The 107,772-nt window shown below is 60.8% G+C and carries 108 protein-coding genes, 2 tRNA genes, 2 pseudogenes and 1 riboswitch; of the genes and pseudogenes, 62 read left to right on the top strand and 50 right to left on the bottom strand.

What is annotated here, in order from left to right:
* Positions 1-1,095, bottom strand: a 1,095-nt coding sequence (locus tag PMI11_RS32635; protein ID WP_007826095.1) for an L-serine ammonia-lyase, incomplete at its 3' end; no start/stop codon positions are given.
* Positions 1,096-1,308: 213 nt separating this feature from the next.
* Between PMI11_RS32635 and PMI11_RS32640 the strand changes: the two genes are divergently transcribed.
* Complete coding sequence (locus tag PMI11_RS32640) at positions 1,309-2,076, top strand: DUF599 domain-containing protein (protein ID WP_037072622.1); 768 nt, start codon at positions 1,309-1,311, stop codon at positions 2,074-2,076.
* Complete coding sequence (locus PMI11_RS32645; RefSeq protein WP_007826102.1) at positions 2,077-3,096, top strand: heparan-alpha-glucosaminide N-acetyltransferase; 1,020 nt, start codon at positions 2,077-2,079, stop codon at positions 3,094-3,096.
* A gap of 11 nt (positions 3,097-3,107) precedes the next feature.
* On the opposite strand, the gene PMI11_RS32650 is transcribed toward PMI11_RS32645, so the two are convergent.
* Both PMI11_RS32650 and mgtE read right to left on the bottom strand, forming a co-directional pair.
* The gene (locus tag PMI11_RS32650; protein WP_007826104.1) at positions 3,108-3,500 is read right to left on the bottom strand and encodes a MerR family transcriptional regulator; all 393 of its coding nucleotides are present in this window, start codon (positions 3,498-3,500) and stop codon (positions 3,108-3,110) included.
* 64 nt (positions 3,501-3,564) lie between these two features.
* Entirely contained in the window at positions 3,565-4,980 is a 1,416-nt protein-coding gene (gene mgtE / locus PMI11_RS32655) for a magnesium transporter (RefSeq protein ID WP_007826107.1), read from the bottom strand.
* 242 nt (positions 4,981-5,222) lie between these two features.
* Between mgtE and PMI11_RS32660 the strand changes: the two genes are divergently transcribed.
* From PMI11_RS32660 to sugE, 12 genes are all read left to right on the top strand, one after another.
* Entirely contained in the window at positions 5,223-5,717 is a 495-nt protein-coding gene (locus PMI11_RS32660; protein ID WP_007826108.1) for a peptide deformylase, read from the top strand.
* Positions 5,718-5,796: 79 nt separating this feature from the next.
* Positions 5,797-6,294, top strand: a complete 498-nt coding sequence (locus PMI11_RS32665) for a BON domain-containing protein (RefSeq protein WP_007826111.1) — start codon at positions 5,797-5,799, stop codon at positions 6,292-6,294.
* A 330-nt stretch (positions 6,295-6,624) separates the two neighbouring features.
* Positions 6,625-6,996 (top strand): hypothetical protein, encoded by a 372-nt coding sequence (locus tag PMI11_RS32670; RefSeq protein WP_007826113.1) that lies wholly within the window; start codon positions 6,625-6,627, stop codon positions 6,994-6,996.
* 173 nt (positions 6,997-7,169) lie between these two features.
* Positions 7,170-7,254: transfer RNA gene (locus PMI11_RS32675), tRNA-Leu, on the top strand.
* 266 nt (positions 7,255-7,520) lie between these two features.
* Positions 7,521-8,246 carry a lipoyl(octanoyl) transferase LipB gene (lipB, locus tag PMI11_RS32680; RefSeq protein WP_007826114.1) on the top strand — a complete coding sequence of 242 codons (726 nt, stop codon included), beginning with the start codon at positions 7,521-7,523 and terminating at the stop codon, positions 8,244-8,246.
* A gap of 63 nt (positions 8,247-8,309) precedes the next feature.
* Positions 8,310-9,236, top strand: coding sequence for a DMT family transporter (locus PMI11_RS32685; protein WP_007826115.1), 927 nt, complete (start codon positions 8,310-8,312; stop codon positions 9,234-9,236).
* A gap of 97 nt (positions 9,237-9,333) precedes the next feature.
* Positions 9,334-10,038 carry a hypothetical protein gene (locus PMI11_RS32690; protein WP_007826117.1) on the top strand — a complete coding sequence of 235 codons (705 nt, stop codon included), beginning with the start codon at positions 9,334-9,336 and terminating at the stop codon, positions 10,036-10,038.
* Between the two features lie 100 nt (positions 10,039-10,138).
* Complete coding sequence (locus PMI11_RS32695) at positions 10,139-12,148, top strand: acetyl-CoA carboxylase biotin carboxylase subunit (protein WP_007826119.1); 2,010 nt, start codon at positions 10,139-10,141, stop codon at positions 12,146-12,148.
* 135 nt (positions 12,149-12,283) lie between these two features.
* On the top strand, positions 12,284-13,411 hold the full coding sequence (locus tag PMI11_RS32700; RefSeq protein WP_007826120.1) for an S-(hydroxymethyl)glutathione dehydrogenase/class III alcohol dehydrogenase: 1,128 nt from the start codon (positions 12,284-12,286) through the stop codon (positions 13,409-13,411).
* Positions 13,411-13,884, top strand: a complete 474-nt coding sequence (locus PMI11_RS32705; RefSeq protein WP_007826121.1) for a GNAT family N-acetyltransferase — start codon at positions 13,411-13,413, stop codon at positions 13,882-13,884. The genes PMI11_RS32700 and PMI11_RS32705 overlap by 1 nt, the downstream gene beginning before the upstream one ends.
* A 10-nt stretch (positions 13,885-13,894) precedes the next feature.
* Positions 13,895-14,338 (top strand): YaiI/YqxD family protein, encoded by a 444-nt coding sequence (locus PMI11_RS32710; protein WP_007826122.1) that lies wholly within the window; start codon positions 13,895-13,897, stop codon positions 14,336-14,338.
* A 169-nt stretch (positions 14,339-14,507) separates the two neighbouring features.
* Entirely contained in the window at positions 14,508-14,822 is a 315-nt protein-coding gene (gene sugE, locus PMI11_RS32715) for a quaternary ammonium compound efflux SMR transporter SugE (protein WP_007826123.1), read from the top strand.
* 60 nt (positions 14,823-14,882) lie between these two features.
* On the opposite strand, the gene PMI11_RS32720 is transcribed toward sugE, so the two are convergent.
* The 7 genes from PMI11_RS32720 to crcB all read right to left on the bottom strand — a co-directional run bounded on the left by PMI11_RS32720 (position 14,883) and on the right by crcB (position 20,510).
* Positions 14,883-15,278: a DoxX family protein gene (locus tag PMI11_RS32720; protein ID WP_007826124.1), complete on the bottom strand. Its 396-nt coding sequence runs from the start codon at positions 15,276-15,278 to the stop codon at positions 14,883-14,885.
* Positions 15,279-15,406: 128 nt separating this feature from the next.
* The gene (locus PMI11_RS32725) at positions 15,407-16,939 is read right to left on the bottom strand and encodes an acyl-CoA carboxylase subunit beta (protein WP_007826129.1); all 1,533 of its coding nucleotides are present in this window, start codon (positions 16,937-16,939) and stop codon (positions 15,407-15,409) included.
* A 138-nt stretch (positions 16,940-17,077) separates the two neighbouring features.
* Positions 17,078-17,530, bottom strand: a complete 453-nt coding sequence (locus PMI11_RS32730; protein WP_007826131.1) for a hypothetical protein — start codon at positions 17,528-17,530, stop codon at positions 17,078-17,080.
* 68 nt (positions 17,531-17,598) lie between these two features.
* Positions 17,599-18,384: an ATP12 family chaperone protein gene (locus tag PMI11_RS32735; RefSeq protein ID WP_007826132.1), complete on the bottom strand. Its 786-nt coding sequence runs from the start codon at positions 18,382-18,384 to the stop codon at positions 17,599-17,601.
* A gap of 9 nt (positions 18,385-18,393) precedes the next feature.
* Complete coding sequence (locus PMI11_RS32740; protein WP_007826133.1) at positions 18,394-19,047, bottom strand: HAD-IA family hydrolase; 654 nt, start codon at positions 19,045-19,047, stop codon at positions 18,394-18,396.
* Positions 19,044-20,036 (bottom strand): RluA family pseudouridine synthase, encoded by a 993-nt coding sequence (locus PMI11_RS32745; protein WP_007826135.1) that lies wholly within the window; start codon positions 20,034-20,036, stop codon positions 19,044-19,046. Before PMI11_RS32745 ends, PMI11_RS32740 begins: the two co-directional genes overlap by 4 nt.
* A gap of 96 nt (positions 20,037-20,132) precedes the next feature.
* Positions 20,133-20,510 carry a fluoride efflux transporter CrcB gene (crcB, locus tag PMI11_RS32750; protein WP_007826137.1) on the bottom strand — a complete coding sequence of 126 codons (378 nt, stop codon included), beginning with the start codon at positions 20,508-20,510 and terminating at the stop codon, positions 20,133-20,135.
* Positions 20,511-20,631: 121 nt separating this feature from the next.
* Between crcB and PMI11_RS32755 the strand changes: the two genes are divergently transcribed.
* Positions 20,632-20,895, top strand: a complete 264-nt coding sequence (locus tag PMI11_RS32755) for a hypothetical protein (protein ID WP_007826139.1) — start codon at positions 20,632-20,634, stop codon at positions 20,893-20,895.
* Positions 20,896-20,960: 65 nt separating this feature from the next.
* Here the strand turns inward: PMI11_RS32755 and PMI11_RS32760 are convergent.
* Positions 20,961-21,422: pseudogene (locus PMI11_RS32760) on the bottom strand (copper chaperone PCu(A)C); the annotation flags it as partial.
* A gap of 274 nt (positions 21,423-21,696) precedes the next feature.
* A riboswitch (glycine riboswitch) is annotated at positions 21,697-21,788 on the top strand.
* Positions 21,789-21,943: 155 nt separating this feature from the next.
* Between PMI11_RS32760 and gcvT the strand changes: the two are divergent.
* The 5 genes from gcvT (at position 21,944) to PMI11_RS32785 (ending at position 27,079) form a co-directional block, all read left to right on the top strand.
* The gene (gcvT, locus tag PMI11_RS32765; protein WP_007826143.1) at positions 21,944-23,080 is read left to right on the top strand and encodes a glycine cleavage system aminomethyltransferase GcvT; all 1,137 of its coding nucleotides are present in this window, start codon (positions 21,944-21,946) and stop codon (positions 23,078-23,080) included.
* Positions 23,081-23,104: 24 nt separating this feature from the next.
* Positions 23,105-23,467, top strand: a complete 363-nt coding sequence (gene gcvH, locus PMI11_RS32770; protein WP_007826145.1) for a glycine cleavage system protein GcvH — start codon at positions 23,105-23,107, stop codon at positions 23,465-23,467.
* Entirely contained in the window at positions 23,467-26,331 is a 2,865-nt protein-coding gene (gene gcvP, locus PMI11_RS32775) for an aminomethyl-transferring glycine dehydrogenase (RefSeq protein ID WP_007826147.1), read from the top strand. Before gcvH ends, gcvP begins: the two co-directional genes overlap by 1 nt.
* Positions 26,332-26,460: 129 nt before the next feature.
* On the top strand, positions 26,461-26,706 hold the full coding sequence (locus PMI11_RS32780; protein ID WP_025668662.1) for a DUF982 domain-containing protein: 246 nt from the start codon (positions 26,461-26,463) through the stop codon (positions 26,704-26,706).
* 297 nt (positions 26,707-27,003) lie between these two features.
* Positions 27,004-27,079: transfer RNA gene (locus tag PMI11_RS32785), tRNA-Thr, on the top strand.
* 52 nt (positions 27,080-27,131) lie between these two features.
* On the opposite strand, the gene PMI11_RS32790 is transcribed toward PMI11_RS32785, so the two are convergent.
* The gene (locus PMI11_RS32790) at positions 27,132-28,100 is read right to left on the bottom strand and encodes an SDR family NAD(P)-dependent oxidoreductase (protein WP_037072625.1); all 969 of its coding nucleotides are present in this window, start codon (positions 28,098-28,100) and stop codon (positions 27,132-27,134) included.
* 134 nt (positions 28,101-28,234) lie between these two features.
* On the opposite strand from PMI11_RS32790, the gene PMI11_RS32795 reads away from it, so the two are divergent.
* Both PMI11_RS32795 and PMI11_RS32800 read left to right on the top strand, forming a co-directional pair.
* Positions 28,235-28,819, top strand: coding sequence for a TetR/AcrR family transcriptional regulator (locus tag PMI11_RS32795; RefSeq protein WP_007826154.1), 585 nt, complete (start codon positions 28,235-28,237; stop codon positions 28,817-28,819).
* 124 nt (positions 28,820-28,943) lie between these two features.
* On the top strand, positions 28,944-29,249 hold the full coding sequence (locus tag PMI11_RS32800) for a flagellar basal body protein (RefSeq protein ID WP_007826156.1): 306 nt from the start codon (positions 28,944-28,946) through the stop codon (positions 29,247-29,249).
* A 15-nt stretch (positions 29,250-29,264) separates the two neighbouring features.
* Here PMI11_RS32800 and PMI11_RS32805 read toward each other — a convergent pair whose 3' ends face one another.
* The 9 genes from PMI11_RS32805 to PMI11_RS32845 all read right to left on the bottom strand — a co-directional run bounded on the left by PMI11_RS32805 (position 29,265) and on the right by PMI11_RS32845 (position 37,352).
* Complete coding sequence (locus tag PMI11_RS32805; RefSeq protein WP_007826158.1) at positions 29,265-29,885, bottom strand: LysE family translocator; 621 nt, start codon at positions 29,883-29,885, stop codon at positions 29,265-29,267.
* A gap of 205 nt (positions 29,886-30,090) precedes the next feature.
* Positions 30,091-30,486, bottom strand: a complete 396-nt coding sequence (gene sufA, locus PMI11_RS32810; protein ID WP_007826159.1) for a Fe-S cluster assembly scaffold SufA — start codon at positions 30,484-30,486, stop codon at positions 30,091-30,093.
* A gap of 90 nt (positions 30,487-30,576) precedes the next feature.
* A complete protein-coding gene (locus PMI11_RS32815; RefSeq protein ID WP_007826160.1) occupies positions 30,577-30,951 on the bottom strand; it encodes an SUF system Fe-S cluster assembly protein in 375 nt (124 codons plus the stop codon).
* 10 nt (positions 30,952-30,961) lie between these two features.
* Complete coding sequence (locus PMI11_RS32820; protein WP_007826161.1) at positions 30,962-32,203, bottom strand: cysteine desulfurase; 1,242 nt, start codon at positions 32,201-32,203, stop codon at positions 30,962-30,964.
* Between the two features lie 12 nt (positions 32,204-32,215).
* Positions 32,216-33,490: a Fe-S cluster assembly protein SufD gene (gene sufD, locus PMI11_RS32825; protein WP_007826162.1), complete on the bottom strand. Its 1,275-nt coding sequence runs from the start codon at positions 33,488-33,490 to the stop codon at positions 32,216-32,218.
* 23 nt (positions 33,491-33,513) lie between these two features.
* Positions 33,514-34,269: a Fe-S cluster assembly ATPase SufC gene (gene sufC / locus PMI11_RS32830; protein WP_007826163.1), complete on the bottom strand. Its 756-nt coding sequence runs from the start codon at positions 34,267-34,269 to the stop codon at positions 33,514-33,516.
* An 81-nt stretch (positions 34,270-34,350) separates the two neighbouring features.
* On the bottom strand, positions 34,351-34,572 hold the full coding sequence (locus PMI11_RS32835; protein ID WP_007826164.1) for a hypothetical protein: 222 nt from the start codon (positions 34,570-34,572) through the stop codon (positions 34,351-34,353).
* Position 34,573: 1 nt separating this feature from the next.
* Positions 34,574-36,043: a Fe-S cluster assembly protein SufB gene (gene sufB / locus PMI11_RS32840; protein ID WP_007826165.1), complete on the bottom strand. Its 1,470-nt coding sequence runs from the start codon at positions 36,041-36,043 to the stop codon at positions 34,574-34,576.
* A 142-nt stretch (positions 36,044-36,185) separates the two neighbouring features.
* Complete coding sequence (locus PMI11_RS32845) at positions 36,186-37,352, bottom strand: cysteine desulfurase family protein (protein ID WP_007826166.1); 1,167 nt, start codon at positions 37,350-37,352, stop codon at positions 36,186-36,188.
* Positions 37,353-37,569: 217 nt separating this feature from the next.
* Here PMI11_RS32845 and PMI11_RS32850 point away from each other — a divergent pair, with 217 nt between their 5' ends.
* Positions 37,570-38,247, top strand: coding sequence for an alpha/beta hydrolase (locus tag PMI11_RS32850; protein WP_007826169.1), 678 nt, complete (start codon positions 37,570-37,572; stop codon positions 38,245-38,247).
* Here PMI11_RS32850 and PMI11_RS32855 read toward each other — a convergent pair.
* A complete protein-coding gene (locus tag PMI11_RS32855; RefSeq protein ID WP_007826175.1) occupies positions 38,240-38,767 on the bottom strand; it encodes a GNAT family N-acetyltransferase in 528 nt (175 codons plus the stop codon). The two genes, PMI11_RS32850 and PMI11_RS32855, sit on opposite strands and share 8 nt — an antisense overlap.
* Entirely contained in the window at positions 38,764-39,888 is a 1,125-nt protein-coding gene (locus tag PMI11_RS32860) for an anhydro-N-acetylmuramic acid kinase (protein ID WP_007826177.1), read from the bottom strand. The genes PMI11_RS32855 and PMI11_RS32860 overlap by 4 nt, the downstream gene beginning before the upstream one ends.
* Positions 39,889-40,009: 121 nt before the next feature.
* On the opposite strand from PMI11_RS32860, the gene tyrS reads away from it, so the two are divergent.
* On the top strand, positions 40,010-41,266 hold the full coding sequence (gene tyrS / locus PMI11_RS32865) for a tyrosine--tRNA ligase (RefSeq protein ID WP_007826178.1): 1,257 nt from the start codon (positions 40,010-40,012) through the stop codon (positions 41,264-41,266).
* Positions 41,267-41,338: 72 nt separating this feature from the next.
* Here the strand turns inward: tyrS and PMI11_RS32870 are convergent, their stop codons facing one another.
* Positions 41,339-41,821, bottom strand: a complete 483-nt coding sequence (locus PMI11_RS32870) for a GNAT family N-acetyltransferase (RefSeq protein ID WP_007826180.1) — start codon at positions 41,819-41,821, stop codon at positions 41,339-41,341.
* A gap of 34 nt (positions 41,822-41,855) precedes the next feature.
* Positions 41,856-45,248, bottom strand: coding sequence for a DUF3971 domain-containing protein (locus PMI11_RS32875; RefSeq protein ID WP_007826186.1), 3,393 nt, complete (start codon positions 45,246-45,248; stop codon positions 41,856-41,858).
* Positions 45,249-45,366: 118 nt separating this feature from the next.
* Here PMI11_RS32875 and PMI11_RS32880 point away from each other — a divergent pair, with 118 nt between their 5' ends.
* The 5 genes from PMI11_RS32880 to PMI11_RS32900 all read left to right on the top strand — a co-directional run bounded on the left by PMI11_RS32880 (position 45,367) and on the right by PMI11_RS32900 (position 50,179).
* Positions 45,367-45,840, top strand: a complete 474-nt coding sequence (locus PMI11_RS32880; RefSeq protein WP_007826187.1) for a peroxiredoxin — start codon at positions 45,367-45,369, stop codon at positions 45,838-45,840.
* Entirely contained in the window at positions 45,837-46,655 is an 819-nt protein-coding gene (locus PMI11_RS32885; protein WP_007826188.1) for a ferritin-like domain-containing protein, read from the top strand. The genes PMI11_RS32880 and PMI11_RS32885 overlap by 4 nt, the downstream gene beginning before the upstream one ends.
* A gap of 106 nt (positions 46,656-46,761) precedes the next feature.
* Entirely contained in the window at positions 46,762-48,084 is a 1,323-nt protein-coding gene (locus PMI11_RS32890; protein WP_007826189.1) for a M23 family metallopeptidase, read from the top strand.
* 99 nt (positions 48,085-48,183) lie between these two features.
* On the top strand, positions 48,184-49,749 hold the full coding sequence (locus tag PMI11_RS32895) for a DEAD/DEAH box helicase (protein ID WP_193385638.1): 1,566 nt from the start codon (positions 48,184-48,186) through the stop codon (positions 49,747-49,749).
* Positions 49,750-49,756: 7 nt separating this feature from the next.
* A complete protein-coding gene (locus tag PMI11_RS32900; protein ID WP_007826191.1) occupies positions 49,757-50,179 on the top strand; it encodes an NUDIX domain-containing protein in 423 nt (140 codons plus the stop codon).
* Here the strand turns inward: PMI11_RS32900 and PMI11_RS32905 are convergent, their stop codons facing one another.
* Both PMI11_RS32905 and PMI11_RS32910 read right to left on the bottom strand, forming a co-directional pair.
* The gene (locus tag PMI11_RS32905) at positions 50,180-50,497 is read right to left on the bottom strand and encodes a TfoX/Sxy family protein (RefSeq protein WP_007826199.1); all 318 of its coding nucleotides are present in this window, start codon (positions 50,495-50,497) and stop codon (positions 50,180-50,182) included.
* Between the two features lie 10 nt (positions 50,498-50,507).
* Complete coding sequence (locus PMI11_RS32910) at positions 50,508-51,002, bottom strand: flavin reductase (RefSeq protein ID WP_007826208.1); 495 nt, start codon at positions 51,000-51,002, stop codon at positions 50,508-50,510.
* A 172-nt stretch (positions 51,003-51,174) separates the two neighbouring features.
* Between PMI11_RS32910 and PMI11_RS32915 the strand changes: the two genes are divergently transcribed.
* The 5 genes from PMI11_RS32915 to purB all read left to right on the top strand — a co-directional run bounded on the left by PMI11_RS32915 (position 51,175) and on the right by purB (position 55,580).
* A complete protein-coding gene (locus tag PMI11_RS32915) occupies positions 51,175-52,257 on the top strand; it encodes a branched-chain amino acid ABC transporter substrate-binding protein (RefSeq protein ID WP_007826209.1) in 1,083 nt (360 codons plus the stop codon).
* A gap of 59 nt (positions 52,258-52,316) precedes the next feature.
* Positions 52,317-52,994, top strand: coding sequence for a ribulose-phosphate 3-epimerase (gene rpe / locus PMI11_RS32920; protein ID WP_007826210.1), 678 nt, complete (start codon positions 52,317-52,319; stop codon positions 52,992-52,994).
* Entirely contained in the window at positions 52,994-53,722 is a 729-nt protein-coding gene (locus PMI11_RS32925) for a DUF2259 domain-containing protein (protein ID WP_007826211.1), read from the top strand. Before rpe ends, PMI11_RS32925 begins: the two co-directional genes overlap by 1 nt.
* A 2-nt stretch (positions 53,723-53,724) precedes the next feature.
* On the top strand, positions 53,725-54,210 hold the full coding sequence (locus tag PMI11_RS32930) for a hypothetical protein (RefSeq protein ID WP_007826212.1): 486 nt from the start codon (positions 53,725-53,727) through the stop codon (positions 54,208-54,210).
* Positions 54,211-54,272: 62 nt separating this feature from the next.
* Positions 54,273-55,580 (top strand): adenylosuccinate lyase, encoded by a 1,308-nt coding sequence (purB, locus tag PMI11_RS32935; protein WP_007826213.1) that lies wholly within the window; start codon positions 54,273-54,275, stop codon positions 55,578-55,580.
* Between the two features lie 148 nt (positions 55,581-55,728).
* On the opposite strand, the gene PMI11_RS32940 is transcribed toward purB, so the two are convergent.
* On the bottom strand, positions 55,729-56,190 hold the full coding sequence (locus PMI11_RS32940) for a low affinity iron permease family protein (protein ID WP_037072626.1): 462 nt from the start codon (positions 56,188-56,190) through the stop codon (positions 55,729-55,731).
* A gap of 124 nt (positions 56,191-56,314) precedes the next feature.
* A complete protein-coding gene (locus tag PMI11_RS32945; RefSeq protein WP_007826221.1) occupies positions 56,315-57,118 on the bottom strand; it encodes a DUF2189 domain-containing protein in 804 nt (267 codons plus the stop codon).
* Between the two features lie 161 nt (positions 57,119-57,279).
* Here PMI11_RS32945 and PMI11_RS32950 point away from each other — a divergent pair, with 161 nt between their 5' ends.
* The 7 genes from PMI11_RS32950 (at position 57,280) to PMI11_RS32980 (ending at position 63,185) form a co-directional block, all read left to right on the top strand.
* The gene (locus tag PMI11_RS32950) at positions 57,280-57,834 is read left to right on the top strand and encodes an RBBP9/YdeN family alpha/beta hydrolase (protein WP_007826223.1); all 555 of its coding nucleotides are present in this window, start codon (positions 57,280-57,282) and stop codon (positions 57,832-57,834) included.
* Between the two features lie 107 nt (positions 57,835-57,941).
* Positions 57,942-60,239 carry a putative bifunctional diguanylate cyclase/phosphodiesterase gene (locus tag PMI11_RS32955; protein ID WP_007826225.1) on the top strand — a complete coding sequence of 766 codons (2,298 nt, stop codon included), beginning with the start codon at positions 57,942-57,944 and terminating at the stop codon, positions 60,237-60,239.
* A gap of 231 nt (positions 60,240-60,470) precedes the next feature.
* Entirely contained in the window at positions 60,471-61,235 is a 765-nt protein-coding gene (gene purC / locus PMI11_RS32960) for a phosphoribosylaminoimidazolesuccinocarboxamide synthase (RefSeq protein WP_007826228.1), read from the top strand.
* Between the two features lie 15 nt (positions 61,236-61,250).
* The gene (purS, locus tag PMI11_RS32965; protein ID WP_007826230.1) at positions 61,251-61,493 is read left to right on the top strand and encodes a phosphoribosylformylglycinamidine synthase subunit PurS; all 243 of its coding nucleotides are present in this window, start codon (positions 61,251-61,253) and stop codon (positions 61,491-61,493) included.
* Between the two features lie 44 nt (positions 61,494-61,537).
* Entirely contained in the window at positions 61,538-62,089 is a 552-nt protein-coding gene (locus PMI11_RS32970) for an RNA 2'-phosphotransferase (RefSeq protein WP_007826234.1), read from the top strand.
* Positions 62,086-62,757, top strand: a complete 672-nt coding sequence (gene purQ / locus PMI11_RS32975; RefSeq protein WP_007826236.1) for a phosphoribosylformylglycinamidine synthase subunit PurQ — start codon at positions 62,086-62,088, stop codon at positions 62,755-62,757. The genes PMI11_RS32970 and purQ overlap by 4 nt, the downstream gene beginning before the upstream one ends.
* A 23-nt stretch (positions 62,758-62,780) precedes the next feature.
* Positions 62,781-63,185 (top strand): hypothetical protein, encoded by a 405-nt coding sequence (locus tag PMI11_RS32980; protein ID WP_007826239.1) that lies wholly within the window; start codon positions 62,781-62,783, stop codon positions 63,183-63,185.
* Positions 63,186-63,193: 8 nt separating this feature from the next.
* Here PMI11_RS32980 and PMI11_RS32985 read toward each other — a convergent pair whose 3' ends face one another.
* Positions 63,194-63,448, bottom strand: coding sequence for a DUF1127 domain-containing protein (locus PMI11_RS32985; protein ID WP_007826241.1), 255 nt, complete (start codon positions 63,446-63,448; stop codon positions 63,194-63,196).
* Positions 63,449-63,528: 80 nt separating this feature from the next.
* On the opposite strand from PMI11_RS32985, the gene PMI11_RS32990 reads away from it, so the two are divergent.
* The 4 genes from PMI11_RS32990 (at position 63,529) to PMI11_RS33005 (ending at position 68,383) form a co-directional block, all read left to right on the top strand.
* On the top strand, positions 63,529-64,947 hold the full coding sequence (locus tag PMI11_RS32990; RefSeq protein WP_007826244.1) for an aminotransferase-like domain-containing protein: 1,419 nt from the start codon (positions 63,529-63,531) through the stop codon (positions 64,945-64,947).
* A gap of 125 nt (positions 64,948-65,072) precedes the next feature.
* Complete coding sequence (locus PMI11_RS32995; RefSeq protein ID WP_007826246.1) at positions 65,073-65,654, top strand: acyloxyacyl hydrolase; 582 nt, start codon at positions 65,073-65,075, stop codon at positions 65,652-65,654.
* A gap of 241 nt (positions 65,655-65,895) precedes the next feature.
* Positions 65,896-68,130, top strand: coding sequence for a phosphoribosylformylglycinamidine synthase subunit PurL (gene purL / locus PMI11_RS33000; protein WP_007826247.1), 2,235 nt, complete (start codon positions 65,896-65,898; stop codon positions 68,128-68,130).
* 19 nt (positions 68,131-68,149) lie between these two features.
* The gene (locus PMI11_RS33005) at positions 68,150-68,383 is read left to right on the top strand and encodes a BolA/IbaG family iron-sulfur metabolism protein (protein WP_007826248.1); all 234 of its coding nucleotides are present in this window, start codon (positions 68,150-68,152) and stop codon (positions 68,381-68,383) included.
* Positions 68,384-68,520: 137 nt separating this feature from the next.
* Here PMI11_RS33005 and PMI11_RS33010 read toward each other — a convergent pair whose 3' ends face one another.
* Positions 68,521-69,666 carry a hypothetical protein gene (locus PMI11_RS33010; RefSeq protein ID WP_007826250.1) on the bottom strand — a complete coding sequence of 382 codons (1,146 nt, stop codon included), beginning with the start codon at positions 69,664-69,666 and terminating at the stop codon, positions 68,521-68,523.
* Positions 69,667-69,831: 165 nt separating this feature from the next.
* On the opposite strand from PMI11_RS33010, the gene PMI11_RS33015 reads away from it, so the two are divergent.
* The 5 genes from PMI11_RS33015 (at position 69,832) to hisC (ending at position 74,507) form a co-directional block, all read left to right on the top strand.
* The gene (locus tag PMI11_RS33015; RefSeq protein WP_007826251.1) at positions 69,832-70,062 is read left to right on the top strand and encodes a hypothetical protein; all 231 of its coding nucleotides are present in this window, start codon (positions 69,832-69,834) and stop codon (positions 70,060-70,062) included.
* Between the two features lie 228 nt (positions 70,063-70,290).
* Positions 70,291-70,629, top strand: coding sequence for a Grx4 family monothiol glutaredoxin (gene grxD, locus PMI11_RS33020; RefSeq protein ID WP_007826252.1), 339 nt, complete (start codon positions 70,291-70,293; stop codon positions 70,627-70,629).
* Positions 70,630-70,766: 137 nt separating this feature from the next.
* A complete protein-coding gene (locus PMI11_RS33025; RefSeq protein ID WP_037072628.1) occupies positions 70,767-72,014 on the top strand; it encodes a multidrug effflux MFS transporter in 1,248 nt (415 codons plus the stop codon).
* Between the two features lie 121 nt (positions 72,015-72,135).
* Positions 72,136-73,416, top strand: coding sequence for a multidrug effflux MFS transporter (locus PMI11_RS33030; protein ID WP_007826257.1), 1,281 nt, complete (start codon positions 72,136-72,138; stop codon positions 73,414-73,416).
* A 32-nt stretch (positions 73,417-73,448) separates the two neighbouring features.
* The gene (hisC, locus tag PMI11_RS33035) at positions 73,449-74,507 is read left to right on the top strand and encodes a histidinol-phosphate transaminase (protein WP_037072619.1); all 1,059 of its coding nucleotides are present in this window, start codon (positions 73,449-73,451) and stop codon (positions 74,505-74,507) included.
* 8 nt (positions 74,508-74,515) lie between these two features.
* On the opposite strand, the gene PMI11_RS33040 is transcribed toward hisC, so the two are convergent.
* From PMI11_RS33040 to PMI11_RS33065, 6 genes are all read right to left on the bottom strand, one after another.
* Positions 74,516-75,340 carry an inositol monophosphatase family protein gene (locus PMI11_RS33040; protein WP_007826260.1) on the bottom strand — a complete coding sequence of 275 codons (825 nt, stop codon included), beginning with the start codon at positions 75,338-75,340 and terminating at the stop codon, positions 74,516-74,518.
* A 17-nt stretch (positions 75,341-75,357) separates the two neighbouring features.
* Entirely contained in the window at positions 75,358-76,188 is an 831-nt protein-coding gene (locus PMI11_RS33045; protein ID WP_007826261.1) for an inositol monophosphatase family protein, read from the bottom strand.
* Between the two features lie 44 nt (positions 76,189-76,232).
* Positions 76,233-77,099: a tRNA 2-thiocytidine(32) synthetase TtcA gene (gene ttcA, locus PMI11_RS33050; protein ID WP_007826262.1), complete on the bottom strand. Its 867-nt coding sequence runs from the start codon at positions 77,097-77,099 to the stop codon at positions 76,233-76,235.
* Positions 77,100-77,158: 59 nt separating this feature from the next.
* A complete protein-coding gene (locus PMI11_RS33055) occupies positions 77,159-78,088 on the bottom strand; it encodes a glutaminase (RefSeq protein ID WP_037072620.1) in 930 nt (309 codons plus the stop codon).
* A 69-nt stretch (positions 78,089-78,157) separates the two neighbouring features.
* Positions 78,158-78,775, bottom strand: a complete 618-nt coding sequence (gene rpsD, locus PMI11_RS33060) for a 30S ribosomal protein S4 (RefSeq protein ID WP_007826265.1) — start codon at positions 78,773-78,775, stop codon at positions 78,158-78,160.
* A 197-nt stretch (positions 78,776-78,972) separates the two neighbouring features.
* A complete protein-coding gene (locus PMI11_RS33065) occupies positions 78,973-79,503 on the bottom strand; it encodes a MarR family winged helix-turn-helix transcriptional regulator (protein WP_007826273.1) in 531 nt (176 codons plus the stop codon).
* 100 nt (positions 79,504-79,603) lie between these two features.
* Here PMI11_RS33065 and PMI11_RS33070 point away from each other — a divergent pair, with 100 nt between their 5' ends.
* Positions 79,604-79,939, top strand: coding sequence for a cupin domain-containing protein (locus PMI11_RS33070; protein WP_007826275.1), 336 nt, complete (start codon positions 79,604-79,606; stop codon positions 79,937-79,939).
* A gap of 6 nt (positions 79,940-79,945) precedes the next feature.
* On the opposite strand, the gene PMI11_RS33075 is transcribed toward PMI11_RS33070, so the two are convergent.
* The 6 genes from PMI11_RS33075 to PMI11_RS33100 form a co-directional block, all read right to left on the bottom strand.
* Entirely contained in the window at positions 79,946-81,460 is a 1,515-nt protein-coding gene (locus PMI11_RS33075) for an ATP-binding protein (protein ID WP_007826276.1), read from the bottom strand.
* Between the two features lie 109 nt (positions 81,461-81,569).
* Complete coding sequence (locus tag PMI11_RS33080) at positions 81,570-82,745, bottom strand: MFS transporter (protein ID WP_007826277.1); 1,176 nt, start codon at positions 82,743-82,745, stop codon at positions 81,570-81,572.
* Positions 82,746-82,841: 96 nt separating this feature from the next.
* Positions 82,842-83,642: a glutamate racemase gene (gene murI, locus PMI11_RS33085; protein WP_007826278.1), complete on the bottom strand. Its 801-nt coding sequence runs from the start codon at positions 83,640-83,642 to the stop codon at positions 82,842-82,844.
* Positions 83,623-84,453, bottom strand: a complete 831-nt coding sequence (locus PMI11_RS33090) for an RNA methyltransferase (RefSeq protein WP_007826279.1) — start codon at positions 84,451-84,453, stop codon at positions 83,623-83,625. The genes murI and PMI11_RS33090 overlap by 20 nt, the downstream gene beginning before the upstream one ends.
* A 7-nt stretch (positions 84,454-84,460) precedes the next feature.
* Positions 84,461-86,497 (bottom strand): FUSC family protein, encoded by a 2,037-nt coding sequence (locus PMI11_RS33095; protein WP_007826280.1) that lies wholly within the window; start codon positions 86,495-86,497, stop codon positions 84,461-84,463.
* A gap of 150 nt (positions 86,498-86,647) precedes the next feature.
* Positions 86,648-87,190 (bottom strand): hypothetical protein, encoded by a 543-nt coding sequence (locus PMI11_RS33100; RefSeq protein WP_007826281.1) that lies wholly within the window; start codon positions 87,188-87,190, stop codon positions 86,648-86,650.
* A gap of 192 nt (positions 87,191-87,382) precedes the next feature.
* On the opposite strand from PMI11_RS33100, the gene PMI11_RS33105 reads away from it, so the two are divergent.
* The gene (locus tag PMI11_RS33105) at positions 87,383-88,594 is read left to right on the top strand and encodes an NADP-dependent isocitrate dehydrogenase (RefSeq protein ID WP_007826283.1); all 1,212 of its coding nucleotides are present in this window, start codon (positions 87,383-87,385) and stop codon (positions 88,592-88,594) included.
* A gap of 446 nt (positions 88,595-89,040) precedes the next feature.
* Positions 89,041-89,670: a glutathione S-transferase family protein gene (locus PMI11_RS33110; RefSeq protein ID WP_007826285.1), complete on the top strand. Its 630-nt coding sequence runs from the start codon at positions 89,041-89,043 to the stop codon at positions 89,668-89,670.
* Positions 89,671-89,679: 9 nt separating this feature from the next.
* Here the strand turns inward: PMI11_RS33110 and PMI11_RS33115 are convergent, their stop codons facing one another.
* Complete coding sequence (locus PMI11_RS33115; protein ID WP_007826286.1) at positions 89,680-90,531, bottom strand: AraC family transcriptional regulator; 852 nt, start codon at positions 90,529-90,531, stop codon at positions 89,680-89,682.
* 126 nt (positions 90,532-90,657) lie between these two features.
* Here PMI11_RS33115 and PMI11_RS33120 point away from each other — a divergent pair, with 126 nt between their 5' ends.
* Positions 90,658-91,290 carry a LysE family translocator gene (locus PMI11_RS33120; RefSeq protein ID WP_007826287.1) on the top strand — a complete coding sequence of 211 codons (633 nt, stop codon included), beginning with the start codon at positions 90,658-90,660 and terminating at the stop codon, positions 91,288-91,290.
* Between the two features lie 91 nt (positions 91,291-91,381).
* Here the strand turns inward: PMI11_RS33120 and alaS are convergent, their stop codons facing one another.
* Together alaS and recA are read right to left on the bottom strand one after the other, a co-directional pair.
* Entirely contained in the window at positions 91,382-94,036 is a 2,655-nt protein-coding gene (gene alaS / locus PMI11_RS33125; RefSeq protein ID WP_007826288.1) for an alanine--tRNA ligase, read from the bottom strand.
* Between the two features lie 155 nt (positions 94,037-94,191).
* A complete protein-coding gene (gene recA, locus PMI11_RS33130; protein ID WP_007826290.1) occupies positions 94,192-95,283 on the bottom strand; it encodes a recombinase RecA in 1,092 nt (363 codons plus the stop codon).
* A 229-nt stretch (positions 95,284-95,512) separates the two neighbouring features.
* On the opposite strand from recA, the gene PMI11_RS33135 reads away from it, so the two are divergent.
* Complete coding sequence (locus PMI11_RS33135) at positions 95,513-96,457, top strand: carbohydrate kinase family protein (protein ID WP_007826293.1); 945 nt, start codon at positions 95,513-95,515, stop codon at positions 96,455-96,457.
* A 30-nt stretch (positions 96,458-96,487) separates the two neighbouring features.
* Positions 96,488-97,414 carry a pseudouridine-5'-phosphate glycosidase gene (locus PMI11_RS33140; RefSeq protein WP_007826295.1) on the top strand — a complete coding sequence of 309 codons (927 nt, stop codon included), beginning with the start codon at positions 96,488-96,490 and terminating at the stop codon, positions 97,412-97,414.
* A gap of 78 nt (positions 97,415-97,492) precedes the next feature.
* On the opposite strand, the gene PMI11_RS33145 is transcribed toward PMI11_RS33140, so the two are convergent.
* On the bottom strand, positions 97,493-100,096 hold the full coding sequence (locus PMI11_RS33145; RefSeq protein ID WP_007826297.1) for a cell cycle histidine kinase CckA: 2,604 nt from the start codon (positions 100,094-100,096) through the stop codon (positions 97,493-97,495).
* 297 nt (positions 100,097-100,393) lie between these two features.
* On the opposite strand from PMI11_RS33145, the gene PMI11_RS33150 reads away from it, so the two are divergent.
* The gene (locus PMI11_RS33150) at positions 100,394-101,518 is read left to right on the top strand and encodes a flagellar biosynthetic protein FliO (protein WP_037072621.1); all 1,125 of its coding nucleotides are present in this window, start codon (positions 100,394-100,396) and stop codon (positions 101,516-101,518) included.
* 95 nt (positions 101,519-101,613) lie between these two features.
* Here PMI11_RS33150 and dksA read toward each other — a convergent pair whose 3' ends face one another.
* Positions 101,614-102,033 carry an RNA polymerase-binding protein DksA gene (dksA, locus tag PMI11_RS33155; protein ID WP_007826301.1) on the bottom strand — a complete coding sequence of 140 codons (420 nt, stop codon included), beginning with the start codon at positions 102,031-102,033 and terminating at the stop codon, positions 101,614-101,616.
* A 277-nt stretch (positions 102,034-102,310) separates the two neighbouring features.
* Between dksA and PMI11_RS33160 the strand changes: the two genes are divergently transcribed.
* The 5 genes and pseudogenes from PMI11_RS33160 to PMI11_RS33180 all read left to right on the top strand — a co-directional run.
* On the top strand, positions 102,311-102,805 hold the full coding sequence (locus tag PMI11_RS33160) for a SixA phosphatase family protein (RefSeq protein WP_007826303.1): 495 nt from the start codon (positions 102,311-102,313) through the stop codon (positions 102,803-102,805).
* Between the two features lie 73 nt (positions 102,806-102,878).
* Positions 102,879-104,354, top strand: a complete 1,476-nt coding sequence (locus PMI11_RS33165; RefSeq protein WP_007826305.1) for a YcjX family protein — start codon at positions 102,879-102,881, stop codon at positions 104,352-104,354.
* On the top strand, positions 104,351-105,430 hold the full coding sequence (locus PMI11_RS33170; protein WP_007826311.1) for a YcjF family protein: 1,080 nt from the start codon (positions 104,351-104,353) through the stop codon (positions 105,428-105,430). The genes PMI11_RS33165 and PMI11_RS33170 overlap by 4 nt, the downstream gene beginning before the upstream one ends.
* A 212-nt stretch (positions 105,431-105,642) precedes the next feature.
* Entirely contained in the window at positions 105,643-106,194 is a 552-nt protein-coding gene (locus PMI11_RS33175) for a hypothetical protein (protein WP_007826317.1), read from the top strand.
* Between the two features lie 295 nt (positions 106,195-106,489).
* Positions 106,490-106,702: pseudogene (locus PMI11_RS33180) on the top strand (hypothetical protein); the annotation flags it as partial.
* A gap of 93 nt (positions 106,703-106,795) precedes the next feature.
* Here PMI11_RS33180 and folK read toward each other — a convergent pair.
* Together folK and folB are read right to left on the bottom strand one after the other, a co-directional pair.
* Positions 106,796-107,323, bottom strand: coding sequence for a 2-amino-4-hydroxy-6-hydroxymethyldihydropteridine diphosphokinase (gene folK / locus PMI11_RS33185; RefSeq protein ID WP_007826331.1), 528 nt, complete (start codon positions 107,321-107,323; stop codon positions 106,796-106,798).
* The gene (gene folB, locus PMI11_RS33190) at positions 107,304-107,672 is read right to left on the bottom strand and encodes a dihydroneopterin aldolase (RefSeq protein ID WP_007826332.1); all 369 of its coding nucleotides are present in this window, start codon (positions 107,670-107,672) and stop codon (positions 107,304-107,306) included. The genes folK and folB overlap by 20 nt, the downstream gene beginning before the upstream one ends.
* Between the last annotated feature and the right edge of the window lie 100 nt (positions 107,673-107,772).

Below are 107,772 nucleotides of genomic sequence, written 5' to 3' on the forward strand. Positions count from 1 at the left end.
GGCTGCCATGGCGGCGGCCGAGCCGACCTCGCCCTGACAGCCGACTTCCGCGCCCGAGATCGAGGCATTGTGCTTGATGATGCCGCCGATCGCAGCTGCGGTCAGCAGATAGTCGTGAATGCCCTTCCGGTCCCAGTCTTCGTGGAAATGCTCGTAGTAGCGGATCGTCGCGGGAATGACGCCCGCAGCGCCATTGGTCGGCGCCGTCACGACGCGCCCGCCGGCAGCATTCTCCTCGTTGACCGCCATCGCGTAGACACTGAGCCAGTCGTTGGCGAGCAGCGGGTTGACGCGGTTGCTGCGCCATTCTTCCTGCAGCTTGTCGTGAATATGCTTGGCCCGGCGCCTGACGTTGAGCCCGCCGGGCATGATGCCCTCGACCTTGAGCCCGCGCTCGATACAAGAGCGCATCGCTTCCCAGATGCGGTCGAGACCGGAATCCAGCTCCTCGCGGCTGCGTTGGCTTTCCTCATTGGCGCGCTTCATCTGCGCGATCGACAGGCCGGAACGTTCTGCCATTTCCAGCATCTGCTTGGCACTGGCGAAGGGGTAAGGCACCCTGTAAGTGCCTTGCGACGCCTTCTTGCGCGCCCGCATCTGCTCCAGCTCCGTATCGGTGACAACGAAGCCGCCGCCGACGGAATAATAGATGCGCTTGACGAGAAGCCGACCGTCCTTGTCATAGGCGGAGAAGCTCATGCCGTTGGCGTGACCCGGCAGCGGCTGCTTCTTGTCGAAGATCAGATCAGTTTTCGGCTGGAACTGGTAGGCTGAATGCCCCTCGGGCGTGATCCGGCCACTCTTTTCCACCCCATCGATGATCGCATCCATGCGATCGGGGTCGACCTTGTCGGGCGCCTCGCCCATCAGGCCGAGGATGACCGCCCTGCCCGTTCCATGGCCGATCCCTGTATGGGCAAGCGAACCGTGCAGGCTGACCTTGATGGCGGCCACCTGCGCGCCGGTGGTAGGACGCGGCCATTCGTTGGACAGGATGAGCTCAAGGAACCGGTTGGCAGCCGTCATCGGCCCCATCGTATGCGAGCTCGACGGCCCGACACCGATCTTGAACACATCGAATACCGAAAGAAACATGGCAGCGCCTTTTAAATTTCATGATGCAGACTATGCGAGTCCGGTTCCGCATCCGCGTGGCGGACCGACATCGCCTTGAACCGGTGCGACATCCGGCCGGACACTAATTCGAAGCGGCCCATCTTGCTAGTCATTCTCATCTTGCCGGTCATTGCAGCAATCGCATGCATATGTAGAGTGGCCACGTTTGATGCGGGAAATGAATCACTGATGATGACGACGGCGGATTATGTCGCGCTTGCCTTCTTTATCTCTATCTGGATGGGCTATTCGTGGCTGTTGCACGGCCAGACCTTCTTCGGGCGCACGAGCCTGACCCATGCCATGGCGGAGCGGCGGCGTGAATGGATATATAATTCCCTGCGCCGCGATTTGAAGATGATCGACACCCAGATCATGGCCGGGCTGCAGAATGGCACTGCTTTTTTCGCTTCCACATCCATTTTCGCGATCGGCAGCTGCTTCGCCTTGCTTGGCGCCACGGAAAAGGTGGATGCGGTCTTCGCCGACCTGCCTTTCGTCTTCCATAGCGGCCACGCCGTCTTCGAAATGAAGGTCGGCGGCCTTGCAGCCCTTTTCGGCTACGCTTTCTTCAAGTTCGGCTGGTCCTACCGCCTCTTCAATTATTGCACCATTCTCTTCGGCGGCATTCCGATGGTGCATGACACGGAGAAGGACATCATTGCCGCCGAGCGGGCTGCGGAGCGTGTCATCCGCATGAACGTCATCGCCGGCAGCCATTTCAACGAGGGTCTCAGAGCGATCTTCCTGTCGATCGGCTATCTCGGCTGGTTCATTAACCCCTATGTTTTCATGGGTACGACATCAATCGTGGTTTTCGTCCTCACCCGCCGGCAATTCTTTTCGGAAGCGCGCCTTGCCATCATGGACGCAAACCTGCCACCAAATCTCCACCTTTCTCCTGTTCAGCGCAACAAGCCGTCAGCGAGTGACGGTGACGAGCTGTCCGAGGGATTGTGAATGATAGTGTCGGCAACGGAAGCGGCGGCTGACGCAAAACCGCCGCGTATAGGCCTTGTGGATACGGTGCGTGGCGCGGCGCTCATTGCCATGGCCACTTACCATTTCAGCTGGGATCTGGAGTTCATGGGCTACCTTACGCCCGGAACGGCCGAGAGTGGCTGGCTGAAGATCTATGCCCGGGCGATCGCCACCACCTTCCTCTTCATCGTTGGTGTCAGTCTGGTCCTCTCCAGCCGGCCGGACATTCGCTGGCCTTCCTTCTGGAAGCGTTTCGCCATGATCGCCGGCGCGGCCGTGGTGATATCGGCAGCGACAGCCTATTTCGTGCCCGGCGGATGGATCTATTTCGGCATCCTGCATTCCATCGCGGTTCTGAGCCTGATCGGTGTGGTCTTCCTGCGCCTGCCCTTGCCCGTGACCCTGCTCGTCGCGCTGGCGCTGTTCGTGGCCTGGATCGCCGATGCCTTCGTGATGCCCGGTGTGCTGGATTCGCACCTGTTCGACCCGAAATATCTGGCCTGGATCGGCTTTGCGGCCACGCCAGACCGGTCGAACGATTTTGTGCCGCTCTTCCCCTGGGCAACGCCCTTCTTCCTCGGCATGGGCCTCGCGCGTCTTTCCTTCCGCACGAACCTGCCGCGGAAGCTGGCATCATTGGGCACGGGTGGAACATGGCTCGCGCGCCTTGGCCGCCACAGCCTCACCTTCTACCTCATCCACCAACCGGTGCTGATCGCCATCGCCTATGGCCTGACCTTCATCGTCGCGCCGCCAAAGCCCGATCCGGCCGCGACCTATCTGCGCCAATGCAACACGTCCTGCTCGGTCGAGCAGGGCGAAGCGCTCTGCCGCAGCTTCTGCCAGTGCACGCTCGATCAGTTGCAGGCGCAGCAACTCTTCACGCCGTTCCAGGCCGGCGAGGTCAAGGCGGATGATGAGCGGATCATGGCGCTTGCCAGCCAGTGCAGCGCCGAAATAGAGCCCGCGCCGCAGACGCAGCCCGAGCCCCAACAGTGATCAAGCAATAATCAGGTCGTGACGCCGATTTCGGCGAGGCGGCCGAGGCAGGCCTCTTCGATATTGTCGAGCTCTGTGATCGTCTCGTCGATATCCTTGCGCTTCTGGCGCAGGTCTTCGCGCTTCTCGTCCACGCGCTTCATCAGAAGCTTGAGCTGGCCGAGCTCGCCCGGCGGCTCCTTGTAGACCTGAATGATTTCGCGGATTTCGGCAATGGTGAAGCCGATGCGCCGGCCGCGCAGGATTTCCTGAATGAGGCGCCGGTCGGCGGGCCGGAACAACCGGGTGCGTCCGCGGCGCTCCGGATGGATCAAACCCTCGTCTTCGTAGAAGCGAAGCGTTCGCGTCGACACTCCGAATTCGCGCGTCAGCTCCGTTATGGTATAATACTTGTTCACTAGCATCTCATCCCCGTCATCGACCCGGCATAATATTGACTTTTACGTAATAGTCAATTTCGGCATCTGTTCAGATGCCGAACCACCATGTCGCGAGGCCGAGAAAGGCGAAGAAGCCGGTACAGTCGGTGACGGTCGTGACGAACACGGACGAGGCGATCGCCGGGTCCGCCCCCATCTTGTCGAGCAGCAGCGGCAGCAGGATGCCGGCAAGCGCCGCCGCAATCAGATTGATGATCATTGCCGCTCCGATGACGGCGCCGAGCTGGTAATTGTGGAACCAGGTGCCGGCGATCATGCCCAGCAGCAAGGCGAAGAGCATTCCGTTCAGGATGCCGACCCCCGCCTCTCTGCGGATGATGCGGCCGGCATTGTAGATATCGAGGTCGCGGGTCGCGAGCGCACGCACCGTCACGGTCATGGTCTGTGTGCCCGCATTGCCGCCCATGGAGGCGACGATCGGCATCAGCACCGCAAGCGCGATCATCTTCTCGATCGAGCCGTCGAACAGCCCGATGACGCTGGCAGACAGCATCGCCGTGCCGAGATTGATCAGCAGCCACAGGAAGCGCGAACGCACGGTCGAGATCACGTTATCTGACAGTTCTTCGTCGCCGACACCGCCGAGGCGCTTGATGTCCTCGTCCGCCTCTTCATGGATCACGTCGACCACGTCATCGATGGTGAGCACGCCGACGAGCCGTTCGTTTTCGTCGACGACGGCGGCGGAGAGAAGGTCATACTGTTCGAAGAGTTGGGCCGCCTCTTCCTGGTCCATCTCGGCGGGGATCGGATGGTTTGTTTCCCGCATGATGGTTTCGATCTTCATCTGCCGCTTGGTGCGCAGGATCTGGTCGAGATCGACCGCGCCGAGCAGCTTGAAGGTCGGGTCGATGACGAAGATCTGCGAGAAGGAATAGGGCAGATCCTCTTCGTCGCGCATATAGTCGATCGTCTGCCCGACCGTCCAGAATGGCGGCACGGCGACGAATTCCGTCTGCATGCGGCGGCCGGCCGAGCTTTCGGGATAGTCGAGCGCGCGGCGAAGGCGGACCCGCTCCGTGAACGGCAGCTGCGCGAGGATCTCTTCCCGGTCTTCCTGGTCGAGGTCTTCAAGAATGTAGACGGCGTCGTCCGAATCCAGTTCGCCGATGGCCGCCGCAATCTGCTCGTTCGGCAATTGGTCGACGATCTCGCGGCGGATCGTCTCGTCCACCTCGGTCAGCGCCGTCATGTCGAAATCGTCGCCGAGCAAGCGCACCAGCGCCAGGCGCTGATCCGGCTGCAGCGATTCCAAGAGGTCGCCTATTTCCGATTCGTGCAGGCGCGCGACATTCTGGCGCAAAAACAGCGTGTCGCGGTCGGCGATGGCCGCACCCAGACGCGCCAGGAAATCGCTGCGCACATTGCCGTCTTCGTTATAGATATCGACGTCTTCGTCGGTCGGACGTTTGCGATTGCGGTCTTCCGTGTCGGTCGTCGTCATATGCCGCCCTCGCATCTCAATTTGATTTCAAAGACTAACGAGCCGCATTCGAGAATGTCGGCTGAAAATGCATTGTCAACAAGCGGATAAGCGAATTCCGCCCTGCCCTTGTGCCGCCGGAATCCTCATTGACCAGCTAGCCGAAAGCATTTCTGCCGTAAAGCGCAAACCTATGCTTTCTGATGACAATGCCTGCGGTCGGTTATAGTTTCCGCTGCCATTTGCCGAAAGGAAGCTTAACTGTGCCGATCCGCTCGATTCTCCGCTATCCGCATCCCGGCCTGAAGACGGTCTGTGCGCCCGTGACGGTGTTCGATTCGGCCCTGTCGCAGCTGGCCGACGATCTGCTGCTGACGATGCATGCAGCCCCCGGCGTCGGCATAACCGCCGCCCATATCGGCGTCTTCCAGCGTCTGACGGTGCTGGAGCTCGACAAGGCGGACGGCGTGCGCATCTACGCCAATCCCGAGATCACGTGGTTTTCGGATGAGACGATGGTTCACATGGAAGGCAGCGTCTCCATGCCCGGCGCAACGGACGAGGTCTCGCGCCCGAAGGCAATTAGGTTCCGCTATCAGGATCTGGATGGCCATCAGCAAGAAGAAGAGGCATCGGATTTCCTCTCCATCTGTATCCAGCATGAAGTCGACCAGCTCGACGGCATTTTCTGGCTGCAGCGCCTGTCACGGCTGAAGCGTGATCGGTTGATCAGGAAATGGGAAAAGACGAAAAGCTGAGAGCCGCGCCACTATCGGGCGAACCAACGGCACCCTTCCGGCGTTTGTCTTGCAGAATGAAAACCGGAAGGAGACGGAAATGCCCGGTACCAATGACAAGTCCTCGCTTTCCCGCGAAGAGGATTACCGCGACTTCGAAGCGCGCAATCTGGACGACGGCTGGCCCTATGCCGACGGAAGCGGCGCCAAAGCTGCCGGTAGCGAAAACCGCGCCTATGGCGAAACCTCGGCCAATTTCGACCGTGACCGCAACAGCGGCTTCCGCATCGATGGCACGGACGAGGACGGCAATGAAAACCGCCTGAAGGATTCGCTTGAGCCTCATACAATCGACCGCGACGAGAGTGACGATCTCGAAGCCCGCGTGACCGAGACTCTGGAGAATATCCCCGACGTGGATATCGACAGTGTGGAAGTCCACGCCGACGGCCATACCGTGACGCTGGAGGGTTCCGTCGAAACAATCGGCATCGCCCGCAAGGTAGAGCTCGCCGCCCTGTCGGTGGATGGTGTTCGTCGCGTGCGCAACCGGCTGCAGATGACAGGTGTCGATGCCCACATCCCGAACGAGGATTAAGGCCGAAAAACACAAAGTTGCCGCATTTGAAAACCGGAAAGCGACCTGCTTTCCGGTTTTTGTGTCTCTAAAATTACAAATAGTTAATCAATTAAAGATTGCAGGATTGTCATGTTGGCGAAAGCCCTGACATCTCAGGTGATTAACTGTGCCGGCTAAGGTAACGAACCCCTCAAGAGCATTGACAAATATGTGATTTCATTTGGACAAAACGTCGCAAGATGGCTGTCATCATTCTCACAAAATTGCCCGAATTGGGGAGCGGACTCGATCTTGCCGAGGGTTGGTTTTGCGTTGTTGAATTCAACAACAGATTGAGGAGATAGACCCATGCGCATGAAATTCGCCGTCGCCGCCACCGTGTTTGCCGTCAGCATGGCAAGTGCCGCTTTCGCGCAGCCGAAATTTATGGACGATTATTCCAACAATGGTGATGGCCTCTACCAGACGCCGGTCGCGCCGGCAAAGCCCGTCCACTACCCGACGCATGTGGCCCCCCCGGCCTATTCCAGCGACTATACGAATGACAGCGACGGCTTCGCGCCGGCCGCGATGGCCAAGCCCGCGAAAGTCGACAATACCGCGACCGCCAGCATCAAGCCGCTTCCGGATTGCCACAGCATGATTGGCCCGAAGGGCTCGCACCAGAAAGGTGCCGATAGCGGTGCAAGCCGCACAGAGGCATGCCGCGCAATGCATTGACATGATCTAAGAAAGGGCCGGTTTCCGGCCCTTTTCCTTGTAAATTCAACGTCCCTCGCCACGTAATCCACACCTCCGACAAGCTTTTAAAAAAAACTGTCACATCGCGCTTGTGTCCGTCTGAGGCTTTTGCTACATGCTGCCTCGCCGACGCAAATCGGCTCTACCACGATGCGGTCGTGGCGGAATTGGTAGACGCGCAGCGTTGAGGTCGCTGTGGGGCAACCCGTGGAAGTTCGAGTCTTCTCGACCGCACCAAAGAAACCCGCTCCGGCGGGTTTTTTCTTTTTTGGCCATAGGCTTAGTTCTCCGGTCCTGATGTCCTTGCCGCAAGACGTAGCGCGCGACAGCCCCTCCCGCCGATACCGCCCCTCGTGGATATCACAGCAAAACCTGCTGGCACCGGCTGATTGCGCCTGTGATATGGCTGCCCGGCGCAAAGGGCGATTGAATCGCTCTGCGCCTGCGTCCATATAGAAGCCCGCGCCCGCCCTCTCCATTTGCGGATAGCGCCAAGGACTGCCATGCTACGCACCGATCTCGATTTCTCCATGCTCCCCAAACTTGGCTCGCGCCCCGTTCGCTGGCGCATCGCCGATGGGCTCGTTCCCTATCAGGAAGCGGTGGAGACGATGGAACGGGAAGTGGCTGATATTGCAGATGGCGGCGACGAACTCGTCTGGCTGCTGGAGCATCCGCCGCTTTATACGGCCGGCACCAGCGCCGATGCGAAGGATCTCGTCCAGCCGGATCGTTTTCCGGTCTTTGCCACCGGCCGCGGTGGCGAGTATACCTATCACGGCCCCGGCCAGCGGGTGGCCTATGTCATGCTCGATCTCAAACGTCGCCGGCAGGATGTGCGTGCCTTCGTCGCAGCACTGGAAGAGGTCATCATCCGCACGCTCGATTCGATGAATGTGCGCGGTGAACGCCGCGAAGATCGCGTCGGCGTCTGGGTCCGCCGGCCGGAGAGACCCTTGCTGCCTGACGGCACCATGGCGGAAGACAAGATTGCGGCACTCGGCATCCGCCTGCGCAAATGGGTGACCTTCCACGGCCTGTCGCTCAACGTCGATCCCGATCTCGATCATTTCAGTGGCATCATACCCTGCGGTATCTCGGCCTATGGCGTCACCAGCCTCGTCGATCTTGGCCTGCCGGTCATGATGACCGATGCTGATATCCGCTTGCGCGCCGCCTTCGAAGAAATCTTCGGCGAAACCGTCAACGATACCGCACACTGTCCCTGATTGCCGTCCTTGATTGCCCAGGCTTCCTGTGGTTGATGACATCATCCGCAAGAAGCAGCCATCATGTCCGAATCTCCCTCCGCACAGAATCCGCTCCAGGGCATGGCCATCATGGCCGGTGCCATGGCCATCCTGCCGACAATGGATGCGATCGCCAAATATATGGCGACCTTCGAGGGCATGTCGCCCGGACAGGTGACTTTCTACCGCTTCTTCTTCCAGCTCGTCTGCACGCTGCCGATCCTCTTTGCCATGTTCGGCACGCGGGCTCTGTCGGCCAAGCGCCCGTGGATGAACCTGCTGCGCGGCGCGCTGCATGGTGCGGCGAGCCTGCTCTTCTTCGTCGCGGTCAAATACATGCCGCTCGCAGATGTCTTCGCCATCTATTTCGTCGAGCCTTTTATGCTGACGGCGCTTTCTGCGCTTTTCTTGGGAGATAAGGTCGGCTGGCGGCGCTGGATGGCAATCGTCGTCGGTTTCGGCGGCGCCATGATCGTCATCCAGCCGAGCTATGAGATCTTCGGCCTGAAGGCACTGCTGCCAGTCTTCTGCGCCTTCCTCTTCTCGCTCTATCTCTTCCTCAATCGCGCCATCGGCGAGGCGGATTCGCCGCTAACCATGCAGACCATGTCCGGCATTGGCGGCACGATCTTCATGGCGGGCGCAATGTTTGTCGGAAGTAGCCTCGGCAATGCCGACTTCACGCCCTCCCTGCCCGCCTCCTGGCTCGGCCTCCTCCTGCTGCTGATCCTCGGCACGATCTCGGGCTATGCGCACATGCTGGTCGTTAAGGCTTTCCGTCTGGCGCCGCTCTCGCTGCTCGCGCCGTTCCAGTATTTCGAGATTATTTCGGCGACCGTGCTCGGCTACGCCCTCTTCGGCGATTTTCCGAATGTTTCCAAATGGATCGGCATCGCCATCATCGTTGCATCGGGGCTTTTTATCATCTGGCGCGAGCGGCTGCAGGCGCGATCACTAAAATCCGCATGAAATGCGGCATCGAAGGTTAACCCTGCTTCTTGAGGGATCTTCAATTCGGGATCGCTAAAACCATTTCCGACTTCATGATGAAGTCTGGAGATAAAACATGAGTGAGTTCCGTCTCGCTTTTCCGGCGTGTGTCATCGCCGGGAAGCATCGGCTGACGGCCGAAGACATAGTGCTGCTGCGCAGACACACCTTTCCGGAGGGAATCCGGACATCCGATCATGTCGTGGTGATGTTGGCGCTCAATAATTCCTGCCCCGAAAAATGCGCCGAATGGAACACGTTCTTCGTTGAACAGCTGGCAGGCTTCATCGTCGATTATACCTATCCGCAGGGCTCGCTGGACGAGATCAATGTCGCATGGATCATGCGCATGTTCACGACCGACGGCGTCGTCAATTCCGCACTCGAGCTCGAGCTCATCCTGCACGTCATGGAACTCAGCGCTCATGTGCCTGATGAGCTGCGGGCGCTAGCGCTCGACCAGCTCCGCCTGGCGCTCGGCGAGGATATCGGCGGTTACAAGCTGACCCGCGCCACCGACCGCCGGAACATTACGCGGCAGGATGTGGATTACGTCATGCGCGTTTTGAGGAGTGTCAGCGAAGGCGGCGTCATCGGCGTTTCGTCGATCGAATATGGCGTCCTGCAGCGCATCGAGACGACAACGCTATCAGGCGCCAATCATCAGCGCTGGGGCGAGATCATGGCTTCGGTCGAACTCAGGGATTATGCCCAGCCGAGACGCAGCCGCTGGCTGCGCATCATCGACGAAGAGCCTGTCGCCGCTGCCGCAGTTGCCTGATCTCCCAAATCTTCAGACTGCCTCTGATTCTTCAGCCCAATTGTGCGTTCCGGCTTTTTATGCGTAAAACTCCGGAACGCATTTCCTGGGTGGAGACTCGATGTTCAAGAAAATCCTGATCGCGAATCGCGGCGAGATTGCCTGCCGCGTGATCAAAACCGCGCGCCGCATGGGCATTGCCACCGTTGCGGTCTATTCGGATGCGGATCGGGATGCCCTGCATGTCGAAATGGCCGATGAGGCCGTCCATATCGGCCCAGCCCCTGCTGCCGAAAGCTATCTGGTTGCCGACAGGATTATCGCCGCCTGCAAGGAGACTGGTGCTGAAGCCGTGCATCCAGGCTACGGCTTCCTGTCCGAACGTGCCTCCTTCTGCGAGGCGCTGGAGAAGGAAGGCGTTGTTTTCATCGGCCCGAAGCCCAAAGCGATCATGGCGATGGGCGACAAGATCGAATCGAAGAAATTCGCCAATGCCGCCAAGGTCTCGACGGTGCCCGGCTATCTCGGCGTCATCGAGGATGCACCTCACGCCGAAAAGATCGCGGCCGAGATCGGTTATCCCGTGATGATCAAGGCGTCGGCCGGCGGCGGCGGCAAGGGCATGCGCATTGCCTGGAACGAAGCGGAAGTGCGCGACGGTTTCGACCGCGCCCGCTCGGAAGCCAAAAGCTCCTTTGGCGACGACCGCGTCTTCATCGAGAAATATGTCGTCGATCCGCGCCATATCGAAATCCAGGTTCTGGCGGATGCCCATGGCAATGTCGTCTATCTCGGCGAGCGCGAATGCTCCATCCAGCGCCGGAACCAGAAGGTTGCCGAAGAAGCGCCCTCGCCTTTCCTCGACGAAAAGACGCGGGCCGCCATGGGCGCGCAGTCGGTGGCGCTGGCAAAGGCCGTCGACTATCAGAGCGCCGGCACGGTGGAATTCATCGTTGATCGCGACCGCAATTTCTATTTCCTCGAAATGAACACCCGCCTGCAGGTCGAGCATCCGGTGACGGAACTGGTGACCGGCATCGATCTCGTCGAGCAGATGATCCGCATCGCCGCCGGCGAGAAGCTGCCCTTCGCCCAGAAGGACGTCAAGCTAAAGGGCTGGGCGGTCGAAAGCCGCCTCTATGCGGAAGATCCCTACCGCAACTTCCTGCCCTCGATCGGCCGCCTGACGCGCTATCGGCCGCCGGCAGAGGGCCGCAATGGCGATGTGATCATCCGCAACGATACCGGCGTCTTCGAAGGCGCTGAAATCTCCATGTATTACGACCCGATGATCGCCAAGCTTTGCACCTGGGCGCCGAGTCGCCTGCAGGCGGTGGAAGCGATGGGACAGGCGCTCGACGCCTTCGTGGTCGATGGCATCGAGCATAATGTCCCCTTCCTCTCGGCGCTGATGAAACATCCGCGCTGGCGTGAAGGGCGTCTTTCCACCGGCTTCATCGCTGAGGAATATCCTGAGGGCTTTGCGCCGATCGCGCCGGATGCTTCGGAGGAGGCAGCCCTTGCTGCCATCGCGCTGTCGGCGACCCTGGTCGATGCTATCAGGCGCGAAGGCTTCGCCGATCGCCTGCGTCACCCCAGCGGCCCGCTCCGCGAAGAATGGGTCGTCAAGCTCGGCGGCAATTATGTGCCGGTCAAACTGGTCGATGGCCTCGTCACCATTCCCTTCGAAATGGAAATGGAGGTCGGCGGCCGCACGGAAACCGTTGTCACCGATTGGAGACCGAGCGATCCGGTCTGGCACGGCAGGGTCGCCAGCCGGCAGGTGACGGCGCAGATCCGCCCGATCCTCAACGGCCTGCGCATCGACTGGCAGGGCCTGTCGGTCAAGGCGCGTGTCTTTACGCCCCGCCATGCCGAGCTTGACCGTCTGATGCCCGTCAAGCTGCCGCCCGATACGTCCAAGCTGCTGCTTTGCCCCATGCCCGGCCTCGTCGTTTCCATTGCCGTCTCCGAGGGCCAGGAGATCAAGGCGGGCGAAACGCTTGCCGTGGTAGAAGCCATGAAGATGGAAAACGTGCTGCGTGCCGAGCGCGACCTCGTTGTCGGCAAGATCAAGGCCGCTCCCGGCGAGAGCCTCGCGGTCGATGCCGTCATCATGGAATTCGCCTAAAGCCTGATGCATAAATTCAAAGAGGAAGAGCGGCCTGCATCCGGATGGATCCACGGCTCTCTCGATCTTTTTCCGCTTGAGCCGTCCTTGCCGGGCGTGCAAGAGTCCGACACGCAAATCACGAGGAGATCGAAGATGGATGTTCGCGCCGCCGTTGCCGTTCAGGCAGGAAAACCGCTCGAGGTCATGACCGTTCAGCTGGAGGGTCCGAAGGCCGGCGAAGTGCTGGTCGAGGTCAAGGCGACGGGCATCTGCCACACCGATGATTTCACCCTCTCCGGCGCTGATCCGGAAGGCCTCTTCCCGGCAATCCTCGGCCATGAGGGCGCAGGCATCGTCGTCGACGTCGGCCCGGGCGTCACGTCCGTGAAGAAGGGCGACCACGTCATTCCGCTCTACACGCCGGAATGCCGCGAGTGCTATTCCTGCACCTCGCGCAAGACCAATCTCTGCACCTCGATCCGCGCGACCCAGGGCCAGGGCGTGATGCCGGATGGCACCTCCCGCTTCTCGATCGGCAAGGACAAGATCCACCACTATATGGGCTGCTCGACTTTCTCCAACTTCACTGTCCTGCCGGAGATCGCCGTTGCCAAGGTCAATCCGGACGCGCCCTTCGACAAAATCTGCTACATCGGCTGCGGTGTGACGACCGGCATCGGTGCCGTCATCAACACGGCCAAGGTCGAGATGGGCGCGACGGCCATCGTCTTCGGTCTCGGCGGTATCGGCCTCAACGTTCTGCAGGGTCTGCGTCTTGCCGGTGCCGATATGATCATCGGTGTCGATATCAACCCGGATCGGAAGGCATGGGGCGAGAAGTTCGGCATGACGCATTTCGTCAACCCGAAGGAAGTCGGTGACGACATCGTGCCCTATCTCGTCAACATGACGAAGCGCCACGGCGACCTGATCGGCGGCGCCGATTACACGTTCGATTGCACCGGCAACACCAAGGTCATGCGCCAAGCGCTGGAAGCGAGCCACCGCGGCTGGGGCAAGTCCATCATCATCGGCGTCGCAGGCGCCGGCCAGGAGATCTCGACGCGTCCCTTCCAGCTCGTCACCGGCCGCAACTGGATGGGTACGGCCTTCGGTGGTGCCCGCGGTCGCACCGACGTGCCGAAGATCGTCGACTGGTACATGGAAGGCAAGATCCAGATCGACCCGATGATCACACACACAATGCCGCTCGAAGACATCAACAAGGGCTTCGATCTTATGCACAAGGGTGAAAGCATCCGTGGCGTCGTGGTCTATTGATGGCCACGCCTGCCTACATGGCCGACCTCAAGGGTCTCGATGAGCTCTCCGCGCGGGAGCTCTACGATCTCTTGAGGATGCGTGTCGACGTCTTCGTCGTCGAGCAGAACTGCCCCTATGCGGAACTCGACGGCAAGGATATCGACGCCCTGCATCTGCGGCTGCTGGATGACGGCGAACTGCTCGGCTCGACGCGGCTCCTGAAGCCATACAGCGCGCAGGATCCGGTAAAGATCGGCCGCGTCGTCGTCTCGCCCGCCCATCGCGGCAAGCGGCTCGGCGATGCGCTGATGACCGAATCGATCGCTGCCTGCGAGCGGCTTTATCCGGAAAATCCCATCGCGCTTTCGGCGCAGGCGCATCTGCGCCGCTTCTACGAGTCCTTCGGTTTCGTGAAAACCTCGGAGGAATATCTGGAAGACGGCATCCCTCATCTCGACATGGTTCGCCAGCCGGCCGCCCAGCCGGTGTGAGGATATTGCCATGATCTATGTCGATGCGGATGCCTGCCCCGTCAAACCCGAAATCCTGAAAGTGGCCGAACGCCTCGGCATGGAAGTGACCTTCGTCGCCAATTCGGGCCTCCGCCCATCGCGCGATCCGATGGTGCGCAACGTCATCGTCTCCAACGCCTTCGACGCTGCCGACAATTGGATTGCCGACAATACCGGTCCGACAGATGTCGTCGTCACCGCCGATGTGCCGCTTGCGGTCCGTTGCGTTGCCAAGGGCTCCTTCGTCACAGGCCCGACCGGTCGCGTCTTTGATGAAACCAATATCGGCATGGCAAGCGCCATGCGTGATCTCGGCGCGCATCTGCGTGAAACCGGCGAGAGCAAGGGCTACAACGCTTCCTTCAGCCCGAAGGACCGTTCGCGTTTCCTGGAAACCTTCGACCGTCTCTGCCGCAGGGCAAAGAATGCGTGATCATCGCCTCGCGCGCTGAAATCGGGTGGCATGGCAGCTATGCCAATTCCTAGCTTGAACTCAGCCGTTCCCTCGCACATATGAGATGTGACGCAGACGACTGCGGCGCTCGGACTTATCCGGGTCGCAAAGTCGCGGGGACGGCCTCGCTCTTGACAAGGAGAGTATGATGGCCTGGCTTCTGCTTTTTCTCGCTGGCCTTTTTGAATGCGGTTGGGCAATCGGTCTGAAATATACCGATGGCTTCACCCGTCCGATGCCGACGATCCTCACGGTCATTTCCATGGTGGTGAGTGTCATTCTGCTCGGTCTTGCCGTCAAAAGCCTGCCGATCGGCACCGCTTATGCGATCTGGACCGGTATCGGCACGGTCGGCACCGTGCTGCTCGGCGTCTGGCTACTGGGGGACGCAGCAAGCGCCTCTCGTCTGATTTGCATCGCGCTGATCGTCGCCGGCATTGCCGGGCTCAAAATGACGGCCTGAAAAGAAATATCTGAAATGAAGAAGAGGCTGCGGGCGATGAACCACCCGCAGCCTCTTCTGTTAGGCAGATGCGTTTCTGTTATCGACGGACCAGGCGCCTGCGCCGGCGAAGAACAGGTAGAGGAACACGAAGCAGAACAGGATGGCCGCATCACCCTGATTGACTGCGGGGAAGAAGCTGTGTGGCATATGGGCCATGAAATAGGCAATCGCCATTTCACCCGCCAGCAGGAAGGCCACCGGCCGTGTTGCGAAGCCGATGAGAATGAGGATACCGCCAAAGGTTTCCAGCAGTGCCGCGATCAGGAACAAAGTGGACAGCGGGCCGTCGCCCTGCGCTGCCGGGAAGCCGAAAAGCTTCATCGTTCCGTGCTCGATGAACAGAAGCGCGGTCATAATTCTGAGAGCGGCCAGACCATAGGGGCGGTAGGCGGATAGACGCTCGAAAGTTGACATAAAGACTCTCCTTAAGGGTGTACTGCCGAGCGTTACCGTGTCTCTAACAGGGATTGAAGACACAGTTTGCTGACAGGCGTTCACAACTTCGACAGTGGATAAACACCTGAAGAACCTCCTTTATTCGTTCACAACGGGATGTTGTCGTGCTTCTTCCAGGGATTGCTGAGATCCTTGTTCCGAAGCATCTTCAGGCCGCGAGCCAGCCGGCGCCGTGTCGAATGCGGCATGATCACTTCGTCGACATAGCCGCGCTCGGCCGCCACGAACGGTGACAGGAAGCGATCCTCGTACATCTTCGTATGCGCCGCGATCTTCCCGGGATCTGCGATATCCTTGCGGAAGATGATCTCGACCGCGCCCTTGGCGCCCATGACGGCGATCTGCGCCGTCGGCCAAGCATAGTTGAGATCGCCCCGCAGATGTTTCGACGCCATCACGTCATAGGCGCCGCCGAAGGCCTTGCGGGTAATGACCGTCAGCTTCGGTACCGTCGCTTCCGCATAGGCGAAAAGCAGCTTGGCGCCATGCTTGATGAGCCCGCCATATTCCTGCGCCGTGCCCGGCAGGAAGCCCGGCACATCGACGAAGGTGACGATCGGAATGTTGAAGCAGTCGCAGAAGCGCACGAAACGCGCCGCCTTGCGCGAGGCGTCGCTGTCGAGCACGCCGGCAAGCACCATCGGCTGATTGGCGACGAAACCGACAGTCGAGCCCTCGATGCGCCCGAAGCCGCAGACGATGTTCTTGGCGAAACTCGCCTGGATCTCGAAGAAATCCCCCTCGTCCGCCACCTTCTGGATCAATTCCTTGATGTCGTAGGGCTTGTTGGCATTGGCCGGGATCAACGTATCCAGCGAATTATCGGCATCGGTCACCGACTGGTAACATTCGATCTCCGGCACCGGCGACGTGTTCGACTGCGGCAGAAAATCGATAAGCCGGCGCACCTGCAGGAGCGTATCGACATCATTGTCATAGGCGCCGTCGGCAATCGAGGAGCGCGTCGTATGCACGCTCGCGCCGCCGAGTTCTTCGGCCGTAACAGTCTCGTTGGTGACTGTCTTCACCACATCCGGACCGGTCACGAACATGTAGGACGTATCGCGCACCATGAAGATGAAATCCGTCATGGCAGGCGAATAGACGTCGCCACCGGCGCACGGTCCCATGATGACGGAGATCTGCGGAATAACGCCCGAGGCCAGCACATTGCGCTGGAAGACCTCGGCATAACCGCCAAGGGCCGCGACACCTTCCTGAATGCGCGCGCCGCCCGCATCATAGATGCCAATGATCGGCGCGCGGTTCTTCAGCGCCATATCCTGCACCTTGATGATCTTCTCGGCATGGGCTTCCGAAAGCGAGCCGCCAAAGACGGTGAAATCCTTGGCGAAGACGAAAACGGTGCGGCCGTTGACCGTGCCCCAGCCGGTCACCACGCCGTCGCCGGCAATGCGGCTCTTGTCCATGCCGAAATCGGTGGAGCGGTGCTCCACGAACATGTCGAACTCTTCAAAGGAATCTTCGTCGAGAAAGAGATCGATGCGTTCGCGTGCCGTCAGCTTGCCGCGCTGGTGCTGCGCGTCGATGCGCGCCTGTCCGCCGCCGAGACGGGCGATACCACGGCGGCGTTCGAGCTCTTCCAGAATATCCTTCATGATCTCCCCCCGCCGCTGTTGACGGCCGATTTTACAGCTAGAGCAATTCCAGCAAAAGTGTGCAGCTGTTTTGCGTCCGGAATTGCGTTAATACAAAGAGATAGATCATTTCCGGGTTTCGAAGAAAAACGAAATGATCTAGCGTCCGCTGAGTGCGAAGGCGGAGCGCACGCGCGCGGCGATATCTTCCGCCAGAATGTCGTCAGCCAGAACAGGATCGGCGGTTAAGCTTGTGACTTCGAAGGAGGTCACGGCGATCACAGATCCGTCTTCCACGGAGGCGGCATCGATGCTCACCTTCGCAACATTGCGGTCCTTTTGGAAGCCGAGGCCCTTTGCGATGGAAACGATGCGGATCGTCAGCACCACACGCGGCAATTCGCTGGTACGGACCGTCGCGCGAATCGCGGCATTGACACGATCGCTGATGCCGGAAAGCAATTCCGCCGACATAGTCGTGCTCGAGAGCACGACGGCGCTGCGCACGTCATAGACAGGCTTTTCCTGCTTCTTTGGCATAAGGCTAGCGCAGGCCGTCAGCGCCACGCATGCAAGCGCTATCAGGCAAAATCTCGACCTCGGCCAATTCATTCCAAATTCCCGCATATCCCCGTCTGGAGTCGCAGATTTGGTCATAAAGCCCATCAAGGCAATATGATTCAGGCCCTTAGCGCGAAAAAAACATCCGTTGCGGCTTTGAAATCCTCAAAACGTTTAGCGCGGCGCTGTTCGGCTTCCTCGTCGCTTCCCCAATGTTCGATGGTCCAGTCTTCATCGAGATGGGCGAGCGACCAGGCTTCGTCAGGCGTGATCTCGCCTTCGGCAATGGCAAGCGCCAGCAGCGCCGAACCGGTGATTGTCGTCACCGTGTGGAGGGCTGCCAGTTCCAGTGCGCTGTCGTGCCGGCGCAGTGCCGAGCCGAAGGCGGCGATTGCCTCGCGCGGCTGCTCGTGATGCATGACGCCTTCGACGAGGATGAAGCGCGCCCCGAGATCGGCCGCTGCCCAGTCGAGTACCGGATCCCAGCGCTCGGTCTGCCGCTTCACCAGTTCTTGCGGACTCTCGGCGCGGTAACACAGCAGATCGCTCGAGGAGAAGCGCAGGATGTCTTCGAGCACGGCCTGCGTATCGGTCGCCACGCCATCGATCGCCGTATTGACGAGGCGGGTGACCGGCATCATCGAGGGGTCGATCACCTCGGCCTGTGCATCCCATTCGGCGGCTACAAGCCTTGCCAGCACCTCATTCGGCAGCGCCAGTACTTGCCTTGCCGGCGTGCGCACGGCCTTGCCATCGAGCGCAATGGCGAAGGCCTCCTCATGCGGCACTACGGAAACCGTCTGATAGAAACGTTTCGGCAGTGGTTTCTTCATCTGGATCTGCGCGCGGCGGATCGGATCGGAATGACTGAGACCTTCGGAAAGGTCGTTCAGCAGGTCGCGCATGGGCTCACCTCAGGAAAAATGGCGCAATATCTCGTTCGGATGGTACGCGATCGCATCGGCGCCGTTGGCGATCAGCTCATCCACGCTGGCATAGCCCCAGGCTACGCCGATCGCCTTGGCGCCGGCGGCTTTTGCCATTTGCATATCGTAAATCGCGTCACCAATGACAATGGTATCAGCAGCATTCATGCCGGTTTCGTCGCAGCATTCGCTCACCATGGCCGGATGCGGCTTGGAGGGGCAATCGTCGGCGGTCCGCGCGACGGTGAAATATTTGTCGAAGCCATGCGTCTCCATCACGAGCTTCAGCCCGCGCCGGGACTTGCCAGTCACCGCGCCGATCAGCAGATCCTCGCGCCCGCTGATTGCGTCGATCATCTCGCGGATGCCGGCAAACAGTGGTTCCCGGTAATCGAGATCCCGGCGCACGACGGAGAACAGCGATTTGTAATGCGCCGTCATGTCGATATCTTCCTGCTCGACATGCGGCCTGCCCTGCATGCGGGCGATCGCGATATCGAGCGACAGGCCGATAATGGCCTTGGTGTCTTCAAATCGCGGTTCCGGCTTGCCGAACTTATTGAAGGTGCGGCGCATCGTTTCATGGATCAGCCCGGCGCTGTCGACCAGCGTGCCGTCGCAATCAAAAAGTGCGAGCTTCATTCGCTGTCCCTTTCGGCGCCTGCGAGGTCGAGACCGAGGAGGTTCCACGTCTGCACCATATGCGGTGGCAGCGGCGCGCTGATGCGAAGGCGCCCGCCCGAGGGGTGCGGGATGTCGATATGACGCGCGTGCAGATGCAGCTTCTTCTGGATGCCGCCGGGGAAATCCCAGTTGGGATCATCGTCGTAATATTTCGGATCGCCGATGATCGGGTGGCCGATATGCAGTGCATGGACGCGCAGCTGGTGGGTGCGGCCGGTATAGGGCTCCATCTCCAGCCATGCGAGGTTCTGTGCCGCCGTCTCCAGCACGCGGTAGAAGGAAACCGCGTGATCGGCGCCATCCTCGCCGTGCTTGGCAATGCGCATGCGGTCGCCGTCGGCCGTCGGTTCCTTGACGAGCCAGGTCGAGATCTTGTCCTCGTGCTTGCGCGGCACGCCCTTGACCAGCGCCCAGTAGGTTTTCTTGGTGTCGCGTTCGCGGAAGGCGGCCGTCAGCTTCTGGGCTGCACCGCGCGTGCGGGCAATGACGAGCACGCCTGATGTATCGCGATCGAGGCGGTGAACGAGGCGTGGCTTCTCGCCCTTCGGACTGGTCCAGGCTTCGAGCATCTGGTCGATGTGCCTTGCGACACCGGAGCCGCCCTGCACAGCAAGTCCGGGCGGCTTGTTGAGGACGATGACCTTCTCGTCTTCATGCAGCACCATGCGGGAGAGAAGCTCGAAATCGCTTGAATGCTTGAGATCCTTGCCGGCGATCGGCCCCGATTTCGCCTTGGCATCGACATCGAGTGGCGGTATGCGCACCATCTGGCCGGGCTGCACACGCGCATCCGATTTGACGCGGCCGCCATCGACACGCACCTGGCCGGAGCGCAGCAGCTTCTGCAGAGGGCCGAAGCCGAGCCCCGGATAGTGGATCTTGAACCAGCGGTCGAGCCGCATGCCCGCTTCGTCGGGCTCCACCTTGATGTGTTCTATACCTGCCATGGAATTCTTTCGGAAAATATGGGCGCGGTCGGAGCCGGTGCCTCTCTTGCCGCTGCCTTTAGAGCATTTTTCACAAAACGGAAATCGGAATCGAAATCAGAGCAACACGCGCATCAGGCCGAGGCCGGCCATGACAGCAACCATCGAAAGCCCGACGCTTGCTGCGATATAGATGCCCCCGGCAAAAACCTCGCCGCGTTCGAAGAGTGATATCGCATCTAGCGAGAAAGCGGAGAAGGTGGTGAAGCCGCCGAGGAAGCCCGTGATCAGTAGGAGCCGCAGCTCCACCGATGCATTGAAACGGCGCATGATCATCTCGGCAAAGATACCGATGATGAAACAGCCGACGACATTGACGATCAACGTTCCCCAGGGGAAGCCGGGCCCCATGAGCCGCAGCGAGCCCAGACCGACATAATATCTCAGAAGCGATCCGATTGCGCCGCCGATCGCGACGAGAAAAGCCTGGAACATGCCTCCGGTTTATTGCGATTCCGCCCTGATTCCAATCGCATCTGTGGAATTCTTACCATCCGGTAAAATGCGAATTATTTTCTTAAGCCGAATGCGAAGATCGCACCTGTATGACGGGCGCATGACACAGCTTGTTTCCATATCGGCGAACACCGCTGCCCTCGCCTTCGAGTCCTTGCGCATTCCTCAGCGCGTGGCGACGGGCACGGCTGCACGCGAGGCCCGCAAGATCGCGGAACGCCAGCTCAATCAAAGTGGTGCGGATCCGGAAGAAGCCACCAATATCATCCAGAACACGGAAGTCGCGCTTGATCTGATGACCAAGGGCTTTCGTCAGCCGCAGGCCGGGTTGCAGCAGGCTCTACAATCCTATGAGGATGTCTGAGATTTAAATATTGCTGGGAGGAGCAAGGCCCGCGACTTTGGTCGCGGGCTTTTGTTTTTCAGCGTTTATTTGCCCTGCGCCGACAGCACGTTTAACACGAGATCAACCTTTCCGGCCTTTTCGAAAGTCAGTGTGACCGGTACTTTGTCGCCTTGCTTGAACGGCGTCTTCACCTTCTGGAACATCAGATGCAGGTTGCCAGGCGAAAGCTCCACGGTCTGGCCCGCGGGAACCGCAATGCCATCCTTCAGCTCACGCATCTTCATGACATTGTCCTTCATGGCCATCTCGTGAAGCTGCACCGCGCCGGCATTGGGCGACGTGACTGACACAAGGCGGTCATCGGTGGAGCCGTTGTTCTTCACTGTGAGGAAGCCGCCACCGACGGGTTGGCCGGGCAGCATCGCCTTGGCAAAACCGCCGGAGACTTCGAGATCGCCGACTTTCACCACGTCGCCGTCAGCGGCCATGCTCATGGAGCCCATGTTGCCCATGTCCATGCCCTGCATGTGCTGATGGTCCTGGCCGATAGCGGATCCGGCAAAGCCGCAAGCGCAAAGCAGCGCTGCAAAAGCTGATGTCCTGACAATCTTCATCGAATATCTCCTCGCTCTCAGAGCCTTTGCTGATCTGAATGTTTCAATCTGATCAGGAAAGGCTCTCGGCTGCCGATAGCCAATTTCGCCTGCGAATGCAAAAGCCGATTTGCCGCGGACCGCAACCGGCTTTTAAAAGCCGCGACAAAAATTTGTGCGGTCGCGACATTTTGCTTGCCAAGCCCTGCCGCCCCCGGATAATTGCCGCAACCTTGTTGGGAGAATCCGGCACGAGATGCCGGTGCCGAAGGAGCAACCGCCCCGGAAACTCTCAGGCAAAAGGACCACAAGGGGCAGACGGAACTCTGGAGAGAGGCGTTCTCGAAACGTCCGCCGAAGGGATAACAATCTCAGGCACAGGGACAGAGGGGGCTCAAGGAGACAAGGCGCAACCGCGTCTTCAGTTTTGAGCCCGCGCCCGGAATTTCCGGCGCAAACCCCGGAGGCGTCTTTTGGACGATACTGCTGCCCTCAAGAAAACCCCGCTTCACGCGCTGCATCTATCGCTCGGCGCCCGCATGGTGCCCTTCGCAGGCTATGATATGCCGGTGCAATATCCGGCCGGTGTCATGAAGGAACACCTGCAGACCCGTACCGCTGCCGGCCTTTTCGATGTCTCCCATATGGGCCAAGTCATCATCAAGGCGAAGTCCGGCAAGTATGAGGATGCAGCACTTGCGCTCGAAAGCCTCGTGCCGGTCGATATCCTTGGTCTTGCCGAAGGACGCCAGCGCTACGGTTTCTTCACGGATGAGAATGGCGGTATCCTCGACGACCTGATGATCACCCATCTCGACGACCACCTCTTCGTCGTCGTCAACGCCGCCTGCAAGGAGCAAGACATCGCGCACCTGCAGAAGCATCTTTCCGACACCTGCGATATCACCGTTCTCGATCGCGCCCTGATCGCGCTGCAGGGCCCGCGCGCCGTCGAAGCGCTCGCCGAACTCTGGGCCGATGTTGCTGCCATGAAGTTCATGGACGTGCGCCACTGCCGCCTTCACGACGTTTCCTGTCTGGTCTCGCGTTCGGGCTATTCCGGCGAGGACGGCTTTGAAATTTCCATTCCCGCCGACAAGGCCGTGGATGTCACCAACCGGTTGCTAGAGCATCCCGATGTCGAGCCGATCGGCCTCGGCGCCCGTGACTCGCTGCGCCTCGAAGCCGGCCTCTGCCTCTATGGCAATGATATCGACACGACCACCTCACCGGTCGAAGCCGCCATCGAATGGGGCATGCAGAAGGCCCGCCGCACCGGTGGCGCCCGCGCCGGCGGTTTCCCGGGTGCCGAGCGCATTCTCGGCGAGCTGGACAAGGGCGTTAGCCGCAAGCGCGTCGGCCTGAAGCCTGAGGGCAAGGCGCCGGTGCGCGGCCATGCCAAGCTCTATGCCGATGCCGAAGGCAAGACCGAGATCGGCGAAGTCACCTCGGGTGGTTTCGGCCCCTCCGTCGAAGGCCCCGTCGCCATGGGCTATGTGCCCGTTTCCCATAGCGCACCAGGCACGCAGATCTACGCGGAAGTGCGCGGCAAATATCTGCCGATCACCGTTTCCGCCCTTCCCTTCATCACGCCGACCTACAAACGCTGACCCCTATTGCGAGAGGATTTTTCCATGCTGAAATTTACCCAGGAACATGAATGGCTGAAGCTCGAAGGCGATGTCGCGACCGTCGGCATCACCACCTATGCTGTCGAGCAGCTCGGCGATCTCGTTTTCGTGGAACTGCCAGAAGTCGGCGCTACCTTCTCCAAGGACGGCAATGCTGCGACGGTCGAATCCGTCAAGGCGGCTTCGGATGTCTACTGCCCGCTCGACGGCGAGATTGTCGAGGTCAATCCGGCCATCGTCGCCGACCCGTCGCTCGTCAATTCCGATCCTCAGGGGGCTGGCTGGTTCTTCAAACTCAAGCTCAAGAACCTTGCTGATGCCGATGGCCTGCTCGACGAAGCGGCCTACAAGGAGCTGACTGCGTAATGACGACGCCTACCGAATTCCAGTTCACCGACTATCAGCCCTATGACTTCGCCAACCGTCGTCATATCGGCCCCTCGCCGTCTGAAATGTCGGATATGCTCGGTGTCATCGGCTACAAGAGCCTCGATGCGCTGATCGACGCCACCGTCCCGCCCGCCATCCGCCAGAAGGCGCCGCTCCTCTGGGGCGCGCCGATGACGGAGCGCGAGGCGCTCGACAAGCTGCGCGAAACCGCCAACAAGAACAAGGTTCTGACCTCGCTGATCGGCCAGGGCTATTACGGCACGATCACGCCGCCGGTCATCCAGCGCAACATCCTGGAAAACCCCGCCTGGTACACGGCCTACACGCCCTACCAGCCGGAGATTTCTCAGGGCCGCCTCGAAGCGCTCCTGAACTACCAGACGATGATCTGCGACCTGACCGGCCTCGACGTTGCCAACGCCTCGCTGCTCGATGAAGCAACGGCTGCTGCCGAAGGCATGGCCATGGCCGAGCGCGTTTCGAAGTCGAAGGCCAAAGCCTTCTTCGTCGATGCCGACTGCCATCCGCAGACGATCGAGCTGATCAAGACCCGTGCCGAGCCGCTCGGCTGGTCCGTCATCGTCGGCAACCCGTTCACCGATCTCGATCCGGTCGATGTCTTCGGCGCGATCTTCCAGTATCCTGGCACGCACGGCCATGTGCGCGATTTCACCGGCCTGATCTCCCGCCTGCACCAGACGGGCGCGATCGCCGTCGTTGCCGCCGATATCCTGTCGCTCACGCTTCTGAAATCGCCCGGTGAAATGGGTGCCGATATCGCCATCGGCTCCTCGCAGCGCTTCGGCGTTCCCGTCGGTTACGGCGGTCCGCATGCCGCCTATATGTCGGTCAAGGATGCCATCAAGCGCTCCATGCCCGGCCGTCTTGTCGGCGTTTCCGTCGATGCCCGCGGCAACCGCGCCTACCGTCTGTCGCTGCAGACACGCGAACAGCATATCCGCCGCGAAAAGGCGACGTCGAACATCTGCACCGCGCAGGTTCTGCTCGCCGTCATGGCCTCCATGTACGCCGTCTTCCATGGTCCGAAGGGCATCAAGGCGATCGCCCAGCAGGTCCACCAGAAGGCCGTGTTGATGGCCAAGGGGCTGGAAAAGCTCGGCTACAAAGTTGAACCGGAGACCTTCTTCGACACGATCACCGTTGACGTCGGCCACATGCAGGGCCTCATCCTACGCGGAGCCGTTGCCGAGGGCGTCAATCTGCGCAAGGTCGGTCAGACGAAGATCGGCATGTCGCTCGACGAGCGCACCCGCCCGGCAACGCTGGAAGCTGTCTGGCGTGCCTTCGGCGGCAATTTCCAGATCGCCGATTTCGAGCCGTCCTATCGCCTGCCGAAGGATTTGCTGCGCACCAGCGAATATCTGACGCATCCGATCTTCCACATGAACCGCGCCGAAAGCGAAATGACCCGCTACATCCGCCGGCTCTCCGACCGCGATCTGGCGCTCGACCGCTCGATGATCCCGCTCGGCTCCTGCACGATGAAGCTGAATGCCACGACCGAAATGCTGCCGATCACCTGGCCGGAATTCTCCGACATCCATCCTTTCGTGCCGGCCGACCAGGCGCTTGGCTATCGCGAAATGATCGATGACCTGACGGAAAAGCTCTGCGCCGTCACCGGCTACGACGCCTTCTCCATGCAGCCGAATTCCGGCGCTCAGGGCGAATATGCAGGCTTGCTCACCATCCGCAACTACCACATTGCCAATGGCCAGGGTCATCGTGACGTCTGCCTCATCCCGACCTCGGCGCATGGCACCAACCCGGCTTCGGCCCAGATGGTCGGCATGAAGGTCGTGGTCGTCAAGGTGCGTGAAAACGGCGATATCGACCTCGACGATTTCCGCGCCAAGGCGGAGCAGTATGCAGATAATCTCTCCTGCTGCATGATCACCTATCCGTCGACCCATGGCGTGTTCGAGGAAACCGTCAAGGAAATCTGCGACCTCGTGCATAAGCATGGCGGCCAGGTCTATCTCGACGGCGCCAACATGAACGCCATGGTCGGCCTGTCCCGCCCTGGTGACATCGGTTCCGACGTTTCGCACCTCAACCTGCACAAGACATTCTGCATCCCGCATGGCGGTGGCGGTCCCGGCATGGGTCCGATCGGCGTCAAATCGCATCTGGCGGCCTACCTGCCCGGTCATCCGGAAACGGACGGCCGTTCGGGCGCGGTTTCGGCAGCAGCTTTCGGTTCGGCGTCCATTCTGCCGATCTCCTGGAGTTACTGCCTGATGATGGGCGGCGAAGGCCTGACGCAGGCAACGAAGGTGGCAATCCTCAACGCCAACTACATCGCTGCCCGCCTCAAGGGCGCCTACGACGTGCTCTACAAGTCGGCTGCCGGCCGTGTGGCGCATGAATGCATCATCGACACCCGTCCGCTGGTCGACAGCTGCGGCGTGACCGTCGATGACGTTGCCAAGCGTCTGATCGACTGCGGCTTCCATGCTCCGACCATGAGCTGGCCGGTTGCCGGCACGCTGATGATCGAGCCGACCGAGTCCGAAACCAAGGCTGAACTCGACCGCTTCTGCGAAGCGATGCTGGCGATCCGTCAGGAAGCCCGCGACATCGAGGAAGGCCGTTCGGACAAGTTGAACAACCCGCTGAAGAACGCCCCGCATACCGTCGAAGACCTCGTCGGCGAATGGGATCGCCCCTATTCGCGCGAACAGGCCTGCTTCCCGCCCGGCGCCTTCCGCGTGGACAAGTACTGGTCGCCGGTCAACCGCGTCGACAACGTCTATGGCGACCGCAACCTGATCTGCACCTGCCCGCCGGTCGAGGCTTACGCAGAGGCAGCTGAATAGCAGTCAGACCAGACGCCCAGCGTTGAGCAATCCAAGCCCCTTCCATCATGGGAGGGGCTTTCCTAATTCTGATAGAGAATACGCGAAGAAAGGCCACAACAAATGCCCCAGGATCAAAGCGAAGCCAGAATGCAGGCGCCATGGTCTAAGCCCGTACTCCTCGCTCTCGAAGAGCCCGGCCAATACGTGACCATCGATAATACCCAGGCCGCCTCCTGGGCGATGATCGAGGACTGGCCGACAGAAGATGGTGCCGCACTCGACCAGGCGCTGCTGATCTGCGCCGACGTCATCAAGGGCAAGCGTACCGGCGAGGATGCGCGCAAGGCATTCATCGCCGCCGCAGTCGAAGCGGGCCTCGATATCAAGGCCTGAACGGCGGCGGTTGGCAAGGAGCTGCGGAGACGGATGATGCGCAGCTATGCATCCCTGACGATGAAGGACAGCCGCCAGACTTTTTCGGGACTTTCATCCGCACTGGTGAACCATTTTCAGTTCTCTGCGTAGTTATCGTTGCTGGACGCTGCAAGACCAGCAGGGAGAAGGGTTGCCTGCCCCTGTACCGGGCACCCTTCTCCTGTATCACCTTTTGCGGCAGGTTAACCTTACCCTCTAACCGTCTATCGAAGCTCCGTTCGTCTGCGAACGCCATGTCTGGTATAAAGATACCATGCCCCTCGTAGCTCAACGTAAGAGCAGCTGTCTGGTTTGCAGCCGATCCAGGTTCAATTCCTCGGCAGGGGCACCAGCTTCCCAGTCCCCCTGGCTTTTATCTGCGTCGAAGCGGGATAGTTTGCGGCTTAGAAGCGCTCGCCGACCAGCTCTTCGCTCTTGGCCCACAATGCCTTGGCCGTCTCGGGATTAAGCGCGTAGGCACGCACCCCCTCGGAAATCGGGCTGATCTCCGCATCCGTCACTTCGGAGACGTGGCAATTCTCGCAATATCTGCCGCCGACCGCGTCTGCCGGGGCGACGAAACCTGCCCAGACGGAGGTCGCCGCGCCCTGAGGAATCGTCTTCCACTGGAAGGGCGGCTTGCCCTCGGCGGCGAGTGCTGCGTTGATCTGCGCCAACATGCCTTCGATCATGCCAGGGTCGAGGTGGCGCCCGAGCTCGGTGTTGATGCCACCGGGATGCAGTGCTGTTGCGCGTATGCCGCGCTCCCTCAGGCGCCGGTCGAGTTCCACCGCGAACAGGATATTTGCGGTCTTCGACTGGGCATAGGCCGCCCAGGGCTCGTAAGACTTGCTCTCGAAATTCAGGTCGTCGAGGCTGAAAGGTGCCATGCGATGGCCGGAGGATGCGACGATCACCACGCGGCCGCCGGATTTGACGAGCGGAGCGATGCGGTTGACCAGCACGAAATGACCGAGATGGTTGGTGCCGAACTGCGTTTCGAAACCATCGGCGGTGCGGCCGAAGGGAGCGGCCATGACGCCGGCATTGGCGATGACGACATCGAAGGGGCGACCATCCGCAATGAGCGCATCGGCGCAGGCGCGCACGCTTGCCAGAGAGGCAAGATCGAGCTCGACGATATCGAGGCTGCCGCCATTGGCAGCACCGGCGCGCACGACTTCCGTTGCCGCTCTCGCCTTTGCAAGGTCACGCGCCGTGCCCACCACCTGCGCTCCATGGGCTGCCAGCACGCGCGCGGTTTCCACGCCGAGGCCGGCCGAAACACCCGTCACCAGCACGCGCTTGTCCTTGAGATCGACGCCGGCGAGCACCTCGTCGGTGGTCGATGTCGCGCCAAAAAGTCCACTCATGATTATCTCCTTGATCATGGACGCACCGCTCCGGACTGGTGAACCATTGCCCACCGGCCTCAAATGGAATAAAAGGAGGATGCCTCCAGATAAATACGGAGGGCGCCTCCGTTTATCAAGGGGACTTCTCGTAAATGGCCGGAAAAAGTGACGGGTCCACCGTCCGAAAGCCGCGTGCGGATGCCGAACGCAACCGCCTTCTGTTGATGGAAACGGCAAAGACCGTATTCGCCGAAAAGGGTTCCAGCGCCAGCCTGGAGGAAATCGCTCGCATTGCCGGCGTTGGCATCGGCACGCTCTATCGGCATTTCCCGACGCGTGATGCACTGGTTTCCGCCATCTACCGCAATGAGACGGCGCAGCTTGCCGCTGCCGCCAAAAGCCTCGCCGAAACGCATCCGCCTGTCGAAGCGCTGCGCCTGTGGCTGGTCCAGTTCGTCGACTATGTGGTGACGAAACATGGCATTTCCGAAGTGCTGGATTCGCTTGTTGGCGGCACCTCCGAGCTCTATGCGGATTCAGCCGATTTGATCATAGGTGCCGTCAATCTGCTGGTGGATCGCGCCGTCGCCACCGGTGAAATCCGTCTGGCGATGGACCCTCTCGACATTTTGCGCGCGCTGGCGGGCGGCGCGAGCATCAGCTGCGGCCCGGCTTGGCGGAATGCAGCAAGGCAACTCATCGATATCCTGATTGCGGGCATGAAAGCCGGTCGCTGAGGCTGTCGTACCATTCCGGCACAGCTGTCCCAGATGCCCTCGCCTTTCGCTAACCGAAGCCGTTCAGCATTCCCTAAATCCTTGTCGGTAAAACGCTGGCAGTCCGGAAACAGGGAAACGGTCGATGAGCATTTCTGCAATCACGCATACAGCTCTTTCGGGAATGCTGGCGCAGTCGACGCGCGCAAGTGCGATCGCCAATAACGTCGCCAACGCGAGCACGCCGGGCTATGGCCGGCTGAACACCAGCTTCCAGTCCGTCGAACCCTCAGGCGTGCAGGCAAGCGTCACCGATACGGATCAGGGTGTGGATTTCGCGACCGAACTGACCGATCTCGTCGAGACCGAACAGAGCTACAAGGCGAACGCATCAGTCTTCGAGACCGGGGCCGATCTCTGGGACGTGCTGATGAGCATCAAGCGCGACTGATCACGCCTTACCTCTTCAAACGATCGAATAAGCCACCGAACCGAGCGCCACCGCGCCGAAAGCGATCAGCATATAGCTCGTCGCTCGGCCGACCTTGGCCGTGAAATCGGCCGAGAGCCGGTCTCTTGCAAGGCTGACCGCGCCGCTGAGGCAAAACCACCAGAGGAGCGACCCCAGGAAGACGCCCGAGACGATCATCGCCGAGCTGAAGCGGCGCGTCTCCTCCGTCAGCCCAAGCCCGGCAAACAGTGCCCCGAAGGAGAGGATCGTCGCCGGATTGGAGATGGTCAGCAGGAAGGTCGAGATGGTCGTGTGCAGGAAGTCGGCCGCCTTGATCTTTGCCGCCTTAATCTTTCCCTTGTTCTTCAGGCCCCGCCAGCCGAGCCAGAGCAGCATCAGCCCGCCGCCAAGCGCCAGCGGAATGGTGGCCATCGACATGGTTTCCGAAAAGACGGCAAGCCCGGCTACTGCGACCAGCGCGTAGGTCGCATCGCCCAGCGCCGTTCCTAGCCCGCCGGAAAAACCGTACCAGAACCCCTTCTCGAGGCTTCTGTTGACGCAGAGCGTTCCGATCGGCCCGAGCGGCGCGGTGATGATGACGCCCAGCAGGGCGCCTTTCAGGAACAGAAAGAGCATTGTCCGCTTCGTTTCTTCTTGGTCGCTTGTCGGTCTCGGACAGGCTCATAAAAATCAAAAGGCCGCCAATTATGGCGGCCATCAGGCAATTTCAATGAAAAATTGCTTAGCATGTCGCGCAAAAGTGTGCAGCGGTTTTGCGATAACGACATGCGCAAAACAAAGACTTAAGCGCGTCAAGCGATCTGAAAGATCGCGACACGCTTTAATGCTGCGCCGGAACCACGGCATCGCCGCGTGCGGCAAGCGCTGCCAGGTCGGCGGGCTTCAGCTCGACGGACTCACCGCAGCCGCAGGCCGATGTCTGGTTCGGATTGGTGAAGATGAAGCCGGAGCGCAGCGTCGTCGTCTCGAAGCCGAGTTCGGTGCCGAGCAGATAGAGAACGGCCGACGGCTCGATCCAGACCTTGGCGCCGTCGCGCTCGATCAAGTCGTCCTTGGCATTGGGTTCCGTCACCATGTCGATGGTATATTCCATCCCGGCGCAGCCACCCTTCTTGATGCCGACGCGAATGCCCTTGGCATCCGGCCCGCCATTGCCGACGATCGCCTTCACGCGCTCTGCGGCGGCTTCCGTCATGCTCATTACTGCAAAGCCCATGGGCTCAATCTCCTTCCACAACCGGGGTCAAGATCCGGTGCTTGGTGATTCAATGTAGTCGCCGCGAGTAAACGGATCAATACCAGCCTGTTAATACCAGCCAACGGCGACCTGCGCCTCCTCGGACATGCGGTCAGGCGTCCACGGCGGATCGAAGGTCATGGCGACCTCGACGCCCGAAACGCCCTCGACGGCGCCGACGGCATTTTCCACCCAGCCGGGCATTTCGCCGGCAACCGGGCAGCCAGGTGCAGTCAGCGTCATCATGATCTTCACCATGCGGTCGTCTTCGATGTCGATCTTGTAGATGAGGCCGAGCTCGAAGATGTCAGCCGGAATTTCCGGGTCGTAGACGGTCTTGAGAGCGCCGATCACATCGTCGCTGAGACGCGCCAGTTCCGCTTCGGGAATGCTGGAATGCACGATGCCTTCGCGCACGTCGATCTTCTCTTCATTCAGGCTCATGGCTTCTTCCTCAAGCAAAGAACTTGCGCGCATAGTCGAGCGCATTTGCAAGCGCATCCACCTCGGCGCGGGTATTATACATGCCGAAGGATGCACGGCATGTGGAGGTCACGCCGAAGCGTTTCAAGAGCGGCATGGCGCAATGCGTGCCGGCGCGAACGGCAACACCCTGGCGGTCGATCACCATCGAGACGTCATGGGCATGAATGCCCGCAAGCTCGAAGGAGAAGATGGCGCCCTTGCCTGGTGCATTGCCGAACACGCGCAGCGAATTGACTGCCTTCAGCCGCTCTTCTGCATAAGCAGTCAGATCCGCCTCATGGGCTGCGATATTTTCGCGGCCGATCTTGTCCATATAGTCGAGCGCATAACCGAGCCCGATCGCCTGCACGATCGGCGGCGTGCCGGCCTCGAAACGATGCGGCGGATCATTATAGGTGACGATATCCTCGCTCACCTCGAAGATCATCTCGCCACCGCCCTGGAACGGCCGCATCTCCTTCAGCCGGTCCTTCTTGCCGTAAAGCACGCCGATACCCGACGGGCCATAAAGCTTGTGGCCGGTCATGACATACCAGTCGCAATCGATATCCTGCACATCGACGGGCAGATGCACTGCACCCTGCGAACCGTCGATCAGAACGGGAATGCCACGCTCATGAGCGATGCGGCAGACTTCCTTGACCGGAACGATCGTGCCGAGCGCATTCGACATATGGGTAATGGCGACGAGCTTGGTCTTGTCGGTCAGGCTCTTCTCGAAATCCTCGATATGGAAGGCGCCCTCGTCATCGACAGGCACCCAGACGAGCTTGGCGCCCTGCCTCTCCCTGATGAAGTGCCAAGGCACGATGTTGGAGTGATGCTCCATGATCGTCAGTACGATCTCATCGCCTTCGCCGATCTTGGGCATGCCCCAGCCGTAGGCGACGGTGTTGATCGCCTCGGTCGAGTTCTTGGTGAAGACGATGTCATCGACCGAAGGCGCGTTCAGGAAGCGGCGAACCTTTTCGCGCGACGCTTCATAGGCTTCCGTCGCAGCATTGGAGAGATAGTGCAGGCCGCGATGCACATTGGCATATTCGTGGCTGTAGGCATGAGAGATCGCATCGATCACCGCCTGCGGCTTCTGTGCGGAGGCGCCGTTGTCCAGATAGACCAGCGGCTTGCCATGCACCTTCTCCGCAAGGATCGGGAAATCCCTGCGGATGGCTTCGACATCATAGGCAGTTGCCGGTACGATCTTGTCCATGGCGATATCCGATCAGGCGTGCTTTTCCAGCCAGGCCGAAATGACGCCTTCCAGCGCTTCGACCAGGGCTTCGTCTTCCAGTTCCTCGACGATCTCGGCAACGAAAGCGTTGACGAGCATGGCGCGCGCCTTGTTCTCCGGAATGCCGCGAGCCATCAGGTAGTAGAGATGGTTATGATCGATATCGGCAACCGTCGCACCATGGCCGCACTGCACGTCGTCGGCGAAGATTTCGAGCTCGGGCTTGACCGAGAATTCGGCATCGTCGGACATCAGCAGCGTGTTGCAGGCCATCTTGGCGTCGGTCTTCTGGGCATCGGGGGCAACCCGGATCATGCCCTGGAAGACGCCCCTGGCGCGATCAAAGACGACGTTGCGGATCACTTCGGTGGAGCCGGTATGCGGCACGTCGTGGCCGAGCACCATCGTCACGTCGGTGTGCGTCTCGGCGCCGAGCAGGTTGATGCCGCGCAGCGTCAGATCGGCGCCCTCGCCCGTCACCTTGATATTCAGCTCCTGGCGCACCAGCTTGCCGCCGGCATTGATGACGAAGAGCTTCAACTTGGCGTCAGCGCCGAGATCGACGCGGATCTGGCCGAGATGCGTATCCTCGGCCCCCTGCTGCTGCAGGATGATCCAGGTCAGTTCGGTGCCCTGCCCGACCGTGATGTCACTGACATGCGACACGAGCGCAGCATTGTCGGTCACCGACTGGTGACGCTCGATGACGACACCCTTCACATTGGCGCCGAAGCTGACTGGCAGGCGGGTATGAATGTCGCCGCCGGCATGCACGAACTGGATTTCCAGCGGCTCTTCGAACTCGGTGCCATCAGGCACGTCGACCACATAGCCGTCCTTGACGAAGCTGCCGTTGATGCGGCCGACCGCGTCATCGCGGCCGAGTGCGTCGAGATTGGCGGCGGCCGAACCATCGGTCAGCTTTTCGGAATAGACCGCAACAGCGAGATCGCCGGCAGATGCCTTGTGGACAGGCTTGCCCTGGATCACGGCAAGAACCGGCGAACCGTCGACCAGCGGCTCCAGCGCTTCCGAGCCGGCGTCACCCGCCTGGACCGGAATGTTGCGCAGCAGGTTCTTCAGGTCCGTATAGTGCCAGGCCTCGACGCGGCGCGTCGGCAGGCCTTCCCTCTTCAGGTCGTCGAGCAGCCGGTCGCGCAGCGCAGTGACTGCGCCATTGCCCGGCAGTTCGCCGATCTTCTCGTTGAAGGCTTCGATCAGCGCCGCTTCGGCCGCGGTCAGGCGGCTCGTCGTTTGCATGTTCATGGACGTCGTCCTTTCCGCCACGCTCAGGCTGCGGCGCCGATAATGTCGGCGTAACCGTTGGCTTCCAGCTCATGAGCGAGCGTCTTGTCGCCGGACTTGATGACCTGGCCCTTGTAGAGAACGTGGACCGTATCCGGCACGATGTAATCGAGCAGGCGCTGGTAATGGGTGATGACGATGACGGCACGATCCGGCGAACGCAGCGCGTTGACGCCGTCAGCCACGACCTTGAGTGCGTCGATGTCGAGGCCGGAGTCGGTTTCGTCGAGCACGCAAAGCTTAGGCTCAAGAAGCGCCATCTGCAGGATTTCGGCGCGCTTCTTCTCACCGCCGGAGAAGCCGACGTTCAGCGGGCGCTTCAGCATCTCGGTGTTGATCTGCAGCTTGGCCGCAGCGTCCTTGACCCGGCGCATGAAGTCCGGCGTCGTCAGCTCGTCTTCGCCACGCGCCTTGCGCTGCTCGTTCATCGCCACCTTCAGGAACTGCATGGTGGCGACACCCGGAATTTCGACCGGGTACTGGAAGGCGAGAAAGATGCCCTTGGAGGCGCGCTCGGCAGCATCGAGCTCGAGGATGCTCTCGCCGTTATAGAGAATGTCGCCTTCGGTCACTTCATAGTCTTCGCGGCCGGAGAGGATGTATGACAGCGTCGACTTGCCGGAGCCGTTCGGGCCCATGATGGCGGCAACTTCGCCGGCTTTCACGGTCAGGTTCAGACCACGGATGATCTCGGTGCCGTCTTCGGCGATGCGGGCATGGAGGTTCTTGATTTCAAGCATCTTTGGTTCCTGCGTTTTCTCTGCGCAGCTCACTCAGAGCCTCGCGTAATTTCTAAGAATGTCGACCTGTTGCGTTAACCGCTATCGCCCAAAACGGATTACGGCGAGAAGCAATTCGACCAGACTCGGGAAGCTCAGAATGACCTCTCCCGGCTTTTCTACACGCTGCCGGAGAAACACATAGGGCCGCTCCGGCGGCGTTTCCGTCTCGTATCTTTGCTCGCGGGGACCTATCTTCGACAGGATCTCTCCGCGCATATTCGTCAGGCGTTCAAGAATGCGCCTCTTGTCCGCCTCGCTCATGTCAGCCGACCGAGCCTTCCAGCGAGATGCTGATCAGCTTCTGCGCCTCGACAGCGAATTCCATCGGCAGTTCCTGCAGAACTTCCTTGACGAAGCCGTTGACGATCAGCGCGATTGCAGCCTCGGTCGGAATGCCGCGCTGCAGGCAGTAGAATAGCTGGTCTTCGGAAATCTTCGAGGTGGTCGCCTCGTGCTCGAACTGCGCCGTCGAATTCTTCGCTTCGATGTAAGGCACCGTATGGGCGCCGCACTTGTCGCCGATCAGCAGCGAGTCGCACTGCGTGAAGTTGCGAGCGTTCGAGGCCTTGCGGTGGGCAGAGACCTGGCCGCGATAGGTATTCTGCGAAACGCCGGCGGCGATACCCTTGGAGACGATGCGGCTCGACGTATTCTTGCCGAGATGGATCATCTTGGTGCCGCTGTCGATCTGCTGATGGCCGTTGGAAACGGCGATCGAGTAGAACTCACCTCTGGAGTCATCGCCACGCAGGATGCAGGACGGATATTTCCAGGTGATCGCCGAACCGGTCTCGACCTGCGTCCAGGAGATCTTCGAACGGTCGCCGCGGCAATCGCCACGCTTGGTGACGAAGTTGTAGATGCCGCCCTTGCCGTCCTTGTCGCCCGGATACCAGTTCTGGACCGTCGAATACTTGATCTCGGCATCGTCGAGTGCAATCAGTTCGACCACGGCGGCGTGCAGCTGGTTTTCATCGCGCTGCGGTGCGGTGCAGCCTTCGAGGTAGGACACGTAAGCGCCTTCCTCGGCGATGATCAGCGTGCGCTCGAACTGGCCGGTATTCTTCTCGTTGATGCGGAAGTAGGTGGAAAGCTCCATCGGGCACCGCACGCCCTTCGGTACGAAGACGAAGGAGCCGTCGGTGAAAACAGCCGAGTTCAGCGTCGCATAATAGTTGTCGGTCGTCGGAACGACGGAGCCAAGGTACTTCTGTACCAGCTCGGGATGTTCGCGGATCGCTTCCGAGATCGACATGAAGATCACGCCGGCCTTCTTCAACTCTTCCTTGAAGGTCGTCACGACGGAGACGGAATCGAATACCGCATCGACGGCAATCTTCGGTTTCTCGACGCCGGCGAGGATTTCCTGTTCCTTCAGCGGAATGCCGAGCTTCTCGTAGACCTTCAGGATCTCAGGGTCGACTTCGTCCAGCGACTTCGGACCCGGCGTGCTCTTCGGTGCCGCGTAATAGTGGATCGCGTTGAAATCGATCTTCGGATAATCGACACGCGCCCAGGTGGGCTCATCCATCGTCAGCCAGCGCTTGTAGGCTTCGAGACGCCATTCGAGCATCCATTCCGGCTCCTGCTTCTTGGAGGAGATCAGGCGGATGATGTCTTCGGAAAGGCCCTTGGGTGCCTTGTCCATTTCGATGACGGTTTCGAAGCCGTATTTATACTGGTCCACATCGATCTGGCGGACGCGATCGACTGTTTCCTGGACAGCAGGCATGTCACTCTCCAATCTCGCCGGATAAAAGGTCCGGCAGCTTGTCAGTGGGGCAATTGACTTGCCCCTGATGTAAGTGGCCAAAAGGGACTTTTCAGCCCTGTTGGCAAGTAGAAATTTGCGTTTCCGCAAGTTTGTGAGGCGTTCAGGCCGCCTCGCCCGCCAGCTTTCGCCGGGAGGCAATCTTGGCAAAGGCGGCAATCGCCCTATCCACGTCTTCTTCCGTCGTCGAAAAGCCGAGCGATATACGCAGCGCCCCGAGCTTCGGATCGCGGCCCATCGCCGTCAGCACGTGGCTTTCGCCGACCCTGCCGGAAGAGCAGGCAGAGCCCGCCGAAAGTGCCACGCCTTCGAGATCGAAGGCGATCTGCCCGGTCTCGGCCTTCATGCAGGGAAGCGTGAAGAAGATGGTATTGGCAACGCGCGGGCCGCCGGCGCCGTGGACGATGACATCGGGTGCTGCCGTGCGCATGCCGGCTTCCAGCCGGTCGCGCAGGACGGCAATCGCGGCATTGCGCTCCTCAAGATTCTGCAGCACGGCTTCAGCAGCTGCCCCGAAGCCGATCAGCGCCAGCGAATTCTGCGTCCCCGAGCGGTGACCCTTCTCCTGCCCGCCACCGCGGATCAACGCTTTCGGCATCAGCGCCTCGCCGCGAGCGATCAGCGCGCCCGCTCCTTTCGGTCCACCGATCTTGTGGGAAGAAATGATCATGAAATCGGCGCCGATCCGCCCGATCTCGATCGGCAGACGGCCGGCCGCCTGCACGGCATCGACCACGAAGAGCCCGCCATGCCCACGCACGATCCTGCCCGCTTCCTCGACCGGCTGGACGATGCCCGTCTCGTTGTTGACGAACATGATCGCCACCATCGGCAGGCCCGTCGACTTGTCATGGGCGTCGAGAAGCGCGGAGAGTGCCTTCAGATCGACGATGCCGGCCTCGGTTACCGGTATTTCGGTCGTCTTGTCCTTAGGGAAACGGCCACCCTCGCGCACTGCCAGATGCTCGACGGCGGAATGATAGAGGCGGCCGAGCTTCAGCGGTGTGCGGCCCATGCTGAAATCAGGCGTCAGCACCATATTGGCCGCTTCGGTCGCACCGCTCGTAAAGATCACATTGGCCGGGTCGGTGCCCGTCAGTAACGCGATCTTACGGCGCGCACCCTCGATGGCGGCGCGCGCGGCACGGCCCTCGCCGTGCACGGAATTGGGATTGCCGAAGACGTCCACGGCGCGCATGACCGCGTCACGCGCTGCAGGGTGCATCGGCGATGTTGCGTTCCAATCGAGATAAAGGCGTGGCGGCGCCATTGTCTTCGGTCCTGCGCTTGACGAGCTTGCTTCGGGCGTGGCGGCGCATTTTTCTTGAAATTTCCGCCGGGCTTGCCTTATGACACGTTCCACGCTGCGTGGATCGCCATGCAAGTTTCGAATTGTTCTAAACTGCGTTTTAGAAAAGCTGACAACTGTCGTCAAGTCATGTTGTCGCCAAACGTGGCGTGAACGCGAAATAAAACCCGGAGTACCGATGCCCGAAGTTATTTTCAACGGCCCAGCCGGCCGTCTCGAAGGCCGCTACCAGCCCTCCAAGGAAAAAAGCGCACCGATCGCCGTCATTCTGCACCCGCATCCGCAGTTTGGTGGCACGATGAACAACCAGATCGTCTACCAGCTCTTCTACATGTTTCAGAAGCGCGGTTTTACGACACTGCGCTTCAATTTCCGGGGAATCGGCCGCAGCCAGGGCGAATTTGACCATGGTGCGGGCGAGCTTTCGGATGCCGCCTCCGCGCTCGACTGGGTGCAGAGCCTGCATCCCGATTCGAAGACCTGTTGGGTCGCCGGCTACTCCTTCGGCTCCTGGATCGGCATGCAGCTTCTGATGCGCCGTCCGGAAATCGAAGGTTTCATGTCGATTGCGCCGCAGCCGAACACCTATGACTTCTCATTCCTGGCACCCTGCCCGTCCTCCGGCCTGATTATCAACGGCGACGCGGACAAGGTGGCACCGGAAAAGGACGTCAACGGCCTCGTCGAGAAGCTGAAGACCCAGAAGGGCATTCTCATCACCCACCGCACCGTGCCTGGCGCCAACCACTTCTTCAACGGCCAGGTCGATACGTTGATGGCCGAGTGCGAGGATTATCTTGACCGCCGCCTGAACGGCGAATTGGTGCCGGAACCGGCAGCCAAGCGGATCAGGTAACGGCCTGCCGCATGGCGGCCGTCATCGCGAATTCCACGCCCTTGATACCTTCGATAAAGATCGGCCCGCGCTCCCGCATGCCGATCTTTTTTAATATGTGCTGCGAGGTCAGATTGTCCGGGTGCGTGAAGGCGATGAAATGCGGCGCGAGGCTTCTTGCGAAGAACCAGTCGGCAAAGCTTGCCGCGATTTCCGTTGCATAGCCTTTGCCCCATTCCCGGGCGTAGAAAGCATAGCCCATCTCATACTCGCCGGTGTTGTAGATCGAGATCCCGGCACGTCCGATGAAGTGGCCGTCCTGTCGGCTGACGATCTTGTATTTCGTCGTGCTGTCGCGCGCCTGCTCGGCAAGATATGTTCGCAGCCGCTCTTCGCACTTTTCGCGTGACCAGGGCGCTCCGCCAGACATGTAGCGTGTCGTCTCGATTGTCGAATGCAGGTCGTGGATCAGGTCGGCATCGCCGTCTTCCCACATCCGAGCGACAAGGCGCGGCGTTTCGAAAATGACTTCCCCGCTCATCTGGCCGGCTCCGCCAGCACACCACCGCTTACCGGCTGGTTGACGCCCGTCGTGCCGGGATAGGTGAGCGGCAGCCCCTCCAGCGAGCGCACGGCCAGATAGGCCCAGGCTTCCGCCTCCATCGCATCTCCGTCGAAACCGGCCTCTTCGGCACTCATGACACGAGAACCGTTCTTCCCGGCCATGTTGGCAAACTCCGCCATGATCGTCCCATTCAGCCGTCCGCCGCCGCAGACGATGTAGACGGAGGGGCTGTCGGGCAGATAGGAGGCGCATTTGACGATCGAGGCGGCAGCCACATGCGCAAGCGTGCGCGCGCCATCCTCCAGGCTCGCCTCGCCATCTGCCAGCGGCTTGAAATCGCCACGGTCGAGCGAGCGCCGGATATTGCCCAGGAAGAACGGGCTGCCGAGATAACGGGCGGCAATATCAGGCATCACCTGCCCGCGCCCGGCAATCTCGCCGCCGGGATCGTAGGTCTTGCCGGTCTGCATCTCCACCCACTGGTCGATCAGCGTATTGCCAGGGCCACTGTCGAAGGCGGCGATGCGCCCATCCGCGCCGATATAGGTAAGGTTCGAAATGCCGCCGATATTGACGAAGCAGACGGCCTGCCCGTCCTTCTGAAACCGGCCGGCAAGGGCTGCGTGATAGGCCGGCACCAGGGGTGCACCCTGCCCGCCATGCATCATGTCATTGGCGCGCATGTCATAGACGACGGGAATCCCTGATCGTTCGGCCAGAAGCTGCCCGTCGCCGATCTGGATCGTCAGCGCATCATCAGGCCGGTGCAGCACGGTCTGGCCGTGAAAGCCGAGCACATCGATATCACCTCTGCCAAGGCCAGATTTATCGAGAAATGCCGTAACGGCATCTGCATGACGTATGGTCAGTTCGAGTTCGATCTCGCGAAGCTCGTCCGGCCGCGCAGTACGATCGGTCAGCGGCCGCGCCAGATCGAGCGCACGTTTCAGCCTCTCGCGAAATCCACCATCATAGGCCACACCCAGGAACGGTCCGCGCTCGATAAAGCCTCGCCCGTCTGTCCTGAGCAACGCCACATCGATGCCGTCCATCGAGGTGCCGCTCATCAAGCCGATCGCAGTCCTGACGATATCCATTGCGCCGCGAGCCTTTCATGCGATTCCCGGATGCACTTTTGGAAAAACAGTGCTAAACGCGCCGCGACGGTTCAACAAGCGTCAATCCCAATTCCCGTTCGACGTTCAAGAGACGAAGCCCATGCCCGAGTTCAAGTCCGATTTCCTCCGCACGCTGCAAGAGCGCGGCTTCATTCATCAGATTTCCGATGAAAGCGGCCTCGACGATCTCTTTGCCAAGGAAACCGTGACGGCCTATATCGGCTTCGATCCGACCGCACCCAGCCTGCACGCCGGATCGCTCATCCAGATCATGATGCTGCACTGGATGCAGAAGACCGGCCATCGCGCCATCTCGCTGATGGGCGGCGGCACCGGCATGGTCGGCGACCCCTCCTTCAAGGAGGAAGCCCGCCAGCTGATGACGGTCGATACGATCGAGGGCAACATCGCCTCCATCAAGCGCGTCTTCTCGAACTACCTGAACTACGGCGACGGTCCGAAGGACGCGCTGATGATCAACAATGCCGAATGGCTGCGCTCGCTGAACTATCTCGAATTCCTGCGCGATGTCGGCAAGCATTTCTCCGTCAACCGCATGCTGTCCTTCGACAGCGTCAAGACGCGCCTTGACCGCGAGCAATCGCTGTCCTTCCTGGAATTCAACTACATGATCCTCCAGGCCTACGATTTCGTCGAGCTTGCCGAGCGCTACGATTGCCGCCTGCAGATGGGCGGTTCGGACCAGTGGGGCAACATCGTCAACGGCATCGACCTCGGTCACCGCATGGGGACGAAGCAGCTCTACGCGTTGACCTCGCCGCTCTTGACCACCTCTTCCGGCGCCAAGATGGGCAAGTCGGCGACGGGCGCCGTCTGGCTGAATGCCGACATGCTCTCGGCCTACGATTTCTGGCAGTACTGGCGTAACACCGAGGACGCCGACGTTTCGCGCTTCCTGAAGCTCTACACGACGTTGCCGATGGACGAGATCGCCCGCCTCTCGGCCCTTGGCGGCTCCGAGATCAATGAGGTCAAGAAGATCCTGGCGACCGAGGTCACCGCGATCCTGCACGGCCGCGAAGCAGCGGAACAGGCAGCCGAGACGGCGCGCAAAACCTTCGAGGAAGGCGGCCTCTCCGACAACCTGCCATCGGTCGAGGTTCCCGCATCCGAACTCGACGCCGGCATCGGCCTCCTGTCACTGATCGTCCGTGCCGGTCTCGCTGCGTCCAACGGCGAAGCCCGCCGTCACGTCCAGGGCGGTGCCGTGCGCATCAACGACCAGGCCGTCAGCGACGAGCGCAAGATGATCGGCAGTGGCGAAATCACTGCCGATGGCGTCATCAAGCTGTCGCTCGGCAAGAAGAAGCATATCCTGATCCGCCGTGCGGCGTAAGCCGCGCAACAGGAACACCAAAGAGAAAAGCCGGCCTTCGCGCCGGCTTTTCCTTTGCCTTGAGCTGAAGGCTCAGGATAACGGCCGGTAACGCTTCTCCATCACGAAATTGTCGAGCTTCTGCCAGCGCTTTTCGACGGTCTGTCGCGTGACCACAACGAACCCCTTGCGCTCGAAGAATGGTCGCGCCGTCAGGCTCGCATACGTGTAGATCCGCTCCATGCCTGATGCCAGCGCCTCCTGCTCGACGCGCGCGAGCAACCGGCTCGCCACACCGAGTCCCTGAAATTCGGGATGCACGAACAACATGTCCAGGCAGCCATCGGCAACGAGATCGGAGAAGCCGACCGGCTTGCCGTCAATGTCAGCGATCCAGGCCGGGCGGCTTATCCGGCGCTCGGCCCACTTGGCGGGATCTTCCACCTGCGCCCAGGCATCGATCTGCGCAGGCGAATAATCGCGCGACGAGACTTCACGGATGGCGCGGAGGAAGATCTCGATCGTCGCGTCGCTATCCCCGGGCGTATAAGGCCGGATCAGGATGGAGTTCTGCACCGATAACCCCCAACGACTTATTGGAACTGGCGATTTACTGGAATTCGAAGATCTGGCGGAACACGCCGGGCGCGATCACCGAGAGCGGGTTGATCTGCAGGTTCGGCTGGTCGAACTTGCCTGTCAGCTTGAAGGTGATGCCGATCAGGCCTCGGTCCGAACCATTGCCGAGGATGACGCCGATCAGCGGCAGCTCGGCAAACAGCCGGTTGAGGCCATAGGCCGGCATGAAGGTGCCGGTCATGTCCATATTGCCCTTCGCATTGCGCACCACACCCTGGAAGGTGGCGCCGATCTGATCGCCGCGCAGCACGCCGTTTTCGATGGAAATTGCCCCACCGCGCGAAACGACACGGGCAAAGCCGCGCTGGAAGCGCTGAGAGGAGGTATCGATATCGCGTTTGACCGCTTCGTTCAGCGTGCGCTGGTCCGAACCGACAGGTGTGGAAACGATTGAGCGCAGGCGCTGCTCGTTGACGATCGAGAAGCGGCGCACGTCGAGCGAGCCATCCCAGCCGCCGCCCGGATTGAGACGGATGGCCAGATTGAGAAGCCCGCCCTGCATATGCTGGTAGAGATCGGCAAAGCGTGAGACGGAGCCGGCATCGCCGCTGGTAATGTTGATGACGCCGCCGCCCTGCATCTGGCTGACGACCGCCTCGCCGCTATCGGTGATGCCGGAGAAATTCAGCGATTGCAGCCGGCTGCCACTCATGGTGATCTGCGCCTGGAAATTGCCGATCTTCTCGTCATTGAAGCCGATGATGTTCTGCAGCTTCGCCCGCACGCTCACGCTGCTGTTGTCGCTGCCGTCGCCATCGCTGCCCGAATCCGATTTCAGCCGGGCGATGATCGGTCGCGCATCGGCGCTGGCGCCGGACACGGAAATATCGAAGCCGCCTTTGCTGCGCTTCAGCGACAACCCGAAATCATCGACGGAAGACAGTTTCACGCTGTCGAAATCCGCCGATATCAGGCCGCTCTTGCCGATCATAAGCGCCCCGGTCGCCCCGAAGCCATCCCCCTTCAGGCGGAAATTCTTGACCTGCATATTGTCAGGCGGGCCGGAAACCTCGAATTCGGCATTGGCGGGAATCCCGACACCCTTCGACCAGCCGATCCAGGGCAGATCGAGCGATGCCTTGCCGAGATCGAGCTGCACGTCCTGCCGGTCCTCGTCGAGGCGCGTCAGCACCAGCTTGACGCTGCCGCCGAGGATGCCGGACAGGCCGGGCAGCAGCCTGTCGCGCTGATCGCCGTTCAGCGTTGCCGTGATCACGCGCTGCGGCTCGATGCCGGAAGATTTGTCGACAGGCTCCAGCATATCGATATCGGCGGAGACGCCATCGATATCGGCCTTGCCCTTGACCTTCACCTGCTGCGGATCGGCATCGAGCGTGCCGTCGAGATTGGTGATGACGCGCCCCGAGAACGGCTTGGCAAGCGCGATATCGGTGAGCTTCATCTGCGCCTCCCATTCGGGCGGCGGCGGGTTCTGCGAGGACAGAAGTCCGAAATGCGCCTGCACATGCGCGTCGATAGTGCCTTTAAGGTCGTCGGGCGCAAAGCCTGCGCGCTGCAACACCTTGATCGGCTTGTAGGTCAGAAGCTCGCCCACGGCATCCGCTGAACCTGAAACGGAAATGTCGGCATCGGCCATCAGCGGCTTGTCATAGACTGACGGCATCACGAAGGTGCCCGGCTGCACTGTTACTGAACGTCCGGATGGGAAATAGGAGGTGCCGCTCTTGAGTGAGATCGTCGCCTTTCCGCCCGTCAGGTCGAAATGCGCCGTGGTATCGCGCACAGGCGGGATCTCGCCGGCCACATTCAGGCGCGTCCCGTCGATGTCGAAGGCGATACGAAGCTGGTTTTCGTCGAGCCGCAGGCCGCGTCCTCCCGCCGCCTCGTCCAGCCGGCCCGGTGGAATGAAGACGGAAATGGAAGCATCGGTCACCACGCCGCCGAAGAGGTTTGCCAGCACCCAGACCCGTGCTTTGGATGCCATCCAGAAAGGCCAGAGCTGCTTGACCGCCGTCGTCTGCATCTGCTGCGACTGGCCGGCAAAACTGATCTCCGGTGATTTCTCGTTCAGCCGGATGTGCAGCGCCCCATAGAGGGAGCCGAGCGGCGAGGAAGCAACCATATTCGTGAACTGGAATTCGCGGCCGGCGACGAGATAGCGTCCGGTCGCCTGCAGATCGAAGGACAGCGGCTGCTCTCCGGAATTAGGTGCGGCCGTACCGCCGCTGATCAGCGCGTCAATGCCGAACCCCTTGCCCGCACTCGGATCGAGCTTGTCGAGGTCGATCAGCGCGCCCGTGATCGGCAGAATGGTTGCGCCGAGATGCAGCTGCGATTTTGCGATCTCCAGTGTCTGCTTGTCGAAGTCATAGGCCAGATTGAGTTGCCCGTCCGTCAACTCCTGAGAATCGCCGTCGACATAGATAAGGCCCGGATCGAGTGTGAGGGCCGCATTGAGCGATGGCTTGGCACCGTCAGTAGCTCTAACCGCGGAAATGGTGAGATCGCCGAAAGTGTTGAGGCCCTGGCGGATCTCACCCTGTTCGTTGCGCTTCAGCGTAAAGGGCGTCAGGTCGGCATGCGACAATGTGGCGATGAGCCGGGATGCGTGCCCGCCCGTCTGCTCGGTGATCACATTGAGGTCAGCTGCCTCGCCGTTGATGGAAATCTGGCCGCTGAGCTGCAGCGAGTTCGGCCCGGCATGTTCGAAGGCGAGACTGTCGACGACGAGCGAAAGCGGTCCATTTGCCGTATCCGCGAGCTTGATATCGATACCGGAGATGCGCACGGAGTCGGTAGCGCCGCGTTCGACGAAGCTTTCGAACAGGTCGAGATGCGAGAAGATCGTCTCCATTGCCGCTGGAATGGCATCGACGCGCAGGTCGTCAAGCTTGATGGGTGCGGTTGATGGAAGCAGTGACGTGTCGAGGGCGATGCCGTCTGCTTCGACCGATGATATGGCGATGCGGCCACGGAAGAGCTGCAGCGGATCGAGCGCCATGCGCATGGAGGATGCGGTGGAAAGATGCTGGCCGCTCTGCTGGTCGATCATGTTGACGTCACGCGCTTCGAGCGCCAGCCGCAGGCCGGAGGTGAAGCGGATGACGGTCGAGCCGACCTCGGCGCGATAGCGCGGCCCAAGCGCGCTGTTCAGCGCCGACTGCGCCTGCTGCGATAACGGCGCGTCGATGATCCCGCTTTCGATGGTGAAGACGATCGCCGCCAGGATGAACAGGATGACCGCGCAGAATCCACCCGTGGCCTTCGCCGTGCCGCGCATGCGGGAGCGCGGCGGCGGGCAATGCACGATAAGAGGATCCTCCACCTGCGCTGAAGGCAGGCTGTGCAAGGCGACGATGTCCTTCTTGCGGAACGTGACCTTTTCGCCGCGGATGGCTGACATGCGCCTTGGGAAACTCCTGAATCTGGTTTGAATGGCTCTGGGCGGGACGCCGTTTCATCCACTATATAACCTGCCTGATATAGTATCTCTCCTAAACCCGGCAAAAGAAAGTTTTGAGATGTCCGCACCCGGTATTGGCTCCCGTGCTCCCGATTTCAGCCTCCCGCGCGATGGTGGCGGGCGCATTTCGCTCTCTGATTATCACGGCAAGCCGGTGGTCCTTTTCTTCTATCCCAAGGATGACACGACGGGCTGCACGACCGAATCTCTGGATTTTACAGCACTTGCCGATGAGTTTGCGGCCGCCGGCGCCGCCATCGTCGGCATGTCGCCCGATTCGGCCACCTGCCACGACCGCTTCATCAAGAAACACAAACTGACGGTGGCACTTGCCTCGGACGAAGAGAAGACGGTGCTGCAGGCCTATGGCGTGTGGAAAGAGAAGAAGATGTATGGCCGCACCTTCATGGGCGTCGAGCGCACCACCTTCCTGATCCGCAAGGACGGCACGATTGCCACCATCTGGCAGAAGGTAAAGGTTGCCGGCCATGCCGAAACGGTGCTGGCAGCCGTCAGGAACCTAGCTGCGTGACGACCATTACTTCGCTGCGCGGCGGCGCGATCGATGCGATCCGCTCCGCCGATCTCGACCGCAAGACGGAGCTCGCGCAGGAAAGCGCTACCAGATGGTTCGCCCGGCGCATTTCGCTGCGCTCGCCACTGGATGCGCCCCTGCCCGAGCGTCCCGGCCGGCCGGAAAAACCGCTGCTGGTGCCGCCCACGCAGGTCGGAAAACGCTCGCTCCATACCGTGCATGGCCGCATCGCCCTGCTCCACGCGATCGCCCATATCGAGCTCAATGCCGTCGATCTGGCGCTCGACATCGTTGCCCGATTTGCCTCGGCGCATGTGCCGAATTCCTTCTTCGATGGCTGGATGCAGGTGGCCTACGAAGAGGCCAAGCACTTCCGCATGGTGCGCAAGCGGCTCAATGATCTCGGCGCCGATTATGGCGATCTGCCCGCTCATGACGGCCTCTGGCAGGCGGCACATTCGACCCGCAACGACCTGACGGCCCGGCTTGCCGTCGTGCCGCTCATTCTCGAAGCGCGCGGCCTCGATGTTACACCTGCGCTGCAGGCCAAGATGCGTGAGACCGGCGACCTCGAAAGTGCCGCCGTTCTCGACGTCATCTACAACGACGAGAAGGGCCATGTCGCCGTCGGCGCCAAATGGTTCCGTTTTCTCTGCGCCCGCGAAAAGCGCGATCCGGCAAGGACATTCCAGGAGCTGGTGCGGTCCAATTTCCGCGGTCCGCTGAAGGCGCCGTTCAACGATGTGGCCCGTGCCGAAGCCGGCCTGACCCCCTCCTTCTACCGCGCGCTCACCTCGACCAGCCAGAGTTGAGCGACAAGCTCCAACAGGCCTGCGTAAACCGACTGTTAACCATAAAAGTATGTAATCATTTCCCAATGAGGCTGGGCGCTAAAAGCGAATCTTTGGGAGACCCTTCGTGACGAACGGACATCACAGTCGGGTCTTCGGCAAGAGGGCGCAGGAACACGTCCTCATTCTTGCCAGCGGCGACAAGGTGCGGCACATGACGGTGAAGCCTTGGATGGCGGCGCTGGCCTTCTGCTTCGTCGGCGTCTTTTCCATCGGCTATCTGCTCGCCACCTCCTACCTCGTACTGCGCGACGATCTGATCGGCGCGACCATGGCCCGCCAGGCCCGCATGCAGCATGACTATGAGGATCGCATCGCAGCGCTGCGCGCCCAGGTCGACCGCATCACCTCTCGCCAGCTTCTCGATCAGCAGGTGGTGGAGGACAAGGTCGACAAGCTGATGGAACAGCAGATGGCGCTGACTTCGCGCCACGGCAAGCTCGATAATCTGCTCGATCGCGCCCAAAGCTCCGGCCTGACGGGCAAGGATGCGTCTACCGCGGATATGCCGGCGCAATCCTATGCGCCCGAGATCAAGGATAAACGCGCTTCGCTGACCGGCGGTGCGCAGGCGATCGAAAAGATGCTGGCAGGCGACAGCAAGCCGACCGACGCCGAGACCCCCGACAATTCCACCCTTGCCTATGTTCCCGCTGAGGAAACCGTCGGCGATCGCGCGGACCGCATCTTTTCGAAGGTCACGCTCTCACTGAAGACCGTCGAGCAGGACCAGAAGAACCGCATCGACCAGCTGACGAGCGACGCCGGCAACGCCGCCAATACGATCGAAGGCGTGCTCGACCGCTTCCATATAGCCGTTCCGGCTGAGACGATCGCCGCCAAGGAAGAAGAGGACAGCGCCATTGGCGGTCCTTACGTCGAGCCCGAAAGCAACGACGATTTCAACAATTCACTCGTCCAGCTCGATGGTGCGCTGACGCGTCTGGAAGCGGTGCGCAGCACCGCCGAAGCCCTGCCCTTCCGCAATCCGGCCATTGGCAAGGAAGTCACGAGCCCCTTCGGCAACCGGCGCGATCCCTTTCTTGGCCGGCTTGCCCTGCATTCCGGCATCGACTTCCGTTTCTCGCCCGGTGAAAGGATCCGCCCCACCGCGCCCGGCAAGGTGATTGCAGCCGGCTGGACCGGAGGCTACGGCAACATGGTCGAGGTCGATCACGGCAACGGCATTTCGACGCGCTACGGCCATATGTCGGAAATATTGGTCAAGGTCGGCGATACGGTCGATCGCAACGATGTCATCGGCCTTGCCGGCAGCACAGGCCGCTCCACCGGTACGCACCTGCATTATGAAGTACGTCAGGATGGACATGCCGTCGATCCGATCTACTTCATGAATGCCGGCCTTAAACTTGCCACTTATATAAAATAGCCGGATCGCAGTAACGAACGCTTCACCTCGCTACCTGGGGTGGAGACGCTATTCCTTGACTTGCCGGCCGTTTAGGACTATGTCGCCCACCATTGCGGCATGCAATCCTGCCGACTCGCCAGAGACCGGCCGAACGGAACGGAAACAGTTTTCCCTTTGACGACATTTGCTGAACTTGGTTTGAGCCCCAAAGTGCTCTCCGCTGTTACCGATGCGGGCTACACCATCCCCACTCCCATTCAGGCCGGGGCAATTCCCTTCGCGCTTGAGCGCCGCGACATCTGCGGCATCGCACAGACCGGCACCGGCAAGACGGCATCCTTCGTTCTTCCCATGCTGTCGCTTCTGGAAAAGGGTCGCGCCCGCGCCCGCATGCCCCGCACGCTGATCCTGGAGCCGACCCGCGAGCTGGCCGCCCAGGTTGCCGAAAACTTCGAAAAATACGGCAAGAACCACCGCCTCAACGTCGCCCTCCTCATCGGCGGTGTTTCCTTCGAAGAGCAGGACCGCAAGCTGGAGCGCGGCGCAGACGTTCTGATCTGCACCCCCGGCCGTCTTCTCGACCATTTCGAGCGCGGCAAGCTGCTGATGAGCGGCGTCGAAATCCTCGTCATCGACGAAGCCGACCGCATGCTCGACATGGGCTTCATTCCCGATATCGAGCGCATCGCCAAGCTGATCCCCTTTACCCGCCAGACCCTGTTCTTCTCGGCCACCATGCCGCCGGAAATCCAGAAGCTCGCGGACCGCTTCCTGCAGAACCCGGAACGGATCGAAGTGTCCAAGCCGGCCTCGGCATCGAGCACGATCACGCAGCGTTTCGTCGCTTCCCACGACAAGGATTACGAGAAGCGCGCCACATTGCGTGACCTCATCCGCGCTCAGACCGATCTGAAGAACGCGATCATCTTCTGCAACCGCAAGAAGGATGTCGCTGATCTCTTCCGTTCGCTGGAGCGTCACGGCTTCTCGGTCGGCGCCCTGCACGGCGACATGGACCAGCGCTCGCGCATGGCCATGCTTGCCAACTTCAAGGACGGCAACATCCAGCTGCTCGTTGCCTCCGACGTCGCCGCCCGCGGCCTCGATATTCCCGATGTCAGCCACGTCTTCAATTTCGACGTGCCGATCCATTCGGAAGACTATGTTCACCGTATCGGCCGCACCGGCCGCGCCGGTCGCTCCGGTGCTTCCTTCACCATCGTCACCCGCCGCGACCAGAAACATGCTGACGCGATCGAAAAGCTGATCGGCGAAAAGGTCGAATGGCAGAGCGGCGATCTCTCCTCTCTGCCGCCGGCCGAAGAAAGCCGCGACAGCGAGCGTTCTCCCCGCCGTGGAAAGCCTCGTGAGCGGGATAGAGATCGTGGCCGCGACCGTGACCGCCGGCCTGCGAGTCATAAATCTGATATCAATGCCGAAGATAATGGCGTTGAAGTCGTGGAAGCAGCACCAGCAAGACCAGCAAGGGCCGAAACCGTGAAGAACGAGCGCAAAGCAGAACCGAAGCCACAGAACAACGCGCGCAACGGTCGGCAGTATCCGGCGAATGACGACAATCGTGAGCGTCGCCGCCATCGTGACCATGACGACGGCCCGACGCCGGTCGGTTTCGGTGACGATATCCCCGCCTTCATGCTGATTGCTGGCAACGCCAAGGCCTGAGTGCCCCATGGGCCAGCCCGGCATCGATTTCCCAGGCCTCGGTGTAGGCCTGGTGATTTTGCGCGACGGCAAAATCCTTCTCTACAAGCGCATGCGTCCGCCTGAAGCCGGCTACTGGAATATCGTCGGCGGTAAGGTCGACCATATGGAGCCGGCTGAGGAAGCCGCGCGTCGCGAGGCGGAAGAAGAAACGGGAATGACCATCGGCCGCATCGAGCGGATCGGCTTGACCGAACAGATCATCGATGCCGACCGCCAGCACTGGATTTCCCTTCTCTATATCGCCCGCGACGTGGTGGGCGAACCACAGCTCACCGAACCCGACAAGCTCTCGGATTTCGGCTGGTTCGGCCTTGCCGACCTGCCCGAGCCGCTGTCGGCTTTCACGAAGGTCGCGATATCAGCTCTTCCAGCCGGCGAGTTGCGCTGATCATTCAGCCCGCAGCGCCGCCTCATAGGCAAGCCGCACCCAGCGCGCCATGATGTCGGGATCGTCATAGGCCTCGTCGGGGATGCTCCAATAGGGCATCTTCACCGGAGTTCCCTTCTTGCCCTCGTAGAACCATTGGCTGGCGCCCGCCGCGGCAAATTCCGGTGCGCTCTCTTCATCGGCCTTCAGCAGGATTTCGTCGCGCACTTCGAGCGCCAGGATGCGGCCGAGATGGTAGATGCCTTTGCCGCCGAACATGCGCTTGACGGTGACGGGGCCAAGCGACTGAAACATTTCCTCGATGCCGGCATTGTCCATGCTGCTGAGCCTATATCGTGTGATAACCGCGGTTCAAATAAAGAAGCGCCGGGTGGATCTCGGTGAAACGAACGGCAGCGACTTCGCCGAAGATGACGTTATGGGTCGGCATTTCCTTGATGTCGGTCACCCGGCAGTCGAAGACGGCAAGCGCATCGGCAAGCACGGGCGCGCCCGTTGCCAGCGTTTCGAAGCGGGCACTCAAGAAACGATCCCCATTTTCCAGATGCGTGCGGCCTGAAAAAGCATCGGCAACACCCTGATGGTGGGCGCCGAGTGAGTTCAGCGCGAAGATGCCGCTGCGCCAGAAGATCTCGTTCTTCTCATTGGTGTTGTTGAGGCAGACGAGAACGGAAGCCGGATTGTCGGATACCGAGCAGGCAGCCGTGATGGTGACGCCGCGGCGGGTTTCACCGAGCGCCGTCGTCACGAGCTGCACATGGCCGGCATAGCGGCTCATGGCATCGCGATAGAGGCCGGGATCGATATGCTGCCTGTTCAACACATGCTTCTCCACAATCAGTGTCTTGTTTTTGTTATTTCACCAATATGGCGGGCATCGGTTACCTTTTCTACAATGGCACCCTCTAAAAGCTGCAGAACACGCTTGTTTTTCTTTGACGATTGCCGCCGTGCGGATAAAAGGGCATGGACAAGACGAGAGACCTGCACTTTTCATGATGACCCTGCGTGTCATAGCCGCCCTTCTGTCGCTCATGGCGTTGACGGCCGAAAGCCGTGCGGCCGGCGTGACGATCGGCGTCGTGGCACCGCAGGACGGCACTTTCGCCTCGCTCGGCGCCCAGATTTCCGCCGGCGCGAATTTTGAGATCCAGCGGGCCGGTAATACGGTCGTTCCCGTCAATGAGACCTGCCAGGACAATAGCGGCCAGGCGGTCGCCGATGCGCTGATCGCCGCCAAGGTCCAGATCGCCATCGGCTTCCTCTGCAGCGAGACGCTGGAAGGCGCCCTGCCGAAGCTGAAGGACGCCAATATTCCCGTCATCACCGTGTCCGTGCGCTCGCGCATCCTGATGGAGGATTCGCTGAAGAACGGCTGGCTCCTCTTCCGCCTCGGCCCGCAGGATAGCGATGAAGCCGCCAAGATCATCCAGATCATCCTGCAGCAATGGACGGCGTCTCCGATCGCCCTTATCGAGGACGGCACGATCCACGGTCGCGAACTGACGGAAGCCGTGCGCAATGCGCTCGAAGAAAATGGCCTAAAGCCCGTTTTCACCGACACGTACCGGCCGGGGCAGGAACAACAGATCGGCCTCGTGCGCCGCCTGAAACGGGCCGGCGCCACCAGGGTCTTCATCGGCGGTGACAGGAACGATGTCGCCATCATCGCCCGTGATGCCAAGGCCGAAAATATCCCGCTTGACATTTTGAGCGGCGATGCGATGCGCGCCGCAAACCAGCCGCTCGTGCTGGCGGATGGCGTGCGCGCCGTCGCCATTCCCGAATATGCGCTTCTGCCGGATGCGGCTGCGACCGTCGAGGCCTTGAGCGCGGCCGGAACCGAGCCGGAAGGTTATGTCCTGCCGGCAGTAGCTGCCGCGCTGATCGCTGATCAGGCGGTGCAGGCAGCGGTCGCCGAAGGCAAGCCGGTGGCCGAAAAGCTCATCGGAATGCAGTTCAATACATCGATCGGACCGGTCACCTTCACGCCGGCCCATGAACTGTCGCAAAATCCCTATCGTCTTCTCGAATGGCGCGGCGACACTTTCATCCCGCCTGCCGATGGGACAGACTGATCTATTGAAATTTGCCGTGAGGCGGTTCGTCCGCTTCCGGTTGAGAGGAGACCGAGACCATGACGACACTGCCCATCCGCATCGCCCCATCGATCCTGGCGGCAGATTTTGCAAAGCTCGGCGAGGAAGTGCGCAACGTCACCGCGGCCGGCGCCGACTGGATCCATCTCGACGTCATGGACGGGCATTTCGTGCCGAACATCTCCTTCGGCCCCGATGTCATCAAGTCGCTGCGCTCCTATACGGATGCGACCTTCGACTGCCATCTGATGATCTCGCCGGCCGACCCCTATCTGGAGGCTTTCGCCAAGGCCGGCTGCGACCGCATCACCGTGCATGCCGAGGCAGGACCGCATCTGCACCGCTCGCTGCAGACGATCCGCCATCTCGGCAAGAAGGTCGGCGTCACCCTCAATCCGGCAACCCCGCTCTCGGCGGTCGAGAACGTGCTTGACGATGTCGACCTCATTCTCATTATGTCCGTCAACCCCGGTTTCGGCGGCCAGAAATTCATTCCGGCAATGGCAGACAAGATCGCAGCGGCGAAGTCACTCATCGGTGATCGCCCGATCGAGCTTGAGGTGGACGGCGGCGTGACGGTCGATACTGCGCCTGCCGTGGCAAAGGCCGGCGGCAATGTGCTCGTCGCCGGATCGGCAATTTTCAAGGGCGGCTCGGTCGAGACCTATCGCCAGGCCATTTCCGCCCTTCGCAACGCGGCTGAGGGAGCTCGCTGATGACGAAGCGCATGTTCATGGGCGGACTTTTCGCCGCCCTGCTGACCGGCATGGCGGCCACGGCCTCTGCCGGCGATATTGCCAATATGCAGCCTGTCGGCTTCTCCTCCGATGGCAAGGTCTTTGCCTTCCAGGAATTCGGCATGAAGGATGGCAAGATCCCCTATTCGGATACCTATTTCATCGATACCGACACGGGAGCCGATCTCGAGGGCACGCCCTTTCATCTGGAACTGACTGACAAGGATGCCGATCTGTCCAAGGCACGCCGCCAGAATCTAACGGCGGCCCGCCAGCAGATGGACAAGTACGATCTTCTGACCAATCCCGGCCTGATCGCCGCGTTCAACCCGCCGACCGAGCTCGGCTCGCCGATGAAAACGATCCGTTACACGACGATTGCAAGTGACGGCCCGCCGCGGGGCGCTTATTCGCTGCTGCTCGGCGATGCCGAAGTCGCCAGGCCGGAAAGCTGCAAGGATGTCAACCGCGTCATCGGCTTCACCCTGCAGCTCATCGAGAAGGACGGTGCGCCGAACCGCCAGCTGGTGCATGAGGACAAGTCGCTGCCGGCGGATCGCGGCTGCACCGTGGAATATCGCATGGGCGGCGCACTCGTCTATCAGCCGGAATCGGGCAAGCCTGTCCATATCGCCCTCATCTTGGCGCTGAGCGCCTCTCCTGACGGTCGCAACGGCCGCTGGATCGCCGTTCCGGTTCACCCCTGAGAATGAACCGTCTGCGGGCGGCATGGCCGTCCTTATCAGAACTTTTCATCGGCGCCCCGCTCTGGGGCGTCCAGATGCTGCTCTCGGCCATGGTCGGCCTCTATCTGCGCAATGGATGGGAGACGAGCCATGTGCTCGATCTCTCCATCCTCTATTTCGGCGGCGGGCTGCTCTCCTGGCCCTTCAACTTGCTTGTCGGGCGCTATCTTGCGATCGGCCATCAGGTGGAGGCGCGTTTTGCCGCGTTCTTCCTGGCGCTGACGACAGGTACGGTCCTGATGACGGCCTTTCTCTTCGCCATGGATTACCGGATTTTCTATTCCCGCTGGCATTCGCCGTTCGGCTCCGTCATCTGGATGTTTCAGTTCGTCTTTACCGGCGCCAGCGCCGTCTATCAGTTCCTCGTCCTTGGCCTGGGGCTGTTTTTGCCCCTCGGACTGGTCGGTCTTTTTGTCACCAGCCTGGCTCTTGCCAAACGCATGCGTTGAGATTGCCGGCCGTCTTTGCTACAGGGGCCGCAGCTACTGTCACGAAATGAAGGCGCTCGCCCATGATCCCTCGTTATTCCCGGCCCGATATGGTCGCCATCTGGTCTCCCGAAACCAAGTTCCGCATCTGGTTCGAGATTGAGGCGCATGCCTGCGACGCGCTGGCAGACCTCGGCGTGATCCCGAAGACGGCCGCCGCCACCATCTGGGAAAAGGGCGGCAAGGCGACTTTCGACGTTGCCCGCATCGATGAGATCGAGGCCGTCACCAAACATGACGTCATCGCCTTCCTGACGCATCTTGCGGAAATCGTCGGCCCGGACGCCCGCTTCGTCCATCAGGGCATGACCTCTTCCGACGTGCTCGACACCACGTTCAACATCCAGCTCGTGCGCGCTGCCGATATCCTGCTCGCCGACATGGACCGTGTTCTGACAGCGCTGAAGACGCGTGCCTTCGAGCACAAGGATACAATCCGCATCGGCCGCAGCCACGGTATCCATGCCGAGCCGACGACGATGGGCCTGACCTTCGCCCGCTTCTATGCCGAGATGAGCCGCAACCGCGCCCGCCTCGTTGCCGCCCGCGCCGAAATCGCGACCGGTGCCATCTCCGGCGCTGTCGGCACCTTCGCCAATATCGATCCTGTTGTCGAAGAGCATGTCTGCGCGGCACTCGGCCTCGTTCCGGAACCCGTCTCCACGCAGGTTATCCCGCGTGACCGCCACGCAATGTTCTTCGCAACGCTTGGCGTCATCGGCTCGTCGATCGAAAACGTCGCGATCGAAATCCGCCACATGCAGCGCACCGAAGTGCTGGAGGCAGAAGAATTCTTCTCGCCGGGCCAGAAGGGCTCGTCTGCCATGCCGCACAAGCGCAACCCGGTCCTGACTGAAAACCTGACCGGCCTTGCGCGTCTCGTGCGCATGTCGGTCGTACCCGCGATGGAAAACGTGGCGCTCTGGCATGAGCGCGACATCAGCCATTCGAGCGTCGAGCGCGCCATCGGCCCGGACACGACGATCACCCTCGATTTCGCGCTGAACCGTCTGGCCGGCGTCGTCGAAAAGCTCGTGGTCTATCCCGAGAACATGGAAAAGAACCTCAACAAGTTCCGTGGCCTCGTCCATTCGCAGCGCGTTCTCCTGGCGCTGACCCAGGCCGGCACCTCCCGCGAGGACGCCTACCGCCTCGTGCAGCGCAACGCCATGAAGGTCTGGGAACAGGGCAAGGATTTTCTGGAAGAACTGCTCGCCGATGCCGAGGTCCGCGCCGCGCTTTCCGAAGAAGACATTCGCGAGAAGTTCGATCTCGGTTATCATACGAAGCACGTCGACACGATCTTCCGCCGCGTCTTCGGCGAAGCTTGATCGGCACTAGAGCGCCGTGCGTCCATTCGGACGCACTAAGGACGCTCTAACTCTTTGAATTTACGCATCAAGCTTTCCGAAAATCGATTCCGATTTTCGGGCCGATGCTATAGCCATGTCACGAGACGGCGCCCGCGAGGCGCCGTTTTCATTTTCGCTTCCGGGACGAGGTCGCTGGTGCAGCGCGCTTCTTTTTCTCTGGCTTCCCGATCGATGTATCGCCCGGCTCATCCGATATCTCGCAGGCCTCTGTCTCACCCCTGCCCTTGGCCGCTTTGGCCACCAGGCGGTCGAGATGCTTGAGGTCTTCTTCGTCGAGATTTTCGATACCGATGAAGCGGTTCTCGGCATGGCTCGTCAGGATGATTTCGTTGAGCTTCGCCTGGATGGCCCGCGTATCGCGTGTCTGCGCATTCTGAAGCACGAAGACCATCAGGAAGGTGATGATCGTCGTGCCGGTGTTGATCACCAGCTGCCAGGTTTCCGAGTAGTCGAAGACAGGGCCGAGAGCAGCCCAGATGATCACGGCGATGAGCGCCAGAATGAAGGTCACCGGCTTGCCCGCCCACTCCGATATCTTGGTTGCGAAGCGGGCAAATACGTGGCGTATGGTCACCTTGAAATCCTCCTTCGAAGTCGGCGCAAGACAAACTCCAAGCAAGGTTCCGAGGTTCCAGAGTGCAGTGAAATTCCGGGGCATCGTGCAAATTCGCGATACCCCGGGAATGCTGTCGTCACATGGCTTCGCGGGCAATCAGTTTCCGGTAAAGATGCCAGGTCGCATGGCCGAGGATCGGGATGACGAGTGCGAGGCCGACAAAGAGCGGGATCGTGCCGATGACGAGCGACGCGGCAACGATCAGGCCCCAGAGCAATACCGGTATCGGATTGACGAAGGTTGCCCGGATCGAGGCGACCATCGCAGCCACCGCCCCGCAATCCCTGTCGAGCAGCATCGGGAAGGTCACGACGGTGATCGCCAGAACGACGAACGCAAAGCCGAGGCCGACCAGATTGCCCCACAGGATGAGTTGCATGCCTTCAGGCGTACCGAACACTTGCTGCAGGAAGAGCGACATGGAGCGCGGGAAGACTTCGCCGAGAAGGCCCGTATAGATGGTTTGCGCCGTGACCAGCCAGACGGTGAAGATCCCAAACAGCAGGAGGCCGACGGCGATGATGGACGGCAAAGCCGGTGAATGGCGCACGTCGAGTGCATGTTTCCAGGACGTATCGAGCCCGGCCTCGCGCCGGCGGCTCATTTCATAAAGGCCGATCGCGGCAATCGGGCCGATCAGCACAAAGCCCGACATCAGCGGAAAGATCATCGGTGCGAGATTGGCGCCCGAGCTCAGCATCGTCAGGAAGATACCGGCGATCGGATACATGAGACACAGGAAAACGTAATGCGAGGGCTTCTCGCGGAAATCCTCGAAACCCAGCCTGAGCGCGTCGAAGACGTCGGCTATGCTGATCCTGTTGACCACGGGCCGTGCGAAGTTCTCGCCAGCGCCCGTCATGACATGAAATGTCGTCACGGCTTTCTCCTCCTCAGCCAAGATGAGCCGGAGGCGAATGTGTGGGCAACGAGGGGCCGACACGAGAACGCAACCGGCATAAAGCCACTTTAGCAAATTTTTTTAGCTAAGTCGCTCTTTCCCTTGACATCGCGGTTAAGCTTTCTCACATCGGCGGCACCATGAAAGCTTCAGACGCAGATATCCTCATCATTCCCGGCTATACCAATTCCGGCCCCGACCATTGGCAGAGCCGCTGGGAAGCAAAACTCAGCACCGCGCGCCGCGTCGAGCAGGCGGAATGGTCCAAGCCCGTGCGTGAGGACTGGACTGCCCGCATCGCTGAAGCGGTGAATGCCTCGACACGCCCCGTGGTGCTCATCGCCCATTCCCTCGGGGTGCCGTCGGTGATCCACGCAATTCCGCTGTTTCAAAAGCGCGTTGCCGGCGCCTTCTTCGTGGCGCCGCCCGATGTTGCCAATCCGGATATCCGCCCGAAGCATCTGATGACCTTCGGCCCCTACCCGCGCGATCCGCTGCCTTTCCCCTCGATTACGGTCGCCAGCCGCAACGATCCCTTCGGCACCTACGAGCATGCTGACGACATCGCCAACAGCTGGGGTTCCTTCCTGGTGGATGCGGGCGAGTCCGGTCATATTAACTCGGAATCCGGCCACGGCCCCTGGCCGGAAGGCACGATGGTCTTTGCCCAGTTTCTCAGCCGCCTGCCCGGCTGAGAAAGCCAAAAAATCCGGCATTTCCAGTGAATTAAGCGATCGCTTTCTAAGCATTTCTTAATGGAAAGACCGCAGACTGCGCTGACGCCAGAAAAGCGAGAGCGCCCGTGAAGCAAACCCACCCGCCAAAAGCCGCCTATGTCAGTTGCGACGAGCCGGCGGCCGATGGGTTCGCAAGCTACCCCGACGATTCCGACATTGCCGAGCGCGAAAGCCGCTGGAACTACGCACTCGTCGGCTCCGGCCTCGGTGTCTGGGACCACAACTACCGCCTCGACAAGAAATATTATTCGCAGACCTGGAAGAGCATTCGCGGCATGGCGCCGGATGAGGAGGCCGACGGCGACTACGAGGCCTGGCTGCAGCTCGTTCATCCCGATGATCGCGATTTCGTCGTCAACGCCATCGAGCGCCAGAATGCCGGCGACCCTGACTATCATGTCTTCCAGTATCGAGAGCGCCACAAGAACGGCCAGTGGGTCTGGATCGAATGCCGCGGTGCACCCGTCGAATGGGATGAGGACGGCGCTGCTCAGCGCGTCGTCGGCACGGACACCGACATCACCGCGCGCAAGGAAACCGAGGAGATGCTGGCGCAGCTCTCCCGCCGTCTCGACCTTGCTTTGCAGATCAGCGACATCGGCGTTTTCGAAGCCGATATCGATCACGGGACCGTCGAATGGGACGACCGCCTCATTGCCATCTACGGACTGGAGGATGCCGATCGTTTCTCCGCAGCCAATGCCTGGCTCAGCACTGTTCATCCTGATGATCGCGATCGCGTCAACGAAACCGTCGAAAGCAACGTCAACAACGAGACCGGCTTTCATCAGGAATTCCGCATCATCAGAGGCGATGGCGCCGAGCGCATCATCCGTGCCCGCTCGGCCTTCTTCGTCGACGGCAATGGCTGCCGCAAGCTGATCGGCGCCAATTGGGACGTGACAGAGGAAGTGGCGCTGCGCAACGAGTTGCGGCGCGCCAAGGATCTTGCAGAAGCCCGCAACCGCGAACTCGAAGCCGCCAAGGAAAGCATCGAGCATCTGGCGTTCCATGATTATCTGACCGGCCTGCCGAACCGCCGCTATCTCGACAAGATGCTGGAGGAGCGCTCCGCCCATTGCCGCGAGGAAGGTCTGGCGCTTGCCATCCTTCATATCGATCTCGACCGCTTCAAACAGATCAACGATACGCTCGGCCACCGCGCCGGCGATCATATGCTCAAACATGCTGCCCGGGTGCTGCGTGATTCCATTCGCGGCACCGATTTCGTCGCGCGCATCGGCGGCGATGAATTCGTCGTTCTCTGCATCGTCGATACTCCCTCGAAGAAGATTGCCACCGTCGCCGAGCGCATCATCCGCGAGCTGCGCAAACCCATCAAATACGAGGGGCATGATTGCCGTTTCGGCGCCAGCATCGGCATCGCTATCGATAGCGGCCCGAAGCTCGACGAAAAGCAGCTCCTGCTCAACGCCGATATCGCGCTCTACCGGGCCAAGGGCTCCGGCCGCAACCGCCACGAATTCTTCTCCAATGCTGCACGCCGTACGATCCTGACGGCCAAGCGCCTTGCCGATGAAATCCTGATCGGCCTGGAGCGCAGCGAATTCCTGCCCTTCTACCAGCCGCAGTTCGATGCCCGCACGCTCGATATCGCCGGCATCGAGACGCTGGCCCGCTGGCAGCATCCGGAACACGGACTGCTGGCACCCGATCGCTTCCTCGACATTGCCGAGGATCTCGACGTCGTCTCGACCATCGATGCGCTGATCCTCGAACAGGCGATCGCCGACCGGAAAGCCTGGATCCGCGAAGGCTTCACCATTCCCCGCATCTCCGTCAATGTCTCCGGTCGGAGACTGTCCGATCCGCAGCTTGGCAAGAAGCTGCGCTCGCTGAAGATCGAGCCCGGCACGGTCTCTTTCGAACTCCTGGAATCGATCTCGCTTGACGATTGCGACGAGGCGGTCACCGCCAATCTCAAGAAGCTGAAGAAGCTCGGCATCGACATCGAGGTCGACGATTTCGGCACCGGTCATGCCTCGATTGTCAGCTTGCTGCGGCTGAGCCCAAAAACACTGAAGATCGATCGCGAGCTGATCAGGCACCTGCCGCAATCGGCCGAGCAGCGCAAGCTCGTGCGTTCCATCATCGAGATCGGCCGCTCGCTGAATATTCTCGTTACCGCGGAAGGTGTCGAGACCGCCGATCACGTCCGTATCCTGCAGGAGCTCGGCTGCGACATGCTGCAGGGCTATGCGCTCGCCCGGCCGATGTCCGGCCTGCAATTCCCGGCTTTCATCCGTGGCGAAAGCTGGCGGCAGCCGGAGGGTGCGCGCGCACTGCAGAAGGATCTGCGGCGTTCCTTGGGCCGGCCCATCTCCAAAACAGCCTCCGGATAAAGACCTGTATAACCCCTCCGAGATTTTGCCTTCATTCCACCGTAAAGAAAAAGGCGGTAGTCTCCACCTGGCAAGATTTCGATTCTCTTTGCGGTTTTCCCGCCCAAGGCCGGAAACCGGGGAAGGAGTGACAGGCGGATTGTGAAACTCTCTCTTTTCCTTTAAGGGGACGCCACGAGATCGATCCACGCGCGCCATCCCAAGGGCGCCAACAACTAGAGAATAACCACAATGAACCGTCGCCGCCGTATCTACGAGGGCAAGGCAAAGATTCTGTATGAAGGGCCTGAACCGGGCACGCTGATCCAGTTCTTCAAGGACGATGCCACTGCTTTCAACAAGAAGAAACACGAAGTCATTGATGGCAAGGGCGTCCTCAACAACCGTATTTCTGAATATATCTTCAGCCATCTGAATAAGATTGGCATTCCCACGCACTTCATCCGCCGGCTCAACATGCGCGAGCAGCTGATCAAGGAAGTGGAGATGATCCCGCTCGAGATCGTCGTGCGCAACGTCGCCGCCGGCTCGCTCGCCAAGCGCCTCGGCATCGAGGAAGGTGTGGTCCTGCCGCGCTCGATCATCGAATTCTATTACAAGTCCGACGCGCTCGAAGATCCGATGGTCTCCGAAGAGCACATCACCGCCTTCGGCTGGGCCAATCCGGCTGAGCTCGACGACATCATGGCGCTCGCCATCCGTGTGAACGACTTCATGACCGGCCTCTTCCTCGGCGTCGGCATTCAGCTCGTCGATTTCAAGATCGAATGCGGCCGCCTCTTCGAAGGCGACATGATGCGCATCATTCTGGCTGACGAAATCTCGCCGGACAGCTGCCGCCTCTGGGATATCGAGACCCACAAGAAGATGGACAAGGACCTCTTCCGCCGCGATATGGGCGGTCTGCTGGAAGCCTATTCCGAAGTTGCGCGCCGTCTCGGTATCATCAATGAAAACGAGCCCGTGCGCGGCACCGGCCCCGTTCTGGTCAAGTAAAAGCAGGGAAAACAAGTGATCAAGGCTCGCGTCACTGTCACGCTGAAAAACGGCGTTCTCGATCCTCAGGGCAAGGCCATCGAAGGCGCGCTCGGCGCCCTCGGCTTCGGCGGCGTCGGTCATGTCCGCCAGGGCAAGGTCTTCGACCTGGAGCTCGAAGGCACCGACAAGGCCAAGGCCGAAGCCGACCTCAAGGCCATGTGTGAGAAACTCCTCGCAAACACGGTCATCGAGAACTACGCGATCGCGATCGACTGACGATCACAGGCCCGCTATGCGGCGGGCCTTCAGGATGAAGCGTCATGGAAGCAAAGCTGGAGACGGAAGTCTCGAAATTCATGAGCTATGTTTTGCGCCATGCGCCGGAAGCCGCACGCCTGACGCTTGATGCCGAGGGTTGGGTATCCTTCGATACATTCGAAAAGGCAGTGACGTCGAAATACGACGTCTCCCGTTCCGATATTATCGGGATCATCGAAAACAGTCCGAAGAAGCGCTTTGCGCTTGTCGATAACAGAATTCGCGCCAACCAGGGCCACAGCGTCGAAGTTGATCTTGCGTTGAAGGCGGTCCGGCCGCCTGCAATTCTTTTCCACGGTACGTCACTCGTGAACTGGCCCCTGATCGAGCGCGAAGGCCTGAAGAAGATGGAACGGCACCACGTTCATCTCTCGGCGGATGTCGATACGGCCAAGATCGTCGCAACGCGCCGCAAGGGCGACACTATTATCCTGCGTGTAGACGCAGCCCGCATGTTTTCAGAGGGTCATTCTTTCTTTGTCTCGGACAATGGAGTATGGCTCGCCGAAAGCGTTCCAGTTCAATATCTTTCGCCAAACGCGGGGACCTTATGAAATCAGCCGTCGTTCAACTTCCGGGCCTCAACCGCGATCGCGATATGATCGCCGCTCTCACCAAGATCTCCGGTCATCAGCCGGTGACGATCTGGCAGACGGAGACGGAAATCCCTGACGTCGATCTGATCGTCATTCCCGGTGGCTTCTCCTATGGCGATTATCTGCGCTGTGGCGCCATTGCCGCTCGCATGCCGGTCATGCAGGCGATCATCGAGAAGGCCAACAAGGGCGTGAAGGTTCTGGGCGTCTGCAACGGCTTCCAGATCCTCGTCGAGGCCGGCCTTCTGCCGGGCGCGCTGATGCGCAACGCCTCACTGAAATTCGTCTGCCGCGAGATCAAGCTCGAAGTCGTCAACGCCGAGACGGATTTTTCCCGCGCCTATGAAAAGGGCCAGATCATCCGCTGCCCGGTCGCCCATCACGACGGCAACTATTTTGCCGACGCCGAGACGCTGGCTGCCATCGAAGGCAACGGCCAGGTGGTTTTCCGCTATGCCGAAGGCACCAACCCGAATGGTTCGGTCAACGATATTGCCGGCGTCATGAACGCCAAGGGCAATGTGCTCGGCATGATGCCACATCCGGAAAATCTCATCGAGGCCGCTCACGGCGGTTCGGATGGCCGCGGCCTCTTCGCCTCGGCGCTCGACGTCATCGCCGCCTGAATTCTGGCCGAAGAGCAAGATAGATGCACCCTCGCCTTTTCGCCGCCATCGCCAACGCCGCTGCCTTTGCCGGCCTCGCCGCACTGGTGGCCGCCTGCCAGTCCCCGACGCCTGCAAAGGGGCCGGACCGCACTGCGCTCTCGACGATGGAGCGTGTGGCGCTTGGCGCTAATGGCTGCTGGTTCAAGTCCGGCGATCCGGCTTTCGCCGCCTACAAGCTCGCACCGGAACTCAATTCCTTCTCCGGTCGTCCGCGCATTCTCGTAGTACACAAGGGTAGCCCGGAAAGCCGGCCGTTGCTTGTCGTGCAGGCCGAAGGCAATCCGGCCAAGATGCAGGCGTTTGGCCCGATGATGTCCGAGCCGGTCGCCGGTCGCATCGCCGCCGATGTCACCCGCTGGTCGGGCGGCAATCGCGCCTGCAGCTGAGCTTTGGCTTAATCCCAGAAAAACGACTTGCTGACTTCGCGTGCGGCATCGGACTGCGACAGGCCGATATCCTTGAGTTGATCTGCCGTCAGTCCGCGCAACGCCAGGCGCCCCTCCCGCTTCTGTTGCCACAGAAGGAAGACTGCCCACAGGCGGCCGGCCCACGTCGTGGCCGGCGCCTGCCTCGGGAGGACAATTTCGTGCGGGCTATCGATAGAGACAATCGATACAATCTCGCTCTTTATTTGAGGTACAACGGACATCCTTGGCTCCTGTTGTTTTCGCTCTTGAGATTGTCACATAGTCTTGACAGCAAGAGGGTGACAATCTATTCATTGTCACCATGACAAATTGGCTCCCAGATCTCTCGCAGGGCTCCGGCCCAGTTTATATGCGGCTTGCGGACAATATCGAATCCGCAATTGCTTCCGGCGCTTTGCCGGCGGGAGCCAAGCTGCCGCCGCAGCGGAATCTCGCCTATGACATCGGGGTGACAATCGGGACAATCGGCCGCGCCTATGCGCTGGTTCATGAGCGCGGCCTCGTCGCCGGTGAAGTCGGCCGCGGCACCTATGTGCTCGATCGTGCCGATACGCCCCCGAGCGAACAAACGGATCCCCTTACCCTTTCGCTGAGCGGCACCCGCATTGCAGACGCCCCGGCAAACAAGCTTCGCTTCGACACGACCGCCGCCCCTGATCTCGGTCAGGGCAAGGTCATCGCCGGCATCATGGCCGAGATCGGCGAGCAGCATCTGGCGGAAATCTCCTCCTATTCACGCAGCTTCCCGCGGAACTGGTTCGATGCCGGACGTCTGTGGCTGGCGCGCAACGACTGGTCGCCGGAGGTCGAAAATGTCGTTCCGACGCTCGGCGCGCATGCCGCGGCAATTGCCGTCATCGCCGCCGTGTCTGCGCCCGGTGACAAGATCGTTTTCGAAAACCTCACCTATACGCAGGTCAGCCGCAGCGTTCGCCTGCTCGGCCGGCGCACACTGACGGTCGAGTCGGATGAACTCGGCATCATCCCCGAGGATTTCGAGCGTCTCTGCCAGCAGCAGCACCCGAAGCTGGTCTTCACGATGCCGACGGTTCACAATCCCACCCTTGCGATAATGCCCTACGAGCGTCGCCTCGCCATCGCCGACATTGCCAGAAGGCATGGCGTCTGGATCATCGAGGATGATCTCTATGGCGGCATGGCCAATGACGATACGCCGCTGCTCGCTTCGATCGCTCCGGATCGCACCTTCCTCGTCAATGGTCTGTCGAAATCGGTGGCGGCTGGTGTGCGCGGCGGCTGGGTTGCCTGCCCGCCGCATTTCGCCCAGCGCATCAAGGTCACGCACAAGATGGTGACTGGCGGGCTGCCCTTCATTCTGGCCGAGACCTGCGCGCGATTGGTGGAGAGTGGCAAGGCGCACGAGATCCGCAATGCAAGTGTCGTGGAGCTGTCGGCCCGCGTGAGCCTCGCCCGTGAGGTCATGCAGGGATTCGATTTCGAATCCCACCCGCATGCGCCTTTCCTGTGGCTGAAACTACCGGAACCCTGGCTGTCCGGCACCTTCAAGAATGCAGCCTTCCGCGATGGCGTGCTTGTTGATGACGAGGATGAGTTCAAGGCGGCGCGCGGCGAGAAAGCCTACCATCGCGTGCGCGTTGGATTCTCCTCGCCGAAGGATAGAACGGAGCTCGCCGCGGGCCTTATGATATTGAAAAGACTGCTGGAAAATGGCGGATCGGCCTATGACGGGGAAATCTGACCTGTTGCAAAATAGTGTCAGGATTGTGGAAAAGGCCTCAATCGGAACACGAGCGCTTTACCACTGATAGCCGCATGTTACCTCTGTCCCATTCCGCTGTTGAGGCGGGAATCAAAGGACAGCAGATGAAATCCGATTTCTGTTCAATCGTGCTGCGCCTGTCGAGTGTCGCGTCGGTCGCAGTCATTGCAAGCATCCTGGGAATGTCATCAGCGGCGCAAGCCGGAGACAAGATTTTCGACGAATTGCGCTTCGGCGCTTCCGCTTCCGTACAGGGCGGACATTCGCATGAAGATGGCGTTTTCCCTGAAATAACGGCCCTTTTCGATCCCTTCGGTTTTGAGCAGGCAACCGACTGGAAGCAGCAGCTCATGCATCCGCGTGTCCATGTCGGCACCTCGATCGGCACGGCGGGTGAAGCCACGCAGTTCTTTGCCGGTTTTACCTGGACGGTTGACCTCAGCGACAAGATCTTCGCTGAAGCTGGCTTCGGCGGCGTCATCCACACCGGCGAGCTTCGCGATGACGACGACCACCCCGACCTCGGCTGTCGTGTGCTGTTCCACGAATATCTCGGCGCCGGCTATCGCTTCAACAGCAACTGGAATGTCATGGCGCAGCTCGCCCATTCCTCGAATGCCAACCTGTGCGACGCCCCGAACGACGGCATGACCCGCGCCGGACTGATGGTCGGCTACAAATTCTAGTCTGCCGGTGGCTTCCTGAATCGTAATTGCGAACCCTATGATGCCCGCCCCTGTTGACGGCAGGCATTTTCCTGTCGCGCACAATTCCTACATAAGCTAAAGACACGGCAAACGCGCTAGAGCATGTCCGTTGTTCTTCGAATCTCGGTCATGCCCTATCTCTTTGTTTCACGCAATTCCGGACGCAAAACCGCTGCGCACTTTTGCTGGATTGCTCTAAGGCAGGGATTTTCGAGAGCTCATGACCATTCCAAACACTATCAAGATCACGCCGGAACTCATCGCCTCACACGGCCTCAAGCCGGATGAATATCAGCGCATTCTGGATCTGATCGGCCGCGAACCGAGCTTCACGGAGCTCGGCATCTTTTCGGCCATGTGGAACGAGCACTGCTCCTACAAATCCTCCAAGAAGTGGCTGCGCACCTTGCCGACCAAGGGACCGCGCGTCATCCAGGGACCTGGCGAAAATGCCGGGGTGGTCGATATTGATGACGGCGATTGCGTGGTCTTCAAGATGGAGAGCCACAACCACCCATCCTATATCGAGCCTTATCAAGGTGCGGCGACCGGTGTCGGCGGCATCCTGCGCGACGTCTTCACCATGGGCGCACGTCCGATCGCTGCCATGAACGCGCTACGTTTCGGCGAGCCGGATCATCCCAAGACCCGCCATCTCGTCGCTGGCGTCGTGGCCGGTGTGGGCGGCTACGGCAATTCCTTCGGCGTGCCGACGGTTGGCGGCGAAGTGGAATTCGATGCCCGCTATAACGGCAACATCCTCGTCAACGCCTTTGCAGCAGGCCTCGCAAAGTCGAACGCCATCTTCCTGTCGGAAGCCAAGGGTGTCGGCCTGCCTGTCGTCTATCTCGGCGCAAAGACCGGCCGTGATGGCGTCGGCGGTGCAACCATGGCATCGGCCGAATTCGATGAATCGATCGAAGAGAAGCGCCCGACGGTTCAGGTCGGCGATCCCTTCACCGAAAAGTGCCTGCTCGAAGCCTGCCTGGAACTGATGAAGACCGGCGCCGTCATCGCCATCCAGGACATGGGTGCGGCCGGCCTCACATGCTCGGCTGTCGAAATGGGCGCCAAGGGCGACCTCGGGATACTGCTGGAGCTCGACAAGGTGCCGGTGCGCGAAGAGCGCATGACCGCCTACGAGATGATGCTGTCAGAAAGCCAGGAGCGCATGCTCATGGTGTTGCAGCCGGAAAAGGAAGAGGAAGCCAAGGCGATCTTCGTCAAGTGGGGCCTCGATTTCGCCATCGTCGGCAAGACCACCGATGACCTGCGCTTCCGCGTCATGCATCAGGGCGAGGAAGTCGCAAACCTCCCGATCAAGGATCTCGGCGACCAGGCACCGGAATATGACCGCCCCTGGCTGGAATCCGCCAAGCGCGCCGCCCTGCCCGCCAATCTCGTTGCCGCGCCCAAGGATTATAACGAAGCGCTGCTCAAGCTCGTCGGCTCCGCCAACCAGTCGAGCCGGCGCTGGGTCTACGAGCAGTACGACACGCTGATCCAGGGCAACTCGCTGCAGCTGCCGGGCGGCGACGCCGGCGTCGTGCGTGTCGAAGGTCATCCGCTGAAGGCGCTCGCCTTTTCCTCGGACGTCACCCCGCGTTACGTCGAGGCCGATCCTTTCGAAGGCGGCAAGCAGGCCGTTGCCGAATGCTGGCGCAACATCACCGCAACAGGCGCCCTGCCGCTGGCTGCCACCGATAACCTCAACTTCGGCAATCCGGAAAAGCCCGAAATCATGGGCCAGTTCGTCGGCGCCGTGAAGGGCATCGGCGAAGCCTGCCGCGCGCTCGATTTCCCGATCGTTTCCGGCAACGTCTCGCTCTATAACGAAACCAATGGTGTCGCGATCCTGCCGACGCCGACCATTGCCGGCGTCGGCCTGATGCCCGACTGGCGCAAGATGGTCCGCATCGGCAGCGCTGCCGAAGGTGACAAGGTTCTGCTCATCGGCACTGACGGCAGTCATCTCGGCCAGTCGATCTATCTGCGCGATATCGTCGGCAGCGCCGAAGGTCCGGCACCTGAAGTCGATCTCTCTGCCGAGCGCCGCAACGGCGATTTCGTCCGCTCGGTCATCCGTAACGGTCAGGCGACCGCCTGCCACGACATTTCCTCCGGCGGCCTCGTGTTGGCGCTCGCTGAAATGGCGATGGCCTCAGGCAAGGGTCTCAACGTCAGCCTCAGCGAAGGCAAGGGTGCGGCCCATGCCCAGCTCTTCGGCGAGGATCAGGCACGCTACGTGCTGACCGTTCCGAATGATGTTGCCGATTTCATCTGCGCCAATGCAGAAGGTTCAGGCATCCCCTTCCGCCGCCTCGGCACCATCAAGGGCGATGCCCTTGTCGTCGACGATCTGATTGCGCTGCCGATTCAGCAATTGCGCGATGCCCATGAATCGTGGTTCCCTGATTTCATGGATGGTCGCGGCGAGCTTGTCGCCGCGGAATGATGCGCAAGGAGTAACGATCATGGCCATGAAACCCGGCGATATCGAAGACATGATCAAGGCCGGGATTCCCGGTGCCAAGGTAACGATCCGCGATCTGGCAGGCGACGGCGATCACTACGCCGCTGAAGTCGTCGCGGAAGCCTTCCGCGGCAAGAGCCGCGTGCAGCAGCACCAGATGGTCTATGAGGCGCTGAAGGGCAATATGGGCGGCATCCTGCACGCCCTTGCCCTGCAGACCTCGGCACCGGATTGAAATTAGAGCTTCGTCCGACTGAAGATCTGAAATGAACAGGCCCGGCTGGAAGGCTTCTTCCGCCGGGTTTTTGTTTTGAAACGGAAGCGATGGCTCGAAAGTGATCGACGCGTCCTCACCTCTTCATTGCTGAGCTCTCAGGCAGGCAGCTTATCCTGCTCGGGATAGGCAAAGACCGAGGCCGGCATCGGGCCTGCGGTCAGCAGCGTGAAATCGAAGGTGGATTTCTTGTCCGGGCCCAGCACATATTGGCGGTGCACGCGCAACTGATCTTTGCGGATCTTCTTGTAATGTTCCGGCGTCAGAATCTGCCGCACGCGGATATGGATCATGCTTGCCTGCGGCGCATCCGGATGGCCGGAAACGCTGACGACGGGCACTTTGTAGAAGTTGATCGAGTCCGTCAGGCACTGCACATCGAGCCAGAAAATATCCGGGCAACGCGCGATCAGGCCGACGCGCGAGCGCAAGAGCGTCGCCGACGACATCAGCGCGCATTGCAGGATGGCGCAGCCGAGCGTCGCAAACACCACACGCTTGCCCTTGAAAACGTCGGGCTCCCGCTCCAGCAGAATGCCGACGACATGCGCCGCGACGCTGGAGCCCATACTGTGCGAGGAGATGACATATTCATCGGCCTCCTCGTTGAGTGCTGCGCGCATCGATGTCGCGCATTGTTCCAGCCAGTCGTTGAAAACAGGACTGTCCATGCGTGCCAGCGCCACGGCCATTTCCCAGTCGGCAAAAAGATGCAGCGTGTGGAAGCGCTCCGAAAACGGCAGGAAGCCGAAGGTGAAGAAGATGGCCGCGAGCGGCGCGCTCCAGCCGACGTGCCAGCCGGGAAGTCCCAGCCAGTAATGCAGCGTCAGGATCTGTAGCGTGATGACGATTGCGAGCGCCGTCAGCAGGAAGGGAAAGAGGAAGAACAGGCCAAAGCGCCAGGCATGGCGGAAATAGCCGGCCATGCCGCCCTCACGCACAACCCGCCAGAAGCTTGCAAAGCCCGCCGCGATCCGGCTTACCGTATTGCCGGTGCGCAACCGCTGCACCAGCTCGTTATGGTCGAAGACATGGACGCGCGTCCGCGTCTGCCAGCCATCGGCACCGGTGCCGACATCGAAGGAAACATAGTGCCCCTCGGCCGCAGCACCCGTTGCGACATTGTAGCCCCAGACGGATGCGCTTTGCCTTGCGGTACGCTCATACCGCGCCCGATGCGCCGCGCCATCAAGCGGTTCGAAGCCGGGGAAATGCAGCACAACCCGCTTATCGACGAGTTTCATAGTCTTTTTCTTCTTTCAGGCGGGTTGAGTGCGCCGTTGCCAGGATGACGGGTTCGCTTGAAAATATGGCGAAAAACCGGATAAAACCTTCGAGCCGTCTTGCTAAGCGAACTCTTCCGGAATTCAATAGGCAAGGTGCGTTTCGATAGGGTTGAGGGGGATTTTGTGGCCAATCTCGTGAATGAACTGGTGTCAGGTGTCGTCAATAGCGTGCTGAAGGAAATCCTGAAGAAGACGACGGGCCGCACCACGACCAAGCGCAAGCGCCGTAAGGCAGCGTCTGCAACGACGAGCCGCACTACCCGCAAGGCAACGCCGACGAGCAGTAAGCCTGCTCGCAAGCAGGTCAGCAAGCGCCGGACGGCGGCAGGCCGCAGCCGGCAGCGCCGCGCTTAGAGGCTTTCTCCACTGCAAGCTGCAAGGCCACTTCACCGATACCGAGATTGAACGGATCAAGGTGTTTCGCCGAGGGGCGTAACGCATAGGCAACAATCTGCGCCGCTAAGTGTCGCGGATTGGTCTTTTTTTGGTTTTGGCGGCTGGAATTCCGGCTTCCACATGCTATCTAAAGAAAACGATTGAAACGGCGGGCCTTTAACCCGCCTGTTGAAAGGATTAGGTCCCATGAGCGGTATCAACGAATTCATCGAAAACGAGATCAAGAGCAACGACGTCGTCCTCTTCATGAAGGGCACGCCGCAGTTTCCGCAATGCGGTTTCTCCGGCCAGGTTGTCCAGATCCTCGATTACATCGGTGTCGACTACAAGGGCATCAACGTGCTCGCCGATTCGGAAATCCGCCAGGGCATCAAGGATTACTCCAACTGGCCGACGATCCCCCAGCTCTACGTCAAGGGCGAATTCATCGGCGGCTGCGACATCGTGCGGGAAATGTTCCAGGCCGGTGAACTGCAGCAGCACCTCCAGGAAAACGGCGTCACCATTAAGACCGCCGTCGCCTGATCGGTCACCGGGCGTCCGTCCGGTTTCCAAATCTGTATCTTGAGTTCGAGGCGCTGCGCCAAGCAGCGCCTTGACCTGTTTATGGGAATTTCATTGTGACAGATTCATCACAAGCCATGTCCGCGGGTCGGCTGCCCATGGGCAAGCTCGAATTTATCGCGCTTGCGGCTTTCTTGATGGCCGTCAATTCGCTGGCGATCGACATCATGCTGCCCGCACTGCAGCAGATAGGCTCCAGCCTCGGTGTCGAGAACGAAAATCATCGCCAATATGTCGTTTCCGCCTATCTTTTCGGCTTCGGCCTCGCGCAGCTTTTCTACGGTCCGCTTTCCGATCGCTTTGGTCGCCGCATTCCGCTCCTGATCGGCCTCTGCATTTACGTCGTTGCCGCCTTCGGTATCGCCGTCGTCCCGACCTTTGCCGGTCTTCTGGCGCTGCGCTTCATCCAGGGTCTTGGTTCCGCCGCTACCCGCGTCATTACTATCTCCATCGTCCGCGACGTTTACGGCGGGCGACAGATGGCGGAAGTCATGTCGCTGATCATGATGGTTTTCATGGTCGTGCCTGTTATTGCGCCCGGCAGCGGCCAGATCATCATGCTCATCAGCACCTGGCATATGATCTTCGTCTTTATCGGCACGATGGCGACGGCCGTTGGCATCTGGATGTATCTGCGCCTACCTGAAACGCTGGATCCGGCTAATGTCCGCCCGTTCACAGCGCGCTCGATCCTGCAGGGCTTTGCGATCTTCCTGTCGAACCGCGTCGCCCTCTGTTACACCATTGCCAGCACGATCCTGTTCGGCGCGTTGTTCGGCTTCATCAATTCAGCCCAGCAGATCTATGTCGGCATCTATGGGCTCGGCGTCTACATGCCCGTCGCCTTTGCCGGCGTGGCTTTGTTCATGGCCTTCTCGTCCTTCATCAATTCGCAGCTCGTCGGTCGTTTTGGCATGCGAGGACTGTCGCATGCCTCTATCATCGGCTTTTGCGCGTTGAGCTTCATCTGGCTTCTGGTGCAGGTCTTCGGGCCGCAGCCGATGCCCTTCCCGATCTTCATAGTCTTCTTCGCGCTGGTCATGTTCCAGTTCGGCTGGATCGGCTCGAACTTCAACTCGCTCGCCATGGAGCCGCTCGGCCATCTTGCCGGCACGGCTTCCTCGGTGATCGGCTTCATGAGCACGGTCGGCGGTGCGTCGATCGGGGCCTTGATCGGCCAGTCCTTCAACGGCACGGCAACGCCGATGATCGCCGGCTACTTCGGCGTTTCGCTCATCGGCATCGTCTTCGTGCTGATCGCCGAAAAGGGCCAGCTGTTCAAAGCACAGCATGCGCCATTATCGAAGGACGCATCGCTTTCCAGCTTCACTGATATCGGACACTGATATCGGGCAACTGAAGCTTTCAGACACGTCAGGCGACGGGGCATCCTGGTAGGAGCCCGTTGCATCCCGCATTCATGCGGCCGCGTTTTCGGCCGCTCTTACGTCATTCAGGGGGATTCGAATGACTCCGACACATAAACCGCACACGGAAAACCAGGGCTCGGCCCGCATCGGCATGGGCTTTGTCGAGTTCGTGGTGACCATCGCCATCATGACCGCCAGCATTGCCATGGCGATCGACAGCATGCTGGCGGCGCTGCCCAGCATCGGTCATTCGCTTGGTGTGACCAACAACAATGACACGCAGCTCGTCATCGGCGTGTTCTTCCTGGGCTTCGGCGCCTCGCAAATCATCTTCGGCAGCCTGTCGGATGCCTTCGGCCGCCGCAACATCCTGCTCGGCGGCCTGGCCTGCTATATCCTCGGCATGTTTGCGGCGGCCGCCACCGGCAGCTTTGAAATGCTGCTGATCATGCGCTTCGTTCAGGGCATCGGCGGCGCGGCCGTGCGCATCACCACGATGGCAATCGTGCGTGACTGCTTCGGCGGCCGCGAGATGGCCCGCGTCATGTCCTATGTCATGATCGTCTTCATGATCGTGCCGATCGTTGCCCCCTCCGTCGGCCAGCTGATCATTACCTATGCCGAATGGCACTGGATCTTCATTCTGCTCGGCATCGTCGCCTCCATCCTCTTCGTCTGGGCGCTGCTGCGCCTCAAGGAATCCCTGCCGCCGGATGAGCGCATTCCTCTGTCCTTTGCGGCTGTCGGCGATGGCTTCAAGACGGTTCTGACCAACCGCATCACCTGCGGCTACATGATCGGGCTCACCATGTTCACCGGCGTCATCAGCGCCTATGTGATCTCGGTGCAGCAGGTCTTCGGCGAGGTCTACGGCCTCGGCGACTGGCTGCCGATCGCCTTTGCGGCAACGGCGGGCGGCATTGCGGTCGCCAACTTCCTGAACGGCATGCTGGTGCGCAGCTTCGGCATGCGCCGCATCTCGCATGCCGCCATGCTGCTCTTCACCATCATCTCGGCAATCGGCTTCGTCGCGGCACTCGGCGGCACGCCGGCCTTCGCCTTCTCCTACGCGCTCTTCTCGATCCTGCTGATGATGTTTGCCGTGATCGCCACCAATTTCACGGCTATCAGCCTGGAGCCGATGGGCAACCTCGCCGGCACGGCAACGGCGGTGACTGGCTTCGTCTCGACCACGTTCGGCGCCCTTCTCGGCGGCGGCGTCGGCCAACTCTTCAACGGCACCGTCCAGCCGCTCTTCGGCGGTTTCGCGCTCTTCGGCGCCATCACCGTCGTCATGGTGCTCTGGGCTGAAAACGGTAAGCTTTTCACCCATCCCGGCGACAGCCCGCAGATCGACCCCGGCGCCGTCCACATGTAATGCTGCTTAAGAGAGAAGACTGGAAGATCACGATGAGCCGCTTCTGGAGCCCCATTGTTCAATCCCTGACACCTTACGTGGCGGGCGAACAGCCCGTCATCGACGGCCTGGTCAAGCTGAACACCAATGAGAATCCCTACGGCCCATCGCCCCACGCGCTGGCGGCGATTTCAGAAATCGTCAACGATACGCTGCGCCTCTATCCCGAACCGACGGGCCTGAAGCTGCGCAAGGCGATTGCCGCAAGCCACGATCTCGATCCCGGTGAAGTCTTCGTTGGCAATGGTTCGGACGAGGTTCTGGCGCACACGTTCCAGGCGCTGCTGAAACACGAACTGCCCCTGCTCTATCCCGATATCAGCTACAGCTTCTACCCGACCTATTGCGGCCTCTACGGCATCACCTTCCGCGAGATACCGCTGGACGATAAGATGCAGGTTCGCATCGAGGACTACCGCCAGCCTTGCGGCGCGATCATCCTGACCAATCCGAATGCGCCGACCGGCACCGCGCTGCCGCTTGCCGCGATCGAGACGCTGGTTGCCGAACATCCAAATCAGGTCGTGGTCATAGACGAAGCCTATGTGGATTTCGGCGGCGAAAGCGCCATCCCGCTGGTACGGAAATACCCAAACCTGCTGGTCATCCAGACCTTCTCGAAATCACGCGGCCTCGCTGGTCTGCGCGTCGGCTTCGCCGTTGGCCAGCGTCCGCTCATCGATGCGCTGGAAAGGGTCAAGGACAGTTTCAATTCCTACCCGCTGGACAGGCTGACCCAGGCCGGCGCCGTCGCCGCCTGGGAAGATCGAGACTGGTTCCAGAAGCATTGCGATCTGATCATCGCAAGCCGCGAGCGCTTGACCGCTGCCCTCGGCGAACTCGGCTTCGAGGTCTTGCCCTCCTCCGCCAATTTCGTCTTCGCCCGCCACGCAACCCGCGGCGGCGCGGAGCTTGCTGCGGAACTGCGCAAGCGCGCTGTCCTCGTCAGGCACTTCCGCAAGGCCCGCATCGAGGATTTCCTGCGCATCACCATCGGCACGGATGCCGAATGTGACAAGCTTCTGGATGCGCTGAAGCAGATATTGGTCTGAGCTGAAGCTCAGACCGTGAAGACCTCGCGGCGCAGGATTTCCCAGCTGTCCTTGTCCGGCGTGATCAGCAGTCCGCCGGTAACATGATGCGGCAGATAGGCCGACCCGTCGAAGCGGGCGGCATAGCCGCCGGCTTCCTGGCTGATCAGCGTTCCGCCCAGGTGATCCCAGGGCATCAGCTTGTTGTACATCAGGTAATGCACATGCCCGCTGGCAAAGGTGCGGTACTCGTGAGCCGCGCAGCGGTAATTGGTCAGGAAACGCACCTTGGCAAGATTGCCGAGGATCTCGGCGCGCTTTTCCTGCGGCAGGTAGCCGGTGGAAGCCATGCCGACCATTTGGTCGAGCGCAACTGGCTCGGCGACCTGCAGACGCTGTGCCTCGCCGTCCGGCCGGCGCAGCCATGCGCCGCCGCCCTTTTCCGCCATGACCCAATCGTCGCCCATCGGATCATAGATGATGCCCGCAACCGTCTCGCCCTTGGAAACGACCGAGGCCATGACGCCGAAGGCCGGAATGCCTGACGCGAAGTTGAACGTGCCGTCGACGGGATCGACGACGATGGCGAGATCGGCATTTTCCAGCTTATCGAGAAGTGCTGGATCGGCGGCGACCAATTCTTCACCGATGAACAGCGCCTCCGGCCAGAGCCGCGTGGCCTCCGCCTTCATCATTCGTTCGGCCTGTTCGTCGGCCTCGGTCACGAGGTCGGTCGCTTCCGTCTTGGCGCGCACGTCACCGCTGCCCAGCCGGCGGAAGCGCGGCAGGATCTCGGCTTTCGCTGCCTGCCGCAGGAGATCGGCAAGCTTCATCGTGTCTACGGCAGTCGTCATGGCGCGTTCCTTTCGGTTTATCGGTAGCCGATGATTTCCCTGCGGATCATCTCCCAGCTTTCCTTGTCGGGAGCCGAGATGATGCCGCCGGAAATCTCGCCCGGTCTGTAAGGCGTTCCGTCGAATTTCGCGGTATGGCCGCCTGCTTCCTGATGCGTCAGCACGCCGGCAAGATGATCCCACGGCATCAGCTTGGGATGGCCGATGAAATGCAGCTTGCCCGACGAAACCATCCAATATTCGTAGGCCGAGCAGTTGAAGGCGAAGGTCATGCGGGTTTTGGCCATATTGCCGGCAACGCGCGAACGGTCAGGTTCGTCCATATGGCTGAAGGACATGGCGCCGACCATGCGGCCAAGCTCGATCGGTTCTGCGACCTTCAGGCGGACAGGCTCGCAATTGCGCTTGTGCTGGAAAGCGCCGGCGCCCTTGAGGGAAACGACGGTATCGCCGAGCACCGGATCGTGAATGAGGCCGGCCACCGTCTCGCCCTTGACGGTCACGGCGAGGATCGTGCCGAAGACCGGCAGGCCGGCTGCGAAATTGAAGGTGCCGTCGACGGGATCGATGATGAAGGCAAGATCGGCATCGGCAAGCGCAGGCACAACCGAACGGTCCGCCTCATAGGCTTCTTCGCCGACGATGAGTGCCGAGGGAAAGCGCTCGCGGATCGCTGCCGTCAGATAGGCCTCGGAGCGCAGGTCGGCCTGCGTGACGAGATCGACGGAAGATGTCTTTTCGGAAACATTGGCCGCAGCCGCATTGCGGAAGCGCGGCATGATCTCTTCTTCGGCGACATGCCGGAGGCAATCGCCGAGAAACTCTATGTCATTGTCTGAGAAAATCATTTTGGACTCGTTGCATGGATCTGCAGAGGCTCATAGCAAGCCCATTATGACGTTTGGGTGACGGTCAGCGCAGAAAAGTCGAAAAGTTTTGGATCAAGCAGATGCGATGGGTTCACATGCGCCAGAGCGCGCAGCATCGTGTCCTTGCGGCCGGGCATGCGCCGCTCGATATCGGCGAGCATGTCCTTCATCGCATTGCGCTGCAAACCGTCCTGCGAGCCGCAGAGATCGCAGGGAATGATCGGAAACTGCATGGCAGTCGCGAATTTCGCCATGTCGTCCTCGGCGCAATAGGCGAGCGGCCGCAGCACCATCAGGTTGCCTTCGTCATTCAGAAGCTTCGCCGGCATGGCGGCAAGACGACCGCCGTGGAAGAAGTTCATGAAGAAGGTTTCGAGGATGTCCTCGCGGTGGTGGCCGAGCACCAGCGCGTCACAGCCCTCTTCCTTGGCAATGCGGTAGAGATTGCCACGGCGCAGGCGCGAGCAGAGCGAACAGTAGGTGGCTCCCTCCGGCACCTTCTCCTTCACGATCGAATAGGTATCGCGATATTCGATGCGATGTTTGACGCCGATCCTGGAGAGGTATTCGGGTAGTACGTGCTTGGGAAAATTCGGCTGGCCCTGGTCGAGATTGCAGGCGATCAGCTCCACCGGCAGCAGCCCGCGCCATTGCAGGTCGAGCAGCAGTGCCAGCAGCCCGTAGGAATCCTTGCCGCCGGAAATGCCGATCAGCCAGCGCTTCTGGCCCTTGAGCATGTCGAAATCTTCGAAGGCCTGGCGCACTTGCCGCAACAGGCGCTTGCGCAGCTTGTTGAAGGAGACCGAATGCGGCGCGTCGGCAAACAGCGCATGGCCGATACCGGCTTCCGCCGTTTCGAGCTCGTCGGCAATATTGGCTGCGATATTCATTGTGTCGTCCGTGTGATGCGAGCGCCCTGCTTAGCAGAAACCCGCCGTTCAACCCAGCCTCAATCGCCGAAAACCGACCAGCCGGTGCGTGCTGCCAGCATCTCCAGCGCCACAGCGCCGAGCTGCGAATTGCCGACCTTGTTCAGCCCCGGCGACCAGACCGCGATCGAGGCGATACCCGGCGCCACGGCAAAGATGCCGCCGCCGACACCGCTCTTGCCGGGCAGGCCGACATGATAGGCGAAATCGCCGGAACCATCGTAATGACCGCAGGTCAGCATCAGCGCATTGATGCGCCGCGCCCGCTTCGGTGAGACGACCGAATGGCCGGTCAGCGGGTTGCTGCCGCGCGCTGCGAGGAACAGGCCGGCGCGGGCCAGCTGCTCGGTGGTCATCGAGAGCGCGCATTGGTGGAAATAGACACCGAGCACATGATCGACCGGATGGTCGAGATTGCTGTAGGAGCGCATGAAATTCGCAAGCGCGAAATTGCGATAGCCGGTCGCCGTCTCCGAACGCGCCACCTTGTCGTCGATGGTGATGGATTCGTCGTCTGCGAGGTAACGCACGAAACGCAGGAGTTCGCCGATCGCCTCACGCGGCGCATGGCCGGCCATGACGACATCGCTGACCGCGATCGCGCCAGCATTGATGAAAGGGTTGCGCGGGATGCCGTGCTCATGCTCGAGCTGGACGATGGAATTGAAGGCCGAGCCGGAGGGCTCGCGGCCGACGCGCTTCCACAGCCCCTCGCCCACCTTGCCGAGCGCCAGCGTCAGCATGAAGACCTTGGAAATGCTCTGGATCGAGAAAGCCACATCGGCATGGCCGACGCTATAGACCTTGCCATCGACGGTGATGACCGACAGGCCGAACTGGTTCGGATCGATCTTGGCAAGTTCGGGAATATAGTCCGCAACCTTGCCCTCGCCGATGCGGGGCGCCAATTCCTTGTAGATGCTGTCGAGGACTGCCTGCAAATCCATGATGGCTCTCTCCAGAGAACAAAAAAGCCGCCTTGAAGGGCGGCTTTTCCGTATGCGAAAACGTCTCGCGGATTAACGCGAATAGAATTCGACGACCAGATGCGGTTCCATGACAACTGCGTACGGAACATCGGCAAGCGTCGGAACGCGTGCGAAAGTGGCAACCATCTTGTGATGGTCGGCTTCGATGTAGTCAGGAACGTCGCGCTCTGCGAGCGAAACAGCTTCCAGAACCGTAACGAGCTGCTTGGACTTTTCACGAACTTCGATGACGTCGCCGGCCTTGCAACGGTAGGAACCGATGTTGACGCGGACGCCGTTGACCGTGACGTGGCCATGGTTGACGAACTGACGGGCAGCAAAGACCGTCGGAACGAACTTGGCGCGGTAGACGATCGCATCGAGACGCGACTCCAGAAGACCGATCAGGTTTTCAGAGGTGTCGCCCTTGCGGCGGTCAGCTTCAGCGAAGATGGCGCGGAACTGCTTCTCGCGCAGGTCACCGTAGTAACCCTTCAGCTTCTGCTTGGCGCGCAGCTGCACACCGAAGTCGGAAAGCTTGCCCTTGCGGCGCTGGCCGTGCTGGCCCGGGCCGTATTCGCGGCGGTTCACTGGGGACTTCGGACGGCCCCAGATGTTCTCGCCCATACGGCGGTCGATCTTGTACTTGGACGATTCGCGCTTGCTCATCGTATTTCCTTTCAGAATGTTATGACGGTTTGTTGCCAAACCGCGCGAAGGAAACACGCCCTCCTTTGATCTCGTTTCCGAGACCCGACAGGATCTATCCATTCGCGAACGGGCAGGATCCACGGGACATGTCAAATGAAACACCGGACATTGCTGCCCGGTGCTGGGGCGGTCTTTAGGGATAAGTCACAGGATTGTCAAACAGAATCTGCCGCAGCAGGCCCGTTCTCGCCCGCCCGTTCCAGCGAACCGGCAAGTTTGCGCAAGAGCCCGGCCAGCGCCCGACGCTCGTCCTCGTCCAGCCCGTCGAGATGGCCGAGTTCCCGCTTCATGTCTTCGCGGAAGGCGGCTTCGGCACGGCGGATGCCCTCCTCTGTCAGCGCCACCTCGAAGCTGCGCTTGTCTCCGGCAGACCGCTCGCGCCGGATGAGCCCGGATTTCTCCAGCCTGTCCAGTCGGTGCGTCAGCCCGCCCGAGGAAATCAGCAGAAGGCTATAGAGCTCGGTCGGCGTCATTCTGTAGGGCGGCCCTGCCCTGCGGATCGTCGCGATTACGTCGAACTCCCCTCGGTCGAGATCGAATTCCGAGAATGTCGCCTCGATGGACGGTCGCACCAGATTGGAGATCCGGTAGATGCGCCCGAGAATGCTCATCGGCGTCGTATCGAGATCGGGCAACTCTTTCACCCAGAGAGCGCGCAGCCGGTCGACATGGTCTCGCTTTTCCATGGTCACTCCAAAACTATCTTGACGAGAAGATAAATTGGGAAGATTATCTTCTCGTGAAGATAAATATAGCGAACCTGCAGCGTGATCCAAGGAGGAAATCATGTTCCATCTCATACCGCGTGAAAGCCAGCAGCAGTTCGCCAATCGCACCATCCGTTTCGAGGGCGGCGATTACGGCGCGCCGGTCTCGATCTTCCTGATCGACAACGAGCCTGGCCAGGGGCCGGACCTGCATGTTCACCCCTATACGGAAATGTGGATCGTCCGCTCCGGCAAGGCGCGCTTCACTGTCGGCGAGGAGACACTGGAGCCCAATGTCGGCGATATCGTCATCGTCAATGCCGAGATGCCGCACTGCTTCAAAAATGTGGGAACGACGCGCCTCGAGCTCACCTGCATCCATGCCAGCCCCGAAATCATCCAGAGCTGGGTGTGACGCGGTTTATTCCGCAGCGCTCTTCAGAAAATCGCTGTCGGGCGCATCGGCCGAGCCTGGCGCTGTCTCAGCCTGCAGGTCCGGAAAGGCAACGATGCGCTTGCCGCTGAAATCCGTATGCACGACGATGAGCCCCTGCTCCTCGAAATAACCGAGCAGCCGGCGCGCGCGCCGGGCCGAATGCGTCCCGTAAGCGCGGGCGATACGGGCGTCCGAAGGGCAAGCCTCGCCGCCGATCGCAGCCTTCGCCATCATCAGGAACACGCTCTGCAGATCGTCGGTGACGCCGTTCGACAGCGAAAGTGCCGTCGCCCACGCCTCACCTGCCGCCATTTCGGGATCGACGCCAGACCGCGAAACCGCAACGCGCCGGCGGAATTCCGGCAACGACATCGGCGGACCCGGAACACGGCGCATGCGCAGCCGCACCAGGAATTCCTGATAGAGAACCGCATCGGTGCGGAAGCCGGAGCCCGGATCATCGAGGATTTCGGCGAGCACGCCGGCAAGCCGTTCCTCACGCTCCTCAATCGACAGTTCCGGCTGGGTTGCTCTTGCCTCCGCGGCCTGCATGGGCGCTGCTGCCGGCGTCGAGCGCGAAAGCTCGGCGAGGATATCGGTGGTCGGGCGCGGTGCAGGCGGCGCACGCCGCACGATCGGCCGCTGGAATTCCTCCGGGTCGGGTGTGAAGATCAGGTCTTCGACATCCTGAGGCGCGTCCGGCAGCGGCATCAGCTTCGGGCTGGAAGAGCGCGCCGAGGTCTCGACATTGCCGATCTGGATCGGCAGCGGCCGGCGCGACAAGGCCGGACCCAGCGCCACGAAATGACCGCGCTTGAGATCTCGGAACATTTCCGCCTGGCGGCGGTCCATGCCGAGCAGGTCTGCGGCGCGCGCCATGTCGATATCGAGGAAGGTGCGGCCCATCAGGAAGTTCGAGGCTTCGGCCGCGACGTTCTTCGCAAGCTTTGCAAGACGCTGCGTGGCGATGACGCCCGCAAGCCCGCGTTTGCGCCCACGACACATCAGGTTGGTCATGGCGCCGAGCGAAGCCTTGCGCGCATCTTCCGACACGTCGCCGCCGACCGAAGGCGCAAACATCTGCGCTTCGTCGACCACGACGAGAACAGGATACCAATACTCGCGATCGGCATCGAACATGCCGTTGAGGAAGGCAGCGGCCGCCCGCATCTGCTGCTCGATATCGAGCCCTTCCAGCGTCAGCACGCAGGATACGCGGTGCTGGCGGATACGGTTGGCAATGCCGGCAAGCTCGGCCTCGGTGCGCTCACCGTCGACGATGACATGGCCGTACCGGTCGGAGAGCGTGACGAAATCACCTTCGGGATCGATGATGACCTGCTGCACCCATTGGGCGGATTGTTCCAGCAGACGGCGGAGAAGATGCGATTTGCCGGAGCCGGAATTGCCCTGAACGAGCAGACGCGTTGCCAGCAGCTCCTCGATATCGAGCGTCGCCGGAGCGCCGGACGCCAGTCCCATATCGATGCCAACCTGCACGTCCAATTCCCCTTACAAATTCCCGGCCCGTCTCTAGCAGATTCGCAGCCACTGTTGTCGTCAAACCGTCAAGAACTCACAGGGAAAGTCAGCCCTGGGAAATAGGCTTTCACACCGCCTCGCGCTCCACGAGGTCGCCCACCATGTCCGTCTGCGTCGGGATCAGCAAACGGGTGCAGAGCAGGCTGACGAAAAGCGGTACCAGCAAGACCGCAAGACCCGCACGCAAGCCCAGGAGTTCGCCAAGAAAGCCGATGATCGGCGGCCCGATGAGAAAACCGGTCAGGGCTGCGAAGGAGAGCGTCGCAACGCTTGACGCGGGCGGGCGGTCGCTCAGCGAGGCAACTGCCGTTACCGCAAGCGGAAATCCGACCGAAACGCCGACACCGACTGCTGCAAAGCCGATGAGGGCAAGCGGTGTTGCCGGCGCAAAGAGAACGACGAGCATGCCGGCAAGCGAGGCGATGCCGCAGCCGCGGGCAATGGCAACCGCGCCGAAACGGCCTTTCATGTAATCACCGCTGAAGCGCCCCGCCGCAACCATGAAGGCGAAAACCGAATATCCAAGGCCGGTTTGCGCCCCCGCGGCATTCATGACATCGCGCAGGTAGACCGCCGACCAATCGGCGATCGCCCCTTCGGTCATAGTCACGCCGAAGACGAAGGCGCAGATCCCAAGCAGGGCGAGACTGGGCGGCTTGAAGCCGGTCTTTACCTGCGAATTCTCCTCGTGGTGACTTTCAGGCAATTTCGGCAGGCGCAGGCTGGCAATCAGCCCGGCCGGCAGGATGACGATGGCCGTGATCAGGATCGACCAGTGCGGTGAAAGCCCAATGGCGATGGCACCAACGCCGATCAGACTGCCGGCCATGATGCCGAGGCTCCAGAAGCCATGGCAGCGGCTCATGATGATCAGCCCCGTCGCCTTCTCCGTCACATCGGCCTCGACATTCATGCCGAGTTCCACCGTCGAAAGCGCGACCCCGACGATCATCAAGGCAAAGAACAGAAGCGTGGTGCTGGGCGCGAAGGCTGGCAGCGAAACCACGGCAAGAAAGAACATGAAACCATAGATGATCGCCATCCGCCCGCCGATGCGCGAGACAAGGCGGCCGGCAAACGGCAGGGTGATCAGCGTGCCGATCGGCAATCCCAGAAGTGCAACGGCGAGATCGGCGGTGCCGAGTTCAAGCTTCGCCTGGATATCAGGAATGCGCGGCAACCAGGCGCCAAAGGCTATCGGTTGCAGAAAGAAGATCAGCATGACAAGTCTTTGCAGCGGCACGGCGCATCCTTTACATCTTGAGCGCCAAACCCGCTCGCGATTCCCCGCGTAGATCTTGCGCGATGAGACAGGTGAAATAAAGCGCGCAGTGGCTTCTCAGGCGCTCAGCCCGAAACCTTGCATCAGCCGCCGCGTGGCGAAATCCGGATTGCCCGAGGTGAAAACGGCAAAGTCGAAATTATCGGGATGAACCGCGTCCGCGACCTGCGGCACCAGCGTGCGGGCGCGCCGTGCAATGGCTTCCGCCGGATCCAGCCAGTCGACCGGCCATGGCGACAGTCTGCGGAACAGATTGGCCATGAACGGATAATGCGTACAGGCGAGCACCACGATATCGGTCTTGCGCCCGTCCTTCTCCACAAAGCATTGCTCGATCTCGGCCGTCACTGCCTCGTCGGAAACGGCTTCACCCCTGATATAAGCCTCCGCCATGCGCGCCAGGTTTTCAGAACCCACGAGCCGCACATGGCACTGCTGGGCAAAGGACTGGATGAGGTCGCGCGTATAGGCGCGCCTGACAGTGCCGGGGGTCGCAAGCACCGAGACGAGACCAGAGCGTGTGCGTTCGGCGGCAGGCTTGATCGCCGGCACCGTTCCGACGAAAGTCATCTGCGGAAAGGCGGCGCGCAGGTCGGCACCCAAAAGCGTGAAGGCCGTATTGCAGGCAATGATGCAGACCTCGGGATCGTAATCTTCGAGCAGCCTGGCGAAGAGGCCGATGATCCGCTCCTTCAGCGCCTGCTCTTCCCATCCGCCATAGGGAAAGCCGGCATCGTCAGCGATATAGATGAAGCCGCGTTCCGGCATCAGCACGCGTGCCTCGCGCAGGACGGTCAGCCCGCCTATGCCTGAATCGAAGACGAGGACGGGTTTCAGCTCATTCGTCGGCGCTGTCATCAGTCGGGGCACCCTTGGCGGATCGAGTGGAACCGCCCTTGCGCGGACTGTCGCGCGAAAAGCGGTCGAGGGAGGAGATGACGCCGCGCAGCACGCTTATTTCCTGTTCCGTGAATGCCCGGCGGGAGAGGACTGCGCGAAGATTGTCGACCATTTTCGGCTTTTTCGAGGGCGGATGGAAATAGTTGCGTGAATCCAACGCCTCTTCCAGCTGGTCGAACAGGCCGAAAAGCTGTTCCTTGGTGGAGGGGCGCTGCTCGAGCGCCTGGAACGGCACCGCCTCCAGATCCTCCATGCCCGATTTCATCCATTCATAGGACATCAGCAGCACGGCCTGGGCGATGTTGAGCGAGGCGAAAGCCGGATTGACCGGGAATGTAACGATCTCGTCGGCAAGAGCCACTTCCTCATTGGTCAGCCCCCAGCGCTCGCGGCCGAAGAGGATGCCGGTCGCCTCGCCTGCCCGGAACCGGCTGCGGAGGTTTCCGGCGGCAAAGACCGGAGAGCGCACCGGCTTGTAATTGTCGCGGCTGCGCGCCGTCGTCGCATAGACGAAGTTGAGATCGGCAATCGCCTCTTCCAGCGTAGCGAAAACCTTCGTGCCCTCGATCACGTGATCGGCCTTGGAGGCTGCTGCCTGCGCCTTCTCGTTCGGCCAGCCGTCGCGCGGATTGACGAGGCGCAGATCGGCCAGGCCGAAATTCGCCATGGCACGCGCCACCATGCCTATATTCTCGCCCATCTGTGGCTCGACCAGAATGATCACCGGCCCTTCGGCCAGAAGTTGACGCTCGCTGTTCGTACCCGCCATGTGCTTCCTATTCCTGATTTACGGGCGCAATAGCTTTGCCGGCTGCAAACGGCAAGTCTTGCGTCTCCGTTGGGTAGAGCCGCTCCAGCGTCGAGCCGATCATTTCCACCGCCAGCCGAGCGCCCTCCCGCCAGAGCGGCAGGTGCCGGCCGGTCGGTCGAATCTGCTTTCGGATGATCAGGAAACATTCCGAGCCGCGCGGCGCAACCGTATCCAGCATGCCGATATCGGCAGCGATCCTGCGTTTCAGATCGTCATCGACTGCATCGGCAGTGTGGTTTCGTGCCAGGACGCGCGACCAGTAGGTGACCGACAGGAAGATTGCCAGCGTCTGGCGGATCTGTCCCGGCCTGGTGACAATGGACCATGTGGAGCCGAGTGGGCGTGCGGCAAGCGTAATGTCGCGGTAGCAGGCATCGACCTTCTGCGAGATGAGGATCAGTTCCGGCTGGCTCTTTTTGTCCGATACGGCCGATAACAGCTCCTTCAGGGTGTCGAACCACTTGGCGAGCGCGGTATCGAGTGCCCCGCGCGTACGCGCCGGCAGGACGAGGAAGGCCACCAGCGTTCCAGCGACCGCGCCGATCAGCGTTTCCTCCAGTCGCAGCTTCAGAAGATCGAAGGTCAGGACACCCATCATGCCATAGATCAGGCAGAGCACGATCGAGATGAAGAAGGTCATCGTCGCGTAGGAAATCTGCAGGAAGTAGAAGGCGAGGAAGACGCAGACTATCGAAACGGCAATGGCAATACCCATCTGGTGGGAAAGCAATGAGGCCAGCACCAGGCCGAAGGCGATGCCGAACAACGTGCCGATCGAGCGCTGCAGCGCCTTGATGGCTGTGTCGCCGCGCGAATTGGTATTGCTGAAGACGAGGAAGGAAGCGAGCACCGCCCAGAACCAGCGCTCGCGCGATAGCGCCAGGCCGAGTGTCATGGCAATCGCGGCCGCCAGCGTGATCTGCAGGGCAGAACGCATCACCGGGTTCTTCAGCGAGAAGTCGACTGCCGTGGGCGTGCTGACCTCCTCGACAGAGGCGATCTCAGCAAAATCCGTCCTGCGTCCGGTATCGATCGTTTCGACGAGCTGCCGGCGCGCCGCTCCGAGCCAGAGCAGCGCCCGCGCCGTCTCGCCCTGCGGCTGTCCCTCCATATCGGCGACCGCTTTTTCCTGCGCAGACAGTACTGCCTTGTCATCCTCGATGACGGCATGGACGAGCACAAAGGATGGTGGGCTTTGATAGCTCAGCACGATGGCACTTTCGGTCGCCAGATGCGCATCGAATAGCCGGATCGCCAGTTCAGCGGCCGGTGCGGAAGCGCCATCGAAAACACCGCCCGGCGGGCGCGGAATGAAGCTCTCGGCCATCAGCACGACTTCCTTCAGCCGGTCTTCCAGCTGGCGCAGCTCCTGCCTGTCGGCCTCATCGACCTTTCCATCCGCTGCAAGGGCAGCGAGCTTGAAGAGGATCTGATTGATGCGGCCCCGCACGCTCTCCAGTGAACGCAGCAGGTCGCGCCGCCAATTGTCGGGCAGAAGCACCGCCCTCACCCAATGGCTGACAAGCGCCGAGACAACAGGGCCGATCAGGACGACGGGCAATTCCCCGATCGTCGGGTGGAAGTAGGAACCCAGGAAATAGGAGGTGAAGGCGAACATGCCGATCGCAAAGCCACGCGGGCCATAAACGCGCGCAGATGAAGCCAGGAATATCACCACAAGGAAGATGAAATCCGAGAGTACGCGTTGCGACTCCAGCGCCGCCGCGATGCCGACCACCACGAGGCTTGCAAGACAGCCGAGCAACCTGGTGATGAGCTGGCTCGCCGAGCCCTTGTCGCGCACCGCGACCCCGCCTTCGATCGACAGCACGATGCCGAGACCATAGGACGCGGTCGGCAGCGGCACGATGAGCATGTGGATCAAAAGCAGGATCGTGAAGGAGAGCAGGATCGACAGCGTAACCCGCGTGCCCATGCGCAGGCGCGAAAGCGCCGGGTCATTGGCAAGCAGCCAGTCTCGGAACTCAAAGCCGGAAATCACCCTTGCCAGTCCTCATGCGCGCCGGATGTGGCGAACCCGAGAGCGAGATACCGCCGCCTCAGCAAAAATCAAATCACACCAACATGATGATTGCCAAGCGCCATTAGTCATGGTGTTCGCCGGAGCCACCAATCGGTGACCTCATCAGGATCATTCGCCATTGGCGATTTGCACCATGGCTTCCTTGAGTGAGATCGGCCCCTGCCCCTCCTCGCCCTGGATCATGATATCGTCGATGACGGGTTTGCCGTTCTCCTCGATTACCTCGAAACGCACGGTCGTGAAGGCATCTCTGTTGGGTGTGCCTTCCATGCAGGTCGCCGCCTTGAACTTCGCCGTCACCTCGGTCGTGCCGTTGGCCGGCTGGCCGCTTTCGATGGAGAGGTCCTGCAGCGGACAGGCATCCTGGCCGTTGACGATGACGTCATAGTCGAACGGCGAAATGCCGTCCTCGTCGGCTGCAGGATTTTGGGCTGCCGCCTTGTACTTGTCGCCGAAATCCTTGCTGTAGAGCCGGCCGAGCGTGCTTTCTTCGAAAATATCGATCCAGTCGCTGTTCTCGCCCGCCCAGTTTTTCTGCGTGTCCTTCATGATCTCCTTGACCGGCGCAGTCGCATCGGCCGCAAGTGAAAGACCGGGTGCAAAAGACAGGGCGGCAACGAGGCCGGCGAACAGAACGGCGATCTTCTTCATGGCAAAATGTCCGGGACTCGGGGGGGCTTCTGCCGGCGAGACTAGCCATTTTCCAGCACTTGGCAATGGCGGCAAAAACGCTACGTCCCTGCCCGTTCTGCTTTGCGTTCCCGGCTCACAATGCTATAGCGCTGCGGACCCACATCACCCACCCGGGGCATTAGTCCCTTCCTAAGCTTACGAGGCAGATACATGAAGAAGATCAAGGTCGCCAATCCCGTCGCCGATCTCGACGGCGATGAAATGACTCGCATCATTTGGCAGCTCATCAAGGACAAGCTGATCCATCCGTATCTCGACCTCGACATCGACTATTTCGACCTCTCGGTCGAAAACCGCGACGCCACCAACGACCAGGTAACGGTCGATGCTGCTAACGCCATCAAGAAGTACGGCGTCGGCATCAAGTGCGCGACCATCACGCCGGACGAAGCCCGTGTGAAGGAATTCAACCTCAAGGAAATGTGGAAGAGCCCGAACGGCACGATCCGCAACATCCTCGGCGGCGTCATCTTCCGCGAGCCGATCATTTGCCGCAACGTTCCCCGCCTCGTTCCGGGCTGGACGCAGCCGATCGTCGTCGGCCGTCACGCTTTCGGCGACCAGTACCGCGCCACCGACTTCAAGTTCCCCGGCAAGGGCAAGCTGACGATCAAGTTCGTGGGCGAAGACGGCACCGTCATCGAAAAGGAAGTCTTCAACGCACCGGGCGCCGGCGTCGCCATGGCCATGTACAACCTCGATGAATCGATCCGCGAATTCGCCCGGGCCTCGATGATGTACGGCCTGATGCGCAAGTGGCCGGTCTACCTGTCGACCAAGAACACCATCCTCAAGGCCTATGACGGCCGCTTCAAGGACATCTTCGAAGAAGTCTTCGAAGCTGAATTCAAGGATCAGTTCAAGGAAGCCGGCATCACCTACGAACACCGCTTGATCGACGACATGGTCGCTTCTGCGCTGAAGTGGTCCGGCGGCTATGTCTGGGCCTGCAAGAACTATGACGGCGACGTCCAGTCCGACACCGTTGCCCAGGGCTTCGGCTCGCTCGGCCTGATGACCTCGGTTCTGCTTACGCCCGATGGCAAGACGGTCGAAGCCGAAGCCGCACACGGCACGGTCACTCGCCACTACCGCCAGCACCAGAAGGGCCAGGAAACCTCGACGAACTCGATCGCCTCGATCTTCGCCTGGACCCGTGGCCTCGCGCACCGCGCCAAGCTCGACGACAATGCCGAGCTCGCCAAGTTCGCTGCAACGCTCGAAAAGGTCTGCGTCGACACCGTCGAAGCCGGCTTCATGACCAAGGATCTGGCCCTGCTCATCGGTCCCGATCAGCCGTGGCTCTCCACCACCGCTTTCCTCGACAAGATCGACCAGAACCTGCAGGTTGCAATGGCCTGAGCCTTGCTCGGATAGAAATCGAAAACCCGGCCTTTGTGCCGGGTTTTTTGTTGTCCTGCGAAGTCCAATTTCGTTTCTAAATTAGAATATACTTTAAAAGCGCAAGCTTCGCGTAAGTTGCAAGGCATATTCAGATACTCGCCTAGGCATGGAGGTTCTGATGGCCAAGAAGAGTTTTGTCCCCGAATTCCTGCAACTTGTAAGGCTCCTCGCGCGGCGCGAGGGGCAAGATATGATTGTTTTTTATCTTGATCTTGCTTTGCTTGAGACCCAGACCCAACACTACAATGAGCGCTGGCGGTTCCCTCCCGGCCGGACCGCCACCGGTGACGCGCCGCCATCGACCGAGGTCATCCCTCGCGCGGCCGTGAAGGTGCCGCCTTCTCCGAGGGTTGAAATCTCCCGCGCCAGCGCTACGAAAAGAGCATGGGAAAGAGGAGAGCAGGATGACCGAGGAAATCACCTTCTACACCAATCCGATGTCGCGCGGCCGGATAGCGCGGTGGATGCTGGAAGAAACCGGCGTACCATATCATACCGAAGTCCTGACCTTCGGCGGGACGATGAAGGAGCCGGACTATCTGTCCGTCAACCCGATGGGCAAGGTGCCGGCGATCCGTCATGGGAAGACGATCGTGACGGAATGCGCGGCAATCTGTGCGTATCTTGCGGACACGTTTCCGCAGGCAGGGTTGGGCCCGCAGGCGGATGAGCGAGCCGATTACTACCGCTGGATGTTCTTCGCCGCCGGGCCATTGGAAGCATCCGTCACCTTGAAGGCGCTCGGCTTCGAAATCCCGCAGGAGCGGCTGCGCATGGCAGGCTGCGGCTCTTTCGGCGATGTCATGGGCACGCTGGAAAAGGCGGTTTCGGCCGCCTCTCCCTATATCACCGGCAAGCGCTTCACGGCTGCCGACGTCTACGTCGGCTCGCATGTCGGCTGGGGCCTCACCTTTGGCAGTATCGAAAAGCGTCAGGCCTTTGTCGATTATTTCGGCCGCCTTGCCGAACGCGATGCCTATAAGCGGGCAACCGCATTGGACGACGAGGCGGCGAAGGCCATGCAAGCCGCCTGAGCGTTTCGCTTAGACAAGCGGCATGTAGATATCCGTCCGCAGCTCGGTCGGCGCCACTTCGCGCGGATTGTTGAGATATTCCTCGAACATCACACGATCCCGGATCTGCCGGCCCGAGGCCGGCAGCCACTGGGCGTAGAGCCATTGATAGGCCTTGTACATATCGGCATAAGGCCCCTTGTGATGCAGCACGGCATAGTCGCCGCCTTCCACCATGCGCCGCTCCAGCGGTGCGTTGGCGGCCGTCTCTTCGCCGGCTGCGACACAGGCGATGGAGCGCAGCTTCTCGGGCTGCACGAGATCGGGATCGTCGAGATAGACGCCGATCATCCGCATATCCGGCCTTGCCAGCCCACGGGCATAGAGCGTGCCGAACAGCGTCTCGAAGGCCTTGCCGATCTCCATATAGGAGCCGGTATGGGGAACGCCGACCAATTTGAGCGGCGGGATGGTTTTCAGGCTTACGTCAAACATGGCTGTCGCCTTTCCGGAGATTGAGGGTTCGAACTGCGTGTGGCTTCCCTCTTTCCGGTAGCGTGCCGGCGGCATTCCATAGACCGATTTGAATATGCGGTTGAAGGACTGGAGATTGGGATAGCCTGATCGCTTCGCAATCTCGGCGACCGCCAGTTCCGTGCGGACGATATCGCCCGCCGCGCGATGCAGCCGCAGCCGCTTGACGGTTGCCGCCAGCGTCTCGCCGTAAATCGCCCGATAGATCCGGTGCCAGTGATAGCTCGACAGGCAGGCGATCTCGGCCAGCCGCTCCATATCCAGATCCTCGTCCAGATGATCGTGGATATAGGCCGAGACCCGTCTCAGACGGTGCTCGTAAAGCGCCCATGCCGTTTCACCCACCATGTCAAACCCTTTGCTATTCGATCGGCTACAGCAAACCATAGCCGGATTTGACAAATCCTGCGCACTTGAACTGGCGGCGAATCCTGCGTAGACCGGAATTCCGGCTCGAACCCAAGAGGAAGACTGATGCCGGACTTTTCTACATTGATGCTCTTTGCCGCCGCAGCGCTGGTGCTTACCGCCACGCCCGGTCCCGACATGCTGCTGATTGCCTCGCGCAGCATCAGCCAGGGACACGCCGCCGGATTTCTGACCTATGCAGGCATTGCGCTCGGCACCTATTGCCACGCGCTTGCCGCAGCTTTCGGGCTCTCGCAGCTCTTCATGACCGTGCCCGTCGCCTTTGAAGCCGTACGCTGGGCCGGCTGCTGCTATTTGCTTTACCTCGCCTACAGGACGATCCGTTCGGAAGGCACTGCTTTTGCGCCGGCCTCCACGCTGAAGCGCCTGTCGGGCCGGCGCATCTTTTTTGCCGGTCTCGCCACCAATCTGCTCAATCCGAAAATGGCGCTCTTCGTCATGGCGCTCTTTCCGCAATTCGTGAATGCGGAGAGCGGCTCCATGACCGCGCAGATGCTGGTGCTTGCGAGCGTCCTGAACGGCATCGGCCTCGTCGTGAACGGCGCCGTCATTATCCTCGGAAGCCAGATCCGTTCACGGCTTGGCTCGGTGCGCCGTTTTCCGAAACTGCCGCAATATATGCTGGCAACTGTCTTTACCGGCCTCGCCTGCCGTCTCGCGCTGCAGACCAGAAACTGACCGCAGCAGGCGCACCGCGAAAACAAAACCGGCTGCGAAATCCATGATCTCGCAGCCGGTTCTCATTTCAAACAGTTCTCAGGTTCGACAGTCAGCCTGCAATTGCCGCTGCAACAGCCTCAAGCGCCTCGTCAGCCTTGGCTCCGTCAGGGCCACCGGCCTGCGCCATATCAGGACGACCGCCGCCACCCTTGCCGCCGAGCGCTGCGGAGGCAACGCGCACCAGATCGACGGCACTGAAACGATCCACGAGATCGGGCGTCACGGCAACGACAGCACTTGCCTTGCCATCTTCGGACACGCCGATCAGCGTCACCACGCCGGAGCCGATGCTGGCTTTGCCGTCATCGGCAAGCCCCTTGAGATCCTTCGGATCAACGCCGGCCACGGCCTTGCCGAGGAACTTGACGCCGGCGACGTCACGCACCGCATCGGCAGAACCGCCCTGCCCGCCGCCCATGGCGAGCTTGCGCTTGGCATCGGCAAGTTCCTTTTCGAGCTTGCGGCGCTCGTCCATCAGCGCCTCGACACGCGACAGCACTTCCGACGGCTGAACCTTCAGCGAGGCGGCAAGCGTCTTCACACGATCGTCCTGTTCGGCGAGATATTCGCGCGCCGATTCACCGGTGACGGCTTCGATACGGCGAACGCCGGCACCGACGGCGCTTTCGCCGAGGATGCGCACGAGTCCAATCTGGCCGGTTGCCGACACATGCGTGCCGCCACAGAGTTCGACCGAATAGGGCCTGTTGGCCTTGGCGCCATGCAGACCGGTGCCCATCGAGACGACGCGCACTTCATCGCCGTACTTCTCGCCGAAGAGCGCCATGGCGCCTTCCGCGATCGCGTCATCGACGCTCATCAGGCGGGTCGTGACAGGTGCATTCTGTAGCACGATCTCGTTGGCCATCTCCTCCACGATCTTGAGTTCTTCAGCCGTCATCGGCTTCGGGTGCGAAACGTCGAAGCGCAGGCGCTCGGGTGCGACCAGCGAGCCCTTCTGGGCAACATGGCTGCCGAGCACTTCACGCAACGCCTCATGCAGAAGGTGGGTTGCCGAGTGGTTGGCGCGCAGGCGCGAGCGACGTGCACGATCGACCGTCAGCACGACCGCATCGCCCGCCTTGATCACACCTTCAACGACCGTACCCAGATGCACGAATAGGCCTTCACCCCTCTTCTGCGTATCTGAAATCTCGATCTTGCCGTGATCGGACGAGATCACACCCGTATCGCCCATCTGGCCGCCGGATTCACCGTAGAACGGCGTCTGGTTGACGACGATCTGCACCTTGTCGCCGGCCCTGGTCTCGTCGGCTACGGCGCTGTCTTTGACGATAGCCTGGACGACGCCTTCGGCCGTTTCGGTGTCGTAGCCGAGGAATTCGGTCGCGCCGTGCTTTTCCTTGAGCTCGAACCAGATGGTTTCCGTGGCCTTTTCACCGGAGCCGGCCCAATGCGAACGTGCCTCGGCCTTCTGGCGCTCCATGGCATCGGTGAAGCCGGAGATATCGACGCCGATTTCGCGGGCGCGCAGCGCATCCTGCGTCAGGTCGAGCGGAAAGCCGTAGGTGTCGTAGAGCTTGAAGGCGGTCTCGCCATCGAGCATGTCGCCCTTGCCGAGATCCGTCGTCGCATCCGACAGAAGCGACAGGCCGCGCTCCAGCGTCTTGCGGAAGCGGTTTTCCTCGAGCTTCAGCGTCTCCGAGATCAGCGCCTCGGCGCGCACCAGCTCCGGATAGGCGCGGCCCATCTCCTGTACCAGCGTCGGCAGCAGCTTGTAGATCAACGGCTCTTTGGCGCCGAGAAGCTGTGCGTGGCGCATGGCGCGGCGCATGATGCGGCGCAGCACGTAGCCGCGACCTTCATTCGACGGCAGCACGCCGTCGGCGATCAGGAAGGCCGAGGAGCGCAGGTGGTCGGCGATGACGCGGTGGCTGGCGCTGCCCTCTGCCTTGACGCCCATCGTATCCTCGATGGTGCCGATCAGCGTGCGGAAGAGGTCGGTGTCGAACACGCTCTGCACACCCTGCAAAACGGCAGCCATGCGCTCCAGGCCCATGCCGGTATCGATCGACGGGCGCGGCAGCGGGTTGCGAACGCCGGGCTCGGTCTGCTCGAACTGCATGAAGACGAGGTTCCAGAATTCCAGGAACCGGTCGCCATCTTCTTCCGGCGAGCCGGGAGGGCCGCCCCAGACATTCTCGCCCTGGTCGATGAAGATTTCCGAGCACGGACCGCAGGGGCCGGTGTCGCCCATCTGCCAGAAATTGTCAGAGGTCGGGATGCGGATGATCTTGTCGTCGGAGAAACCGGCGATCTTCTTCCAGAGCGTCGCGGCTTCCTCGTCTTCGGAATAGACGGTCACCAGCAGACGGTTCTTAGGCAGGTCGAAACCTTCGGTGACCAGGTTCCAGGCAAGCTCGATGGCATTCTCCTTGAAATAGTCGCCAAAGGAGAAGTTGCCGAGCATTTCGAAGAAGGTCAGATGGCGTGCAGTATAGCCGACATTGTCGAGATCGTTATGCTTGCCGCCGGCGCGCACGCACTTCTGCGAGGTCGTCGCCGTTGAATAGGGACGCTTTTCGAGACCGGTGAAAACGTTCTTGAACTGCACCATGCCGGCATTGGTGAACATCAGCGTCGGGTCATTGCGCGGCACGAGCGGGCTCGATGGAACGATCTCATGGCCGTTCTTCTTGAAGTAGTCGAGGAAGGTCGACCGGATATCGTTTACACCGCTCATTTCATGCCCTTCGATGCTGCCAGCAGGCAGGTAAAATTAAATCCATCGGCTTTTATCGTTCGACCTTGCCACTGTCCAGCGAACAAACAAAACCGGCCGCATTCTCGTTAGAAGAATGCGGCCGGATCAGAAATCACTTCAGCGGTCAGGGCGAATTACATGTCGCCGGCATCACCTGCATCGTCGCCGGCGTCAGGGCCGCCGTTCTGCAGGAAGCGGTCGGCAATCAGGCCGGCGTTCTGGCGCAGCCCCGTCTCGATCTCGCGGGCGAGATCCGGATTGTCACGCAGGAAGATCTTGGCGTTTTCGCGACCCTGGCCGAGGCGCTGGCTGTTATAGGAGAACCAGGCGCCTGACTTCTCGACGATGCCGGCCTTGACGCCGAGGTCGATGAGTTCGCCGGTCTTGGAGACACCTTCGCCATACATGATGTCGAATTCGACTTGCTTGAAGGGAGGCGCCATCTTGTTCTTGACGACCTTGACGCGCGTCTGGTTGCCGATCACCTCTTCGCGCTCCTTGACCTGGCCGATGCGGCGGATGTCGAGGCGGACGGAGGCATAGAACTTGAGCGCGTTGCCACCCGTCGTCGTTTCCGGTGAGCCGAACATGACGCCGATCTTCATTCGGATCTGGTTGATGAAGATCACCATGGTATTCGACTTGGAGATCGAAGCCGTCAGCTTGCGCAGCGCCTGGCTCATCAGGCGGGCTTGAAGGCCCGGCAGGCTGTCACCCATTTCGCCTTCGATTTCGGCGCGCGGCGTCAGCGCGGCGACCGAGTCGACGACGAGGACGTCAATGGCGCCGGAGCGCACCAGCGTATCGGTGATTTCAAGCGCTTGCTCGCCGGTGTCAGGCTGGGAGATCAGGAGGTTCTGCAGATCGACGCCGAGCTTGCGGGCATAGACCGGATCGAGAGCGTGTTCGGCGTCGACGAAGGCGCAGATGCCGCCCTTCTTCTGCGCTTCGGCAATGGTCTGCAGCGCGAGCGTCGTTTTACCAGAACTTTCCGGACCGTAGATTTCGATGATACGGCCCTTCGGCAGGCCGCCAATGCCGAGCGCGATATCGAGGCTGAGCGAACCCGTAGAAACCGTTTCGATCTCGACGATGCTCTCGTTCGAGCCGAGTTTCATGATCGAGCCCTTGCCGAACGACCGCTCGATCTGTGAGAGTGCCGCTTCGAGCGCCTTGCTTTTGTCCACCGATTTGTCCTCTACGAGCCGCAATGAATTCTGAGACATTCGATCCACCTTTAGGTTATTGACGCTGCTCTAGCAATGTCGCCGCTGATGCGAAGTTTGTACCTGATTTGTTCTAATTTCGCAATGGGGTTGCAAATAATTGAAAGAAAAAGGTAAAACGGCCTGTGTTCTATTTTTGTTTTATCGATGCAAAGCAACGGCTTAGTGCGTTGCTTGCGCTGAATGCCGACGTTTTAGAGCCTATTCGATTCGCTCGGGGAGAGCAGAAATGAGCGGCAAGATTCTTGTTCTCGGTGGCGCCCATATCGATCGCCGCGGCCGCATTGCCGGGGAGACGGCACCCGGCGCCAGCAACCCCGGAACATGGTTCGAGGAACCGGGCGGCGGCGGCTTCAATGCGGCACGCAATCTCGCCCGGCTCGGCTTCGAGGTGACGATGATTTCGCCGCGCGGCGGCGACCCGATCGGCGAGATGGTGAGCGAGGCGGCCGATTTTGCTGGAATCAACGACCGCCCCTTCGTCTTCCTCGACCGCAAGACGCCGAGCTATACGGCAATCATCGAGAAGGACGGCAATCTGGTCATCGCACTGGCCGACATGGAACTCTACCGCTTCTTCGTGCCGCGGCGGCTGTCGATCCGCTGGGTGCGCGATGCCTTCGCCGCCACCGATTTCATCCTCTTCGACGCCAACCTGCCCGAGGACACGGCTGCTGCGATCGTCGCAAGGGCCAAGGCACTCGGCAAGCCGGTGGCGGCAATCGCCATTTCGCCGGCCAAGGTGGTGCGCCTCCTGCCCTGCCTCGACGGCATCGACTATCTATTCCTCAACGAGGCCGAGGCCGCAGCGCTGGCGGGCCACCGGCCGGAGGATGCAGTCGGCTGGCCGTCCCTGCTTGGTGACATCGGCATCGGCGGTGCAGTCGTCACCCGTGGTCAGCGTGAACTCGTCGCGTTTAAGAACGGGCATGCGCTTGTCTTGCAGCCGCCGATTTCGGACAATGTCGCCGATGTCACGGGTGCGGGAGACTCGCTGGCGGCCGGTACGCTCTCGGCACTCATGCTCGGCCTCCCGCTCGAAGAGGCGGTTCGCCATGGTGCAGCGGCAGCGGCTCTCACCGTACAGTCGCCGCATGCCGTCAACGAAAATCTCTCGCGGGAACTGATCCGCGACATGCTTTCGCTTGTCCCGGCGGCGAGAATTCTGCAATGAAGCGGCGACATCGATAAATGGATACGGATCATGACCAAACCCTTCTCGCCCCTGCTGCCGATTTCCTACTCGAAGGAAGTGGCTGCCGCCAAGCAGCGCGGCGCCCCGATCGTGGCACTCGAATCGACCATCATCACCCATGGCATGCCCTACCCCGGGAATATCGAGATGGCGCGTAGCGTCGAATCGATCATCCGCGATCAGGGCGCGGTTCCCGCCACCATTGCCGTCATCCACGGCACGCTGCATATCGGCCTCGAACCCGCCGAGCTGGAGCAGCTCGCCAAGGCAAAGGACGTCATGAAGGTATCGCGCGCCGATATCGCCTTTTCGATCGCCGAGCGCCGCACGGGTGCGACGACGGTTGCGGCGACGATGATTGCGGCGGCGCGTGCCGGCATCAAGGTCTTTGCGACCGGCGGCATCGGCGGCGTGCATCGCGGCGCTGAAGAAACGTTCGATATCTCCGCCGACCTCGAAGAGCTCGCCCGCACTGGGGTCATCGTCGTCTGCGCCGGCGCCAAGGCAATCCTCGATATTCCAAAGACGCTGGAAGTGCTGGAAACCCGCGGCGTGCCGGTCGTGACCTATGAAAGCGACGAATTCCCGGCTTTCTGGTCGCGTTCTTCAGGCATCCGCAGCCCGCTGACGCTGAACAGCCCGGCGGCGATTGCCAATTTCCAGACGACGCGCGAACAGCTTGGCATCGACGGCGGCATGCTGATCGCCAACCCCGTTCCGGAAGCTGACGAAATCGCCCGCGAGGAAATGGAAATCTACATCGAGCGTGCTCTCGACAGCGCCGAGCGTGACGAAATCACCGGCAAGGCGGTAACACCTTACCTGCTGAGCACGATCTTCGACCTGACCGATGGCCAGAGCCTGAAGACGAATATTGCGCTGGTGGAGAACAATGCGCGGCTTGCGGCAGAGATTGCTGTAGCGCTTGGCGAGTAGGCCAACGTCTGGCCGGGCTGGCCCCCCAACGATCCATCGTCGCAAGACTTGAGGGGCGCACAGCGCCCCTTAATCATATCAGCTATCCAGCGTCTCTTTCACCGCCACAGCCAGCTGCTTCAGCGAGAACGGCTTTGGCAGGAACCCAAACTTCGCCTCCGGCGGCAGGTTGCGGGCGAACGCATCCTCTGCGTAACCGGACACGAAGATGAACTTCAGATCCGGATAGTTCTTGCGCAACTCGCGCAGCAGCGACGGCCCGTCCATCTCAGGCATCACCACGTCGGAGACGACGATGTCCACCTTGCCGTCGAGCTCCTCCATGATCTCGAGGGCCTCGACGCCGGAGCCGGCCTCATGGACCGTATAGCCGCGCGTCTCCAGCATGCGCTTGCCGCCGCGCCGCACTGCTTCTTCGTCTTCGACGAGCAGGATGACGGCCGAGCCCGTCAGATCTTCCGGCTGCTTCGGCTGGACGAGTTCCACAATCTGCGCACCGCCGGTAGCAACGGCCTGATCGGCGGCTTCCGCTTCCGCAGCGACTGCCGGTTCGACGATATGGCGCGGCAGGAAGATACGGAAGGTCGTGCCCTTGCCGACTTCCGATTCCGGCTGGATATAGCCGCCCGACTGCTTGACGATGCCATAGACCATGGCAAGGCCGAGACCTGTGCCCTTGCCCACATCCTTGGTGGTGAAGAACGGCTCGAAAATCTTGTCCATGATCTCGGGCGCAATGCCGGTGCCGGTATCGGTCACCTCGATCAGCACCATGTCTTCATGCGGCATGTAGGAATAGTTGAAGGCGGCAACTTCCGCTGCCGGCAGATTGCGGGTGCGCAGCGTCAGCGTGCCGCCATCAGGCATGGCGTCGCGGGCATTGACGCTGAGATTGATCAGCACCTGCTCGAATTGCGAAAGATCGGTTTTGACAGGCCAGAGATCGCGGCCATATTCGACGTCGAGCTTGACGTTGGTGCCTGAAATCAGCCGGTCGACCAGCATGCGCAGGTCGCCGACCACGTCGGTCAGGTTCAACACCGTCGGCCGCATCGTCTGCTTGCGCGAGAAGGCGAGAAGCTGGCGCACCAGCACCGCCGCGCGGTTGGCATTGCGCTTGATCTCTATCAGATCGGCGAAGCTCGCATCGGCAGGTCGCGCCTGCAGTAGCAGATGGTCGGAAGACAGGAGGATTGCCGTCAGCACATTGTTGAAATCGTGCGCGATGCCGCCGGCAAGCGTGCCGACCGCATTCATCTTCTGCGTCTGCGCCATCTGCGCTTCCAGCGCCTTCTGCTCGGTCACTTCCACCGCATAGACGATGGCCGCCTCCTCCGGCGCCTCGTCGCTCTGGTCGATGACTGCATTCACATAGAAGCGGAAGAAGCGTGCGTCATCGGTCGGCGTGCGGGAATCGATCGGCGGGATGTCGCCCTGCCGGTCCTTGGCGGCGGCGAGTGCCGCGGCAAGCTGCGGCCGGTCGCTGTCCTGCACGATCGTTTCCATCAGCGCGCCGCGCTCCAGATCGTCACGCGAGACGATATTGGAGAAAAGCTTCAGGAAAGGCGCGTTGGTGCGCAGGATCTTGCCATTGCCGTCGACGGAGGCGATCGCCATCGGCGTGTTGTTGAAGAAGCGCGTGAAGCGCATTGCAGCTGCCGAGGCCGACTGGCCGTTCTCACTGTCCTTGTCACGCGTCAGCACGATCGTCCGGCTCTCGCCGGGCGCTCCGTCGCGCATGGAGGTGACGCGGTGGATGATCTGCACCGGCAGGCTCTGGCCGTTTGATTTGCGCAGGTCGAGGTCCAGCGTCACGGTCTTCTTCAGCCCCGGCTCGGCCTGTACGGACTGGATCAGCGCCAGTCCCTCGCCCGCGACGAGATCGCCGATATTCATCGAGCCCGGCATGAATTTGGTGAGGTCGAGACCCAGCCATTCCGCAAGCGTGGCGTTCAGATAGAAGATCTCGCCCTTGCGTCCGGCAGAGAAGAAACCCGAGGGAGCGTGGTCGAGATAGTCGATCGCGTTCTGGAGTTCCTTGAAGAAGCGCTCCTGATCCTCGCGTTCGGCGGTAATATCGGTGATCTGCCAGATCTGCAGCGGCTTGCTGTCACCATCTTCCGGCTTCAGGAGCCGCGCTTTCAGGCGATACCAATGCGCGCCGGCATTGCTTCCGGGGCCAACGGCCCGCAGTAGGCGGAATTCTTCGCGCCCCTCCCGGCCCTCGCGCAGCCCGTTCACCAGCCGATAGAGCGCCTCGTTCGATTCGCGGTGGCGCGACAGCAGCGTCTCCAGCGTCTGCACCTCGGTCGCCTTGCGTGCACCCGTCAGCGCTCCATAGGCGGCATTGGCATAGACGATGCGGCCCTTCTCGTCGGTGATCAGCGTCCCGTCGGGATGGCTGTTCAGGAAAGCGCGCGCCAGGCTGTCGGACTGGCGCTGCGGCATGACCTCGATGAAGCCGATGACGGAGGAGACGAGGAAGAAGATGCCGACCATGGCGAGCACGCCGAGACAGCCGAGCACCAGTTCGTTGCCGAGCGAATCCTTGAAGAAGACGAAGGCTGCCGCCGCCGCAATCAGCACGATCGCCAGCAGAATGATGCGTATCGCCGTGCCAGAACGCCCCCCACGATCCACAAGCGGTGCGTTATAGTCGTCGACCTGACGCGATTTCGTCATCTATTCCTCGCATAAGCCCTTCCTGCCGCGCTCGTAACACCGCTACGAAGCAGGAATCAGGCAGTCTTTCCTTCTTATCAACTTGCTGCGCCCGCAAAAACAGCAGGTTTCGTCAGACTGCTTGAATTCACAGGCAAACGCGCCAATTTGCCCGTAATCCCGCCGGTGCCGCAGCGAGCGCCCGGCCAAATAGTTGCACAACACGAAATCGCGTTCGCCGGTGACTGGACAGACCCGCCGGCTCTTGCCTAAGGAGCGGAAAAGTCGTCTGTTGTGCTATAATGCGAAATGGAGTGAGTGCCTATGTTCGATGATGTTGTAGGGGCTTACGGTAGCCGCTTCCTGCTTGCCGCCGGTGGCGTCGGTATTGCCCTCATCCTGCTCATTCTCGTTCTGTGGTTCCTGCGCGGCCGTGCACCCTCGCCTTTCGTTCGCGGCGGTCGCAACCGCCAGCCGCGCCTGCAGGTGCTAGATGCCGCCGCCGTCGATGCCCGCCGTCGCCTGGTTCTCGTGCGCCGCGACAATGTCGAACATCTCGTCATGATCGGCGGCCCGACCGATATCGTCATCGAAAGCCGCATCCTGCCGGAAACCGAAGCCGAAACCGCTGCTGAGTTCCGCCCACAGCCGGTCGAGGAGCGTGCTGTCGCTCAGGAGCGTGCAGCAGTCCAGCCGCGCCGCGAGCCGCCGCCGAGGCCAGTCGCCGCCCCCGTCGCACCACCTGTGGCGGCAGGCGCCGAACCTGATTTCGAACCCTACAGCCCGGCACCGGCTCCGGTCATCGTCCCAGTCATCGCCCCGCCGGCCGAGCCGCTTCGCCAGCGCCCCGAACCTTCGGTCGCTCCGGCAGTCGCGCCGCCCATGTCTGTCCAACAGATGCCTGCCCAGCAGGCTCCCGCGCCACAGGTCTCCGCTCCGCCGCTCACAGCCGAGCGCGACGGCCCGCAGCGCATGTCGCAGCTTCAGCCGCGCCAGCCCGAACGCCCCGCTCCGCAACCCGCGCCCGATACCGCTAGCGCCGCAGATATCCTCGATGCAGCCCGCCAGCGCGTGCTGCCGCAGCAGCGCATCGAACCGGAAGTGTCCACTCCGCCGGCCCAGAGCATTCCCGCCGTTTCGCGGGGCGCTCCAGTCGCGACGGAAGATGGCGGTTTGCAATCGGCTGCCATCCGCCGCGATTTCCAACGCATCCTCGATGATGAGATATCGGCCAATCCGGCCGCCGAGCGTGTGGTTCCCGTACCCAATACGCAGCAGGCACGCCCTGCCCCGCAGCTTGGTGTTCCTCAGTCTGGCTCCCCTCAGCCAGGCTCAATGCCGCGCCGCGACCCCGACATGGCGCCGATCACGGGTGCGGATGCAGCACTTCAAAAGGAAGTCGCCCGCATCTTCGGCGAAATGAGCGTCAATCGCGACAAGTAAAAGCCGGAGCCATATGGCCCCTGAGCAAAGAGCACGAAAACAAAAAGCACCGCGATCGTCTCGCGGTGCTTTTTTCATTGCCGGTTCGGAAGTGATTATTCGTCCCGGTAAACCTTTTCGCGGCGCTCGTGGCGTTCCTGCGCTTCGATCGACAGGGTGGCGATCGGGCGGGCGTCGAGGCGTTTCAGGCCGATCGGCTCGCCGGTTTCCTCGCAGTAGCCGTAGGTGCCATCTTCGATGCGCTGCAGGGCTGCGTCGATCTTGGAGATCAGCTTTCTCTGACGGTCGCGGGCGCGAAGTTCGATCGCCCGGTCGGTTTCGGAGGATGCACGATCTGCGAGATCAGGGTGGTTAGCGCTTTCCTCAGCCAGATGGTCGAGTGTTTCGCGCGCTTCTCTAAGGATATCGTTTTTCCAGGCAACCAGCTTGGCTCTGAAATAAGCGCGCTGGTTCGTATTCATGAACTCCTCGTCTTCCGAGGGAACATAATTGCTAAGATCGATCTTCTCACTCAACGCGATTCTCCTGAAGAACATCTCATCTGGCCGGGTGTATATCCCAAGCGCTATCCGCGATTCAAGCCAAATAAGACAGGTAAACAGATTTTTAAATCTGTCATAAATTTGAGCTAACAGTCTATTTTCGCATCATTATTCCGAGCAGCGATTTTTGCTTGGCCTTCAAAACGCCGTGTTGGAACGCCCCTTTCGCGCTGTTGGAAGCCTGTGGACGGTTGACGTTGCGGGATTGCAACCGCTACTGAAAAGGCTCCGTTCGAAGCTGGATTTGCCCATGGCCGCCCTCCTGCCTCCACCCCATCGGATCTACCTCCTGCGTCATGCCGAAGCCGCCTGGGCCGAGCCCGGACAGCGCGATTTCGACCGCCCGCTGAGCCAAAAGGGTTTCGGCGATGCCGAGATTGTCGCCGACCGCGCCGCCGACAAGGGCTACCGTCCGGACATCCTGATCAGCTCGACCGCGCTTCGTTGCCGCGACACCGCCGAGGCCGTGCATCGCGCCATGGGCGAAACGCTCGATATGCGCTTCGTCGACACGCTCTATAACGCCTCGGTCGATACCTATCTCGAAATCATCGATGCGCAGGATGTGACGAGTGTCATGCTCGTCGGCCATAACCCGACCATGGAGCAGGCCCTATCGGCGCTGATCGGCCAAAAGGCTATGGCAGCCTCTGTGCCGAAAGGCTTCCCGACAGCCGGTCTCGCCGTCATCGATTACATCGCTACGACTGCGGCCTGGCGCCTCGCCGACTTCGTCATCGACTGAGCTTTTCGCGCCGCTTCTTTTTCGGGCTGCGACCCTTTCCTATATTGCAGGCAGTGCCATCAGGGATTCCGATTTGCCGCCACGCCTGACATCCTTTGCCGACGATGCGCTGATCGCGCTGGACAATCTTGCTGACCGTGCCAGCGGTCTCGTCAATCCGACCATCCGGCTCGGCGTCACCGGCCTTTCCCGCTCCGGCAAGACCGTCTTCATTTCCTCGCTGGTCCATAATCTCCTGCACGGCGGCCGCCTGCCGCTCTTCGAAGCAGTTCAATCCGGCCGCGTTTCGGCCGTCCGCCTGGAGCCGCAGCCCGATGATGCCGTACCGCGGTTCCAGTACGAGGATCATATCCGCGCGCTGGTGAAGGAGCGTATCTGGCCGGATTCCACCCGTGCGATCTCCGAACTGCGCATTACGCTGGATTATCAGAGCGCCAGCTCCTGGACGCGCATGTTCTCGCCCGGCCGCCTGTCGATCGATATCGTCGATTATCCCGGCGAGTGGCTACTCGACCTGCCTCTGCTCGGCAAGGATTTCCGCACCTTCAGTGAAGAGACGATTGCGCTTGCCGCAACCGGCATTCGCGCCGAACTGTCGAGTGCCTGGCTGGCGCTGACGAGAGCGACAGATATCACTGCTTCAGCCGATGAAATGGTCGCCCGCGATCTCGCCACCAGCTTTGCCGATTATCTGAAGGCCTGCAAAGCGGACGAACGCTCGCTTTCCACGCTTCCGCCCGGCCGTTTCCTGCTGCCCGGCGATCTCGACGGATCACCTGCGCTGACCTTCGCCCCGCTTGCCCTGCCGCCGGATGGAAAGCCCGAGCGCGGCTCGCTCTGGGCGATGATGGAGCGCCGCTACGAGGCCTATAAGTCAGTGGTCGTCAAACCCTTCTTCCGCGAGCATTTTGCCAGGCTCGACCGGCAGATCGTGCTGGTCGATGCGCTGCAGGCGATGAACCGTGGTCCGGAAGCCGTGCAGGATCTGGAGCGCGCCCTGACCGACGTGCTCGCCTGCTTTCGCCCCGGCAGCAATTCAATCCTGTCGTCGCTGCTCGGCCGGCGCATCGACCGTGTTCTGGTCGCCGCCACCAAGGCGGACCATCTGCACCACGAAAGCCATGACCGGCTGGACCGGCTGACGCGCCGCCTGGTCGACCGCGCGATCGATCGCATCGGCATGGCCGGCGCAGGCATCGATGTCATGGCGCTCGCCTCCGTGCGCGCCACGCGGGAGGCAACGGTGCGTCGCGACGGTCACGACCTGCCCGTCATCGTCGGAACACCCATGGCCGGTGAAAAGATCGCCGGGGAGACCTTCGACGGCGAGCGCAAGACGGCCATCTTTCCCGGCGATCTGGCGGAAAATCCCGAATCCCTGTTCGAGCGCATCGAGGCCGGCGACACATCGGTCGAGCTGCCCGACGTCAGTGTCGTACGCTTTCGCCCGCCGCAGCTCGAGGAAACCGGCGGCGGTATCAAACTCTCCGTGCCGCATATCCGCCTCGACCGCGCCATGCAGTTCCTGTTCGGAGACCGCCTCGCATGAGTAAGCCGCCGATCGACCAGCCCAATCAGCCGCGCCGCGCCCCCGCCGCCTTCACCTATGAGGAAGAGAATGCGGCGCCCGAAGCCCCGCGCGTAGAACGCCGTAAGCCGGCAAGTTTTTCCGGTGAGGTGGTGCTGACGCCGGACGAGGAAGATCCCTTCCTCAATCCGGAGCAGGATCCGAGCCCGCTGCCGGTCGCCACCCCGCGCAAGCGCCGCACCTCCTTCGCCAGCATCGCTGCCGGCGCTTTCGGCATTCTGCTGTCGCTCGCCTTCGGCCTCTGGACCGACCGGCTGATCCGCGATCTCTTCGACCGCGCCGACTGGCTGGGCTATGCCGCCCTTGCCGTGCTTGCGATCGGCATCCTCGCCGTCATCGCCATCGTCATCAGAGAAACGGCAGGCATGATGCGGCTTGCCGCGGTGCAGACCATCAAGGCCGAAGCCGATGCCGCGATCCTGGAAACCCGCCCCGCCAAGGCACGCGCGGTCGTCGCCCGCCTGATGAGCCTCATCGCCAACAAGCCGGAAACCGCCAAGGGCCGAGCCACGCTGAAGGAGACCGAAGGCGAGGTCATCGACGCTCCGCATCTGATTGCGCTTGCTGAGCGCGAGCTGCTTGCGCCGCTGGATCGCCGGGCACGCGCGCTGATCGTCAATTCCTCCAAGCGGGTCTCGATCGTCACGGCCGTCAGCCCCCGCGCCATCGTCGACCTGCTCTATGTGCTCTATGAGGCTGCCCGCCTGATCCGCGCCATGGCCGAACTGTACGGCGGCCGCCCCGGCACGCTCGGCATGCTGAGATTGATGCGTGACGTGCTCGCCCACCTTGCCGTGACCGGCTCGATTGCCGTCGGTGATAGTCTTGTTCAGCAGGTGCTGGGCCACGGGCTCGCCTCGAAGCTCTCGGCCCGACTCGGCGAAGGCGTGATCAATGGTCTGATGACGGCGCGCATCGGCATTGCCGCCATGGATCTCTGCCGTCCGCTGACCTTCCGGGCGCTGAAACGGCCGGGAATCGGTGACTTTATCGGCGACTTGACGCCGTCGATGACGACGCGCAACGGCAACCCTTAAGCAAAAAAGCCGGATTTCGCCACATTCAGGCCTTCTTATGAAGGCTGCGAAAAACTTGAGCGGATTCAATGCGCTACATCCGCTGCCTCAGAAACATTTCCTCGCGAAAGCCCTGTATTTCCACGCATTTCGGCGGCCCGGAAAGAAAGCATTAACCATTCTCCGGCAAAACTTCAGACCAGTTCCCGAGTGGTGTTTGCCAAGGAAAATCCATGTACTCGCGCAAGTTTCTTTTTGTATGCGGCCTGGCCGCCGCGGCATTGTCTCCAGTGGCAGACGTCGCTTCCAACGCCACTGCCGCAACCCGTGACAAGGCCTTCTTCGAATCCGTCGCCGGCACCTGGAAGGGTCCAGGCGAAATCGTCGCCGGCAAGTACAAGGGCACGAAATTCACCTGCAATCTCGTCGGTTCTCCGGCCGATGATTCTTCCGCCGGCATCAAGCTCGACGGTACCTGCCGCGTCGGCGTCTTCAAGCAGCCGATGAGCGCCGTCATCTCCCAGTCCGGTTCCACCTACAAGGGTAAGTTCCTCGATGGTGCCGAAGGCAAAGGTCTTGATATCGTCTCCGGCGCCGTCACCGACGATACCGTCGTCGTTGGTATCAATCGCTCCAAGCTGAACGGCGCGATGATTGCCCGCGTTCGCGACGACAAGACTATGAATGTCACCGTTTCGGTCAAGGTCGAAAGCCAGATGGTCCCGGTCATCGGCCTGACGCTAACCCGCCAGGTCGATGAAATGGCTGTTGGCTCGATCCAGTAAGCTGTTCATTCGGAATATATTTTCCTGAGGCGGCGGTTTTCCGCCGCTTTTAGTTTGGCTGCTAGCGTCCGAAGGCCCGCGAAGACGGGCCTTTTCTCTTTTTGATCTTGGTTGTTCCTATTGTTTGCAAGAGCGGCTTGACTGCCGCCTCGATAGGAGAACCGCTCATGCGTTCCCTACCTTCATATTTCGTGATGGCATCGGGATCATTTCCCGCTACGCAACGTTCTTTGTGGACAGCAGGGCTTGACCCTGCGAGGACAGGGAGACGAAGGACATGAACGCAACCAACGCGGATACGGAAACTAGGAGCCTGAAGCTCGCCAAGGAATATCTGCGCCTCGGCGGACACCGCCGCTGCAAGATCGACGATAACATCACCACTGTGCGCCAGTGGGAGAAGGATCCGCCGGAGGCGGAACGCTTCTGGCAGGAACAGGTGCAGTCGCTTTCTGCCGCTGACCGCAAGCAGGTCGAGGATTTCCTGCCGAGCATCAATTCGCCCTGAGTGCTTGAAACTGCAGGTCTGACGCCCGATAACTGGATCCATCTCTGCATCGATATGCAGAGGATGTTCGCAGCCTGCGCTTGGTGGCCCCGTCTAAGTCTTGCGCCACCAGTCGCGGCTCTCGTCCGCGATCTCGATCCCCGCGATGTCGGCGCCGCTAAGCCAAGCGGAAACCGCCCTGCCCCGGACAGTGAGTTCGGGCGCGATATCCGCAAGCGGCATCAGCACGAAGCCCCGCTCCGTCATGCGTGGATGCGGCAGTTCCAGCCGCGGCGCATCCTGCGCGACACCCTCATAGGTCAGCACATCGATATCGAGCGTGCGCGGTCCCCAGCGCTCGATGCGCTCGCGCTTCATCTCCCGCTCGATCAACAGGCAGAGATCGAGCAGCGCTTCCGGCGCAAGCCGTGTTTCCACCGCCGCGCAGGAGTTGAAGAAGTGGGACTGGTCGGTCTTGCCCCAGGGCGGCGTGCGGTAAAGCCGCGAGACGGCGGCCACCCGGCAGTCCGGATGGGCGTCCAGCACCGCAAGCGCTGATGCCATGGACTTGACCGGATCGCCGATATTGCCGCCGAGGCCGAGCGTTGCGAGACGGAATGGATTATCGGGTACGATGCTCAACGGTCACCTGCACGAAATCGAGCACGCCAGGGATCGGCGCATTCGGCTTGCGCACCGTGATCTTGGCCCTGATAATCTGCGGGAATTTTTTACAGAGCCCCTTGGCGATATCGAACGCCAGCGCCTCGATCAGGTAGCGCCGCTGGCCGACGACGATTTCTTCGATGATGGTGAAGGCGGTGCCATAGTGGACGGTCTCATCGATGGAATCGTTTTCCAGTGCGCTGCCCGCTTCCACCTCCAGTTCGGCATCCACGAAGAAACGCTGGCCGAGGAATTCCTCTTCGGCATGCACGCCGTGGCGGGCGAAGAAGGCGCAGTTCTGCATCAGGATCGTATAGGTACTCATGACGGCCTCCCCCTAAAGCATGTCGCGCAAAAGTGTGTAGCGATTTTGCGACAACGACATGCGTAAAACAAAGACTTCAAGCATGTCGCGCAAAAATGTG

This window comes from Rhizobium sp. CF142 (assembly GCF_000281145.1).
Lineage (GTDB): Bacteria > Pseudomonadota > Alphaproteobacteria > Rhizobiales > Rhizobiaceae > Rhizobium.

What these genes read in the sequence shown, in the direction of transcription:
- PMI11_RS32665 (WP_007826111.1), top strand. Translation starts at nt 5,797, where the DNA reads ATGCCCGGTACCAATGACAAGTCCTCGCTTTCCCGCGAAGAGGATTAC.
- PMI11_RS32780 (WP_025668662.1), top strand. Translation starts at nt 26,461, where the DNA reads ATGCAGGCGCCATGGTCTAAGCCCGTACTCCTCGCTCTCGAAGAGCCC.
- PMI11_RS32805 (WP_007826158.1), bottom strand. Translation starts at nt 29,885, where the DNA reads ATGCTCTTTCTGTTCCTGAAAGGCGCCCTGCTGGGCGTCATCATCACC.
- sufA (WP_007826159.1), bottom strand. Translation starts at nt 30,486, where the DNA reads ATGGGCTTTGCAGTAATGAGCATGACGGAAGCCGCCGCAGAGCGCGTG.
- PMI11_RS32930 (WP_007826212.1), top strand. Translation starts at nt 53,725, where the DNA reads ATGAACCGTCTGCGGGCGGCATGGCCGTCCTTATCAGAACTTTTCATC.
- sufB (WP_007826165.1), bottom strand. Translation starts at nt 36,043, where the DNA reads ATGCCTGCTGTCCAGGAAACAGTCGATCGCGTCCGCCAGATCGATGTG.
- PMI11_RS33175 (WP_007826317.1), top strand. Translation starts at nt 105,643, where the DNA reads ATGTACTCGCGCAAGTTTCTTTTTGTATGCGGCCTGGCCGCCGCGGCA.
- PMI11_RS32690 (WP_007826117.1), top strand. Translation starts at nt 9,334, where the DNA reads ATGAGTGAGTTCCGTCTCGCTTTTCCGGCGTGTGTCATCGCCGGGAAG.
- rpsD (WP_007826265.1), bottom strand. Translation starts at nt 78,775, where the DNA reads ATGAGCAAGCGCGAATCGTCCAAGTACAAGATCGACCGCCGTATGGGC.
- PMI11_RS32835 (WP_007826164.1), bottom strand. Translation starts at nt 34,572, where the DNA reads ATGAGCGAGGCGGACAAGAGGCGCATTCTTGAACGCCTGACGAATATG.
- PMI11_RS32855 (WP_007826175.1), bottom strand. Translation starts at nt 38,767, where the DNA reads ATGAGCGGGGAAGTCATTTTCGAAACGCCGCGCCTTGTCGCTCGGATG.
- PMI11_RS32725 (WP_007826129.1), bottom strand. Translation starts at nt 16,939, where the DNA reads ATGAAGGATATTCTGGAAGAGCTCGAACGCCGCCGTGGTATCGCCCGT.
- PMI11_RS32860 (WP_007826177.1), bottom strand. Translation starts at nt 39,888, where the DNA reads ATGGATATCGTCAGGACTGCGATCGGCTTGATGAGCGGCACCTCGATG.
- PMI11_RS33140 (WP_007826295.1), top strand. Translation starts at nt 96,488, where the DNA reads ATGACCAAACCCTTCTCGCCCCTGCTGCCGATTTCCTACTCGAAGGAA.
- PMI11_RS32985 (WP_007826241.1), bottom strand. Translation starts at nt 63,448, where the DNA reads ATGTCCGTTGTACCTCAAATAAAGAGCGAGATTGTATCGATTGTCTCT.
- alaS (WP_007826288.1), bottom strand. Translation starts at nt 94,036, where the DNA reads ATGAGCGGTGTAAACGATATCCGGTCGACCTTCCTCGACTACTTCAAG.
- rpe (WP_007826210.1), top strand. Translation starts at nt 52,317, where the DNA reads ATGACGACACTGCCCATCCGCATCGCCCCATCGATCCTGGCGGCAGAT.
- hisC (WP_037072619.1), top strand. Translation starts at nt 73,449, where the DNA reads ATGAGCCGCTTCTGGAGCCCCATTGTTCAATCCCTGACACCTTACGTG.
- sufC (WP_007826163.1), bottom strand. Translation starts at nt 34,269, where the DNA reads ATGCTTGAAATCAAGAACCTCCATGCCCGCATCGCCGAAGACGGCACC.
- PMI11_RS33100 (WP_007826281.1), bottom strand. Translation starts at nt 87,190, where the DNA reads ATGAAGAAGATCGCCGTTCTGTTCGCCGGCCTCGTTGCCGCCCTGTCT.
- PMI11_RS33065 (WP_007826273.1), bottom strand. Translation starts at nt 79,503, where the DNA reads ATGGAAAAGCGAGACCATGTCGACCGGCTGCGCGCTCTCTGGGTGAAA.
- sugE (WP_007826123.1), top strand. Translation starts at nt 14,508, where the DNA reads ATGGCCTGGCTTCTGCTTTTTCTCGCTGGCCTTTTTGAATGCGGTTGG.
- PMI11_RS33045 (WP_007826261.1), bottom strand. Translation starts at nt 76,188, where the DNA reads ATGATTTTCTCAGACAATGACATAGAGTTTCTCGGCGATTGCCTCCGG.
- PMI11_RS32915 (WP_007826209.1), top strand. Translation starts at nt 51,175, where the DNA reads ATGATGACCCTGCGTGTCATAGCCGCCCTTCTGTCGCTCATGGCGTTG.
- PMI11_RS33145 (WP_007826297.1), bottom strand. Translation starts at nt 100,096, where the DNA reads ATGACGAAATCGCGTCAGGTCGACGACTATAACGCACCGCTTGTGGAT.
- purB (WP_007826213.1), top strand. Translation starts at nt 54,273, where the DNA reads ATGATCCCTCGTTATTCCCGGCCCGATATGGTCGCCATCTGGTCTCCC.
- PMI11_RS32650 (WP_007826104.1), bottom strand. Translation starts at nt 3,500, where the DNA reads ATGCTAGTGAACAAGTATTATACCATAACGGAGCTGACGCGCGAATTC.
- PMI11_RS32905 (WP_007826199.1), bottom strand. Translation starts at nt 50,497, where the DNA reads ATGGACAATGCCGGCATCGAGGAAATGTTTCAGTCGCTTGGCCCCGTC.
- PMI11_RS32670 (WP_007826113.1), top strand. Translation starts at nt 6,625, where the DNA reads ATGCGCATGAAATTCGCCGTCGCCGCCACCGTGTTTGCCGTCAGCATG.
- PMI11_RS32815 (WP_007826160.1), bottom strand. Translation starts at nt 30,951, where the DNA reads ATGAGCCTGAATGAAGAGAAGATCGACGTGCGCGAAGGCATCGTGCAT.
- PMI11_RS33090 (WP_007826279.1), bottom strand. Translation starts at nt 84,453, where the DNA reads ATGGCGGGTACGAACAGCGAGCGTCAACTTCTGGCCGAAGGGCCGGTG.
- PMI11_RS33105 (WP_007826283.1), top strand. Translation starts at nt 87,383, where the DNA reads ATGAAGAAGATCAAGGTCGCCAATCCCGTCGCCGATCTCGACGGCGAT.
- PMI11_RS32685 (WP_007826115.1), top strand. Translation starts at nt 8,310, where the DNA reads ATGTCCGAATCTCCCTCCGCACAGAATCCGCTCCAGGGCATGGCCATC.
- PMI11_RS33160 (WP_007826303.1), top strand. Translation starts at nt 102,311, where the DNA reads ATGGCCGCCCTCCTGCCTCCACCCCATCGGATCTACCTCCTGCGTCAT.
- PMI11_RS32820 (WP_007826161.1), bottom strand. Translation starts at nt 32,203, where the DNA reads ATGGACAAGATCGTACCGGCAACTGCCTATGATGTCGAAGCCATCCGC.
- PMI11_RS32925 (WP_007826211.1), top strand. Translation starts at nt 52,994, where the DNA reads ATGACGAAGCGCATGTTCATGGGCGGACTTTTCGCCGCCCTGCTGACC.
- PMI11_RS32980 (WP_007826239.1), top strand. Translation starts at nt 62,781, where the DNA reads ATGCACCCTCGCCTTTTCGCCGCCATCGCCAACGCCGCTGCCTTTGCC.
- PMI11_RS33025 (WP_037072628.1), top strand. Translation starts at nt 70,767, where the DNA reads ATGGGCAAGCTCGAATTTATCGCGCTTGCGGCTTTCTTGATGGCCGTC.
- PMI11_RS33030 (WP_007826257.1), top strand. Translation starts at nt 72,136, where the DNA reads ATGACTCCGACACATAAACCGCACACGGAAAACCAGGGCTCGGCCCGC.
- crcB (WP_007826137.1), bottom strand. Translation starts at nt 20,510, where the DNA reads ATGTTCCAGGCTTTTCTCGTCGCGATCGGCGGCGCAATCGGATCGCTT.
- PMI11_RS32970 (WP_007826234.1), top strand. Translation starts at nt 61,538, where the DNA reads ATGGAAGCAAAGCTGGAGACGGAAGTCTCGAAATTCATGAGCTATGTT.
- PMI11_RS33170 (WP_007826311.1), top strand. Translation starts at nt 104,351, where the DNA reads ATGAGTAAGCCGCCGATCGACCAGCCCAATCAGCCGCGCCGCGCCCCC.
- gcvP (WP_007826147.1), top strand. Translation starts at nt 23,467, where the DNA reads ATGACGACGCCTACCGAATTCCAGTTCACCGACTATCAGCCCTATGAC.
- PMI11_RS32850 (WP_007826169.1), top strand. Translation starts at nt 37,570, where the DNA reads ATGCCCGAAGTTATTTTCAACGGCCCAGCCGGCCGTCTCGAAGGCCGC.
- PMI11_RS32875 (WP_007826186.1), bottom strand. Translation starts at nt 45,248, where the DNA reads ATGTCAGCCATCCGCGGCGAAAAGGTCACGTTCCGCAAGAAGGACATC.
- grxD (WP_007826252.1), top strand. Translation starts at nt 70,291, where the DNA reads ATGAGCGGTATCAACGAATTCATCGAAAACGAGATCAAGAGCAACGAC.
- purC (WP_007826228.1), top strand. Translation starts at nt 60,471, where the DNA reads ATGAACCGTCGCCGCCGTATCTACGAGGGCAAGGCAAAGATTCTGTAT.
- PMI11_RS32705 (WP_007826121.1), top strand. Translation starts at nt 13,411, where the DNA reads ATGGCCACGCCTGCCTACATGGCCGACCTCAAGGGTCTCGATGAGCTC.
- PMI11_RS32730 (WP_007826131.1), bottom strand. Translation starts at nt 17,530, where the DNA reads ATGAATTGGCCGAGGTCGAGATTTTGCCTGATAGCGCTTGCATGCGTG.
- PMI11_RS32995 (WP_007826246.1), top strand. Translation starts at nt 65,073, where the DNA reads ATGAAATCCGATTTCTGTTCAATCGTGCTGCGCCTGTCGAGTGTCGCG.
- purQ (WP_007826236.1), top strand. Translation starts at nt 62,086, where the DNA reads ATGAAATCAGCCGTCGTTCAACTTCCGGGCCTCAACCGCGATCGCGAT.
- gcvH (WP_007826145.1), top strand. Translation starts at nt 23,105, where the DNA reads ATGCTGAAATTTACCCAGGAACATGAATGGCTGAAGCTCGAAGGCGAT.
- PMI11_RS32950 (WP_007826223.1), top strand. Translation starts at nt 57,280, where the DNA reads ATGAAAGCTTCAGACGCAGATATCCTCATCATTCCCGGCTATACCAAT.
- folB (WP_007826332.1), bottom strand. Translation starts at nt 107,672, where the DNA reads ATGAGTACCTATACGATCCTGATGCAGAACTGCGCCTTCTTCGCCCGC.
- lipB (WP_007826114.1), top strand. Translation starts at nt 7,521, where the DNA reads ATGCTACGCACCGATCTCGATTTCTCCATGCTCCCCAAACTTGGCTCG.
- PMI11_RS32710 (WP_007826122.1), top strand. Translation starts at nt 13,895, where the DNA reads ATGATCTATGTCGATGCGGATGCCTGCCCCGTCAAACCCGAAATCCTG.
- PMI11_RS32795 (WP_007826154.1), top strand. Translation starts at nt 28,235, where the DNA reads ATGGCCGGAAAAAGTGACGGGTCCACCGTCCGAAAGCCGCGTGCGGAT.
- PMI11_RS32845 (WP_007826166.1), bottom strand. Translation starts at nt 37,352, where the DNA reads ATGGCGCCGCCACGCCTTTATCTCGATTGGAACGCAACATCGCCGATG.
- PMI11_RS32880 (WP_007826187.1), top strand. Translation starts at nt 45,367, where the DNA reads ATGTCCGCACCCGGTATTGGCTCCCGTGCTCCCGATTTCAGCCTCCCG.
- PMI11_RS33110 (WP_007826285.1), top strand. Translation starts at nt 89,041, where the DNA reads ATGACCGAGGAAATCACCTTCTACACCAATCCGATGTCGCGCGGCCGG.
- PMI11_RS33115 (WP_007826286.1), bottom strand. Translation starts at nt 90,531, where the DNA reads ATGGTGGGTGAAACGGCATGGGCGCTTTACGAGCACCGTCTGAGACGG.
- PMI11_RS32790 (WP_037072625.1), bottom strand. Translation starts at nt 28,100, where the DNA reads ATGAGTGGACTTTTTGGCGCGACATCGACCACCGACGAGGTGCTCGCC.
- PMI11_RS32735 (WP_007826132.1), bottom strand. Translation starts at nt 18,384, where the DNA reads ATGCGCGACCTGCTGAACGACCTTTCCGAAGGTCTCAGTCATTCCGAT.
- PMI11_RS33010 (WP_007826250.1), bottom strand. Translation starts at nt 69,666, where the DNA reads ATGAAACTCGTCGATAAGCGGGTTGTGCTGCATTTCCCCGGCTTCGAA.
- ttcA (WP_007826262.1), bottom strand. Translation starts at nt 77,099, where the DNA reads ATGAATATCGCAGCCAATATTGCCGACGAGCTCGAAACGGCGGAAGCC.
- PMI11_RS32695 (WP_007826119.1), top strand. Translation starts at nt 10,139, where the DNA reads ATGTTCAAGAAAATCCTGATCGCGAATCGCGGCGAGATTGCCTGCCGC.
- PMI11_RS32900 (WP_007826191.1), top strand. Translation starts at nt 49,757, where the DNA reads ATGGGCCAGCCCGGCATCGATTTCCCAGGCCTCGGTGTAGGCCTGGTG.
- PMI11_RS32755 (WP_007826139.1), top strand. Translation starts at nt 20,632, where the DNA reads ATGACACAGCTTGTTTCCATATCGGCGAACACCGCTGCCCTCGCCTTC.
- PMI11_RS32740 (WP_007826133.1), bottom strand. Translation starts at nt 19,047, where the DNA reads ATGAAGCTCGCACTTTTTGATTGCGACGGCACGCTGGTCGACAGCGCC.
- PMI11_RS32800 (WP_007826156.1), top strand. Translation starts at nt 28,944, where the DNA reads ATGAGCATTTCTGCAATCACGCATACAGCTCTTTCGGGAATGCTGGCG.
- purL (WP_007826247.1), top strand. Translation starts at nt 65,896, where the DNA reads ATGACCATTCCAAACACTATCAAGATCACGCCGGAACTCATCGCCTCA.
- PMI11_RS33135 (WP_007826293.1), top strand. Translation starts at nt 95,513, where the DNA reads ATGAGCGGCAAGATTCTTGTTCTCGGTGGCGCCCATATCGATCGCCGC.
- mgtE (WP_007826107.1), bottom strand. Translation starts at nt 4,980, where the DNA reads ATGACGACGACCGACACGGAAGACCGCAATCGCAAACGTCCGACCGAC.
- PMI11_RS32990 (WP_007826244.1), top strand. Translation starts at nt 63,529, where the DNA reads ATGACAAATTGGCTCCCAGATCTCTCGCAGGGCTCCGGCCCAGTTTAT.
- recA (WP_007826290.1), bottom strand. Translation starts at nt 95,283, where the DNA reads ATGTCTCAGAATTCATTGCGGCTCGTAGAGGACAAATCGGTGGACAAA.
- PMI11_RS32895 (WP_193385638.1), top strand. Translation starts at nt 48,184, where the DNA reads ATGCAATCCTGCCGACTCGCCAGAGACCGGCCGAACGGAACGGAAACA.
- PMI11_RS33005 (WP_007826248.1), top strand. Translation starts at nt 68,150, where the DNA reads ATGGCCATGAAACCCGGCGATATCGAAGACATGATCAAGGCCGGGATT.
- sufD (WP_007826162.1), bottom strand. Translation starts at nt 33,490, where the DNA reads ATGAACATGCAAACGACGAGCCGCCTGACCGCGGCCGAAGCGGCGCTG.
- PMI11_RS33070 (WP_007826275.1), top strand. Translation starts at nt 79,604, where the DNA reads ATGTTCCATCTCATACCGCGTGAAAGCCAGCAGCAGTTCGCCAATCGC.
- PMI11_RS33120 (WP_007826287.1), top strand. Translation starts at nt 90,658, where the DNA reads ATGCCGGACTTTTCTACATTGATGCTCTTTGCCGCCGCAGCGCTGGTG.
- PMI11_RS32720 (WP_007826124.1), bottom strand. Translation starts at nt 15,278, where the DNA reads ATGTCAACTTTCGAGCGTCTATCCGCCTACCGCCCCTATGGTCTGGCC.
- PMI11_RS32700 (WP_007826120.1), top strand. Translation starts at nt 12,284, where the DNA reads ATGGATGTTCGCGCCGCCGTTGCCGTTCAGGCAGGAAAACCGCTCGAG.
- PMI11_RS32640 (WP_037072622.1), top strand. Translation starts at nt 1,309, where the DNA reads ATGACGACGGCGGATTATGTCGCGCTTGCCTTCTTTATCTCTATCTGG.
- PMI11_RS33040 (WP_007826260.1), bottom strand. Translation starts at nt 75,340, where the DNA reads ATGACGACTGCCGTAGACACGATGAAGCTTGCCGATCTCCTGCGGCAG.
- PMI11_RS32645 (WP_007826102.1), top strand. Translation starts at nt 2,077, where the DNA reads ATGATAGTGTCGGCAACGGAAGCGGCGGCTGACGCAAAACCGCCGCGT.
- PMI11_RS32745 (WP_007826135.1), bottom strand. Translation starts at nt 20,036, where the DNA reads ATGGCAGGTATAGAACACATCAAGGTGGAGCCCGACGAAGCGGGCATG.
- murI (WP_007826278.1), bottom strand. Translation starts at nt 83,642, where the DNA reads ATGACAGCGCCGACGAATGAGCTGAAACCCGTCCTCGTCTTCGATTCA.
- tyrS (WP_007826178.1), top strand. Translation starts at nt 40,010, where the DNA reads ATGCCCGAGTTCAAGTCCGATTTCCTCCGCACGCTGCAAGAGCGCGGC.